Source organism: Pseudomonas sp. ITEM 17296 (genome assembly GCF_028895205.1).
Lineage (GTDB): Bacteria > Pseudomonadota > Gammaproteobacteria > Pseudomonadales > Pseudomonadaceae > Aquipseudomonas > Aquipseudomonas kermanshahensis.
Genome location: NZ_WJRS01000002.1, coordinates 1 through 115,343, shown reverse-complemented (window position 1 = coordinate 115,343; position 115,343 = coordinate 1). Strand labels below are relative to the sequence as shown.

Sequence of the window (115,343 nt, the reverse complement as noted above, 5' to 3'; positions counted from 1 at the left end):
TTCTTGAGATCAAGGGGCGTCACCTCTTTGCCAACCTCAACCTTCTCCTGAATATGATCGTCACTAGAGCCCTTGAATAGGCTCAGAAGGCTCCATTTCTGGGTGCCGACCCGCACCTTCCTATGCCAGAGCTTGGCGGCGCCAAGGATCAGCATCGGGCTGCAAAATGAAAGGAGGTGCACCCCTATAAGCCACCAGAAGGGGTCTTGCAGTGTGTTGGTGAGCGCGGCGGCTTCCGGCGACGTCCCTGTGATGGCCGCATGGGAACTGCGCGAAAGTGCAAAAAGCTCCCGGAATGAGGTGGCGGCGAAGAACAGACTGGCGACCAGTGCCAACGCCCAGGCACTGACCCGGCTCGTTGTCCGTTTGTTGTATTCGAACAAGCGACCGAGGGCTCGATCGCGAGAGGCTTTCAGGGTCTCGGCAGCCCTGCTGACATGAGGCACTTCTTTGAGCACCTCATCAGTGAAGAGCTCGATGAAATTGCTCTTCGTCGACCCTTGGTAATTCTGCTCGCAGTCGAAAAACCAGACCCTGAAATCAGAGTCAGCTGCCGTCAGCTTTGCCTTCAGCATGCTCAGAATCGAGCTCTTGCCGGAGCCGAACTCACCATCCAGGCCGACAACCTTTGAGGGGCCGTCACTCAGCAAATGACGGTGGATCGCGCTCGCCACCTTGTCATGACTACCACCGGGGAACACGTCCTGAGTTGCAGGGTGCTCGGTATGGAAATTGATCAACCGCATAGAAGTCCTTTTATGCACCTCTGCGTGCCATCCCCGAGAGCAGAGAATGCCGCTGGAGCCAGATTGCCCGAACCAGGCGATGACACCGCAGATGATGTCAGCTCGTGAAAACCACCATATGTAGTGATGAGCCCGTAAAAAACCACAAGATAATGACATATTGACTGGATGGCAAGCTGCCAGTAAAGCTAGCCTGTGGTGGTGTGCTTGGGAGCTGCGGCGGAACGGTTTTGCATTCAAAAACAACCTTGCAAATCACCGCCAGCGTAGTGAGATCATCCAGTGCAGTTAGAACATTCAGTGCAGTTAGATCATTCAGTGAGATCATGAATGCAGGGAGAGAGAATGAGCGATCAGACTAGGCCATCCGAAGATCAGGACGGGGTGCGAGGAGCCGGACAGGAGTCGGACATTGCGACGGGCATGGCGCCGGTTCTGGAAGCGCCCGTAGCACCGGATACGATTATCGATAATGAACCAGATCGCTCCCGGCTCGAATTTGCTTCTGTCGATGATTTCCAGCATACCGAGATCAATCGGCTGCTGGAGACTGTCGATACGCTCGACTTTTACTCGCTCGACTCTGAGCTGAGCTCACGCTCCAGGCAGGCGCTGACGGACAAGAATTACAGCGGCTATCGGGCTTATAGAGTGCTCATGGTGGTGTGCTCTTACCATTTCTCCGTAGATCGCCAAGACGCATTCGGCCCAAGGTTGATCAGTGACGGCATGCGCACGCCCATCCCTGCCGACATCGCTGGAGAGCAGAGCCAAGCCCTTGCCACCATCGCCGAAATAATCGACCACCCCCTGCTCCGAGCTCGGGTGGCAGATGTGGCTTGGTACAACCATCGAAACCTGCATCGAAGCGCCGGCTTGGCGATCACTTCCTACTGTCAAGCGATCGAGTTCTACCTGGACGACAAGCTCTCGTTCAGGTACGAGCCACCCTCTGGGCTGTCCTCCAAAGTCGTCGATCTGATCGAGAGGGCCTTCCACATCGTAGCCAGCACAGGCAAGCGGAAAACACCACCCGAGATCGTGCTCACAACGTGGAACCGTCTCTACACCCACGCCCAGAAACTGAGGTGTTTTACGTCGTTTGATCGATTGGCTCGGCTAGGCCAATCCTTCAACCTGATTGAATGGGCACAAGTTGCGCAGGATGCGGAGAAGTCGGCAAACGCCGCCGCCGCCGGCGAATACGCCATGGCCGTCAAAGTCGTGTGGGAGCTCGCCGCCCTCGCCCATCATCAGTCCAAGGATCACACTGGCTTCAAGCGCTGCAAGTTAAAGGCGATCGAGCAGACGCTCAGGATGCGCGAAGGCGTAGACAGCTTCATGGCCAGAGCCAGCTGGACGCGAGATGCCATAGGGGAGCTTCGGGCTATTCCAGGCATGCATGCAGAACTGGAAGCGTTGAAGGCCGAGTTGCTGGAGCTGCAAGCGCAGGCTGCTCACGAGTTCTCTTCCTTCCAGATCCCGATGGATTTGAGCGAGGAGCGCCAAGGCACCATCAATATCTTCAAGGATCTGACGCTTCCAGAATTTTTCTACACATTTACCCGGATCTGCGGGGTACCGGAGAAAATGGCGCTGCACACGGACATCATCCGTGGCCGCAGCGACTCATTCCTGTCCGACCTTTTCAACGGGCAAATCTATACCGACGCTCTGGGCCGGGTAGTCACACAAGCACCGACCATCAATCTCAACGAAACACCACCACCTGAATGGTATGACTATGAGAGCCTTCACTACTTGGACATCCATTACCAAATGTGGGTTGAAAGCCGAATAAAGCCAGCAGCCCGAACCCTTATGACCAAATTCGCTGTCGACGATCGGCACCTGATGGCCATCGTGTCAGCTAGCCCCTTCGTGCCGTCAGGATTCGAGGACATCTATGCCCTGGGACTCGCGCGCTTCCTTCAGGGCGACATGATGTCCGCCTGTCATCTACTGTTCCCACAGCTCGAAAACTCGCTACGCCATGTGCTCAGCGACGCGGGGATCGATACATCGAAATTGAACGAGGAGCTACTGCAAGAAGACAGGTCGCTGAGTGCGCTGCTGGCTACCCGACGAGAGCAGTTGGAGTCGGTTTTTGGCATCGACCTGATCTATACGATTGACCTGCTGTTCAACCTCAAAGGCGGCCCTTGCCTGCGCCACGAGCTAGCACACGGAAAACTGGCATCGGGTACCTGCTACTTGCATTCCAGCATGTATGCGTGCTGGCTCATGTACTACCTGATTTGCTTGCCGTTGCAGCGGTGTTGGAGCACGCATGTCGCCCCACAACTAGAACGGATTTCACTCTAGACACTATACGAAATGTATTTGAGCGAACGCCAGGCAACGCCACAACCTGAGGCCAAACTAGACGACAATCGGGGGAGACCGTCCGGTATGGGTTGCCCAAAAGAACGATGAACTTAACAGCAGCCAGCAGATCGCATTAAGGTCCCGCAGCTTAGAGATGCGGGGCCGTTCGGCGGAAATTTCCAACGACGCACACTGAAAGCCAGAGCCCAAAGTATGGGCTAGGGTATGGGCCAGAAACGAGCAGGCACAAAAAAGCCCTGAAAAATCAGGGCTTTAATGGGAATTAGTGGCGGAAGCGTAGGGATTCGAACCACGAATCCCCCATCGTTAGAACCTGTCGGCTGCGCGCCATCGCTCATTAAGCGGCTGTCGTTCACTCAAATCTTGATCTTAAGGCCATGTGATTCTGACGACTCAGATTCCAGAGTCGAGGGCCATTAAAAATTCGGTGGGGCAAAAAGTGGGGCAAAATTGCTAAGCAGGGAAAAACGTCCGGCCATAAAAAATCCAGCCACCGCTAAGTGACTGGATTCTTTGGAGTTTTTTGGTCGGGACGGAGTGATTCGAACACTCGACCCCTTGCACCCCATGCATGCCGAACCTTTGAAACTCTGTAGCGAGGTCGCGGCTCAGCTAGAATTCTGAACTCCTAGGAAGCGTGGTCGTCCAGTAGGTCGCCCCTGGGCAGATGACACCTACCCTCGTTCCACCTGCCTCTCCGCGGAGGTACACTGAAGTCCGGCGTGTGCCACGCCGAGAACTGTCAGAAATCGCTATTCTCGTTCGCGTATCCACGTGAGGGTATCGGGGGTATTTTTGAGGGTATATTTCTCTAAAACCGGCCAGAAAACCCTGCCCTAGAGCTATGTCAAAATGTTTTTTGGCTTGCCTGAGAGCTTATGATCCGCACGTCGAGACTATAAATGTGAGAGTGCCGAGGAAACTAGGGGCGATTCGTGCGTTACCGATAATATCATCGCGGATCAGCTCATCGCGCGAAGCACCATAAAGCAGGTCTCTAATATTCAATGCGTCCAGCGCCCCTTCTGCATGGTCACCGCACACTCGATCGGCGATCAGCCCCATAGTGGCCAGGAGCACCTGGGGCGCTGCTGGTGCCAAGCCCCCTGATGCCGCACCAGTTGGCCGATCTCACTCGCCGGCTACGTCGGCAGCCACTGCAGCATATCCTTCAGGCAGTCATTTGGATCATGTCCCTTTTCTACGTACGCTAGATCAGACTCATGATTGCTGTTGCCCGTTTGCCCTGCGTAGCGCGCCAGCGAACAGCCAGTTCGTGCAGCGTCCACGACCGTTTCTGGTTCTCGACCTTCCCTTCAGATTGGGTCCCGGATTATGCTTGATGGCAGCCCTTAGCCATCAGAATGGTTCATGACCTAAGGATCAGTTGCAGACATGGAAGAGGATAGTGAAGTGCTATCTAAGGAACGCGCGTGGGCGCTGATTCGTGGGACAGTCACAATCATCAATCTTGATCAAAATCCTGTCAGCGCAAGCACCCGTGGTGCATTGCTCACGGAAAAGGGAATTCTACGTGCCACTTGATCAATGGATCTCGGACTTTCTGTCCGGGCGTGGGCTGAAAGAGCCAGATGGACGCCCCCTTTTCGCTTACAAAACTTCTTTTGAAGAGTTTGAGGTACTCCGCCAACTCCTGCAGAAGCTTCCCGCAGGGCAAAACATCAATCCTTGCTACCCTCAAGCTTGGCTGCTGTTCGCCGCTGAGTGGTGGAAACGAGAATATCCCGGTGGCGCATGGCGCTGGGGGCCGCTGTGCGAGGCCGCCGGCCAGCGGGGAATGACCCACGATAAGACTCGCAAGCTGGTCATTGATGGGCGCTGCTTATGGCGTCTGCAGACCGACATAAAGGATGAAGGTAAGCGCTTCATTGGCCTGGTCGCGGTGAATGGCGGTTTGCCCATGCGCCTGGTCGAATCGGCGCAGGGCGCGCTATCCGGCCTGCTGCGCATGGTCACCGAGCAGGCGCTGGGCTACGGCCTGCACGATGAGCAACTACGTCAGGCGATCGAGGCCCAGGCAGCGCTTTTGCCCGTCTGCTACCAGCAGGCGCCGGTTTATGAGTTGCTGGACAATCTGGTTAAGGCGGTGCTTCATATCCGCAGGACCTATGCCCTGCTAGGTGCCGATGATCCGATTGCAAAGCTGCAGGAGGAATGCCCTCAGTGGGAAGAGCTCTTTCCCATCGCGCTCGACAGTCAGGCCGCAGCCAGCCTCATCAAGGGTCTGGTCCGGGGCATTGTCACCATCACGCCCAATTCCAGACGTCCCCCCTTTCAGATTCAGCGTGGCCTACGCTTCAGCTCCGACGGCTCCAAACCCGTCTACGAGCTGACCTTTGCAATGCAGGCACAAGCCAAACGAGATCAGGTTGCCGCATCACTGGGGTTGGCTTCTGATCGACTGCCACCACACTTCCAGATGCTGCTGCGCATCGGCGAGCGGGAATACCTGGTCGGCGAAGCCCTGCTCAGGGATGAGGAGTATCAGCTGATAGCCAGGCAGCTGCCGGCCATTCACAACCTAAATGAGGCCGCGCAATTGATCGTCAGTCGCTGGGGCGCGACACTGCACATCGCCGACCTGCCTGGAGGCGAAGCGCTGAGCCCAGACGAGCCGTTGATATTCGAGAATGCCTATCCCTTTGCTCGATTGCTCGCTCAAGGCGATGCGCTGGTCAAGGGAGAATCGGCGCTGGCAGTCATGCCGGCAAAAACCATAGTGTTTACAGAGGATGGCGAGGTTCGCGAGCTTCACGATTGCCTTTCCGATGAGCAAATGCTGTTGGAACTTCCGGCCGGCACAACCCGGCTCACTTACCGCAAACAACCTTTCATTGTCACCGTAAGCGCCAACGCTCCCCACCACCCCGAAGCCTACTGGCAAGGCAACAGCTTGGAGGCACTCTCCATACCGGGCCTGCTGTACCACGGCACACCGCGCCTTCGAGTAGAACAAAGTGCAGGCTTATCCAACTTCGCACCCGCCCATGAGCTGTTTGTTCGCACGCAAGGCAAGGAGTTACCGCTCGCCCAGGCCCAGTCACCGGGGCTATGTCGGCTAATTTGGCGCAGGAATGGCCAGCGCCTGCTAAACACCCGTGCCGTGCTCCTCCCAGAGGGCGCGTCCGTCACCTACGTGCCAGGTGCCTGCGCCCTTGAAGGAAGTATTCGTCTCACCAACTGGCCTGACTTGCCCGTACGCTGCGAGAACGTAGAGATTGAGCTGAAAAGCCGCCATGATGGGAAAGACTTGGTTCTCATACTAAAGAGTTCGAGCGCCCGGCCCAAAACCTCGGTGTCGCTATGCCTGCAATGGCCCGATGGCGAGCAAAGGATCACGCTGCCATTCCCTGGCAATGGGATCACTCTGCAGCGCAACAGTACCCCTCTCAAGCCGAATCAGGCCTTGACCATTGAGGAGTTGATTGGTTGTCGCGCTGTACTGATGTCGTCACAGGGCGCTGAACACTGGCAGGTTCGCCTAACGTCCAGTGGAATCGACGCCCGCTCCACTCTGTCCCAGGAAATTCGCTACACCGGGATTCGCGAAATTCGTCTGTTCGAGCTGATCCCGGCGATCCAGCAGATGCTTTCCTGTCGCCCAGGACTCGATCATGCTGTCCAGTTGGAGCTTATGCATGCTCACCAGACACGTGCTCGCCTTCAAGTAGGACGCTATTCGACACGCATCCGCCTACACAGCCAAAGAGAGATGGCGTCCCTGAGCGATGGTGGTCGCGATCTTCTGCTTGAACAGACCCAGGCCGAAGGCCTGATGCTGGGTTTGCCACTGGCGGAGCCAGACCATGAGCCGGTCAGACTGCCACTACATTTCTCCGAGCAAGTGTTCACCGGGAGCTGGCTAGTTAGACTGCCGACAGATGTAGTAGGCCCCTGGCTGCTGTACACCCCCGACGACTCACTGTTGCACAGTCGCCCGACCGTTGTCCCTCCGACCACAAGCGACCTTTCGAAGGCATTTACCCCGCTGACCCAGGCGCTCTGCGAGGCGGATGATAAAGAGCGCATGCTCCTGCTCAGATCGGCCCTACACTCGATGACCGCTGATCCGCAGGCCGCGGATTGGCAAAGGTTGGAGCTGCTGTTGGACCGATTGCACCACCTGCCGCTGGCCAGCTTGGATATTTGCCAGGCACTGATACGTGAGCCGCAGGCTCTTGCCATGGCAACACTGCTGCTGGACGGTTTCTCCACCCGCCTGGCTGAACGCCTACCCTCCGAGTTGCCCTTCGAGTGGTTGCTTATCGCACCAAACCACTGGTTCGACACCTTCGCGAAAATTCGCAAGCAGTTTGCCGCCAGCGATGCCCGCCTCTTGTCGGTCATTCGCAACGACATCCAGAGCAAGAGCCAGTACCTGTCCCGCTGGCAACCCGCGCTGCGCTTCATTTTCGAGCAGGGCTTTCACCGCTACTTCGATCTCGAAAGTCCGGATGTTGGATTCTTCCTGAGAAATCCCTCAATGCTCACGGGAATTTGGTTAGATCGACTTTTTGACGATGGAGAGAAATCTGCCATGCAGCAGATGTTCCACCGTAATCCTGCTGAAACCCATCAATATCCTGGCGCAGGGAATACAGATATCGGGGCATTCTTGAAAACTACTCACGGCCAAATGCTACTCCGCCGCAGCAAGCTTCCTGCCAACGACTTCAAGTTGGCCGTAGTGATGCTGCCTTTCATGGCTGCCTTCGATACCCATGCCGGTCATGGCCAACAATGGCAAGCCGACCCGACGCGCCTGTTCAGTCTCAGAAACGCTCGCCAGTTCGATACGGTCTGGTTTGATTTGGCCTATCAGCTAGGCCTAGTCATGGCACAAGTCGACTCGATCCAGAAGTGATGAATCCCATGCTCTATCAAAAGAATTATTTTTCCGCCCTGACCACCAACCTCAGCATCCGCAGTGAACGTGCGGCTCAGGGCCTGCTCAGCCTTGGCAATCCCCATCTGCGTCAGTTCCTACATGATCAGCTGACCGCATCTCCCGGAACTCCGGGTGCCTGGCTTGCGGATCCGGTTTTCGAGCCGACCTTTGGCTGGGATGAAAGCGATGAAACCATGAGTTCTCTGGCAGGAGGCAGCTTGCTGCACCGACGACTTGCCGAGGCCATGGCTTCCCCGCCCAAGGATCTTGCCCAGGAGTACTCCTTCCCCGGCGACCGCCATCTATTCACCCATCAATTGGCGGCCTGGAAAATCCTCAACAGTCCGGAGCGGAAATCTCTGGTGGTGACCAGCGGCACCGGTTCGGGCAAGACCGAATGCTTTCTGGTGCCCGTCCTCAACCATTTGGCAAAAGAGATCGAGGCTGGTGAAGACCCAGAAGGTGTTCGCGCCCTGTTTATCTACCCGCTGAACGCGCTGATCAACTCGCAGCAAAACCGCTTGGATGCCTGGACCGATGGTTTTGGCGGCCAGATTCGACACTGTCTGTACACCGGCGCCCTGGAAAATGAACGTAAGGCTTCGGACCAGCAGTACAAAGGTCAGGTAATCGACCGTAAGAGCCTGCGCGAACGTCCGCCACAGATGCTCGTAACCAATGCCACCATGCTGGAATATATGCTCATACGCAAAGACGATGAGCCCATCCTGAAGAAATCTGCGGGCAAACTGCGGTGGATCATTCTTGACGAGGCGCACACCCATATCGGCTCCCAGGCTGCCGAAATGGCACTATTGCTACGGCGTGTGATGCTTGCCTTCAAGGTTGAAGCGAAGGATGTGCGTTTTGTTGCGACTTCGGCCACTTTTGGCTCGGATGAAAAGACCATCGAAAGCCTGCGCGAATTCCTCGCTGACATAGGCGGAGTTGCTCCGGAACAGGTAGAGGTAGTGCAGGGCCATAGGGATATCCCCGGCCTGTTGGATGTGACGCCCGATGCCAAGCATGACCAGCCTGCCGCCATTGCAGCCATCGATGCCGAGCAGGAACAATCCGCTCCGCGCTACCAGCGCCTCGAGTCCAGCCCGACAGCCAGGCGTCTACGTTCCTTGTTCATTCCTGCGGGACAAGTGAAACCACAAAGCCTAAAAGGGATGACCCGGGAGTCCGATCTAAGTCCTGTCCAACTGCTGGCCTGGCTGGATTTGATGTCAGGCACCAAGAATGCCGCTGGCATTTCCTTCCTGCCATTACGTGCCCATCTCTTCCATAACGTGATCCCAGCGATCCGAGCCTGCGTGGACCGTAACTGTACACACAAGGCCAGCACCGCACTCAACCATGCCGACTGGCCATTTGGCATGGTGTATACGGAGGAGCGAACCCATTGCAACTGCGGCGCGCCGCTCATGCCGCTAGTTTCCTGTGAAGAGTGCAACGAGAGTTTCTTGCAGGCTGTTGCTACCAACCATGGGAAACTGATCGACCCATCACAACAGCAGGTCGATGAATTCTCCTTGGACGAGGAAACTGCCGATACAAATGATCCGACTGAAGACCGCATCTCACTAACCCAAACCCTGATAACCAACCGACCAGTCAACTACAGCTACCCGGAGTTTCTGGATCCTACCAGCCAGAAGCTGATGTTCGACGGCCCCAAGGACGGATACATCGGGCTGCAGCTATTCAGCAGCAACAAAAATGAATGCCCATGCTGTGGTGCAACCATTCAAGGGCGCAGCCTATTGCGCCCCGCACGTATTGGCACCCCCTTCACCCTGAGCACAGTGATTGGAACCCTGCTGGAGTTCTGCACGCCAGACTCGATGCCGACAGGCAAGCCGTTCCAGGGCCGCAAGCTGATCTCCTTCACTGACAGCCGCCAAGGTACCGCTCGTATTGCGGTCAAGCTGCAGCAGGACTCCGAGCGCAACAGAGTTCGAGGACTGGTTTATCACCGCCTTTTGCAAGCGCAGCCCGCCTGCACTCTATCAGGGGAGGAACAGCACGAACTGCATGAGCTGCTGGAACTTGAGGCAGCGGAGAAATTGGGGCGCTTCGAGCAAAAGTACTTACAACAGTTGCTGGAAAAGCAGGCTGAATACGCCAAAGGTGCAGAAATCAGCTGGACCGATATGGTCAACCATCTGGCCGGCACGCCGGAGCTGCAGATGGCCATGCTGGACTATTATCACAGCCTCGCCCCGAAGACTTTTGGCAAGCAAGACAGCATCGCCCTAGCCAGTATGCTTCTCGCACGCGAGTTCTATCGCCGACCAAAACGTGCCAATAGCTTGGAAACACTGGGACTGGTGCAGGTTTGCTATCCCAAGCTGGCAAGCATCAGCAGCAAGCCCATGGCCTGGCCTGCGCACCAGACGGTCGAGTCCTGGCGCTCTTATCTGAAGGTGCTGTTGGACTTCTTCGTTCGTGAAAACACCGCTCTGAATATCGACAAGCGGTGGCAATCGCTGATCGGCGCCAAAGTCAGTCCCAAGTGGGTGGTAGAGCCTATTTTCGATGGTAAGGCGGACAAGCTTTCCCGGCGTTACACGCGCTGGCCGGCAGTCAATACCGTCAATGGCATTCAATCACGCGCAATCCTGATGCTCTGCAAGGCTTTCAACTACTCCACGTCTACACACAGGGATCAAATTGACTCGATCCTGAGGGAAGCCTGGCATGCACTTACCCAGCAGACGAAGCTGCTGATTTCGTCCGGCGACGGATATCAGCTTGATCTCAAGGACGTGAGCTTTCGTCTGCCCAACGAGGTCTATCTCTGCCCTGTATCTCGGCGCTTTATCGACACGCCGTTTGAGCAGCTCAGCCCTTACACCCCCCGTACCGACCGTAACATGGTCATAAATGTGTTGCCCTACACCTTGCCCCGCCCACCGGAAGCCCTTCTGCATATTTCCGGCGATGATGGACTGCTGGCGATCCGCGAATGGCTAAATCAGCACCCTGATATTCAGCAGCTTCGTAAAGCTGCTCTCTGGTCGGACGTTATGGATCTGGTCATTGAGGGCGGAAACTATTTCCGTGCAGCCGAGCACTCGGCCCAACAATCCAAAAGCAAACTGGATGTCTACGAAGCCCTGTTCAAGACAGGCAAGCTGAACCTGCTTAGCTGTTCGACCACAATGGAGATGGGGGTAGACATCGGCGGCATTAGCGTGGTGGCCATGAATAACGTCCCACCGCACCCAGCCAACTACCTGCAGCGGGCTGGCCGTGCAGGCCGCCGCCGCGAAGGACGCTCTCTGGCCTTGGCCGTCTGCAAGAATACCCCGCATGACCAGAGCGTGTTCAACAGCCCACTCTGGCCCTTCAACACCCCCATGCGCATGCCCAAGGTGTCTCTGCAAAGCCCCGATCTGATCCAGCGTCACGTCAATGCCTGGTTGCTCTCGCACTGGCTCAAGCACGTTGTCACAGCCCAGGAAATCAAGTCGATGACTGCTGGCACGTTCTTCCTCGAAGGCGAAATGCCCATGTCGCTGGCGACTCGTTTCTGTCTGTGGTGCAACAATCAGGCAAGCAAAGTGGAGCCACTGGTGGCTCAGGCCCTCAAAGACATCACTTGTCGCAGCATTCTTGATTCAACTCCGCAGCCTGCACTGCTTAAGCGCACCAGCACCAACCTGAGCGGAATCACGCAGGCATGGCAACAGGAGCACTCGGCCAGCTACGCGCAACTGCAGCAGATTGACGACAAGAAAGCCGCAGCCTCCCGCGCCATGGAAGCCCAGCTCAGTCGCATTGAGAAGGAATACTTACTCAGCGAGCTGGCTAACCGGCGCTTCCTGCCGGGGTATGGCTTCCCGACGGACATCGTCAGCTTCGACAATCGCTGTATGCAGACCCTGAAGCAGGAAGAAACTGACAAACGCGAGGACAACCGCGCCCGCTATCGCTCGCTGGCATCTCGAGACCGTATCACCGGGCTACGCGAATATGCACCAGGAGCCGAACTGGTCATGGACGGTCTGGTCTACAAATCATCCGGCATCACACTGAACTGGCACGCCCCGGCATCTGCCGAAAACGTTAAGGAGCTGCAGCTCTTCAAAAAAGCTTGGTTCTGCCGTCATTGTGGAGCCAGCGACGCCGCAATCAACCCAGGACTGGAAATCAACTGCCAGGAATGCGGTGCCCCTATCGGACGGGAGGATATCCGGGAGTATCTGGTGCCTGCAGGCTTTGCCGTGGACTTCTTCGACGAACCGCACAATGACATTAGCCAGCTGCAATATGTGCCTGTCCAGGCTCCGTGGCTGAATGTACCTGCTAACTGGATCTGCCTGGCCAACCCGGCATTCGGTCAGTTCCGCTTCAGTCAGCAGGCCCACCTGTTCCACTACACCTCAGGAGCCAGCCAGAAGGGCTTCGCCATCTGTCTTGAGTGCGGGAAAGCAGAGCCCATGCTAAGCCATCCCGATACGGCTGCTCCAGCCAACGAACAACATCTGCCAGCCATCTTCCGCCAGAAGGCGGAACACAAACGCCTGCGCGGCGGCAAGAGTGACGATGGGGAGAATATCTGCCCCGGCAGCCACAACAACTGGAAAATCAAGCAAGGTATCCACCTAGGCCATGACAGTCTCACCGATGCGCTTGAGTTGGTACTACGCAATCCCTCCAGCGGTGAGCTCTTGTACGATGATGTCTCTGGCTATTCGATCGCGGTAGCACTTCGGGAAGCGATCGCAGCGGAACTGGGCGTGCAAACTGAGGAGTTGGGTTGTGACTGCCGCCCGATCAGGGTTGATGGCTATCCTGCCAGTGCCATCCGGGTCTTCGACCTGCGTAGCGGTGGGTACACCACACAGGCAGCAGAGCGACTGAATGAGTCCAGCCTGTGGCAGCGGGTTATCAGCCGTCTCGACAGCTGCAACTGCACGCATGCCTGCCAGCGTTGCTTACTCAGCTTCGACACTCGCTTTGAGGCTGATCGCCTCGATCGCCATGCCGCACTGGCATGGATCAATCAGGCCTGGCTTGCCGGGCTGGCACTGCCAACCGAGCTCGCGGTCTTCGGCCCGCAAAGCCGGGCGGAAATTTCCACCCTACAGGAAGCCGTCGAGCAGGCTCTCACCCAGGACGACACTGCGAAGACCCTTGCTGTTTATCTCTCGGCTCCAGCCGAAGACTGGGATCTGGCCGTCGCACGCCGTCTGCGACATCAACTGCAAAGCTGGGAAGCAGCCGGGCATCAGGTGCAATTGCACATACTGGATAGCACCTATGCAGCCCTGCCAGCTGACCAGAAGGAATGGCTTGTAAGACTCACCTTCAGCGGCATCCAGATCTGCCTCCATGAGACCATGCCGGATCTTGGTGCTCTAGCGCTGAACATCACCCTGCAGGGGCCGCGATGCAACACCGCCTGGGCCAGCGACAATGTGCACCTGACTATCCCGGGCCATACTTGGGATCTAGCTGCGGCCGGTGCGCGGATTGTTCGGGGAGCACCACCCGCGCTGCTATCAGATCGAATACTGAATGCACCTGACCTGATGCCAACCACAACCCCCGGCCTGATCAAGGTTGAGATCGGAGGTCAGTTGGATGGTTCGCTCAGCGGCTTTGCCAAACGCTTCTGGGAACATCTCAGAAATGAGGCAGGTAGCATCCTAGACGAGGCATTGTCAGGCGATGACCCTATTACAGAGCTGGTCTACAGTGATCGATATGTATGCAGCCCGCTGGTCGTGAACCAGTTGGTCAACGTTGTTCATGAGCTTGGACGAGTCAGTGCTACCAACTTCGCCATCCGCATCCAGGGTCGCCAGTACCAAAAGGATGACAACCGGGCGCCATGGCAATGCCGGCATGACTGGCACTCATCTCGCGAGCGCGACGATGCCATCTGCCAAGCATTGGAATACTGCGGCCTTAGCGGCGAGGTGCTCAGCCTTTCGTCCTTGCCGCACTTCCGCCAGTTGCACCTGCAACTCCGCTCCGGCAAAAAACTGACGGTCCAGCTTGATCAGGGACTTTCGTATTGGGAGGCCGACCGTAGCGAGAAGTCCTATATGCTCAAATTCGACTTCGCAACGAATCAACTTGGAGAGGAAATTCTGGAACATATCCGGTGCAGGGTTGTAGCTGCCAGCGATGAGAACACCCAGGTTTTCCTTTCCGTTACCTGATAGCCCCGTAATGTAGGGCCGGCTCACGTCGGCCATTTACAATAAACTGAGACAGGCTCGGGTCAAATCAACTCCACTGACCATGGCGTCACTTCTTCAATGGACCATGTCACCATGTTCAACCGTAAGGGGCCGGCGAACACACCTTACGAAGGAGCACCGCCGCCTGGCGACTCGCTACTGTAAACTCGCAACAAGTTATGCAGCGATGGTCACATTGGCCTGCTGCCGGCGGTGCTTACGACACCTCTTTTCGTACAGTGCCTAGGACTCGTTATCTACCACGTGCTTGTGCCCCGCAGAAAAGTGGCGCTTTGCTATCTATATGGGTAGCATGGCCTAATCTCCCGCAACCTGATGTCGATAGACGACGGTTAAGAACAAGGAAGTCTTATGCGCCAGATGGTCACACGCTGCCCGGACTGTTTCTCCTCCTTTAGCCCCCTTACTCCTTTCTCTAAGCCTTCCCGGCATCACTGGCTGCCATCAGCCCCTATGCGTCCTTTCCACTCTTCGTTAGCACTTTCCGTTTTTCAATGAACTCGTGCGACCAGCGCGGCCTGCACACCGGCCTATTCATCATCATTTCCAAGGAGTATCGCGCATGAACACTCCCTTTGACCCATCGAAATTTACGGCTCCAAAAGCCAAGCCACTGCCCGTTATCCTTTTGCTTGATGTCAGCGGCAGCATGGGCGGAGAAAAGATCGACAACATGAATGAAGCGGTGCGCGACATGCTCGACGTGTTCCGTGGCAACGAGACCAGCGAGACCGAAATCTGGGTCTCGATCATCACGTTCGGCTCAGAGGTCACACTGCATCAACCCCTGGCCAGTGCCAACAACATTCAGTGGCAGACACTTGCAGCCAGCGGCATGACCCCGCTGGGTGTCGCGCTTGAAATGGCCAAGGCAATGATTGAAGACAAGGACGTTGTGCCATCGCGCGCTTATCGCCCGACCGTGGTGCTGGTCTCGGACGGACAACCGAACGATGGCTGGAAAGGCGCGTTGCGTGACTTCGTAGACGAAGGACGCTCCGCGAAATGCGATCGTATGGCCATGGCCATCGGGGCCGATGCCGACGAGGCGGTTCTTGGAGCATTCATCGAGGGCACGCAAAACCCGCTTTTCTACGCAGAAAATGCCCGGCAAATGAAAGACTTCTTCAAGTTTGTGACCATGTCGGTGACCCTCCGTACCAAATCGCAGGCACCTAACGCCATACCGCCAGCGAGCTCGATCAATGTCCAGCCAACGACCATTGGCGCCCGACAGGAGTCAGCGGTGCCGACGGCACCCGATGCAGATGATGGAGGCTACTGGTAATGGCACAGGCAATTGGCGATCCGGAAGAACTAGAGCGCTTTGCGTATGCACTGCAAAGATTCACCGACGCGCTGAACGACAGTGTTGGCGCTCTGGATGGCGCATTCCTGTCGCTCGGTGACACCTGGCAGGACGAGAAGCGCTCGCAGTTCGAAGACGAGTTCAACATGCTCGTCCAGCAACTCCATCAGTTCAACGCGAATGCGACTGAGCAGGTGCCCTACTTGATCGCCCTGGCGTCACGCCTGCGCGATTACCTTCAGAGCTGAGGACGTCGCAAGGGCAATGGCACTCGTATCCATAGGGCAAGTGGAAAATCTCGAAGACCTCGTACGCGATCTGCAGGCCATCCATGTGGCCCTGGAGTTATCCTGCCGAGCACAGGTTGCCTTGGCAGAGCACAAGTACGAAGACGCTCGAAACGCCTCACAGCACAGCGAGGGCTTGCTGGACAACGCCATACAGCTGGAGCTGGACGCCAGCCAGGCCTCCGAGGATGCCCGACAGGCCGTGGACACTGCATACGCCAGTCTCGACGCTGCCGAGAGCTCGCTGTCCAGTTGCATCGCTCAACCGCTCGCCGAAGACGGGTCGAATCCTGATTGCTCCTGGGAGCAAGACTGCGCTGAGCAGGCCAGAGCCGAAGTGGACCAGGCCTGCAACGCACTGGAGCAGGCACGGGTCGATCACGAACGGGCCATGGAGAACCGCATGGCCATGGAACGTCGCCTGGAAATGACCAGGCAAGCGGCCTCGATGGCCGCGCAGGCACTGGCGCAAGCGCAGCAGGAGTGCAATGCACGGCTTCTCGGCGTCGGCCAGGCCATTGATCTCGGTGTTACACGCCTTTCTGCGGCCCAGCAAGCGCTGGAGGCCTACCTGGCGACCCATCCCGTCGCTGCGGACTTCCATTCCTGGCTGAAGTGGGACCCGGTAAAACAGGGTGGCGTCGTCACACCAGATGTACTGCGGGATCGAATGAACCTGTCGGCGGAGCATCGGCAGATGCTCCAGGAGTACCTGTACGAACGAAATCCCGAGTATCGGGCGAAGGTCGACAGGTTCCGCGAGCAACGGGTTGCCGCGAAAGGCGATGTCGAGCGCAACGGGGTCGTGCGCAAGGTCCGCATTGAGCTGTGCGGCGAATTCGGTGAGCAACTGGCTCGCCACGCCCTGGCGCCACTGGGTGGTCGCATCGAGACACAAGGGCGGACGTTCGTTGGCGACAACGGCCGCTACACCAAGACCGACCTGCTGATAACCGACCTGCGTGTCCCAGTCGTACTGGGGCGTGGGCCGGGCATGGGGGCACCGGTGGGCGGCTCGCTGGCGTTGGAGGTGAAATGCGGCAAAGCCCAGTACCTCTTCGCGCAGAAGGACCACATGGTGTTCCAGGCCGAAGGACACAAGCAAGCGGATGCGCAATGCACGCTCTGCTCGCGGGACATCAAGGACCTTTCGCCCGAGAAAGAGAAAGAATTGCGCGATGCCTTGCGCGAGGCGGGCTCGCCTCTGATAGGCATGCTGCCGAGCAAGAACGAGATAGACCGGTCCTGTCTTGATTTCATCCGCCAGAGCCAGGAGGAACAGCCATGAAAGTGCGATTCGCCATAGTGGAGCCTGCCATCCTTGAACAGGTCCGGGCAGGAGTGGAACAGTTGCAACGCGCGGTCGATACCGGTGACATGGATGACGTGGACGAGGCCACGGCGCACTTGCTGAACTTGACCGCAGGCTGCCGTTCGATCGACCTGTCCGAGGAGCGGTGGCAGAGGTTCCTGAGCGAGATCAGGCGCGAGGATCCGGACTTCGAATCCCGTTACCTGCTGCCGGGCAAGCGTTGTACGTCGTTGTTTCCAGGCATCTCCACCGATGCGCATGTCCTGGAAATCCCCATGGACGATGAGTCGGGAGATGTCGATGTTTGACGATGTCATGGGTCTGATGGCGGCCTGCGCAAACAGGTTCAACACCGGGGTGCGGGATGGATTCGGCATCTCCATCGCCAACGAAGTGCTCTCCCCGATCCAGGAGAACATCGCCTGCCTGCGGAGTTTCAACGAAGACTACCAGCGTCAGGTCACGGCCATCGACGGCATCCTCGAGGAAGCGCAAGACGTCGGAACTTCACGAGGGGAGCGTGATGTATGAAGGGATCGCCCGAGCATCCGGACCAAATCGTCTCCAGGGTCATGCAAGCCATCGCCGACTATCAGGAAGGCCTGGCCCGCATCGACCGTGAGTTCAATGCCGCCGCGAGCAGAAGAGAGCAAACCCTTCAGGGGCTGCGCAAAGACTTGCAAACGCCCCTGGCTGCCTCGACGGAAGAGGCCTTGCGGCGGCTGGCAGATGAAGAACGACAGACGAACGCCAGCCGCGCGCAGCGGACAACGGCCTGGCGATCGGCGTTCGTGCGGCAATGGGAAGGTATCGCCACGGACGCGATGCGTTCGGGTGAGCGGCTTCGCCGCGAACAGCCAGCGTTGACGGATCTGGTCCCTACGACATCATGGGCGGTCACAGAAATGCCTGCGCGTCTGTACCTCGGCTCCCGGCAACTGGGCTTCGAGGACCTCTGCTGTTCGACGCCAAACGCCATCCCCTTCCCGTTCTCCAGCGCCTTGGCGTTTTCCCAAGGCCACACGGGCCATGCTCAGTGGATATCCGGCCTGCTGCTGCGCTTGCTTTCTGCCCTGCCCCCGGCGCAGCTGGAGTTGACGTTCATCGATCCGCTGCGACTGGGACAATCAGTCGAGCCGTTCCTGCCCCTGCTCAAGGTCGAGCAACTGGTACCGGCACAGCGGGTGCTGACGCGCGCGGACGAGATCGAGACTGCGCTCGGCCGGCTGACGGATGACATCGAGGAACTGCTCCAGCATCGCTTCAATGACGAGTCCGCGAACTGGTCGGCGTACAATGCGAAGAACCCCGACTGCCGTCTTGCGTACAAAGTGCTGGTGCTGTTCGATGCGCCAGAGCAACTGTCCGAAAAAAGTCTGTGGTTCCTCCAGCGATTGTGCGAGAACGGCCCGCGCTGCGGCGTCCTGCCGATCATCGCGATCAACGAGCACCGCCTGCAGGACCAGCGCTACGAGAAATTCCGCGCAACCGCAGCACAGGCTGTCGCAGCGTTCGACGCCCTGTTCGCGACGTCGTCCGTCGCGCGCAACGGCCTTTCATCGAGCTGCAAGACCGAGCAATGGCCCAGGCAGGAACAGCTAGGCCCCTACCTTTCGGCGCTCGCCGAAGAGTGTGCCCGGCAGGCGCGCTTCAGCCGGTCGATGAAGGATCTCTGGTCCGGTTTCTCCAAGGGCGCCACGACCTGCACAGGCTTCGACATCCCGATCGGCTGGTCAACCGCGGGCGCGCCCGCTTCCTTCGTCCTCGGTGCCACAACGTCCGAACACCATGCACTGCTCGCTGGCAAGACCGGGTCAGGCAAGTCGAACCTGCTGCACGTCCTGATCCACTCCCTGTGTCAGCGCTATTCACCGGCGGAAGTCGACCTTTATCTGCTGGATTACAAGGAATCGACGGAATTCAGTGTCTATGCCGACCCGCCCCTTCCCCATGCCCGGCTGGTCGCCACGGAAAGCGATCCCGAATACGGCATCACAGTCCTTCGCCACCTGGTGGATGAATTGCAGAGGCGCGGGCGCATGTTCAAGGAAAACAAGGTCTCTGACTTCGCTAGTTTCCGCGCCAGCACAGGTGAGCAGCTACCCAGAGTCCTCCTGGTCATCGACGAGTTCCAGGTGCTCTTCGCCGGCACACGCTCAGTGGCAGAGGCGGCAGAACACTTCCTGTCGCAACTGTTGAAGCAGGGGCGCTCATTCGGCATTCATGTCCTGCTCGCGACGCAGACTCTCAAGGGCATCAATGCCATGTCCCTGGGGAGCATCATCACCCAGTTGGGCTGCCGCATCGCCCTGGCCTGCGGCCAGGAAGATTCGGCGATGATCCTGAGCGCGAACAACTGGGCCGCGGCGGAGCTGCAGAGCCCGCCCGAGGGCATCATCAACAATGCCAACGGGGCCAGGTCCGGCAACGTCAAGTTCCTGATACCCCTAGCAGACAGCGACACTTGCCGCGAACACATCAGCACGCTGGCGCAACATGCCTCGCGTCAGGGCATGGCGGACAAGACCCGGATCTTCAATGGTGCCCACCTGCCTGAGCCGCCTTGCGCCACTACCTACCAGAACGTCTGTTCAGGGGACGGTGCCCTGCTCCTCGGGCAACAGCTGACGTTCGACGCCGACATGCTCACGGTCCCGCTCATCCAGCGCACGGCCTTCAATGTCCTGTTCAGCGGCTATAACGATGCCATCCACGACGGTTTGCTCAACGCAACGCTGTCCAGCCTGGTGGCATCCAGCCGTTTCGACGAGATCATCTTCTTCAACGCCCGCGGCGTCACCGCGAAAGGCGAATTCACCTCAGGGACGCGCGCGCCCGGCGGTCCCGTGCAAGTGTTCGACGACATCGCGGCACTCCCGTTGCAAGCGATAGCCGATGCCATCGGCAGTCGCCGCGTCGCCTTGATCATCGACGGTCTCGATTCGGAAAGACTGCTGCACCCACCGACCGCGTTCAGGCCCCCCAAGCCGGGTGAACCACTCGGCCCTGGCGATCTGCTCAAGCGCATTGCCGAGGATGGCCCGCGTCAGGGGGTGTTCGTATTCGCCTTCGTCGAGCGCTGGCAGCGCTGCGCATCGACCTGCAAGGAGCTTCTTTCGTACTTCGAACTGCGCCTGGGGTATTGCATGAGTGAAGATGACGCCGGCTCGCTGGTCTCCACCGGCATTGGCAAGTTCAAAGGTCTCGAAAAGCCCAACCGGGCCGTTCTGGTAAACCGAATGACCAGCGAAACGACCTGGTTCCGCCCCTACGTCGCCAAGAGTTCCCTATGAAGAAGTTTTTGCTCACCTGGTATGGCATCACGGACTTTCGCGCGTCGCTGGGATTCGAAAGCACGGAAGGTCCGATTGCCGCAGCGCTGGCGGCAGAGGACTATAGCGAAATCGTGATTCTTGGCTACACGCGAAACGACCTCCAGGATCACGTGTCGGCACCCACCTGCGCGGACCTGGCGACACGGCTGGCGGCGATCCATGCTGCCAACCAGCAACAGGATCGCGGCGTTACCAACGATTTCGTCTCCAATTTCGCCAATACGCCTGCCGCCCACGCGCACTTCGCCCGCTGGCTGGAGGCGCAACTGCCACGGTTTGCCAGGCAGGCACGCATTTCGCTGAAGAGCGAAACACTCCGCGAGCTGAACGACTCCGAAGGCATCTACGCCTGTGCCATGCGCGCCCTGGATTTTGTCGCCAAGGCCGCTGGCGAGAAACTCGTGACGCTGTACCTGAGCCCTGGCACGCCGGTCATGGCGTTCATGTGGGCACTGGCGGCCCTGGCTCATCCTCACCTGAAGAAACGCCTCATCGTCTCGCCCGTTGTCGGCAAACCGCCGGAAGCCATTGCCCTGCCCGCCGAATGGCTGGAGCGCCACGGTGCCAGCCAGGCCGCGATCGGCAATGCCCACAAAGGGTTCGCCGTGACCTATCACCTCTTCGGCGAGCAACGCATGCCAGCCCTGCTGGGTATCCGCCAGTTCGCCTCCGACCGGCATGTGTTCGTGAACTCCCTGGACTTCCCGGCGGCCTGCATGAGCGCGTTCATCCAGGAAGCGGACTTCGACGAACTCCCGGTCAACCCGTGGGACGCCATGGACGTGCAGGAAAGAATCATCGCCCACGCCAGGACCTTGCCGCCTGGCGCGCGTATCGGCATGAACCTTACCGGCGGCACCAAGCTGATGTTCGCCGGCGCGCTCTCCGCAGCCCGCGCACTGGGTGCAGTGCCCTTCTACTTCGACAGCCGCAACCAGCGCGTGACCTATGTCGATAGCCTGCGTCGGGAGACCATCCGGCCCATCGACTCGATCGAAACCTTCCTGCTGCTCAATGGCGATGGGCTGAAAGTGTCGACCGTCGAGCCCCAGGACGAGTTATCGCCGGACCGACGCCGCCTGACCAAGACACTGTGGAAATACCGGAGCAAAGTCGCTGACGCCTACCCCGAATTGTGCAGGTACAACAACGAACACGAAAGAAGCCTGCAAAGAGGTGAGCCACTGATACCGTTTCGCATCGAATGCCACGGGTTCGTATTCGCCTTCACTCGGGAAGCCGAGGCATCGGTTGTCGGCAACGGCCTGAACCTGCACTTCAAGCATTGGGCGGGCTTCGCCAAATACATGTCCGGTGGCTGGTTCGAAGAGTTCGTCTATCTGCAGTGTAAAACCTACGAGGAGCGCGGCGTCATCCGGGACCTGCGAATCAACCTCACCCTGCAACTCAACCAGGACGGTTCATTCCATCGCGACGTGCAACACAACGAGCTCGACGTCACCTTTACCGACGGGCATTCGCTCTACATCGTCGAGTGCAAGGCGGGCAAGGTCACGCAGGAGCAAGTGATGAAACTGCAGAACCTCGTCCGCTTTTATGGTGGTGTCGAAGGTCGCGGCATCGTCGCCTGCTGCTTCCCTCCAAGGTCGGACTCAGTGCGCAAGAAAATCAGCGACGCGAAGCTGGCACTTTGTTGCGGCGGCTCCTTCCTGGAACAGCTCGATAGCTTGATGAGCGGGATTGCCGCACGCGCCAGGCTGGCCAGGGAGCCGGCATGACGCTCTTTCTGGTGTGCGACACCTCCGGCAGTATGAGCGAGGGAGGCAAGCCATTCATCACGAGGACGGTGGTCACGACTATCGCCCAGTGGATGCTTCTGGCGGGTAGAAAGGAACAGATCAGGTTGTGTGCCTGGGGTACCGAAGCGGTCTTCGACGACTGGACCATGACCGACGACTACCCGGAACACATGCTGGTGTGCCGCGGCACCTCCAGCGCGACCGCCCTGACCCGTCTGCTGGGTGATTCACCGAACAGAAAAATACTGCTGCTGACCGACGGTTTCTGGTCCAGCACCGATGCCCGACACCTGAAACAGTGGCGGTCGCGGCTTCCCGACGACTCGGTACGCGTCATCAAGATCGGTGCGGACGCCAATCCGCAGCTCAAGGGTCCGGACGTTTTCCTAGCCGAGGACCTGTTCGCTGCGCTGGACGAATGGCTGGAAGCGCCCTCGGCATGACGCTGTGGAAGAGCTTCGGTGCCAGCGTTCCAGGCCCCGCGCACCTGGCTGCCGGCCTCCCCAACCAGGACGCATGGGCAGCCTTCCACCGCGACGGGGGAGACGGCATCGTGGTTTCCGACGGCCTCGGTTCGAAGCCGTTTTCCAGTTTCGGCAGCAATGCAGCCTGCCAGGCTGTAGCACAGGCTTTCCGCTCCCGCACCGAAGCCGACCCGGCGCCCCTGCTACAACGCATTACGTCGAACTGGCTGTCTCTCGTCGCACCACTCGAACCCCGTGATTGCGCCGCCACGTGCCTGTTCGCCTTCCGGGCGGGAAACGGCGTGATCCACCTGGGAATGCTGGGCGATGGCCTGGTCGCCGCAATCAGGTCGGATGGTTCGGTGATGTCCCTGGCGGACGACAAGTCGCAAGGCTTTTCCAACATCACGGCAGCACTTTCCCAGCGTGTGTCCGAGCGGGACTGGCAGGTCGCCTCGCTGCCGGAGCGGGATTGCCTGGCCATCCTGCTCTGCTCCGACGGCGTGGCGGACGACCTGGAGGACATTCCCGGCTTCGTGACCGGCTTGATCGATGCGCACCGTTCGCTGGCCGCGGTCACCGCCAGCCGGCGTCTTCAAGCGATGCTCGATAAATGGCCCACCCCAAAGCACAGCGACGACAAGACCATCGCCTGTCTCTGTCGCGAGGAGATTCACCATGGACAAGACTGAAGGAACACCGCCGCTGTGCGACGAATACGGTAATCACCATACGCTTGCCGATGAGCTCGCCAGGGGCGGTCAAGGCGTCGTGTTCCGCACCAAGGACGCGGACCTGGCCATCAAGCAACCGCTCAATCCCCAAGGTGAGCCGGACACCAGCAGCGACCTGCTTCAACGCTTCAAGAATATCCGCCTGCTGCCCCTGCCACCGCGCATTTCACTGTCGTTACCGCTGGCCATCCTGCGGGATCAGCCAGGGTACGTGATGCGCCTGCTAAACGACATGACGCCCTTCAGCGTCTTCGATCTCGACGGCAAGACGAAAAAGGTCCTCGAAGAACAGCAGCTCATTCTTCCTGAATGGCTGGCGAAGGTCCCTGACAGGGACTTGGCATTGCATCTCGTCCATTACGCTCGTACGGGCTCGACCCGCCGCCGCTTGTTCGCGCTGTCGGAATGCGCCGCCATCCTCGCCCGCCTGCATTGTGCGGGCATCGTCTATGGCGACATCTCCAGCAACAACGCCTTCATCGGTGCGCAATCGAACGATGTCTGGCTCATCGATGCCGACAACCTGCGATTTGAATTGGCCAGCGGAGGTATCTCGGTCTACACGCCGGCTTACGGTGCACCGGAAGTGGTGCGGGGCATCGATACCGCGCGCCCACGCTCGGATTGCTGGGCATTTGCCGTCATGGCCTTCAAGACCCTTGCACTCTGCCATCCGTTCATCGGCAAGGCAGTGCTCGAGCCCGAGGAAGATGACGGTGGCTGGGACTCCGAGCCAGATGAAGACGGCCAGACTGCCGACCTGGATGAACAGGCGTACGCGGGGTATCTGCCCTTCATCGATGACGCGAAGGATGACTCCAACTCTGGGGTTGGCGGGCTGCCGCGTGCGCTGGTAGCTACGCATGGGCTTCGCCGGCTCTTCCAGGAAACATTCGGGGCCGGGCGACTACAGCCGCATCGCCGCCCCACCATGGCGCTCTGGGCGATGGAGCTGAAAAAGGCGTTCGACCGCTCGCTGCACTGCAATGCCTGCACGATGAGCTACCTGTTCGACGAACACACCAACTGCCCTTATTGCGATGCACCCCGTGCGCCGTTTGCCCGCGCCCAGACATCGCGGGGCGAGATCGTGATTCCCTCCACCACCCAGCATTTCGCCCTGCCGCACCGACTTTTCCATCCTTTTTCATTCGAGCATAACGAGACGCAGGCGTACGAAGTCGACCTTGACTTCGCCGCCAGGACGGCACGTCCTGTCCGAGGCACCCCTGCTTTCCCCGATAGCTTGACCTTCACCTTCGAGGCGGGCGTGCAATGAAGTTCCAGGACATACCAGCCGATATCCTTACCATCCGCATCCAACCGGTTGGCCACGGCTCGGTAGAGTGGCGCGACCAGGCCGTCTATTCGATCGAGAGCGATCTCTCGCGCCCCAATGAGTTCGACCTGCGTCTCAAGGACGCAATGATCGCGGTGCAGACCGTCACATCTATCGATAACCGGCGGCTGAACGCCGAACTCGCCATTGGCCGCGCACTGCTCGCGCAACTGGCCAATCGTGCTGCCGACGGCAGCATGGAACTGCAGATCGCCTTTTTTTCCGGCCCGTGCCTGGAGATGGGTGAACTGGAAATCGGCGTGGACGACTATGCCGAACGAGCAATTGCAGACCTCGAGCGCCGCAGAAACGGTCCTAAGGGTGAACAACTCTACAAGCTGCTGGAGCGCCATTTCTGCTTTCGGCAAGGCGACATCGACTTCTTTTTCCTGACCGCAGGTCCGGCCATCGACGAGATGCTCAAGCCCGACCCCGTCCAGGAAGAGGAAGCAGCAGACGCTAACGACCTGGTGCCGGATCCGGAATCGCAAGCTAGCCAGGACGCAGCGCCCAGTGCCGTACAGCCCGCTCGAAGCCAGCAACCAAACCGCAGCAACTCGTTCTGCATCAGCGGGAATGGATTGCGCTTCGTAGCGACAGAGACGCCGTTACCCCAGGGCAAATCGATTTTCCTCACCACACGCTTGACCAAGGCCCGCAAGCATCCGGACCGTGCACTACGCCTGGTCAAGGGCAAGCTTCACTTCGCAGACTGGAGCCGGACCGGACATATCCGTCTCCTCGCCAAAGCGCAGATGACAGCCTTGACTCAGGACCACGTCAGTTACTTGAGGAAATGGGATGAGTTCGGCGATCTCGAAGGTGAACTGCTGCTGGACAAGGCGCGCCTGGTGGGGGTATTGCACGTCGCCGGCAGCGTCGAGAACAGGGACGGAACCGTGGCCGTATGCGTGACCCAAGCCTCCGAGGCCGCACTCAAGGCCCTGGAAAAGGGCCAGGTCGGCGAACTCCGGTGGGTAGAGGAACTCCCGGACTATCTGCTGGATCCCGCCCTGCGCTTCAAGGATTTCGCCAGCGGCATCGAGCACACGGCGGAACGGGAACCCACGCCCCCCCAGGAAGAGACACAGGTCAGAAATAGGCATTACGGGGTGAGCGAGTTCGACAAGGCATCGAACACTCTCAAGCTCAAGACTGAAAGGCTGCCGGAAAAGTCGGGCATGCTCATCCTCTCCCTGGCAGGCGAGGTTGCCCAGATCAAGCGCCGCCTGGTGGCGCGCCGGATGATTCTCGAAGGCCGGGCCGCCAATCCCCAGCTCGGCCTGCTGATCGAGGAAAAAGGCGTCATTACCCAGACCCGCAGGCCGTCACCTGTCAAGCCGCTGACGGCGTTCGTCCTGGACAAGGTCTTCAAGAACACGCCCACGCCAAAACAGCTGGATGCCATCAGCTGTGCCTTGGAAACCCCAGACATCGCCCTTATCCAGGGACCTCCCGGAACCGGCAAGACTACGGTCATCGCGGCCATTCTCGAGCGTTTGAACGAAATGGCGGACAAGCGTGGCATCGCCATCAAGGGCCAGGTGCTGCTGACAGGGTTTCAGCACGACGCGGTCGAGAACATGATCGAGCGCCTGTCGCTCAATAGCCTTCCCGTTCCGAAATTCGGCAAGCGCTCCAATGCAGCCACGGATGACGCCAGCCTATTCGAGGAGCGGCTCGATGAGTGGTGTGGGAAGCTCGCCGCCGAATTGCGTGACCGCAACCCGCAGATCGCCGAAATCGAACAGGAAACGGAGATCAGGCACCTGTACCTGCAATACCTCCAGACGCCGACACGGGTACTCGGCGCCCGCCTGGCCTCCCGGATCGCAGCGCTCGGCATTGCGGTCCTGGGCGAGGAGCGGGTACGTCAGGCCGAGAACCTGCAGAAGAAAATGGGCCTGGAAGAAAAGCTCAATGACACCAGCCACCAATGGCTCGACGTTGTGCGTCGCCTTCGCTGCCGGCCGGAAAGCTTTGCCGACGATGGCCCCGAGCGCGCCGCCGATGCGCTGGTCGATCTCGGCGAGGTGCTGGACAGCGAGGACCTTGCGTTGCTCGACGATGCCAGCCTGTGGCGTAACGAAAATGGCCTTCCGCCGTTCCTGCAGCGGTTGGCGGCACTGAAGAGGACGCTGCTCACCCGCTTCAGCGCCCCCCCGGTTTTCCGCATCGAGAAAGCCAACGACGAGATCGTCGTCCTGGCAGACGTAGCAATCGAGCAGATCAAACTCAAGGGACACTCGGGCCGGGACAGGAAGTCCGCCGCGCTGGCGGAGTTTCTCGCCCAGCTCGACAACAATCCGCGCGCCATGCTGGAGGCTGTATCCGACTACAGCTTCGCCTTCGCCGCGACGTGTCAGCAAAGTGTCAACCGCAGGATGCAATTCCAGAAAGGCATCAAGGGGGGCGACACCAACCTGAACCAGCAGCGCCTGGAATACGAGTACGTGATCGTCGACGAAGCCGCTCGCGTCTCGCCACGTGACCTGATGGTGCCGATGGCACAGGGCAGGCGCATCATCCTGGTCGGCGACCACCGCCAGCTGCCGCATATTATCGATGACGAGGTCGCACGCCGGATGGAAGACGGCGAAAACGGCCCGTCGGAAACCGACTGGCTGAAGAAATCGATGTTCCACTACCTGTTCTCGGAACGCCTGAAAACCCTGGAGGAAGGCGACAACATCACTCGCCGGGTCACGCTGGACAGGCAGTACCGCATGCATGAGCTGCTGGGCGACTTCATCAGCCGCAACTTCTACGAGCGCTTCGACCCCTCCGAGAAGTTCGGCTCAGGAAGGCCAGCAGTCAATTTTGCCCACGCCCTCCCCGATACCGGCGGAAAACCCGCCGCGTGGTTGGAGGTACCCGTGGAAAAAGGCAAGCACCGACGCAGCGGGACCAGCTGGATTCGCCCGATCGAGGCCACGGTGATCGTGCACCAACTGCTCGCATGGATGAATTGCGAGGCAGGCAAAGACCTGACTTTCGGGGTGATTTCCTTCTACAAGGCGCAGGCCGAGTACATCAGGCAGCAGCTCGGCACGCTCGGCGACAATGACAAGCGACTGCGTATCGGCACGGTTGACTCGTTCCAGGGCATGGAGTTCGACGTGGTGTTCCTATCGACGGTGAGGACCGTGCCGCAGTCGTGGAAACACGCTACCGATGACCGCGAAAAACAGGCGCAATCACTGTTCGGTCACCTTTGCCTCTACAACCGCCTGAATGTCTCGATGAGCCGCCAGAAGAAACTGCTGGTGGTGGTCGGCGACCCGAGCCTGCTGGATGGCGATCTTGCAGCCGAGTTCATTCCCGGGCTCGTTGATTTCCATAAGCTCTGCCGCGAACAAGGAGTCGTGCTGGAATGTTGAAACTTCTGGATTACGGCACCCCTGATCCCTTCGGGGCAATTGTCGGCCGACGCCGCAATCTGTCCTGGCCCGTCGATGCCTACCGGATCACCCTGCCCAGGCCTGACGAAGACGGCCTGAGCCTCAACCCGTTCGAGCAGGTCATCCTCAGTCTGCTCTCCCTTGGGAGGATGACCTCACAGGCACTGGCCGAGGACACTTGCATTCCGCGCGACCTGGTCGAAAGCATTCTGTTGCGCCTTCGGGACAGAGGGTTGATCGACGATCTCAACAGCGTCCTCGAAGCGTCCGACAGCAACACGGCAAGCGAGGCCAACAACCCGGCATTCGTGACCGCGCTGCTGTTTCGCGAACGGGTCAGCGGGCAGGTCCTGCCCTTCATGCAACTGCTGGAGAACCAGCCGTTGTGCAAGCAGGAACAGAAGCAGGCCGCCTACAGGATCCGATCCATCAGTACCGGATCCGCACCGCTCACCCAGCGCGATGTGATCAAGGTGGCGCGAGCGATGCAGCGCAGATCCGCAGTTTTCGGGAAGGGGCAGCAATTGCCGGCACTGCACAAGATCGTGATCATGGACAAGCCGGAACAGTACTACCTGGACTGCCCTATCGCCATTCAGAGACGCGACGGCGAGTTCCGCATCGCAGACCCCTTCGGCAACGGTTTTTCACTGATACTTGAACGGGCATTCGAACAGTTGCTAGAGCAGGACGAGCGTACGGCGGACTGGCTGGGCAAGTGGAAGGCAGCGCTGCGTCAGCCACGCTCGCCATCCCCCGATCAGCGTGCAAAAGAACCCTTCGACACACCTTCCAACCAGTTGCGCTACCCCAAGCTCCTCAGCAACTTGCGGCTGCTGCCGAACGCCGCGTTCCGCTCGATCGCCCAGCTCTATGCCGCCGTGGAGTGGTCGTTGTTCCATGCCTGTGCCAGGCGCCCCTTCGAAGGTGATATTCAGCGCTTGAAATTCACCCCGCAGGCGGAGCACGCACAACTGCTTGGCCTCGCGGCCAGCAAGGTTGGGCTGCTACCACCGGGAGCCGGTTTCAGGCCTGTCCGGGAGGGCAAGCTACGGGACTTCCAGGAGGGAAAGGCAGAGCTGGAAACGCTGCTCGCCCTGAGCATCCTTCGCGCGCAGGACGATGACTCTCATCCTTTGCGACATCTGGCCGCGCGCGATCCCGCACTGATCAGCCACCTGCTCGAAATCAAGAAGGCACGTGACGAGAAGGGGCATGGGAAAGGCAGTGCCGACGCCCCGGAATCGGAGTTGCTGGCAGAACCGCTGGTGCGCGAGATCATCGAGACCATGGTGCCGGAGGTGGCCTTTTCCCGCGAGCCGACCGCCAGCAGCAACCCTGACTCCTATGCGGACGTGTTGCTGGATGCCCGTGCTGGCATCCAGGACGAGTTTGGCTTCGGCGCATTCAATCGCCTCGGGGCGAACGTGAAAGAGCGGCTCGTCCATGCGGAACGGGTCTTTCTCTCTTGGCAGGAGGGAGACGATGCCCTGGCGTTCGCCCGCGATCTCTATGCGGCTGTGCAGTCCGTCCTCGAGCTGTCGCTGAACCATTGGCTGCCACCGGACATGGCAGATGCGCTGCTGATCGAGGTAGCGCAAGACAAGGCCATCGCGGCCGGCCTGTGCCATCGACTGCCGTCAAGCCTGCACACCGTGAGGGCTTCGGTTGTACGCCAGACGCTGCAAGGCAGCGGCCAGTCGCTCGGGGCCTGCATGATCGCCTTCCTGCTGATGGCCGACGAGCAGACCCTAAAGTCGATCGCGGCGACCCAACCGACCTTTGTCGACGATGTAGCCGCGCTCATCGCCAGACGCGGGCACGGTAATGAACCACTGCCACTGGCAAGCACGGATGTCGCGAAGCTGCGCGAGGCATCGTACAAAATCATCAAAACACTGATCGAGGTATAGGAAATGGAGCACTCCGACAAGAGGGAAGACGTCGCGAAGCAGGATGCCGCCGCGCACTTGCTGCGTGACGCCGAAATCGCGCTCCGCGAAGCAGCTATTGCCAAGGGCCAGCAAACCCTGGAGGAAAAAGAGCAGCGGCTGACTTCCCAGCAAGAGGCCCTCGCCAGAAAAGCCGCCGAACTCAGCAAGCGGGTAGAACAGCTCAAGGTCGTCGAACAGCAACGCGCAGCGAGCCATGACGAAGAGCGCGTAGCCTTGAATACGGAATTGCGCCAGAAGCGCGCCGAGGGCGAGCGCCAGATGTCGGAAATCCGCGAGCAGCAGCTATCGGCGCTGGAAGAGGAACTTGCCAATCTCCGGGGCAAACGCCTGTCGGAAGTGTCGGCCGCCGGCGACGCCGAGCGCGAGCGCATCCGCGAAGAGCTCAGCAGGCAGCGTGAGGCCTGGACCAGGCAACAGGACGAGGCCCGCGCGCGACTGGATGCAGAAGTGTCCGAACTGGCAAGGCAGAAGGGTGCATTGACCGCCCTGCAAGGCGAAGTGCATGGGCGAGCGATGGAGCTGGAAGCCGCCGAGCGCAACCTGGAACGCAAGGAGCAGCGGCTCGAGGAGCACGCCAGGCGGCGTAGTGAAAAATTCGCGGACGAACTCGAGAGCAACCTGGAGGAAGAGCGCCGGTCGCTGGAAATGCAAAAGCAGTCCTGCATCGAGGACAACCGGCGCCTACGTGAAACCGTTGCCAAACAGGCCGACCTGCTGGGCCTGTTCGAGCTCCTGAAACGCCAGCTCGGGGACACGGACCCGTCCGAGATCCTGCGAAACCTGAACAGCCAGACCGATGAACTGAAGCGCCTGCGCGAAGAGCTCGCCAACCGGCCCACCGAGGAGATGCGCGACAGAGCCCGCGCGCTTGAAAGCGAAACCAAGGCCCACAAGGCCCGGGCGGATGAGCTTGAGCGACAGATCGCGATCAGGGAAGCGGAGTATGAACAGGTCGGTCAGCTACGCCGGAAGAACTCCGAGCTCACTGCGGAAAACCAGTCATTGATGCAAAAGGCTTCGATCTTCGAAGGCGCGGCAAACGAAGCGCAAGTCGAGCTCGACCGGCTGCGGGCCGCTTATGAACGCCCTGCCGAGGTCGAGGCGCGGCACAAGGAAATCGAACGGCCACATTTTGCCGTGGACCGAGCCAGGCTGCCGGTGAAGGCGCAGATCGACGAGCTGACCTGGCTCAGAGGTATCGGCAATGCGTGCAGCCACTACGGCCTGAGTTTCAACCCACGGATCCTCAACGCCTTCCACACGGCCCTGAAGACCGCAGAGTGGTCGCCCCTGACCGTGCTCTCGGGCGTCTCCGGTACCGGCAAGTCCGAACTGCCGCGCCTGTACGCCCACTTCGGCGGCATTTTCTTCGAGCCGCTGTCGGTGCAGCCAAACTGGGACTCGCAGGAGTCCATGCTCGGCTTCTTCAACTCAATCGACAACAAATTCGACGCCCAACCGGTGCTGAACTTCCTCGCACAGAGCCAGAAGCCCTGGAGCGAGGACTACCCCGGCCTGTCCGAGGCCATGTGCCTGGTCCTGCTCGACGAGATGAACCTTGCCCATCCGGAGCTGTACTTTGCCGAATTCCTGAGCAAGCTCGAACTGCGCCGTGGCAGGAAAGGCAGCGACGTGCCCTGGCTGCCGGTGAAGGTCGGCGCAGGCATGCCAGCCTACAAACTACCGCTGGGCCGGAATGTGTTGTGGACTGGAACGATGAACCAGGATGAAACCACCAAGTCTCTTTCCGACAAGGTGCTGGACCGCTCCATTATCGTCAATTTCCCGCGGCCGACCGAATTGAAACGCCGCCTGAAATTGCTGCCGCTCGATGAGCGCAATCGCGGCCCGGCGCTGCACAAATCCGTCTGGCAAAGCTGGCTGGCAGAGGGCAGCAGCTTCTCGGAAGACGAAGTCAAGCCGTACATGGCCTTCATAGAGGCGTTGAATGGAGCACTCTGCGTGGCTGGCCGGGCACTTGGCCATCGGGTATGGCAATCCATCGAGTACTACATGGCCAACTACCCGGAGGTCCGGGCGGCGAAGAATGACAACTCCCCATCCCGACTTGCCGAGGCGATGCATACTGCGTTCGAAGACCAGCTGGTACAGAAGGTCATGCCCAAGCTCCGCGGCATCGACACCCGCGGCAAGAGCAAGACCGACTGCCTCGACAAGATCCGCCACCAGTTGGACAGGGGCATCGCTGGCCGTCCTTTCCACCTCACCGAGGACTTCGATATTGCCTGCGAACTGGGCTACGGCCAGTTCATCTGGCAATCGGCGAACTATCTCAACGCGCCTGGTTCGTCAACAGCGCCGACACAGGTCGACCACCCTGCCCCCACAGCCTCGAACACCCAGGAAGAACCGCCGTCACTGTTCAACATCGGCCTGACTGATCCTGACGAGCGCCGTAGGGCTTGGAACCTGAGGTCCCCGGAGAAACGAGACGAACTGCGCAAGACGTTGGAGGAGAACGCCAGGAAAGGGGGAATCACCGGCCATGACCAGTGAGCACCTGTCGAGCCTTGACTCCGTGCCCCGCAACAAGGCGCACGACAGCACCGCCATCAGCGAGGTGCTCGAGCAGTCGGACTGGTTCTGCCATGCCGTCGACTTCGACCCCAGGAGCGGGCAGGCACTGCCGCAATCGCTGTCGGTGTTTCTGGCCAGGATCGAAGGGTACTCACCGCCCGAGACCGGGTCCCCGTACCGCGACCGCCTATGGCGCATCACCGAACATTGCAGCGCGGCGGTGGATCGGCTTGTCCACTGCCTCAACGAGGCTCCTCGCCGGGAACACGCTTTACTGCCCGCCCATGCGGTACGCGAACTCGATGCCAACAGTTTCATCAAGCTGAGCAATCGCCCGGGACGCACACTGAGGGAAAAGCTGGCAGGCAACCCCTATCTGCAAGGCGTTCGGCGCTCCCAGTCCGTCGACCTGCCGGAGAACCGCCTGTTCAAGGCATGCATGGTGCGTCTGGCGCAATACCTGGAGCTGTGCGTCGAGCGCCATGAACACCAGAACGACCTGTTGTTGACGATTCTGTCCTGGCTGCGCTCCGGCGAAGCGCGGGACATTGGCCGCTGGGAGAACCTGCCGCCCAACAACACGCTTTTGTCACATCGCGATTACCGACAGGTATGGGACGCCTGGCGTTGGCTGCAGTCCCTGGAGGATGACACTGCTCGCGACCTGTCCGAGGTCCACGCACGTCGCCAGACCCGGCATCGCTGGATCACCTACAGCCGTATATGGAGCGAGGGCCGCCACTACCTGGCGGACATGCCGGTTTTCTTCGACTTCGATACCTTCGAGATCCGTCCCTGGTTCAACAGCGTCGCGATGCAGTCGGTACAGGAAAAGATCAAGCGCGGCGCCAGGATCGAAATCCATACACCGGTGTGCGTCGATCTGGCGACCTCACTCCCACGCTATGCTGCGGGCAAAATGGCCAGGCACCTACCTGGTTCTTTTGCATGGCAACTATGGCAAGGCGAGGATGCCGAGGTAGCACTCGACCTGTTTACCTCCGACGCGATCTATCGGCACCCGCAGGTGACGACCCTATTCCCGACGGACCTGTTCTTCTCCCAAGCCGCGCACGAGCACTTGGAGCGCGCCGCACACGCCTTCACCGGCAGGCTGCAGGAAATGTTCAGGCACGACACGCTGATCTGGCTCGTGCCCGATGTCCTCAATGATTTCGAACTCGACGTCACCCGACGCAATCTCAATGCTCGCTTCCAGGGCGCAGTGCCCCTGCCGCGCAGTATTGCCGCCGCGATTCAACACGTGGACTACTCGAAAGTGAGCGCTGGCTATCCGATAGTCGTGATCGACAATGTCGGCGGCAAAACCTGCGTCACGAAACTGGTCGCCAGGCTCGAGCCGGCCCTCAAGGACAAACTCCCGGAAACGAGAGGTTTCTACTGGGAGCGGCATCCTTCGGTGATCATTTCGGACACCCCAGCGGATGAGTCGGAACCCGGCTGCGCCATTACGTCCATCGATGGCCAGAACCAATGGCAACCGCCAGCTATCGCCGCCAGGCCTCCCGTCCTCGACAACTCGGTGCTGAAACAGGACCCGCGCATCGGCGGCTTCGCCTTCGCCATCACCGTGACGCAAAGCCCGGTATCCGGAGGCCTTCATTTTCATACGCTGCAACAACGTGCGGGAGATATCCCCCTGTGGCGCGACGAGATACCTGAACTGACGATCAAGGTGTTCAAGGACGGACGTCCTCAGCGCTTCCAACTGGTGTCCCGTGGCACGACGGTCACGCCGATCCGTGGCAGGCCAGTCAGCATAGAGGTAAAGGAAGATTTCACCCTCCCGGCGGACAGGCCGTTCTACCAGTTCCCCCTCTTCCTGGGCGACAGCCGCGAAGACTTGGGCTACTCGGCCCGCCTGGACTCCTGCGCGTTTCCACTCAAGGAAAGTGTCGACTGTGCGCTCCACCTGACGTTCGAATACGGTGCGGACGCCCCCTATCAGCTGACCTTCATGCCGCGCAATGGCGCGTTTGCACAGGTGCAGGCTACCTGGCGGCGTACCAGGGACCTGGTCGTCAGCGACGCCCCCGCTCCGGAGTACCCCGCTCCGATGGCCTGGGCCGATCTGCGTCATTTGCCAAAACCCGGCAGCAGTGAAACCACTGACTTGCTCAACTGGATAACCCGCGCGATCGCACGACTGGACCAGGATATCTACATCCGTCCCAAGGCCAGGGCCAAGGCCGTGATCAACAAGGAGTGGCGCCCTGACAAGAACGGAGGCTATTTCACGTTCGCTACCACCAGCGCCACTCAGGAACGAGTGTTCGTCCATCAGAAAAATATCTTGGACGGACATCTGTACACGGACTTCGGCGTTGGCGACACCATTTCATACGAACGCCATGAGCAGGGCGGCAAATGCTCTGGCCGTCGGGTTGCCGGCGAGTATCACGAGGAGGTGGAACGACTCAAGCGGTTCGACGAAACAACCAGCAAGAATCTCGTTATGCAGATCCGCAAATCTGTCTATTACCCCATCATCCAGATATGGCGCGATGGTCGCTCCATCGACGATATCGACTGCCCCGGTGTTTTTGCCAAAGCAGCCCGCAGCAATATCGACTACCTCGTTTCTCTGCTGCAGGAAAACGATTTTCCAACGTCGGTGAAAAGTGTAATTCTCGTGCTGATGTGTTGCATGCACAAGAACGTCCCAAGTGGCTTCATCCAGCATCTGTCCGGGCAGCTCGAGAACGGCAGCATTCGCAACCCACAAGCCATTGGCTTCGCCCTGGGACGCCTGGATCAACCCTGGCAGCGGGCGCTTTTCTCGGGCCTCATGCGCAACATCACGGAAAGCGTTCTGCGCACCTTCGCTTGTGCGATCTGGCGAGACCGGCACTTTGTTGAACAATTCGAAGCGACCCAAATGACAATGGTGCTGAAGTCTCTCAACCTGGCGTTGGGGCAGATCAATCCATGCCCGGGAATAAAAGGTGCCGATGACAACAGAGCTGCTGTCAACTGGATGCGCACAACCACCGAGTTACTTGAACTCCTGCTGGGTGTGCTTCGAACGCGAGATGCAGCGGATATGCAACTGAGGATGTTGCTCCAGCCTCATCAGCAGATCACCAAGGCCTTGGCCCGCAGCGTCGAGCGGGTGAGCGAACTCGTTGCACAATCGACTGTCGCTTTGTCTTGCCGGGTACAGATCAATATCGAAAAACCCGAAGGTGATCATACCCCGGACCTGCTTTTTGCCCTGCGCCTTTATCTGACCGGCGACGATGGCGCGAACGCGATCCACATCACCAGAATTTCCGACAGTCAGGACGCATGATCAGCGCAAACCCAGGCGAAGGTGCCTGGGTTTGGTGAGGTTGTGGTCGACGATGGGCGTTGGAAGGCTTCGTACGCGGGAGTAACGGGAAGGCCGCGCTTGCTGGGCATGCTGTGTCCGTATGCCCAGCTCAGCAACTTCCTTCCCAACCTCACTCACTCGGACTATAGGCCTCCAATGGAACCGACCCCGTGCCAAAACACGCAGGGAACGGGTCCGCCGAATTCATCCCCTTCACTGGCGTTCGCAGGTATCGCTTCCAGTCATCGGCAACATGGCGCAAGTCGATTTCATCATCGAACGACGTATGTCGGCAGGCATCCATGCGCGCCTCGACCGCGTATTTGAGAAGCACGAATGAAGCCAGTTGTTCCTGGTCGAACGACTGCGCGAGATAGGGATAGTGGATCGCCAGCTCAGCCTCGCCCTTCTCCTGCAATTGCCGGTTCACCCGGCCGAACAACCTGTCCACACGCCCGACACGCTGCTCGTTGTCACCGGGTGTCCAGGCAATTCCGTAGTGGTGCACCTTGCTGCATTGAAGATGCAGGTTCACACCCTCCTGAAAGACCGAAGTCGCTACCAGCACGTTGGGGTAGAACGGGCTGTTAAAACCGAGAATCAAGCGCCGGCGATCGCCGGAATGACTACTGGCGTACCAGGCAGGGCTTTGCAGGCTGGTAAGAATGCGCCAGTCCTTTTTCCAGTCGGCCAGTCCGTGGGCCGTGATCTTTCCACAGATCTGCTCGAAGCAATCCAAGGCCGCAATGAAGTACTGCCGAATCAACGAGTCGTGAAGGCGCGGGCTCAGCCAATCGATGAAATCCAGATAACGACGTTGAACATCGCCCCCCGTATGCTGGCGACGAAACTCCGTGAACCAACTGTAGAGCTCAATGATGACCGGGCTGGCAAACAGAAAACCCGCTTTTACATAATTGGCGAAATTTTCTGCAATCGCTCGGCCGTGTGGCCCAAGCGCCAACCACGCCTCCAGCCGCCGGCGTGTGGCATCAGGCAACCCTTCATACATCAGGCCCCACAAGGTCGGCATCATTTCTTCGTATTGTTCACCCGCTGGCGACGCGTGTTCCCCGTGCAGCACAAGACGCGCTCGCAGCGCCGCACCGCCATAGTCGTCCCGATTACGCTCGCCCACGCGCTTGCGGTCATACCCGGTGTATCCGCCCTTGCGGTAGTCACTTGCCGGCTCCAGCAACAACGAAAACAGACTGTCCGGCTTGCGCAAGCGCAAGCTGAAGTTCGAGCAATCCGTACTGCGGTCCTTTCCCTGTTTCTTGACCACGAACAGGCCAGCAATGTGCGAGGCCAGTTTTTCATCACCCTCCAGGCCATCAATGGCTTGCGCCTGGTCGTCATCGTGAAGAAGATCCTCGTCGTCCGATTCTTCGGCCGTCTGCTGGCAGACATACCGGCTGAAAAACGCCCGCGACCAGTTCTTCTTCTGCCACCCCTTCAACAGCCTTTCCGAGTCTTCCGGACGCCAGGCCTGGACGATACGCCGCGCCAGCTTCAGGTCACTGTCCGCGTTCATGCGCTGGGTAATCTCCCGCACCGAAGCGATCCGCCGCACAAATACCAGGTGCTTGTGCTCGTGCAATGGTAATCGCGTGTCGAAGACATCCTCGGGCTGACATTCATGCATCAGCGTATCGTACTTGGGATGATCAGGGTGGCTCTGGAAGTACTCACGGTGCAGCTGGGTAAGCTGAGTCAGGATCCCGGTATCCGGAGCACCGGAAAATGCCTGAGCGGAGTGTTCCTGTTCCAGCGGTGCGGTCGCGCTGGCCGCGCTACCTGGCTGGGTACCAACGGACTCGAAGCCTTCGAGATAGCCGTACAGGAACCTGCGGCCGCCACTCTTATGGCCTTGTTGCTGCACCAGCTTCTTCTGGTACAGCGCGAAAAACATCTCGGCCTCGGGGTTGTTATGGAAACTGGCTGGCAGCGTTTTTTCATGACGGTAGTTATATTTGTTACGGTAACCCTCAGCCCCCTGCATCAGGCGCAAACGACGCAATGCGTACTGGGTCAGCAGCTTATCCGGAGCGGGTTGCGACCCGTCAGCCGGTGGGTCGATGAAGTAGCCGAGAATGGAGGCTATGTCCCGAAGCGAGGAATGGCTGGGCGTCGCGGTAAGCAACAAAACTTTCTGTGCGAGCCGCCCCCCCACTTCCCCGAAGAACTTTCGTGCGGCCTTGGCACGTTGAGAACCGCCATCGGCATTACGGAAATAATGAGCCTCATCCACAACGACCAGGTCGAAACCCTTGTTTCCCAGCGATGACTTGAGCTCACGGTGAATCCTGGCAGCCTCAACCTGGGCTTTGCCGGCCACATCACCCGATTGCTTGTCCTGCCACTCAACCAGGTTGCTGAGGGAATGGATAGTGGTGAAGTAAAACTGCCCGCTGCCCTCCTTCACCGCATCACTCAGTTCACGAAGCCGCTTGTAAATCTGCGCCTCGTGCAACGGCTTTTTCTCAGGCCCATTGCAGGTCAGGTGCGAACCGCCTTTATAGTGATCGCGCAGGAACGCGGCATACTCACGCGCCCACTGGTGGCAGATGTCTTCCCTGGGAGCCATGACCAGCACCTTGGCATTGGGCTTCAGCTTCCACAGCAACGCGATGATGCCCAATGCCTGGAACGTCTTGCCCATGCCGACCTCATCGGCCAGCAATGCCACATTGTGCATGGACAACTTGTTCCACAAACCGGCAACACCTTCGATTTGCCGGGCGGGCATGGAGATGTCCTGGCCCGAGTACTGCCACGCGTCATTGCCTGCGTCGAAGTTGATCCAGTTCGCGACCTGTTCCGGCTTCAAACCACCCCAGTCGATTTCACGCATAGCCACACTCCTTCTGCACGCGGCGAACATAGGCCAGCTTTCTTTGCAGCTCCTTTGGCAAGCGCGGCGTCTGCACCTTCAGTGTCGACCACAGTTCGTCCCCAGGCTTACGGTGCCCGGCCTTGCGGTACAGCCCGGCGGCCAGTTGGTGAAGCGAATTGACCTCCTGGGCCAGGAACCAGTTGAACACGCTGGGCTGGCTGCCGCTAATCTGCTGGCGTGCCTTGGCCGCCAGTTCCTGAAGGCAGCCCGGATGAACGAATGCCCATTGTTCGATATCGGAAGCTGCGCGCAAACGCTCGCGATACTGCTCGATTGCCTGGAACAACCGGAAGTAAGACAACGCGTCCTGTTCGATGACAGGTGAAGGCGCCGTTGGGTCCTCATCCGGCCCGGCACCATTGCGCAGGCAGGCACGCAACACGGTGTTGTTATCGCTGTTCGGATCGACCCCGGCCACCAGGCTGTCGAGCAGGTCCTTCAGCGATTCGAAACCTTGTACACGCCGGAACGACTGGTCGCTCTCGACAATGATGCCCCTAAACACCGCTGGGCCCTTCTTGCGCAGAAGAATGGCGTAGCTATGGTCGGCGAGCATGGCCTCGTTATCCGGCGTCACCTGCTCGATCGGTATCAGCAACCACTTGCCCTGCTGGCGCCGTGTGCGCCACTGCAGGGGTATCGGTTCGCTTACACCCGGCAACTTCAGCCAATAAAGATTGCCGGGTTTGTCTACCCACCAATTGCCTGATACCGAAAAACAGGCACGCTTCCAGTCGTAGTGCACCTGCAGGTCGAAGGGCAGCTCTTGCGGCACATCCAGGCGATCCTCCGCCAACAACTGGTCGCTGGCAAAATCGGCCTCGGTGACGCCAATGCGCGCTCCCAGCATGTCTGCGTTGCGTTTGACGTTCAGCACGATACCGGCTTCGATATTGCGCTGATCAAAACTGCTGGTCCCGGCATGGGTGAAGTTCCACGAGCCGATCGCCAGGCGCCCCCCCTGATGGGTGTGAAAGAGCCAGGCCTTGGCATGGGTGATTTCGGTGAGCGGATCAGGCGCAGACGGGTTTTTGTGGAACGCGAGCGCGTCCGTCTTGATGCAGGCCGCCAACGCTTCGCTCCAGGGCGTCCGGAGGTACCGGCCCTCCAAGCGGTCTGCGACCAGAGCCACCTTCAAATCAGGATTACCTGTTTGCGCCCGGAGTCGCTCCAGCAAGTCGGGCATGTCGGCCGCCAGGTAGGGGGACCAGACCTGCAGCGAGGTGATGCGGTCCTGCACCATGAGATGCTCAAGGAAGGTGCGTTTGTCGAAACTGTGCACGAATTGCCAATCACGCCCCTCGGCCAGACGAGGCTGGGTGCGCCAGCGGAGCTCAAGCTCCAGAGGCTCGGCCAAGGCATCGAAGAACTTCTGAATCTGCCTGTATTGCTCGTTATTGCAGACGCGCTGGAAGGTGAACACCTCCTGATTGCGCCCCCAGCCGCCGACGCTCAGGTTCGCGCTGCCCGCACCCAACACCATGTCCCCTTTCTTACTCTCCAGAAAGATGAGCTTGGGATGAAACAACGTGTGCTCGGTAAAACCAGGGTAAGTGTTCAGGGCGCGAGCAGACACACAGTGAACGTTGATGGCCGTGCGCTTGTACTGGTCGGCCCCCATCATTCGCTTGTCGCAGAACACCCGGAAGTCGATGTCTTTCTCAACCAGGTGTGTCTGGAAACCTTCGAAGTCCAGGCGGTTGCGCGGCGGGTCCATATTCAGCACTGCCGGCAGCAGATGGGATTCGACAAAACCCAGATTGAGGTTGAAGGTGGTCAGCCAGACCCGTTTGAGCTCGCCCATTTCCTTCAGTTGCTGCTTGAAGGCCTCGATCAGTTTCATGCGGCCACCCCGTGCAAGCCCGCAAGCAAGTGCCGGAACTGGGGAATGTAGTACTGGTGCACCCAGCCACCCAACGGTCGCTCGGCAGGGGTCGGCTCACTGCGGGGCCGCACATGAATCTTTAGCTGGTTACCATCTGCCCGGGTCACCCACGGCGACTGGCCACGACTTTCCATGATGAGCGCGTGATAGCTCAACAATGCGTCCATCTGTGCGTCGGCACCGCCCTGCCCTGCCACGTTCAACAAACTTTGCAGACGTGCTTGCCCGGTAGTGGAAAGCACCGTCGTCATGGACGTGTCTGCATTGATGGCTGCCGCACAGGTGGCCAGGGTCGAGGTATTACGCCCCAAGGCTTTCCAGCGCTGCCAGACCCTTCTGACGGGCTGGGACTTCTCGGCCAGCATCAGGTGGAACAACAGGTCCACCTCGCTGAGCAGCGGTTCCAGCAAGCGTACATGCGCGAGCTTTCGCTGTGCGTCTTTCGCCAGCGGCTGCTTCATCGCCTCCTCGAAGACATTCGCAGCAGACCCGTCGCCGTGCTTGGGCGAACTCAACACGTTATACAAGGCTCCCGGGGCACCCCGATCCAGGCCTGTGATGGACAACCAGAAATCGCATGTTCTGGCACCTACCGCCGCCGATGACGCAAAGGCCTCGACCATAGCCTTGGGAAGCGTTGCTGGTATGTCCTGGAAGGCAGTCTTAGGCTGGCTGCGACTGCTTGCCAGCAGGTCTTTCAAGTGAGGACGCAGGAGGTTGTAGAGACGAAAAAGCGTTGGGGTTTTGCTGATCAACGCATCTACGTCTTTCCACAGCAGCGTGGCTGTGGGCAGGTTGTAGCGATAGTGACGGTCGAAGAAGCCCATTTCCACCAACGGCGTCTTGTAGCGGCCGCTCACGCCCAGCAGGGTTTGCCGAACCAGCACCTGCGCTTCGGGGACATGGCTGAAGGTGAGCGAAGGGTTCCCTGTACTGTCGAACCAGACTCTTCGCGCCTTGCTGATCCCCAGCACGCCAGTGGTTTCGAGGCCCGCGGTATTTTCATGGGCGATGACGCTGTAGACGTTGAGGTTTTCCAAGTACACCAAACAGGCATGCTTGAACTTGAGGTCGTGTTTGCCGTTGTAGATCTTCCTCAACCCGATGCCTAGCGCAATCGAGTCGTCCTCGACCAGGCTCTTGATCAAGAAGTGATTGAACAGGTTCAGGGTGAAATTGCGGATATCGTTGGAAATGGAACTGATCCGGTTCTGGAAAATCTGCTGGCCAAACCCAGACCAGATCACCTGCAACCCCAAGGGGTCGATATTCAGTTCATTACCGAGGCTTTCGTCGTACTCGGTCAGAAAAGCATCTAGCAACACACCCGGATACCTCTAAAACGGACAATCCCTTTGTATCCGCCCTTGAAGCTGGCTGGATCCAACCCGGCCCGAAAAATTGCATTTTGCCACTATCACTGTCAAGGCCGGTGCCGTCGTCGAGCAGGGTATTTTTCAAGCCAGGATGCCCTGCTCCGGGGTAGTGAAAAAAAATGATCCGCGCTTCATCTTCTGGATCCGCAGGGCTAATCCACCTCCCCTCATATTTGATGTGCTCGGGCCGTTATCACACAGTCAGGGTGGATATAGCTGCCGCTCGAGGCAAGCGCCCCCTAAAGGCGCGGCCTCGCCCTGCTTCTGGCCCTCTCGCCATGTAGCTACTCTGAAGTCCAGGGTGCACCACCACGACAGCTGTCAGGAATCGCCATTCTCGATCGCGCATCCTGCTGGGGGTATCGAAGGGTATTTCTGGGGGTACATTTCTGCTTCTGCAAACCACAAATACTGCCCCAGAGCCCTGTCCAAATGTTTTTTGGAGACCCTGACAGTCTTTAGGGCGGTTTAGATGCATTGAAAAGCCGCCTCCGTTCTGGCCAAGTCATCAGCAATCGTCGGTAACGCTCAAATGGGCGCTAGCACAATCAGTTCACGTGCCATCGCACGCTTTCTCTCAACAGCCTACCGCCGGCTGCTGTGCCTTCGCCAACCTCAGCAACAAAAGGCCAACCAGCAGCGCTGCCCCCAAGTTGTAGAGCATGCCCGTGACGAAAGCCGCCACGTATTGACCTGCCAGCACGACCCCGCCATCACCCGCGACCAGCGCCTTGTTGAACAGGATGCCGACTACCCCTACTCCCAGAGCCGCCCCCACCTGCTGAACAGTCGAGATCACTCCCGACGCCATACCGGCGTGGGCTTCATCGACAAAACCCAATACCAGGTTCAGCAGTGGCGTCATGATCAAACCCTGACCGGCGCCGACCACCATCAGTACGGGGATCAACCCCGCGGGCATCAGGGCCGCGCCCGCCATCCAAACCTGCGCAATCAATAGCCCGATCGAAACGGCATACACCATCGCACCTACAACGATGGCGCTCGCCCCCCATCTCGCCACCAGCTTGGGCGCGACGAGCGACGCCAGTACGAATCCCACGCTGCAGGGTGCGAAAATGCTACCCGCAGTCAAAGGATCAAGCCCCAGCCCGGTCTGCACCAACAAGGTGAAGCACAAGAAGAACGAACTGGACGTGGAATACACCAAAAACACCAGCAATGCGCCCAACGCGAAGTGACGCTGGGCCAGCAAGCGCATATCCACCAGTGGCAATCCGCCGTCTGCTCTTCGCTGCTCCTGCTGCCTATGGAAAAGTACCAGCAGTACTCCCGCCAGGCACAACGACACTAGACTCCAGGCTGGCCAGCCTAGCGCCGGCCCTTCGATCAACGGCACCAGCAGCAGCACCAGGCCGGTGCTGACCAGCCCTACGCCCGTCCAGTCCAGGGTTGGTCGCTGCGGTGCGCGCGACTCAGGGATATAACGCGCCGCCGCGATGGCCAACAGGCCGATAGGCACGTTGATGAGGAAGATGCTACGCCACCCCAGGCCGAACAAGTCGGCATGAATCAACCCGCCACCCAGCACTTGCCCTGCGATGGCGGCCAGCCCTAGGGTCATTCCCAGTAGACCAAAAGCACGACGGCTGTCGCCGTCATTGAAATTGACACGGATAGAGGCATAGACCTGCGGGAACAGCAACGCCGCCGCCAGCCCCTGTAATACCCGCGCAGCAATCAGGAAGCCGGCAGTGGGGGCCAGCCCGCACAGCAGGGAGGCGAAGGTGAACCCGGCCATGCCGATCACGAAGAGGCGGCGGCGCCCGAACAGGTCGCCCAGACGGCCGCCGGTAATCAGCAAGACGCCAAACGCAAGTTCATAGCCGGCCACGATGAAGCCAACCTGTGCGAAGCTGGCCGCCAACCCTGCTTGCAGGCTGGGGATGGCCACATTGACCACGAACAGGTCGAAAATCGTCACGAAACCGGCCAATAGCAGCACCGACAAACCGAGCCAGGGCGGGCCGTCAACAGTGCGCACAGGCAGTACCGAAGGGTGGGAGTTCGAGTTCATCTTGCGCATCCTGAGAAGAGACGTCAGCATTCTCGAACCACCGTTAAGCCATTACAATTTAACCATTTATGCTATTACTCAAAGTAACGAGATAAACGATGCGAACCTTGGCACGAACACGCGTCGATCTGGCGGCATTCCTCCTGGCGCATCGCCAGCGGCTATCCCCTGTCGATGTGGGCTTACCCAGTGGTGGTCGCCGCCGTACGCCTGGGCTGCGACGTGAAGAAGTTGCCGCGCTCGCAGGTGTCGGATTGACCTGGTACACGTGGCTGGAACAGGGCCGTGACATAGGGGTTTCGGCTGCTTTTCTGGACAACCTGGCTAGGGTGCTGAAGCTGGATGCCGCAGAACGACGCCACTTGTTCCTGTTGGCTCACGAACGGCCACCTGCTGAACCCGGCAAAACATGGTGCGTGCTACCCCCACTGGTACGGCGCCTGATGCACGACTTGCCGCACCCCGCCTTTGTACTCAACCTGCGCTGGGATGTACTGGGCTTCAATGCGCTTGCTGATCAGCTGTTTAACTTTGGTTCGCACACACCCGAGCGTCGCAATTTACTGTGGCTGCTGTTTACCGATTCTGTTCTGCGAGAGCAATTGTATGACTGGGATGAACAGGCGCCGCAGATGTTGTCGGGCTTCCGGCGCGACTTCGCCCGCGCCCCACAAGATGCCGACATACATGAACTGGTGTCGGAGTTGGAGCGCGTTTCACCGGAGTTCAAAGTTTGGTGGCGCCGGCACGATGTTCACGCCCCCTCTGCAGGCATGCGCAAGCTGACCATTGACGGCAAGATCGAGCTGTTCGAGCACACCTCGCTGACCATCGACGAAGACCGCCACCTACGCCTGGTGGTCTATGCCAAGTTAGCAGAGCCTTCCGTCGATCTGCAGGCACCCTCTGGCTATCAGCAGGCCGAATAGAGGGTGAACAACCAGAAAAGGCGCTCCGCCATGAAGCCAACAAAACCACATACATTACTGCTCGCGTTGTGCCTGAGCCTGGGTGCCCCCCTTGCCTTGGCTGCCACAGACCTGAACGATCAGCGCGCCCCGGGCACACAATCTCACGACAATGGGCACATGAACGGCCAAGGCGATGCGACGGGCTCAGGAACACCAGGCGATAGCATGGGTACCGGTGATGGCGGTACTGATGACAATGGGACGGACAACACCGGAGGTGACGGTACCAACAGTAGCTCGGGAACCGGCAGTAATGGCTCTGGTGATAGCGGTACAGGCTCGGGCAGTGGAAGCCGCGGCTCAGCCGGTAGCGGATCAGGCTCAGGTTCCGGCAGTTAACTGAAATAGCGGATGGCGATGGGTTACTCGTTCATCGCCTATTTGGCGGCCCTGAGATCGTTTCAGCGCAAGCCCCGTTAGCCGCGCACTTAACGCCAATGCGTCATCAATGCACCGCGGATGCCACTGACCGGGTCTTGCTCAGGGAGCCGCACCTTGGCGATGCGCGCCAGCGCGCGCGGGTGGGCGGCGCTGTCGGGCCGCTGGATGTCGTAGTCTTCCTGCCCGTGTGGATAGGCGCCGACCACCAGAAAGTCATCGCTACATTGGATGCAGCGATGACCGGTACCTGCCGGCAGCACCAGCACATCGCCGCCTTTTACGCTGACGCTTTGCCCAGATGCTCCGCCAAGCGTCAATCGGGCCTGCCCGCAAGCAATGCCCAGCGCCTCATGAGCGTTAGGGTGAAAGTGGTGATAATCGAAGATCCCGTCGCGCCACAGCGGGGTCCATTGGTGAGCCGCAAACAGTGCTTCGAAGGCACGGGCATTATCCACCGACGGATCAAGCTTCAGCCGATAGAACAGCACGGGAAAACGGCTGTTCGGCGTAGCGCCGTCGTCCTCGAAATACAACGCCTGCACGGCGGCATCTGCTGTGTTCATGAGCGTCACGATGCGCATCCTGATCGGTTGTTGGGTTCACCTTCGAACCCGCCCGTTGTTGCCAAGTTCCAGCCGGCAGACGGGTGCGCATACCGTTGAAACTTTCCCGATACCTGCCAAGTCCAGACCCCTATCGATCACTAAACGGGAGCAGGTAATGACCGGCACGGTAGGCGACTTTCTGGTGGAGCGTTTGTATCAATGGGGCGTGCGGCGCATCTTCGGTTACCCCGGCGACGGCATCAATGGCGTGTTCGGCGCGCTGAGCCGGGCCAACGGCAAGATTGAATTCATCCAGGCCCGGCATGAGGAAATGGCCGCCTTCATGGCCAGCGCCCATGCCAAGTTCACCGGCGAGCTTGGTGTTTGCATCGCGACCTCCGGCCCGGGCGCCTCGCACTTGCTGACCGGGCTGTACGATGCACGCATGGACCATCAGCCAGTGCTGGCCATCGTCGGTCAACAGGCCCGTGCAGCACTGGGCGGCCACTACCAGCAGGAGTTGGACCTGCTGTCGATGTTCAAGGATGTCGCCGGTGCGTTCGTCCAGCAGGCTTCCACGCCAGAACAGGTGCGCCACCTGCTCGACCGTGCGGTGCGTACGGCCGTCGGCGAACGCCGGGTCACCGCTGTTATTCTGCCCAACGACCTGCAAGACCTGCCCTACAACGAACCCCCGAGGGCTCACGGTACGGTGCACTCAGGCATCGGCTACAGCAAGCCGAGGGTGTTGCCGTTCGACGAAGACCTGCAGCGCGCCGCCGCTGTACTCAACGCCGGGCGCAAAGTGGCGATACTGGTGGGTGCCGGCGCCCTGCAGGCGACTGAGCAGGTAATGGCGGTCGCCGAACAACTCGGCGCTGGCGTGGCCAAAGCGCTGCTGGGCAAGGCTGTGCTACCGGATGACCTGCCGTGGGTCACCGGGTCGATCGGCCTGCTCGGCACCGAACCCAGTTATCAGCTGATGAGCGAATGCGACACCCTGCTAATGATCGGCTCCGGCTTCCCCTATTCCGAGTTTCTGCCCAAGGAAGGCCAGGCACGAGGCGTGCAGATCGACCTGCAACCCGACATGCTCAGCCTGCGCTACCCGATGGAGGTCAACCTGGTCGGCGATGCCAGCGAAACACTGCGCGCACTGTTGCCGTTACTTGAATACAAGACCGAACGGCGGTGGCGCGACAAGGTCCAGACCTGGCGTGCGCAGTGGGACAAGACCGTGGCCAAGCGCGCCCTGGTCAAGGCTGACCCGATCAACCCGCAACGTGTAGTGCATGAGCTGTCCCTTCGCCTGCCCGACCACGCCATCATCACCAGCGATTCCGGCTCCTGTGCCAACTGGTTTGCCCGCGACCTGCAGATTCGCCAGGGAATGCAGTGTTCGCTGTCCGGGGGCCTGGCTTGCATGGGCGCAGCTGTGCCCTACGCGATTGCAGCCAAGTTCGCCCACCCGCAACGGGCTGTGGTTGCCCTGGTGGGCGATGGGGCGATGCAGATGAACAACCTCGCCGAACTGATCACCGTGGCCAAGTACTGGCAACAGTGGGACAACCCACAATGGATCTGTGCTGTGTTCAACAATGAGGACCTCAATCAGGTGACGTGGGAGCAACGGGTCATGGAGGGCGACCCAAAGTTCGAAGCGTCGCAGTCGATCCCTGACGTGCCCTACCATTTGTTCGCCATTTCCATTGGTCTGCAAGGTATCTACGTAGACCGCGAAGAGGATGTTGCCGCTGCGTGGGAGCGCGCGTTGGCTGCGGATCGGCCGGTACTGATCGAGTTCAAGACCGACCCGAACGTGCCGCCCCTGCCACCGCACATCAAGCTGGAGCAAGCGAAAAAGTTTGCCAGTACCTTGCTCAAGGGCGACCCCGACCAGGCGGGCATCATCGTCCAGACAGCCAAGCAGGTGCTCGGCTCGGTGCTACCAGGCAAAAAGTGATGGGCACGTCGGCTAACCGGCTGAACGTTTGCTCAGCCGGCCCGGTCGCACAACAAAGACGCAGCGGACTGCGCGAACCCTGACCGTGAGGACCTACCATGAGCGCGATCTCTCCCAATGGGGCTGAAGAACACCCCCTCTGCCTGACCCTCAATGGTCAACCCCGAACACTGCAGGTGCACCCCTGGATCACCTTGCTCGACCTGTTGCGTGAGCAGTTGGACCTGGTCGGCACCAAGAAGGGCTGTGACCATGGCCAGTGCGGGGCCTGCACCGTGCTGCGCGATGGCAAGCGCGTCAATGCTTGCCTGACGTTGGCCATCATGTGCGACGGGGCCGAGTTGGTAACCATCGAAGGGCTGGCCAGCGGCGACGTTCTGCACCCCATGCAGCGCGCATTCATCACTCACGATGCGTTTCAGTGCGGGTATTGCACGCCGGGCCAGATCTGCTCCGCCGTCGGGCTTGCCCATGAAGGGCATGCCGATACCCGCGAGGCGATCCGCGAACAGATGAGCGGCAACCTTTGCCGCTGTGGTGCCTACAGCAACATCGTCGCTGCGGTGGAAGAAGCCCTGCCGTTGATGAGGGACGGGGCCCAGCCACAACGAGGGCCGAACCCATGACGCCCTTCAGCTACCATAAGCCCGCATCGGTCAGTGAAGCCGTCGGCCTAGCTGACGCTTGCTCGCACTTCATTGCCGGGGGCACCAACCTTGTCGACCTGATGAAGGAAAACGTGGTTCGCCCCAAGCGCCTTATCGATATTTCCGGCCTTGGGCTGAACGGCATCCACCCCACCTCAAACGGCGGCGTGCGGATCGGCGCATTGGTGAGCAATGCCGACTTGGCCTGGCACCCGACGATCGAACAGCACTACCCGCTGTTATCGCATGCCATCCTCGCGGGGGCATCACCGCAGTTGAGGAACATGGCCAGCACCGGTGGCAACCTGCTGCAACGCACCCGTTGCTACTACTTCTATGACACCGGCACCCCCTGCAACAAGCGCGAACCGGGCAGCGGATGCCCTGCGCGTACAGGTATGAACCGCATCCATGCCATTCTCGGCGCCAGTGATGCCTGTGTCGCGACCCATCCCTCGGACATGTGCGTGGCATTGGCAGCGCTCGAAGCCGTGGTGCATGTACAGGGGCCGGGCGGTGAACGCCAGATACCCTTTGCGGCGTTCCATCGGCTCCCCGAGGACACCCCGGAGCGCGACAATCACCTGGCAGGCAATGAATTGGTGGTTGCCATCGAGCTGCCGCCCCCGGCGTTCGAACACCATTACCGTTACCTGAAAATACGCGACCGCGCCTCTTACGCGTTCGCGCTAGTGTCGGTCGCCGCCGCCCTGAGCTTCGATGGCAAGCTGATCCAGCAGGCTCGCCTAGCGCTAGGCGGCGTTGCCCACAAGCCGTGGCGGGACCCGGTCGTGGAGCGCATGCTGGCCGGCCAAGTGCCTTGCGAAGCGCTCTTCACCCGCGCTGCGCAAACGTTGCTGCAAGGTGCACAGCCCCTGAGCCACAACGGTTTCAAGGTATCGCTCGCCCAGCGGGCAATCGTGCGGGCATTGAATGATGCGGCGCGCGGCGCCGCGGACTGGGGAACACGACCATGATCAAACCCATACCGGTAGTTGGCACGCCCCTGGACCGCGTGGACGGCGTGGCGAAGGTCACCGGGCAGGCGCGCTATGCAGGCGAATACCCCGAGGCGGGGTTGCTTCATGGCAGCGTGGTATCCAGTACAATCGCCTGCGGTCGGGTGCTCGACATCGACAGTTCGCAGGCCATGCGAGTGCACGGGGTCATCGCCGTGCTCGACCATGGCCATCGTCCGCGCATCTCCAGTTACGACGACGACTACAGCGACGCCGATGCTGCGCAGGGGTCGCCGTTTCGGCCCTTGTTCAATGATCGCGTGCTCTACAGCGGGCAACCGTTGGCGCTAGTGGTCGCCGAAACCCTCGAACTGGCCCGCTATGCAGGTTCGCTGATCAGGATCGACTATGCCGAGGAAGCCCACCAGACAGACCTTGGCGCATGCCAACAGTCACATGCGGCACCTGCGCAAACACCGGCGCCGCGTGGCGACTTCGCCGGGCAGTTTGCCGGGGCCGCGGTGCAGGTGGATGCCACCTACCTGACGGCCAACGAGCATCACAACCCGATGGAGCCCCATGCCTCGACCGTACTGTACAAAGCCGATGGCACCCTGGAAATCCACGACAAGACCCAAGGCACCCAGAACTGCCAGGACTACCTGCACAAGGTGTTCGGCCTGCCCAAGGCAAACATCCGTGTGCGCGCGGCGTTCGTCGGCGGTGCTTTCGGCTCGGGCTTGCGCCCGCAGTACCAGTTGCCGCTGGCAGTGATGGCAGCGTTGCACCTGCAGCGCTCGGTGCGGGTTACGCTAACGCGCCAGCAGATGTTCACCTTTGGCTACCGGCCCCGCACCGAGCAGCGCCTGCGCCTGGGTGCAGACGCAAACGGGCGCTTGCTGGCGATCGCCCACGATGCGCTTGGCCAGACCTCCCGCTTCGAGGACTTCACCGAGCACCTGGTGGAATGGAGCGGCATGCTCTACCAGTGCGACAATGTGGCGCTCAGCTACCGCCTGGCCTCGCTCGATGTATACACCCCGCTGGACATGCGAGCGCCTGGGGCCGCGTCCGGGATGATTGCCTTGGAATGCGCCATGGATGAGCTGGCCTGTGCAGCGCAGATCGACCCGGTTGACCTGCGCCAGCGTAATTTTGCCGCCAACAATGCCAACGAAGGCAAACCCTATTCCAGCAAAGAGCTGCTGGCGTGTTACCAGCAAGGCGCCGAACGTTTTGGCTGGCGTAACCGCAACCCCCAACCGCGCAGCATGCGCAATGGCAGCCAGTTAGTAGGCTGGGGTATGGCCGGTGGCGTTTGGGAAGCCATGCAGATGAAGGCCAGCGCCAAGGCCCATATCAATGCCCAAGGCCACCTCACCGTCAGCAGCGCCACCACCGATATCGGGACCGGCACCTACACCGTCATGACTCAGATTGCCGCCGACGCCGCTGGCGTCAGGGTGCAGGATGTCACCTTCATGCTGGGTGACTCCTCACTGCCCACCGCCCCGCTTCAGGGCGGATCGTTCACGGTGTCGTCGGTGGGCTCGGCCGTGCGCCAGGCCTGCCAGGTACTGCGCACCAAAGTGCTGGAGCATGCGCGCAAAATGTACCCCCAAGTGGCCAGCACGCCCCGGGAGCAGATCGTTTTCGCCGAGGGCTACCTGCACGCGGGCAGCCATCGGCTTGTCTTGGCGGACATCGTTGCCAGCGCCCCAGGCGGGGAGTTTGCCGTGCAGATCGACGCCGAACCCGGCGCCAGGCGTGAACCGTTCTCCACCGCCACCCATTCGGCGGTCTTCGTGGAAGTCCACGTCGACGAGGACCTTGGCATGATCAAAGTAACTCGAGTGGTCAGCGCGGTGGCGGCAGGACGGGTGGTCAATCCGAAAACCGCGCGCAGTCAGATTCTAGGGGGCGTGGTGTGGGGGGTGGGCATGGCCCTGCACGAAGCAGCGTTGACCGACCATCGGTTGGGCCGCATCGTCAACCACAACCTGGCGGAGTACCACATCCCGGTCAACGCAGACAGCGGGGAAATTGACGTGATCTTCGTTGAAGAGCACGACGATATTGTCAACGAGCTGGGGTCCAAGGGTGTCGGCGAAATCGGCATCGTCGGGGTAGCCGCCGCGGTGGCCAACGCGGTCTACCATGCCACGGGCAAGCGTGTAAGGGACTTTCCCATCACGCTCGACAAGGTGCTGTGATTGAGCCAGCCAACATCACACGGCGCAAACCTCCTACGAGTCGACACCACGATAGCAAATGATCCCGTATTGGCCGTGCTCGGCTATCTCAAAGACCACCACCTGTACTTGCAAGGGTGCCGCATTACCAAATCGCAATGTCGTAGGTCAGGTAGATGCGATTACTGTCGCGCCCGCGGGAAAAATCAGAACGGTAGACATAGTTGCGTAGTTTTACACCCAGCCCTTTGACGGGCCCTGACTGCACAACGTAGGCCAGTTCCATGTCACGTTCCCATTCGTTGAGTTCGGCTTCAACGGAACGACCGTTGTCCCCGCTCAGGTATCGCGCCATGAACGTGAGCCCAGGGACACCGGCTGCTGCAAAATTGTAGGCATAGCTTGCCATCCAGGTTTTCTCTTCCTCCTCGATGAACTTGCCGATGCCAACGTTGCTGAACGAATAAACCGTCGCACCGCTGATGTAGGGCAGCCCGGCATCGCCATCTAGCATCTGGTAACCGGCACCGACGGTGTGCCCGGAGTGGGTATACGACACCTGCCCACTGAACATGTCGTTGTCGATCTTGCCGCCATAAGCAGCTCCGCTGTCGCGGCTCTTGAAGTAGCGCAGGTCGGTGGTGAACACCCCGCCGGCCAAGGGTAGATCGTGCACCAGCCCTGCATAATCCTGGCGGTAGAAGTGCTCGAGCTGGCCGTGGAAGTAGCTCACACGCAGTTGCTTGCTGATGGCTAAGTCAGCACCCGCAAAGCTGAAATCGCCAGACTCATTGCCGCCGTAACCATCCAGGTACAGGCCCGTGCTGTTGGACGAGTCGCGCTGCTTGAACCGATCCAAGTGGCCGGCAGTCAGCGTCAGGCCATCGACATCCGTACTGGTCAACTGCGTGCCCTGGTAGGTCTGCGGCAGAAGCCGGGCATCGTTATAAACAAGCACCGGTGTCTTGGGCAGCAAGGTACCGTGCTTGATCACGGTCTGCCCCACCCGCGCCTTGGCAGTCACGCCGGCACTGGCAAACTCGCCTGCGGCGCGGCCGTCGTCATGGACCGGCAGCAGGCCGGTACCGCTGCGGCCGCGCCCCGAGTCGAGGCGCACGCCTACAAGCCCTAGGGCGTCTAGCCCAAGGCCCAGCGGGCCTTGGGTAAACCCTGATTGGTAGTCGAGCAAAAAGCCCTGCGCCCATTCCACTCGCTCACTCTTGGCGGTCGCAGCAGCGCGGGCGCTCATGCCCTGTTCGTCGCGGAAGTTTTCGTTGAAATAGACGTTGCGCAGCTGCAGTTTGAGCTTGCTGTCGTCGATGAATCCGGCAGCGCCGGCCACAGGCAAGCAGCCGCAGAGCAGGCCACAGGTGGCCCCACGGAAAACAGCTCGGGACATGTTCGATACTCTGTTGTTGTTATTGGATGAGGCGGGCGCAAGCTGCGCCCTCTTTAGATCAGACGAAGAAGGACAAGGCACCCGTGAGCAAGGCCAGCGCAGTGATGACCAGCGATGTCAAAACCGCCCACTTCACGGTTGCCTTCTGGAAGTCGCCGATATCTCGATCGACCATGCCCACCAGCAGCAGGGTCGAAGCCACCAGCGGGCTCATCAGGTGTACAGGCTGGCCCAGCACCGAGGCGCGGGCAATTTCTACAGGGTCGATACCATACGCGGCAGCCGCATTGGCCAGGATCGGCACAACGCCAAAATAGTAAGCGTCGTTCGAAAGCACGAAGGTCAGCGGCATGCTGGTCAGCGCCACCACCAGCGGGAACCAGTGGCTCCAGGCTTCCGGAATCCAGTCCACGAGGGTCTGCGCCAACGCATCGACCATCTTCGTACCCGAGAAAATACCGGCGAAGATGCCTGCGGCGAACACCAGGAGCACCACGGTCATGGCGTTGCCTGAATGGGCGAGAATGCGCTCTTTCTGCAAGTCCAGTTGCGGGTAGTTGATCATCAATGCGGCGACAAAACCGATCATGAACAAGATGGCTGCGTGCATAACTCCCAGCACCAGCGCAGTCATGACAGCGATGACCAGCAACAGGTTCACATAGGCCAGCCGTGGGCGCTTGTGCGGGTTATCGCCGAGGATTTCCTTGATGTAGCAGTTACCACCACCGGACTCCAGCGCGATGTTGCCGATGCGTCGGCGCTCGGCGCGGCCAAGCAAGTAGGCTGTGAACACTACCCACGCTGCCCCACCGATGACGGTCGGCAGCATCGGGATGAAGTACTCGGTCGCATCCAGACCCAGCGCCGCAATGGCACGGGTGGCAGGCCCGCCCCATGGGCTCATGCCGCTCATGATGCTCAACGACAGCATCGATACGGTGGCCAGGATCATCGGGTTCATGCCGATACGCTTGTACAGCGGCAGCATGGCGGCACAGGTAATCATGTAGGTCGTGGTGCCATCACCGTCCAGCGCCACCAGCAGCGACAGCAAGGCGGTACCGATGGCGATCTTGATCGGGTCGCCATTCACCCGCTTGAGAATCTTGCGGATCAGCGGATCAAACAGACCCGCGTCGATCATCAGGCCGAAAAACAGGATGGCGAACAATAGCAGCGCCGCAGACGGTGCGACCATTTTCAGCCCATCGAGCATCATCTTGCCAAGGTCAGGCGCAAAGCCGCCAATCACAGCGAAAACAATCGGAACGACGGTCAGGGCAACGATAGGAGACAGGCGTTTACTCATGATCAGGTAGGTGAAGGTCACCACCATAATCAGGCCCAGAAGTGCGAGCATGGTCTTTTCTCTTGTTTTTATTGTGTGCGGCCGTCTATAGGGCAGACGGCCCCCTACCCCACTCGACATCACTGGGATGTTGAGTGGGATTTTAAGTCAACAATGGGAGGGGGAAGCGGCTATTAGCCGTGATGCCGAGGTTCGGCTGACCAGCTGGCCTGCGCCGTGTCCGCTTCGTCCGGTGCTGCCGGGGTGCCGTTCAGGCGACGCAGCAAGGTTTCCCGATCACAAGCGTTCTCCGACAGTGAAATGACCACCGTGGCCACGGCATTGCTGGCCAGACTGGTCAGTGCACGCGCTTCGGACATGAAGCGATCAATACCGATCAGCAAGGCAAGCCCTGCCAACGGGATGTCGTGAATAACCGTCAACGTCGAGGCCAGCGCCACGAAGCCACTGCCGGTGACGCCCGCAGCGCCTTTGGACGACAACAGCATGATCGCCAGCATTGTCAACGTTTGGCCCAACGTCAGATCGATGTTGCAAGCCTGGGCGATGAATACCGCTGCCAGTGACAGGTAGATGGCGGTACCGTCGAGGTTGAAGGAATAGCCGGTTGGCAGCACCAGCCCCACCACACCTTTCTTGCAGCCAAGCTTCTCGAGTTTTTCCAACATGCGCGGCAGAACGGGCTCGGTCGACGATGTGCCGAGCACCACCAGAAACTCCTCGCGAAAATACCGCAGCAGCTTCCACAGGCTGAAGCCGTGCGCCCGGCAGATAGCCCCCAGCACGACCAGCACGAAGAATGCGCAGGCGATATAGAGTGTACCTACCAGCTTGGCCAATGCGCCCAGGGACGTCACGCCGTACTGCCCGACAGTGAAGGCCAGTGCACCGAATGCGCCGATTGGGGCGAAGCGCATCAGGTAGCCGAAGATACGAAACACCATGGTCGAGGCCGACTCCAGTACATCGAGTACCGGTTTGCCTTTCTCGCCCATTGACGACAGAGCAAAGCCGCTCAGTACAGCGATGAACAACACCGGCAGCACTTCACCCTTGTTGAACGCCCCCATGAAGGTGTCCGGAATGATGTGCATGAAGAAATCGACCACACTGAGCTTGGCCGCAGAGGCGGTGTACTGGCTGAGGCCTACAGTGCTGAGCGTAGCCGGATCGATGTTCATGCCAACACCCGGACGGAACAGGTACACCGCCCCCAGGCCAATGATCAGGCTGACCACCGTCAGTACCAGGAACAGCAGCAAGGTCTTGCTCATCAACCGCCCAAGGGAGCGCTTGTCGGTCATGCCGGCGATGCCGGTGACGATGGTGCAGAACACCACGGGGGCGATCATCATCTTGATCAGCTTGATGAACGCATCACCCAGTGGCTTCAGCGCAACGGCCTGTTGCGCCCAGAAGTGACCAACCACCACGCCCAGCAGGACAGCGCAGAGGATCTGGAAATACAGTGACTTCGCGAGTTTCATGAGGCATCACCCATTGTTGAAATTGTGCGGATGCGATGGTTGCCAACGTGATCCGCCCCTTCCTACCCTGCCATCCTGCGCAAGGTCGGGGCGTAGACGAAGCCTGAAAAGAGTCGGCGCGCGGTTCTCACCACGGAGGCCTGAAGTGTCTTGCCATCGGCACCGCTGCGCGTAAGCGCCACGTCGATACCGCCGCTCGGGTGCTCCAGACGAACCTCTTTCAATTGCTGGGCTTGATCCCCGAGCATGTCCAAGATCACCGTGCCAGGGCTGACGCAGGCAGTCGCCAGGCCAATGGCACCGGTAATGGCCAGGGCGCGGTGGCAGTTATGGGGCATGAAGTAGCGGACCTGCAGCGTGCCGTCATAGCGCGCCGGAGAAACCAACACTGGCTTTGGAATCACCATGCCGCTGACATCGCCCAGCCCCATCGCCTTGCCTGCCTTCAGGCGCAACGCCTCCAAACGTTGCAGCAGGCGCGTGTCCGCATCCAACTGCGTCGGGGTCTCGGAACCCGTGACACCCAACTGGCTGGCATCGACGATCATCATCGGCATGGCCATGTCGATGCACGTGACTGGCACACCGTCGATGACATCCTGGGCCTGGCCAGTCGGGAACAGCTTGCCAGTCTTGCTGCCCACCGCATCGAGGAAGGTCAGGTGCACCGGGGCGGCAGTACCGGGTACCCCGTCGATCGCCGTACGGCCTTCATAACGGACGATCCCGCCAGGTGTTTCCACCAGCGAGTTAACGAAGGTGTTGGTGTTCAAATTACGGATGCGTACCAGGGTCTTGCCATCCTGGGGCTTGACCAGCCCTTGCTCAATGGCGAACGGGCCAACGGCGCACAGCATGTTGCCGCAGTTGGGCGCAGTATCGACCCGGCGCTGGGCAACCATGACCTGGACGAAGAGGTAATCGACGTCGGCGTCGGCATGCAGCGAAGGGCTGACGATCGCGACCTTGCTGGTTTGAGGGCTACCACCGCCAATACCGTCGATTTCCAGTTCATGCCCGGAGCCCATCAGGTTGATCAGCAGTTCGTCGCGTTCGACCACATTGGCAGGAAGATCCCATGCATGGAAAAAGGGCCCCTTAGAGGTGCCACCGCGCATGAGCACGCAGGGAATTCGTTGCATGATTTTGCACTCTTGTTGATCAATGGACATCATTGATGTTGTGGGCACAAGACTGACAGCTCTGTATAAATCATTCCAATGCAAATATCGTAGGCATTATTGCGATTCACACATCAATTTGCGACCAAGGTTGGGGAGTCAACTCAGATGGAATATGAGCTTCAAGACATTCGATCTTTCGTGAAAATCGCCGAACTGGGCAGCTTCCATGAAGCTGCAGAAGCATTGCACCTGTCCCAACCGGCACTCAGCCGGCGGATAAAGAAGCTCGAGGAAGGACTAGGGACCTCGTTGCTGGAACGCACCACCCGGCGCGTTAGCCTCACCAGCGTCGGGCGGGACTTTTTGCCCAAGGCCAGGCGCTTGCTGGATGACTTCGAAGATTCGATCCTGAGCATTCGCGAACTCGCCGAACGACAGAGTGGCCAGGTCACCCTTGCCTGTATCCCGACGGCAGCGTTCTATTTTCTGCCGTCGGTAATCCGCGACTACAACGAGCAGTACCCGAAGATCCGAATTCGCCTGCTGGACCTCAGCGCCAATGACGGGCTCGAAGCCGTGCTGCGGGGTGAGGCGGACTTCGGCATCAACATGATGAGCGGCCAGCACCCAGACATCGAGTTCGTCTCCCTGGTGCAGGAGCATTTCGTGCTGGCCTGCAGAAGGGACCACCCATTGGCGAACCGTGACTCCGTCACCTGGACAGAGCTGGCCGACTACCGGCTGATCGGCGTAGGCCGCCTGAGCGGCAACCGCATGCTGCTGGACCATGCGCTGTCCGGGCTCAACCTGCGGCCGAAGTGGTTCTATGAGGTTCAGCACCTGTCCACCTCGCTGGGCATGGTCGAGGCCGGGCTGGGCGTGTCGGCCATGCCTAGCCTGGCCATGCCAAGCGCCGACCACCCGACGCTGGTCAGCGTGCCGCTGATCGACCCGCAGGTAACCCGTACACTGGGATTGGTCTATCGCCGAGGGGCGTCTCTGTCGCCCGCCGCGGAAAAGTTCGTGTCGATCTTGTTGGACAAATGGCCGAACCGTTGAATGCAATGCGCGTCTTCCGGCCTGACGCGACGCAGGGTAATTACGCGCTGCGTTCATGGCTCATTCCTCCCCCAAACCCAGTGGGTTGGGCCGGCGCTTTTCGATCGCAAATTTGAGCAGTGCGGCGCTGCGGAACAGGCCATGGGCGAACTTGCCGTATGGCAGCGTGATGAATAGCGCCATCACCGCACCCAAGTGAATCGCCAGCGCAATTGCCATCGCTGCAGTGTCACGCAGGCCCAGCAAGCCCAGGCCAGTAGCGCTGACCAGCAGCAGAAGCAGGATGAAAGCCCGGTCCATGGGGCGCTGGGCAACATCGCCCTGCTCCGGTGCCCTGCGAAGGTTGAGCATCAGAAGCCCGGCCGGCCCGATGATCAGGCCAACACCACCCAAGGTTCCCAGCAGCACCGGTGCACTCAGCAATGGATACGGCGCCTGCTGGCCCAATAGGTAGTGGTACCCGGTAGCGACCACAGTGGCAGCGAAGCACAACAGGAAGCCGTAGAAGGTGAAATGATGGAAACGACGGCGCCAGAGCGTGTATCGATCATCGACATCAGTGCAGCCTTGGCCATGCCCACCGTCCAGGTACTTCAGGGTCAACGCCGCGCTCGAGGCCTCGAACACTGCCCCCTTGGCCGGTTGCGCCAGGGCCTCGGCAGGCGAGACCGAACGCCAGAAACGCCGTATCGCCACCGTCAGCGCCACCGCTGCCGCGGCAAAGACACCGCCGAACATCAAGGCCAAGGTGTTGTGCGGGAAGACAGCATAGAAGTTCCCCGCCAACCGCCCCGGCAGCAACGTGCCGTTGACGTACAACGTCAGCAGCAAGAACAGTGACAACGCGATTACCAAAGCACCGGCGACAAAGGTGCCGTTGTGCCGATACAGTCGACCAAAGAGGGGCGGCCAGGCGTAATCGGCATATGTCTGCCCGCGCACTCTGGCCATCGCCTGTGGCACGTTCACGGCAAATTCGTGGGGCTGAGCATACTGGCAGGCGTGCAGGCAGGCGCCACAGTTGTGGCAAAGGTTGGCCAGGTAATGGATATCGGCCTTGCCGAACTCCAGCCTGCGGGTCATCGCCGGGAACACAGCGCAGAAACCCTCGCAGTATCGGCAGGCGTTACAGATCCGCATTTGCCGATCGACTTCCTGCTCTTCCAGGTTCAGTACCGGGATCAGTGCGAGGCCCGGCTGGGCGGCATCCGGTTGGCGTGGTTCAGGCAGTTGTGCGGTCATGGCGATTCTCTTGTTCTGGATAAACGTGTCCTGCCGCAGCCGCGGCGCTGGTCCCCGCGATGCGGCCGAACGCGGTGCCGATGGACATGCCGACACCTGCGGTGTAACCCTTGCCCAACACGTTGCCCGCCATCATCTCGCCGGCGACGAACAGGTTCGGGCTGGGGCGCCCATCGAAGTGAACCGCGGCGGTTTCGTCGGTGCGCAGCCCTAAGTAGGTAAAGGTCACGCCAGGACGCAGGGGGTACCCGTAGTAAGGCGGAGTATCGAGCGGGCGCGCCCAGTGGCTTTTAGCCGGTTCGAGGCCCACGGTGTGGCAGTCATCAAGGCGCGTGTGATCGAAGGTTCCCACCTGGCAGGCACGGTTGTAGGCCCGCACGGTTTCAACGAAGGCCTGCACGGGCAAACCCAGCAAACCGGCCAACGCCTCCAGGCTGTCGGCGGCGGTGCCCGGGAAAACCGGCGGCATGAACCGACCGAGCGCTTTCTGGTCGATGATCGAAAAACCAACCTGCCCCGGCTGATGCGCCACCAAGCGCCCCCAGATGGCATAGCGCTTGGGCCAAAAATCCTCGCCCTCATCGTAGAAGCGTTCACCGTCGCGGTTGACCACCACGCCCAGCGACACGCAATCGATACGGGTGCAGATACCCCCGTCGTACAGGGGGGCACGGGCATCGATCGCCACCATGTGCGCCTGTGTCGGGTCGCCAATCTTGTCAGCGCCCTTTTCGATCATGCGGCGCAACAGCACGCCGTCATTGAAACGCGTACCGCGAATCAGGAAATTGTCCGCAGGCCACTCCCCCCGCTCGTTCTCCCCCCAGGCCTCACGCAACCATTGGCGATTGGACTCGAAGCCGCCGGCGGCGAGGACGCAACTGCGCGCTTCGATGCGCTCGGCAGGCAGCTGTCGCCCGTGGCACTCACGCGCCGGCACATGGGCTGCAACGAAGCGACCACCCTGCAGTTCGATGTCGGCCACCGGTGAGTCGTAGCGAATCTCTACCCCGAGGTTTTCGGCGCTACGGTAGTAGGCATTGACCAGCGCCTTGCCGCCGCCCATGAAAAAGGCATTGGTCCGTGCGGTGTGCAGCGCACCAGACAACGACGGCTGAAAATGCACGCCATGACGGCGCATCCACCCGCGGCAATGGGAGGACGCGCGAATCACCAGGCGCGCGAGCTTCTCGTCAGTCTGGCCACCGGTTACCTTCAGCAGATCCTGCCAGAACTCTTCTTCCGGGTACGCCTCCACCAGCACGTCCTGCGGGGCATCATGCATGCACCGCAAGTTACGCGTATGTTGCGAATTGCCACCCCGCCAGGCGCGGGGTGCAGCCTCGAGCAGCAGCACGCTGGCTCCGGCCTCGCGCGCCATCAGCGCGGCACAGAGGGCGGCATTGCCCCCTCCGATGACTAACACATCGATCATTTTGCCTCCAGGTCGCGAAGAGCCGAATGTTCGGGGGCTCTTCGTGGCCACGGACTTTAATCAGTGCCCGCAGGGTGCGAAACGCGATCGCCGAGGGGAGGCATTTAGTTTTACTAAAGGGGTTGGGTGAGAGGCCCCCGAGCCTGGGTCAAAGCAACCGGGCCCCAGGCCATCGGCCCTGTTCCACCAAGTCCCGGGCGACCTCCTGCAATACGATCCGTGTTGCCAACGCGGCCGGCGAAAGCTCGTCATCGGTCAGGCTGACAATCACATTGCGACGCTGCGCCTGTGCTTCATCGATAGCGAACACGCGCAAGCCAGCCTGATGCGCCCGGGCCACCGTCGCGCCGGGCTGAATGGTGGCGGCATGCCCGGCACAGACGCAATCCATCAATAACGACAGGCCATCGACTTCCATGACGATGCTGGTCTCTAGCCCCGCCCGTTCGAAAATCGAGCGCATTGTCGTGCGCAAACCATGCTGTGTACTGGGCATCACCAAGGGTAGCGTCGCGATCTGCTCCAGTGTCAACGACTCGCCCCACTCGGCGTTGACCAGCGGCGCAGGAACCAGCACGAACAGTCGCTCTGTCAAAAGCGCCCGCACCTCTAATCGCGGCCCTGTTTCCGTCTGAAACAACACCGCCAGGTCAAGGTGCCTGGTATTGAGTTGGTTGGTCAGATAGCCAGATAGCATTTCCACCAGGTGCAGACGAATGTTGGGATAGCGTTCGCGCATCCTGTCGATCAATGCCAGGCCAAGAATCGACGCCGTGGTCGGTGCCAGCCCCACGCTGGCATAGCCGCTCATGCGCCCGCTTTGTGCCGCCAGGACGGCATGTTCTGCCTGGCGAAGCGCCAGGCGAGCATGGTACTCGAAGGCCAGGCCCGCTGCCGTCGGAGCGACGCCGGTACTCGAACGTGTCAAAAGCCGGGTGCTTAACTCGCTCTCCAGCTTCGACAGTTGCTGGCTCAATGCAGAGGCGCCAACCCCAAGCTCGACCGCAGCCCTACCCAGACTGCCGTACTCCAATACACCCAGAAAATAGCGAAGTTGACGCAGCTCCATACAAATCTCTTTCAACGACGGGCCCAAGTGCTGGGCCATGTTACCGAACGGTGCCAGTCCATGCTCGACACCGTCTGTGGATCCGACGCACTGCGCTAGCGACGTTACAAGGTCAGCACTGGCCCGCGCGCCTAAGCGTCATTGCGCAGATAGGCCGACATAGCCAGGGCATCGCCCAACGCGGCACCGTTTGCAGTGTTGTCGAACACGCACCACGTAGGTAGCCCCGCAGCACGTCGAACGTTCAACTGGGCCGCCAGGCGCTGCAGATACTCGCTGCCATAGGCGCTGCGGTAGATCTGCGGCTCGCCATGCAAACGCCAGTAGACCAGCCCCGGCCAGCCTCCTGGCAGCGCATCCACGCCAAAGCGCGCCGGGCTGGCAGCGACCTGAGCGACCTGAAAGTCGACAAGCAACGGCTGCGCTGCCGACCATGATCGATGCCTGGGTTCAACGGCCAGCGACCCTGCATAACGCTTTCGCACAGACTCAAAAAATCGATAGGCCACGGCACCGTCGTACGCCAACGAAGGTGGCAACTGCACCAGCAGGCAGCCGAGGCGACCGCCCAGATGCCCGCACTCATCAAGGAACCTGTCGAGCGACCCCTCGCACGCTTGCAACCTCTGCTCATGCGTGACGGCCTTGGGCAGCTTGACTGAAAAGCGAAAATCCTCAGGTACCGATTCAGCCCATCGGGCATAGGTTTTTGGGCGATGAGGACGGTAAAACGACGTGTTGATCTCAACCGCATTCAAACGTGCCGCGTAACGCTGCAACTGGCTTCCCTCTGAAGCAAACTCATTGCCGTAAAGGCGTGACAAGCTCCAGCCGGCGCAACCGAGGAGAATCATTCAGGAAGCGCCGTGGTCCGCAGGGGCGTCACCGTTAAGGCATGATAATCCGCACCCGCGACCGCCATCATAAAAGACTGATCGGCCAAGCGACGCAGGTCACGCCACGCCTCCCAATCGATCAGGTCCAGCCGGTCCATTTCATCGGCCTGGCGCAGCAGTTCCTCGTGGTAACTGCTGGGGCAGTTGCGCCGAATTGCCTGGTCATCGAAGGTTACGAACCAACGAGTGATGGCTTCGAGACGGCGCTGCTCTGCGCCGACGGGCTTTGTAAACGCATTCATCTCGATCACCCCATGCTCTTCTGATAATCGAGACGCGAGCACTGGAATAGGTTCCTTCGTAGCACTCAGCCGGTCATTCAGTATCAAAATGAACACCGAGCAGCGGGTTCGCTAACTGCAAGCGGAAATCGCTCACTTACGTAACCGCTGAGTGAGGCCAGGACTGGATAAAAAGCTGTACAACTTCGTTGACTTGTACAAATTTAGTCATAGGCTTCAGCTGTATCCCTACATCAGCTCACTGTTGCTGAGGATCATCTGGAGCCAAACATGTCCGTTTTTCAGCCATTCGCCAAGCCCTTCAATAATCTTGAAAGGGGCAATCTCGACGCCCATTTTTGTCCGGCCGGTGAATGATGCCTAGGAGCTGGCTGGTCGCCAATGCACTCTGGTTGCAGGCCGGTTGGTGGGCTTGCGTGCTGGGCGCTCGCTACCCTGGCTTATTGCTGCTGGTGCCGCTCGGCCTGGCCATACACCTGTGGCTCTGCCCGGACTACAAGGTAGAAATCAAGGCATTGTTGCGTGTCGCATTGGCCGGCTGCGTGCTGGATAGCGTGCTCGGGGCACTGGGCGTATTCAGCTTCGATACGTGGCCCCTGCCCTTGTGGCTGGTGTTGCTGTGGTGGGTGCTGGCCAGCGGCCTTCGCCATAGCCTGGCCTGGGCCGGCCGGCCTTACTGGCGCGGCGCGTTGCTGGGCGCCCTTGGCGCCCCACTGGCCTACGTCGGTGGCGCCAGGTTGGCGGGGGTCGGCCTGCCGCTGGGTGTGATTGAAACCGGCTTGTTGCTCATGCCGGTGTGGGCCCTGGTCCTGCCATTACTGCTGCGGATCGCGGCGCGGCGCTGACCGGCGGCAGCGTTCGGAGCAATAGCGCACCTCGGCCCAGCAGCGTGCCCAGCGCTTGCGCCAATTGAAGGGTCGGCCACATACCACGCAGGTTTTGCTGGGCAGCAGGCTCTTTTTCATACCACCTCACCAGCATCCAGCCGCGCCAGCAGTGACTGGCCACGCTGCCACACCGCTTCCCGATGGCCAAGCGGCATGCCGTCCAGGTTACGGTAGACCATGGCCAGGCGTGGATTGGCCGACAGCTGATCGCGGTGACGCATCAGAAAATGCCAGTACAAGGCATTGAATGGGCAGGCATCCTCCTCGATCACATGGTCGACCTTGTAGCCGCACGCCTTGCAATGGTCAGACATCCGCTGGATGTAACGACCACTGGCACAGTACGGTTTCGACCCCAGGTACCCACCGTCGGCATGCATGACCATGCCAAGCGTGTTAGGCAGTTCGACCCAGTCGAAGGCATCCATGTACACCGCCAAATACCACTCGCAAATGGTATCTGGCACGATGCCGGCCAACAGGGCGAAATTACCGGTAACCATCAGCCGCTGGATATGGTGGGCGTAACCCAAGCGCAACGTCTGCCCGATGGTTTGCGCCATGCAGCGCATGCGGGTGGCGCCCGTCCAGTAGAATTCCGGTAAGGCACGCTGGTTTCCCAGATGATTGAGCCCGGCATACTCAGGCATTCGCAGCCAGTAGATGCCGTGCACATACTCGCGCCAGCCAATCAACTGGCGGATGAAGCCTTCGGCGGCATTCAGCGGCACCCGCCCCTCACGCCACGCCTTGTCGACGTCGTCGCACAGGCAACGCACATCCAGAAGGCCAATGTTGAGTGCCGCGCTGATGCGCGCATGGAACAGGTACGGTTCGCCTTCTGCCATGGCGTCCTGGTAGTCACCGAACGCCGCCAGGCCGAAATCGAGAAAATGCTGCCAGAGCTGATGAGCCTGCTCATGGGTCACGGGGTAGTTGAACCCGTCCACGGCCCCGTAATGGTCACTGAAACGCTGGCGAACCAAGGCCACTACCGCTGTCGTGATCGCGTCCGGCTCAAACTGCGCAGCGAACGGCCCTCGCAACTGGCGCGGCAACGGCTTGCGGTTGTCCCCATCAAAATTCCAGGCACCGCCTGCGGGGCTGCCATCGGCCTCCAACAGCAACCCGCAACGCTTGCGCATGCCGCGGTAGAAATGTTCCATGCGCAGTTGCTTACGCCCCTGCGCCCACCGCGCGAAGGCTTCACGCGAGCACAAAAAGCGCGTATCGCGGTGCCACACAAGCGGCAGCTGCGCATCGCGCAGCGCCTGCTCCAGGCGCCATTCACCGCACTCTGTCAGGTGGATGTGCGTGGCGCCCAATGCCTGCTGCCAGCGACGCAGCTCGCCCGCAATGCTACCGCTGTTGCCGGCAGCGTTGAGCTCGACATAGTGCACCTGCCAACCCCGCTCCCGCAGCGCCTTTGCGAAATGCCGCATGGCACTGAAGATGAGGATGATCTTCAGCGGATGATGCGGCACGTAGCGGGCCTCACCCTCCACTTCCGCCATCAGAATAGCGTCGCGGGTAGGGTCCAGGGCCGCCAGGCTTGCCAGGTCGAACGACAGTTGGTCACCGAGCACCAACCCCAGCCGCGAGGGCCGGGCTACCATTGGGTTGTCAGCGTCACGGGCACCCGCAGCGGCGCGATAGGCCCGTCACGCTGCCCACACATTTCATCATGCACCACCTGCTGCACCAGCATGCACGGCACCGGTGGCAGCTCGGCCAGCAAGTGGCGCAGCTCGGTGGTGGAGCGCAGGCGAACGGGCTGACCACGATCATCAATCAACGTGACCGGGCCGGCACCGGTCAGTGCGCGGAGGATGTAGAAGCCACCTTCGAGCGACAGCAGTTCAAGCTCTTTTACTTCACCGGCCGTAACCCGTTGAGTGAGCGCATTCAGGTTCATGGTGTGCCCTCTGGCAAGCGGCGAAAGAACAGCGTGATCTGCCCAATCTCCACACCCAGTTTGCTCATGCTTGAGCGGTTGATCAGGGTGTCGTCATCCATCAGGTACATCCAGTCGTCCAGGTCCACCTGCCAATGCTCCCCGTCTACCGGCAGGTCCAGCCGGTAGCGCCAGCGCAGCGCATTACCGGCCGATTGGCCATGGGCCTCGCCGATCACGTCACCCGCTGTTCCTCGCCAGCGGCCCGCACCTTCCGGCACCAGCGTCCAGGTTCGCTGCTGACGCGTGCCATCGCTGTAAAGAAAATGCTCATCGAGGATCAGCCGCTCGCCGTCGCGGCGGCTGTCGATACGCACGTGAAAGCGCTTCACCACCTCGCCGGAACGCTTCTGGAACATCCCCCAGGCTTGCACCGGTCGCGAGAAGAATGCCGCCAGGTCGAGTTTCGGCTGCTCCTTGGCGTAGTGCTCGACACCGACATTGCCGCAACTGCCGAGGAGCAGGCAGCCAACCAGTAACAGTGCTCTGTACATGTTCACGTCCCTCGGTCGTTGCCCGCCAGCCCGAGCAGGCGCTGGCGCAGCTGTGGGTCCCTGGCCCGTGGGTCGAGCCAGATGGCGAAGAATGCTCGGGAAAATTCCGGGTCGGCGATTACCTGGCTGAGTGTGCCATCGACATAGAAGCGAGACCCTTGCCCTGGCAGGTACACACCCGTGATACGCATACCCGGGCGCACATCCACGAATGCCGCTTCAAGCGCCTTGCTCCACGCTGCGCTTTGCTGCGGCGTGATGTTGGCGTTAAGGCGGCGTATCTCCGCAAGGCTGGCGTCTACCAGCGTCTCCTTGGACAGCGATCGGTGGTAGCGCAGTTCCAGGGCAAAGGGCTGGTTCCAGTCCTGAACCGGCCCCACTGTCCACAGCCGGGCGCTGTAAAGGCGCACGCCGAACCACGTGAAATCGCCAGCACCCAACGGTTGCGCCGTTGGCAATTCGGCTCGCCAGTCCGCTGCTACGGTCGACAGCGCAACCATCAGCAAGCACAGGCTGGCCCAACGCGCAGGAGGCACCATGCTTACCTCGAACAATTGGGAAAATCCTGTACAAGAATAGCTTTTTGTATAGGTTTCAACAAATCCTTGTACAGCGTTGATGAGGACGGTAAACACGGGTCATCCGCCGCTAAAAATAACCGCTGAAACGCTTGCTCTGAACTTTGTCCTGCCCAACGGATTCCCCTGCTTACTCACTGCAATATCTGCTGCATAGCCGGCTTTCAGAAAAGGGGTTTTCACCATGATCGATCAAGCGACAGGTATGAAACCAGGCGAGCGCTATTGCGTGGAGAACGTCGAGCGCGCCCATCAGTTCCCGGGGTACTTTCAAGACGGCAAGTATTACCTCGGCCCCGAACTGCTGACTGCGGTCGGCTGGCTCGAAGGCACGCAGTTCATCTACGACAGCCTGGATGCTGAAGGCGAACCCGTCTTCCCGGATCGGATAGCGGGCACCATCGAGGGCTTGAAGCTGGTAATGGCTGATGGAACCACCCTTGAGCTTTGCCCCCTAGAAGCCAGTGCCACACTGCCGTCTAACGACAACGAAGACTCACCAGCCCCAGAGCACTCCATGCCAATGAGCCCGACGCCGATCAAAGGCCCATTGCGCGGAAAGGTCGTGGTCATCACCGGCGCCTCCAGCGGCATAGGCCGGGCGGCTGCGCATGCGTTTGCCTGCAAAGGTGCCCGCCTGGTGCTCGCAGCACGCGATGAGGAAGCGTTGTTCGACGTGTTGGATGAATGCACCGACTGTGGCACGGACGCTGTCGCCATCACCACCGACGTCACCCACAGCGATCAAGTGGCAGCCCTGGCCACCCAAGCTGCCGAGTTTGGCCATGGACGTATCGATATCTGGATCAACAACGCCGGGGTTGGCGCGTTGGGCAGCTTCGACGAAACACCGCTAGAGGCACATGAGCAGGTGATTCAAACCGACCTGGTCGGTTATCTGCGGGGCGCTTACGTGGTGCTTCCCTACTTCAAGGCACAGCGCAGCGGCATACTGATCAACACCTTGTCGCTTGGCAGCTGGATCGCCCAACCCTATGCGGCAGCCTACTCGGCGAGCAAGTTCGGCCTGCGTGGCCTGACCGAAGCGCTGCGCGGCGAGCTGACGGAGTTCCCCCGCATTCATGTGTGTGATCTTTATCCGGCCGTCATGGACACGCCAGGCTTGCGGGACGCAGGCAACTACACCGGCCACGCGCTGACACCCCCAGGGCCGATCTACGACCCGGAACGGGTGGCAAACGCCATGGTAGCCTGCGCCATTTCCCCGAGCGCGCGCACCACTGTCGGCGCTGCCGCTCGCCTCGCCCATCTGGCCAGCTACCTGGTACCGGGGCTGCCTCAGTTGTCAGGGTGGCTCACGCGCTGGGGCTTGAACCGCAGCCCTAGCGCGGCGATATCTTCCGGGAATCTGTTCGAGCCACCCGATGACCGGCGAAGTGTGGACGGTGGCTGGAGAACTCAGAAAGATAAAACATCGTTATGGGTGGGTGCGGCGCTGCTGGGTGTGATTGCAGGGTTTGTCTTCACCCGTTCGCAACGCAGGCGCCGCTAGGGTTTGCTGGCAGTCACTTGCGCACAGCAGCGCGCCCGTCACGCGAGCTGGATATACACCGAGTAGCTGCCCAGCAAAACCCAGAACCCGAGAAAAATCCAAGGCGTACGAAGGGAGAACAGCAAGGATTTCCGGTGCCCGGCCCGGGACGTCTCAGCCTCGCAGAACAAGGGCGATTCATCATAGGCCAGGCCCATCATCGGCTCACTGCGCAGCAAGTGGCTCTGCTTCAACTGCCAGTGCTCGATGATCCGGAACGCCGCGCGGATGCCCGGCCAGGCATTCAACGAGCTCAACACGCCGAGCAGGGCGAGAAACGCCGGCACGATCAACGTGAACATTTCCCCCCAGCTCTGGTTAAGGTTGCTCATCGAAGACACGAAGGCGATGACCAGGAACGACTGAGCGGCCAGATACGCATCGGTGCGGTTGGCCAGGATAGTGGTCTCGTACTGGATTTCGCGTCGATAGAAATCCAGGCGTTCCTTGGGCGTGCCGAACATCCGCGCATTCTGCTGATCGATCTCATGCTCAGAGGTGGTGGGCGTAATGATTCGAGGCACTCGGGCGCTCCTGAAAGGGGTGAGAGCAGCGCACTGCTGATCAGCGATAGAGCGATCCCTTCAACGAAAATTCATTGCAAGTGGGTGGCAGGCCGTCCGTCGTTCAAAACCAGCATCCACTTCAACACTGGCTTCTCGCACGGTTCGAACGGTAATGAGCGTTCTCAACTGCAGGAGCTTCGACCATGAGCGACTACCCTACTCCGCCATTCCCCTCGCAACCGCAAAGCGTCCCCGGTTCGCAGCGCAAGATGGAGCCGTACCCGGACTGCGGTGAGCAGACCTATACAGGCCACAACCGGCTCGAAGGCAAAATCGCCTTGATCACCGGCGCCGATAGCGGCATCGGTCGGGCCGTTGCGATTGCCTACGCGCGTGAAGGTGCGGACGTTGCCATCGCCTACCTGGATGAGCACGAAGATGCGCAAGAAACGGCGCGCTGGGTCGAAGCCGCGGGCCGCCAGTGCCTCCTGCTGCCCGGTGACCTGGCGCACAAACAGCACTGTTACACCATCGTCGACAAGACCGTGGAACAGTTCGGTCGCATCGACATCCTGGTCAACAACGCCGCATTCCAGATGGCCCATGAAAGCCTGGATGACATTGACGATGAGGAGTGGGTGAAGACGTTCGACACCAACATCACCGCCATCTTCCGCATCTGCCAACGGGCATTGCCGTCAATGCCGAAGGGCGGATCGATCATCAATACCAGCTCGGTCAACTCCGATGACCCGTCACCCAACCTGTTGGCCTACGCCGCCACCAAGGGCGCCATTGCCAACTTCACCGCAGGCCTCGCCCAGTTGCTGGCGAAGCAAGGCATCCGGGTCAACAGCGTGGCGCCAGGCCCGATCTGGACGCCGTTGATCCCCGCCACCATGCCGGATGAGGCCGTCAGAAACTTTGGCTCGGGCTACCCCATGGGGCGGCCAGGGCAACCGGTCGAGGTGGCGCCGATCTACGTTTTGCTGGCCTCTGATGAAGCCAGTTATATCTCGGGTTCACGCTACGGCGTCACGGGCGGCAAACCGATCCTCTGACGACCATGACAAGGCTTGCTGTCGCAGGCCTCGACGCTTCATCTGCGCGCTGCGAGCCATGCGGTAAAGACTTGAACCATTCGCACGCCCATCACGTCCACCGCAACAGAACCGATGAGTTTGTACCCAGCAATCCGTGTTTCTCCGACCGCCATGAGGTGCCTGCATGAACGCTATCGACCTGTTGATTCAAGACCATAAATTGGTGAAGAAGCTGCTGGCTGAATTGTCTTCAACCACCGAGCGAGCCGTGAAAAAGCGCGCCGAACTGCTGCACCGGATCGAGCAGGAGCTGCAAGTCCACACTGCTCTGGAGGAGGACATCCTCTACCCGGCCATCAAGAAGGCCGGCGGCAAGGAAGAAGCGAAGATGTATTACGAAGCCAAGGAAGAGCACCGTACCGTGGATTCGCTGGTGCTTCCTGATCTGCTTCATACCGAAACCGGCACCCTCGAATTTGCCGGGCGGGTGAAGGTGATGAAAGAGCTGCTTGAACATCACATCGAAGAAGAGGAAGGCGAACTGTTCCCCACTGCGAAAAAGCTGCTGGGCAAAGATCAGCTGGAAGAGATGGGCGTTGCCATGGAGGCGCACAGGAAAATGCTCAAGGGCGAGCGACGGGCTGCATGAACCGAATGCGCCACAGCAAAAAAGAAATTAAAGCAGGCCAATTTATTACCTGAAGGAATAAAAATAGCACCGAACGATATTGGTATATACCAGATGTCTACCCGTTAAATCTGCTCCCTGAGCCCCGAGGGCACCAAGGAGCACGAAAGGATGAACGCTGTACGGGTAATGCTGGAGTATTTCCACCCTTGGCCAAATTCGGCAGGGTTCTACGTCGCAAGGGAGCGCGGGTGGTATCAGGACGCCGGCTTGTCGGTGCAACTGGTAGTGCCCGACCCCTTCCATGGCGACACGTTGGAGCACCTGCTCAAAGGCGATGCGGATGTCGGCGTGTTTCCCAGCAATCGCTTGCTGGTCAGGCGCAGCCTCGGCCAGCCGCTGCTGGGTGTCGCGGCCATCAACCATCGGGGCCTTGAATCGATCCAGACCCTCACCGACTTCGGCATTCGCCGCCCCAGGGACCTCGCAGGCAAACGCCTGGCGCTCAACCCCACGCCCCGTGGCCTGGCCATGGTGCGCCATCTGGTGGCCGCCGATGGCGGCGACCCGGATGCCGTGATCATCGTCGACAGCAAAGTGCGCGAACTGCGCCCGGAAGACCTGGCGGCAGGCATTGCCGACGCCAGTTTTGGCGGTTACTGGGCCTGGGAAGCCTTGATGGACAGCCCGGTTGCGGCCGAGCGACGTGTGGTCTGGCCAGTCGATGACATTGGCGCACCGCGTTATCACAGCTACCTGCTGGGCGGGCAGCAACGCTGGTTCGAGGAAAACCCCGAGATCGCCCGCGCCTTTCTCGCCGCCACCGAGCGTGGCTTTCGCGCGGCGGCCGCTGACCCGCAAAGCGCGTTGGGCGCCTATGAGGCCGCCACCCCTTACTTTCCGAGGGCGCTGCTCAGCCAATCGCTACAGCACATCGCACCCACTTGGCTGCATGAGCAGCGCTGGGGCCAGCAACGCGAAGAATTGATCGCCCCCTACGCCCAGTGGCTGCACCACCACGGCGTACTGGCCGACGCCGACGCTTGGCGTGGTGCCACCAGCAACCGTTACCTGCCGGAGCCACAGGCATGAACGAGCCCTTGCGCATGGCCCATGGCATGGGCGTGCAGCCGGTAGAAGCCGACTGGCCCGCGCTGACTCAGGTGGATGTGGAAGCGGTACTGAGCCACTTCCCGCGGCTTGGCGCCGTGGGCCCGCTGCACTGGCACAGCCCCCGCCCCTTCTCGGCTGCCGCGCAGGTGCGCACGGAACAGGGGGAGCTGTTCGTCAAACGCCACCACCGCAGTGTCCGCCAGCCCGCCTGGCTGCTGGAGGAGCACCGCTTCGTTCAGCACCTTGAACAGCGTGGCGCGCCCGTTGTTACCCCGTTGCTCGACCACAACGGCGACAGCGTGGTGGCCCTGGGTGATTGGACTTACGAGGTGCTGCCCTGCGCGCAGGGCCACGACCTGTACCGTGACGCGCTGTCGTGGACACCCTTCCTCAGCCTGCAGCACGCCCATGCGGCGGGCGTTGCCCTTGCTCGCCTGCACCTGGCCGCCGAAGGCTTCACTGCGGGCGCCCGACGCACGCCCGTATTGATTGCCAACCTGCGGTTCTTCAGCCACCACGCGCCGCTGTCGTCCATCGAAACGGCCTTGGCGCAGCAGCCCGCACTGGCCCACTACCTCGCAGACAAACACTGGCAGCAGGCCCTGAGCGAACTCTATCTGCCCCATCACTGCGCCCTGCTGCCCCTGCTGCAGCACCAGCCGGCGCTGTGGACCCACAACGACTGGCACGCTTCCAACCTGCTGTGGGACGAATCGGCAAACACCACGCAGGTGCGCAGCGTCCTTGATTTCGGCCTGAGTGACCGGACTTTCGCCGTGTTCGACCTGGCCACCGCGATAGAGCGCAATTGCATTCCCTGGCTTGAACTCGATGCAGGCGGGCGCGCCGCCGCCGACCTCGACGCCGTCGATGCACTGCTGGCCGGTTACCACAGCCAGCGGCCCCTGACACAGGCCGACCTGCTCACGCTCAAAGCGCTGCTGCCATTGGTCCATGTGGATTTCGCCCTCGCCGAGATCGACTACTTCCAGGGCATCGTCGGGTCCCGGAGCAACGCCGATATCGCCTACCACAATTTCTTGATCGGCCATGGCCAATGGTTTGGCGACAGCGAAGGCACCCGCCTGCTCGATCATCTGCACCGCATCGCACGCGCGCGCTGACAGGAGCCCCTATGCCCGACATCCTCATTTCACCCAACGCCTTGCACCACGCCCTGCAACAGCCGGGGCTGGTGGTGCTCGACGCCAGTGTGGAACTGGCCGCCGCCCAGTTCGATGGCGACTACCGCGTCGCCAGTGGCCATGCGGCCTGGCTGGCCGAACACATCCCGACGGCGCGGCATGCCGACCTGACGTGCGAGCTGGCCGACACCGCAGCGAGCTACAGCTTCGCCCTGCCTTCGCCGACGGAGGCAGCCGCGGCGCTGGCACGCCTGGGCATCGCCGAGGCACGGCACATCGTGGTCTACGACCGGCATGAGGGTTTTTGGGCCGCACGCCTGTGGTGGATGCTGCGTAGCCTGGGCGTGGCCGCGTCGGTGCTCGACGGCGGCCTGAAGGCCTGGCGCGAGGCCAACCTGCCCTTGGCCCGCGGTGACCAAGCTCAGCCTGGTGTAGCGGGTTTGCCAGTGTCGCTCACCGTCCATCCAGGGTACTGGGCAAACCGCGAAGACGTGCTGGCCATACTCGATGGACAAGCGCCAGGCACGCTGGTGTGTGCGCTGTCCAAGGGGCTGTTCGAGGGCAGCGCGGTGACCCGCTATGCCCGACGCGGCCATATCCCCGGCAGCCTCAACCGACCGGCGCGGCAACTGTTCGACGAGCAGGGCCGCTACCTGGCGCCCGACGCATTGGCCCGCGCACTCGGCCCAGCATTGGTCGAAGGCACCCAGCCACTGGTCCTCTACTGTGGCGGCGGTATTTCCGCGGCCGCCACTGCCCTGGCCCTGACGCGCCTGGGGCGACAGGGCGTTTCGATCTATGACGGCTCGCTGCAGGAATGGGCAGCTGACCCTGCATTACCAATGACCACCGGAGCAACGCCGGCCTGAAGTTACACCCCCTTCAAGCGCCCGCTCAACGATGCTGTCGCCGCTGCATAGGCGTGGCATCGCGAGCACAGGTTTACCCGATTTTCGGTGCCACACCGCTGGTCACCCAGGAGTTCGTTCATGGCTTCATCCTTGTCTTTTCATCACCGCCACGGCCTTGCGCTGGGGCTGCTGAGCCTGTCATTGAACCCGGCCCTGGCCTGGGCAGACAGCACCCTGCTGGAGGCCATCACCGTGACGGGCGCACAGACCAACAGCTACCAAGCCTCCTCAGCCTCGGTGGGGGGGCTGGGCGAGGCGCCACTGCTCGATACGCCGGCCTCGGTTGCGGTGTTCACCGAGCAACTGCTCAAGGACCGCCAGGCCAGGCTGCTCAGCGAAGTGCTCAGCAACGACGCCTCGACCGGCGAAAGCTATGCGCCGATCGGTTACTACGAAAACTTCGTGGTTCGCGGGTTTTCCCTCAGCGCCGCCAACAGCTACAAAATCAACGGCAGCACCATCACCGGCGAGCAGAACGTCGCGCTGGAAAACAAACAGCAGGTCGAGCTGCTCAAAGGCCTTTCCGGGTTGCAAAGTGGCGTTTCCGAGCCGGGCGGGCTGGTCAACTACGTCACCAAGCGCCCGCAGAACGTACATTCAGTCACCGTCGCAAGCAACGAATCAGGCGAGCGCTATGTGGCCACCGACCTTGGCGGCTGGCTGGACAGCGAGCAGCGCCTGGGCGTGCGCGCCAACTTCGCCCACGAAGACATACGCTCCTACGTGGACAACTCGGACGGCAAACGCGATTTCGCCTCCCTGGCCGTGGACTGGAACCTCAGCGATGCCGCCCTGCTGCAGCTGGATGCCGAGTACCAGACCCGCGAACAGCGCTCGGTGCCGGGCTATCAGCTACTCGGCGGTAGCGTGGTGCCCAGCGGCATCGACCCCAAGGACCGCCTGGCCGACCAGCGCTGGTCGAAACCGGTGGGTATCGATTCGCTCAACCTTGGCAGCCGCTTCGAGTACCGCTTCGACGACAACTGGAGCGCCAACTTGAGCGCTTCGCGCAGCCGGGTGGTGATCGACGACTACAGCGCCTTCGCCTGGGGCTGCTATGGCGCCCCGAGCTGCGCCAGCTCCGCCGTGCCCAACTACTTCAGCCCCGAGGGCGACTACGATGTCTACGACTTCCGCAACCCCGACGATACCCGCCGCAACGACGAGCTCCAGGCGGCACTGAGCGGGCGCTTCGACAGCGGCCCTTTGCAGCATGAGCTGACCGTCGGCAGCAGCGCCCTGCGCCGTATCGTCGACCGCCGCGACTCGGTCAACGAATGGGTGGGCACCGCCAACATCTACCAGCCGGTACCCGACTTTGCGCCGACCAGCGAACCGCTGGGCCACACCTATCGGCGCCTGGACAGCCGCCAGTACGGGCTGTTCTTCAGCGACCGGCTGAGCTACGGCGAACACTGGCAGGCCATTCTGGGTGGCCGCCAGGTGCGCCTGGACGAAAAAACCTTCGATATCGACGGCAACACCACGCGCCATACCCAACGTTCGGAGTTCCTGCCCAACGTGGCACTGATCTACAAACCACGCCCGGACATCTCGCTGTACACCAGCTACAGCAAAGGCCTGTCACTGGGCGGCGAAGCGGCGTGGTTCACCACCAATGCCGACGAGATCCTGCCGCCCACGGTTTCACGGCAACTGGAGGTAGGTGCCAAGCGTGACTGGCAGGGCTTGAGCCTCGGCGCCGCGCTGTTTCGCATCAGCAAGGCCTACCAGTATTCACGCCCCAATGGCGACGGCAGCTTCACCTACGTGCAGCAAGGCGAGCAGGAAAACATCGGCCTCGAACTGTCCGCCAGCGGGCACCTGACCGAGCAGTTGCAGGTGTCGGCCAGTGCCGCGGCCATCCGCGCCCGGGTCGAGGACAGCGGCACTGACAGCTACGAAGGGCACCAGGCGATCAACGTGCCTAACGTGCGCGCCAGCCTGCACGCCGACTACAGTGTCGCCAGCATCAAGGGCCTGGCCCTGCTCGGCGGCCTGCGCTACAGCGCCAGCAAGTATGCAAGCCAGGCCGGCAATGTGAAGGTCGACGGGTACACGGTGTTCGATGCCGGGGCGCGCTACACCCTGGACCTGGAAGGCTACGAAACCGTAGTGCGCCTGACCGTGGACAACCTCTTCGACAAACGCTACTGGCGTGATGTGGGCGAATACATGGGGGATGGCTACCTGTTCCAGGGTGCGCCGCGCACCGCTCGCCTGTCCGCCACCGTGAATTTCTGAGGAATCGCCATGACCCGGTCCGTCTCGCTGATCGCCACCCTGCTGGCAACGCTGCTCACCGGTTGCCAGCAGCACCCGCCCGCTAACGACCAGCTCGATGCAGTGCTCTGGGCCCAGACGTCGGTGGAACACGACCTGCTGTTCCGCCAGGTGTATGCCAGTGCCACCCAGCACCTCGACAGGGCCTTGGCCGACCCCGCCTGGGATGCGCTGGCACACGCACCGCGCGCGCTAAACGGCTTGCCACCGGCGCTGATCATCGACATCGACGAAACCCTGCTGGATAACGTCCCGCTCAACGCCCGTTCGATCATCAATGACCGCCCCTATGACTACGACGCCTGGTACCAGTGGGTCGACCGCGCCAAAGCCCCTGCCCTACCCGGCGCGGTGGACTTTCTGCAGGCCGCCGCGCGCCGTGGTATCACGCCGTACTACCTGACCAACCGAGCGCCAGGCCAGGAGCAGGCAACCCTGGAAAACCTGCGCCGCGCCGGTTTCCCCATCGACAGCAGCGCCCAGATCCTCACCGCCGGCACCGCCATAGGCGGTTGCCAGGCCAGCGGTTCGGACAAGACCTGCCGTCGTCATTGGGTGGGGACCCAGGCGCGGGTGCTGATGCAGCTGGGCGACAGTTTCGGTGATTTCATGGCCACCCGCGGCAGCCAGCAGGCCCAGCTCGACGCGGCCCGCCCCTACTTCGCCTGGCTGGGTGAACGCTGGTTCCTGCTGCCCAACCCCACCTATGGCGGCTGGTACAGCGCGCCGTACCAGGGGCGCGAGGGGTTATCGGAACAACAGAAGCGCGCCTTCAAGCACAAGGTCTTGAAGCCCCAGTACTGACGCTGCCGAGGAGGCGCCCATGTCAACGTTAGAAATCATCGCCGTGCTGTTCAATATCCTCGGCGTGTGGCTGACCACCCAACGTATTCGCTGGTGCTGGCCGGTAAGCGTGGTCGCCGTGCTGCTCTACGCCTGGATATTCTTCGACGTGAAGCTGTATTGCGACATGCTGCTGCAACTGGTCTTCGCCGTGCTGCAAGGTTACGGCTGGTGGCGCTGGAGCCAGGGTTACAGCGTCGCCGGCAAGGTCGGCGTGCAACGCCTGCCGCGCCGCGAGGCCATCGTCAGCCTGGCGGCGGGGCTTGCTGGCGCGGTACTGCTTGGCGCCGTCATGCAGCGCTACACCGATGCCTCCGCGCCGTGGATCGATGCGCTGCTGAGTTCGCTCAGCCTGGTGGCCAGCTTCTGGGCGGCACGCAAATACGTCGCCAGCTGGGGGCTGTGGATCGTGCTCGACAGCGCCTACGTCGGGCTGTTCCTGTTCAAGGACCTGCAACTCACAGCGGCCCTGTACGCCGGCTTCGTGGTATTGGCCGCCTACGGCCTGCTGGCCTGGCGCAACGAACTGCTGGCCCAGCAACAGCCCCTGCCTGCAGGCGCCGAGGTATTGCCATGAACCCGTTTCGCACCTCGTTCGTCAGCGAGTCGCAGCCACAGGCCACCTGGCGCGCCAGCCAGCCCCATTACCTGCGTATCCGCGATCAACTGGCCAGTGACCTGGCCAAAGGCTGCCTGCCCGCCGACAGCAAGCTGCCCGCAGAGCGCGACCTGGCCGAGCGTTTCGGTTGCACGCGGGTGACCCTGCGCCAGGCACTGCAATTGCTGGAAACCGACGGCGTCATCTACCGCCAGGACCGCCGCGGCTGGTACGTCAGCCCCCCACGCATCCGCTACGACCCAACCGGCATCACAGGCTTCATGGAGTACGTCGCCACCCAGGGCCGCACGCCACGCACCGAGTGCCTGCACGCCGAGCGCCGCCCAGCCGGGGCCTGGCTGGCCAAGCGCATGGGCCTGGAGCATGCGGAGGAGCCGGTGTTCTACCTGCAGCGCCGTCGCTACGTGGACCAACGCCCGGTGCTGCTCGAGTGCAATGTGCTGGTCGCCGACTGGTGCCCCGCGTTGCTCGACGCCGACCTCAACACCTCGCTGACCGCCCTGCTGCGCGAACGTTTCGGCCGCGTGCAGTCGCGCAGCGAGTTGTGCATGCACCCTGAGACGATGAACGACTTTCAAGCCGACCTGCTGCAAGTCTCCCCAGGCTCGAGCAGTTTCTACCTGGAACGCCTGAGCTTCGGCGAGCGCGGCCAGCCCGTGGAGTTCGACCAGGAATTCTGGCGCCCGGACGCCCTCGCCGTGGTGCTGCAAACCCGCTACCCCGGCCAGGTCGAAGCGTTATGAAACACCCACTCGACACCCCACTGGAAACACGCTTGCTGGCCGCCGAAGGCCTGATTTTCGACTGCGACGGCACCCTGATCGACAGCCTGCCCGCCTACGCCAGCGCCTGGCGCGCGGGCTTCGCTGCGTCTGGCAAGGGCATGGACAGCGCATGGCACGCCGCCCGCTGCGGGCTTTGCGAGACGCAATTGATGACACATTTCGAACAGAGCCACCAGGTCACGCTGGATCGCCCCAAGGTGGTGGCGACGATGCGCCAGCACTACCTGGCCAACCTTTCCCGGCATGTGCGTGAGATCAGCCAGGTAACTGCCATCGCCAGGCGGTTTGCCGGGGTGAAGCCCATGGCGGTGGCATCCAGTGGATCACGCGAGATTGTCTTGAACTCACTGGCCGCACTGGGTTTGGTCGAGCTGTTCGGCGCCATTGTGACCATCGACGATGTCGGCAAGGCCAAGCCTGATCCTGCTATCCCTCTAGAGGCCGCCCGGCGACTGGGGCTGCCGCCTGCTCGCTGCCTGGTGTTCGAGGACAGCGAGCAAGGCCTGGAGGCAGCGCGGCGCGGTGGGCTGCCGGTCGTGGACATAAGACGGCTGAGCGCCCCTTAGATGCGCCTGTCAACGCCACTCGCTGTAAGGCTCCAGCGGCGTCACCGGCAGCGCCAGATTGCCCCGCCACGGTTCGAACAGGTAGCGCAGGTAAAGCATGCCATGGCTCGGTGCATAGTCATCGCTGTGCTGCCAGTCGAACCCGCCGCCCATCACCCAGTGATCGCTCAGCCGGCGTTCGAACAGACCGCGCAGGCGGTAACCCAGTCCGCTGCTGTTACTGGCGTCGCTGATGGCGTCGAGGTTGGAGTCGACGCCATACTGCGCCAGCACCTTGTGATTGACATGTGCGTCCGGGTACAGACGGCTGCTGCCGCTGTGGGCCTGGGACCAACCGACGGAGCCCTCCAGCAGCAACGACCAGTCGTAGTTGCGCCAGGCATAACTGACCGGCACGCCGACCGACGTGTAGCGCTGCGGGCTGTAATAGCCGCCCTGCCCCAGGCTGTAGCCGCCCAGGTCCTTGTCGTGGCGCCAGTGCATCAGCGTCACGCCAACGCGCACACGCTCGTCAGCTTTTTCCACCAGGCGGTGGTAGTAGCCGGCCATGGCACGGGTACGCTGGTTGTCGGCCACGTTTTCGCCATACAGCCAATGGTGCCCCAGGCTGGCCCAAACCCCGTCATCGCCGCCTTGGTCCCAGCTCAGGCCAAGCGTGGCCCCGTTGGCCGTGACCCCACCCCAGCGCACACCCGTCGCCGGGTCACGCGCGCCCGCGAACGACAGCAGCGAGTTGCTCATCGGCCGCCGCGACGCAGTCAGCGACCAGCCGACCTGGCCGACATCGCCGTTGACCGTGGCGCCACCCAGCCAGTTGTTGACCTCGTAGCCTTGGGTGGTACCCAGGTCGAGGGCCCAGCGGCTGCCCTGCCAGCCCAGCGCCAGCACGCTACCGTCTGCGGTTTGCGAGCCACCGCTGCAGCCTGGGAAGGACACCCCGTCAGCGTTGCGGCCGACAAACTGGCAGGTGCCGAAATCCGTGGTATTGCGCCCCTGATCATTGAGTTCGAATGACCCCGCATCCATGCCGATGCGCTCCACGCGCGCAAAGGCGGTGCCGTCCTGCAACGGGGTATCGACATGCAACAAGGTGGACTGAGTGCTCAGTTCGGATGTGCCCGGCGTACCGTCGTCCTGGCGCCAACCGTAGTCATGCATCAGGGTCACGTGGGTATTGCGCTGTCGATACAGCGCATCGACATCGCTGCGCAGGCTGCGCGCCAACCAGTCATCGCCGTCCTGCTCTCGGCTGGCCAGCGTCATTGCGCGGTCGTCCCGTGGCGACACCGCCGCCGGGTCAAGCAACTGCGCATCGGCCATCGCTGCAGCGTAAAGGCTCAGCGCCCGCTGCGGGTCGTACTGCGCCACCAGGCGGGCGGCGTCGCGACGCAGCAACGGATCAGGCTGCGGCTGCTGAGCAGCCATCCGCTCAAGCAGCCTGGCTGCCTGGTCGCGCTCACCCAAAGCGACCCATACCGCCGCCATGCGCTGCTGGGCGTTACTGTCATCGGCAGCCAACTGTGGCGGCTGAGCGGCCAGCAACTGCCGAGCGTGCGCGAGGTCACCTTCAGCGATCCAGCTTTCGATCACGCCAAGGCGCGCTGCGGGCTGCCCGGGCTGTAGGGCCAGCACACGCTGGTAATAGCCGCGCGCCTTGCCCGGCTCACCGCGTGCCGCTGCCCAGTCGGCCAACAGCATCAGGTCGTCCGCGCCGCCCTCGCCACGCGCCAGGTTGGCCTCAAGCAGCGCGGACGCCTGTGTGCTATGGCCTTGTGCCTGCAACTGCTGCGCCGAGGCCAGGGTCATGCGGCGCCGAATGCGCTGCTCCAGCCCCTGCATGTCAGCGCTCCAGGTGCTCTGCGGCACCGCCGCGAGGCTGTCCAAGGCCAAGGCATCTCGGTCGCTGGACTCCAGGAACAGGCCATGGGCATAGCGGGTCGCCGGGTCATTGGGCTGGCGCTGCACCAGCTTGGCGAATGCCGCGTCGGCCTCGCCGGTGCGCCCCAGGTGGCGCAGGCTGTTGGCCAGTTGATAGACCAGCCAGGGCTCATCCGGGGCCAGCGCATAGGCCTGGCCCAGCGCCTGGCTGGCCGCCGACCAGTCCTCGCGCTGCAGGGCTTCATCGCCTTGCTGACGCAGACGCGCCAGTTGCAGGCTGCGGCGCAGGCTGGCGAACTGCGCTTGTTGCCGGGGTGGCAAGCTGTCGAGGTACGCCTGCGCCTTGTCGGGGGATTGCGCCTGGTACACCCTCATCAGGCCACGCACGGCACTTTCGTTATCTGGCGCCCTACGCCGCACCTGCAGGAATTGGCGCTCGGCAGCGGCTGCATCACCCTCTGCCAGGGAGACATCCGCCAGGCCCAGCAGAGCGTATTCATCCTGAGGGCGCTGCTGACGTGCCCGCAGGTAAATGGCACGCGCGCCTCGCACATCGTGTGCCTGCAAAGCCCGCTCACCTTTGTTGAGCAACGCCCAGTACTGGCTGGACGACTCCAGGTCCTTCCACTGGCTGATCCAGTAGGTGTCCTGCTCCTTGGCACTCGCGGCCCGAAACGCCGCATTGGCGTCTTCATAGCGGCCCTGACGCATCAGGGCATAGCCCAACGCACCGTGCAGGCCGGCATCGTCCGGGTACTGCCGCAGCGCCCGACGCAACTGGGCTTCGGCCTCGGCGTTACGGCCCTTGTCGAGCAACGCCTTGCCCCGTTGGCCGGCCAGCCAGGACGGGTCGGCAAGCAGTTTGCGTTGCTGTTGCAGGTTCTCGCTGGCCTGGGCCAACAACGGCGAGGCCGGGTAGCGCTGCAGAAAAGCTTGCCACGCCGCCGCACTGGCGGCGCTCACCGCCTGCCCAGACAGGTAGTCGAACTCGCGCTGGGCAGCGGCATCGCGTGCGCCAGGGTCGCGCGCCAGCTGGTCGAGCAGTGCCAGCGCTTCGCGGTCGCGGTTTTCAGCGAACAGCCAACCGGCCAGGGTCTGGCGCAGTCCCGCACTGCCTGGGTACTGCTGGTCCAACTGCTGCAACTGGCGGATCGCCGCAGAACGTTGGCCTGGCAGGTTGCCGCGCACGCGCCAGTAGTCCAGGGCCAGTTCAAGGCTGGGTGGCTCACCCGCAAACAAGTGCTCATACGCCGCCAGCGCTTCTTCATTGCGCCCGGTAACGGCCAGCAGCCGCGCCTGCTGCAGGCGCCGCGCGGCCTCTGGCTGCTGCAGTTCGAGCAAGCGCAGGGCTTGGCGTGCCTGCGGGCTGCCGGGCGCCAGGGCATTGATCCGAGCCTGCAACTGCTGGGCCTCGGTGATGTTCTTGTCGCGCAACGCCAGGCTCAAGGCTGCCAGCAGCACCTGCGGGTTACGCGGTTCCAGCAATTGCAGGCGGCCCAGCGCATCGCGCACCAAGTCGTCACGGTGCAGCGCCTCGCCCCGGCGCACCTGGTCCAGCAGCCATTGGCGTTGTTCAGTTGCATCCTTGGGTTGCGCAGCGGCCTGGCACGCCACTGCCGCCAGCATCAACACGCCCATCATTCGCTGCATGGCGCGCTCCAGGCTGGCAACAGGCGACCGTGCGGGTCAAAACGGTAACGGGCTTCATCCCAGCCCTGGCCAAACAGCGCCAGCACCTGGCTGTAATAGGCGTTGGCTTCGACCGGCTGCTCGCGCAGACGCTGACGCTGGGCAGCCAGGCCAGCAGCGTGTTCAGGTAACGCTGCCAGCAAGGGCAACAACGCAGCAGAGAACCCCGTCGGGCCATGGCCACTGATGTTGCCGCTGTGTGCCTCCACGCGCTCTGGCGGCAGGCCTTGGCCTGTGGTCACGGTCGCCATTGGGGCATAGTGGGCAACAAGTTCGCTACGCTGGGGCGCATCCTTGGCCAACATACCGACCCACAGGTACACCCGAATGGCGTCGTAGTCACCGGCATTGCCATGTTGCGGGTCCGCAGCCAGTTCTCCGGCCGGTGTCCACAGCAGCCAGTCCGGGGCAAACCCCTTGGGCGAGGACGCCAGCCACAAACGTCGTGTGTTGGCTGCCAGCTCACCCCACAGGGGGTCCACCAGGCTGAAGCGCTCTAACAATTGCAGCGGCAGGTAGCTGGGGTTCAAGCGAGTACCGCGGGCATCCTCGAAGCCGTAGTCACCCGGCAGCAGCATTACGCCCAGGCCCGGCAGCTTGCGCACGGTCTGGGCAGCGATGCGCCATAGCACGCGCTGGCCCAGTTGCGTGTACGCGGGCTCGTCCCACAGCCGCCCGGCCTCCAGCAGGCTGTAGGCGATCCACAGGTCGGCGTCGCTGGCGTTGTTGGCGTCCAGCACCTGCCACTGGCTCTGGCCATCACGGCCCCACAGCCAGGCTGGCAGGTGCCGGGCCAGGTCGCCCTCAGCCAGGTTATTGTGGGTCCAGCGCAGCACCTGTGCGAAGGCTGGCCGGTCATTGCCCACCAGGGCGAAGAACAGTGCATAGCTCTGCCCTTCCGAGGTGGTGATCAGGCGCTCGTCGCTCGGGTCGATGACCCGGCCATCCACGCTCACCCGCTCAGCCTTGAAGCGGTCCCAGGCTGGCCACGGGCAAGCCGGCGCGGCACTCACGAAAACGGGCACGCCCAAGGCGAACAGCCCTACCAGCCACTGACGCATCATCACCCCGCCTCACCCAGTCGACGCCGGCCAGCCCAGCGCAATGCCCGCCACAGCAAGAAGGCGAACAGCACCACGCAAACGGCCGCGATAGCCGCCAACAACACCGGGTGCTCGGACAAGTGGAACCACAGCAGCAGCCACCACGGCAACGCGCCAACAAAATAATGCTCGCCAACGAACTGGCTGGTCACACCACTGCTGCGCACCAATGTGACCGAGCCCGCCACGGCATCGAGCTTGCCCACATCGCCGAGCACCTCGCGCAGCAACCCGTAGTCGCTGTCGCTGTTGGCCAACAGGGCTACGACACTGCGCTGCTCATGAAACGGCGATTTCAGCCCGGTAATGGCCGCGATCGGCGCCTGCGCGCTGACCGCCACGCGGCTGCTCGCTGCCACCGGCGTGGTATCGAAACGCTGGCTGCCTGGCAGCCCCGCGCTACGGCCTTGCAGCAACCAGTCACGCTGGGCGCTGAGCAGCAGGCCTAGGTTGGGCGCATCGCTCAATGCTTCGGGCAGTCTGCCGATCAGCAGCAGGTCGGCATCTGCCGCTGCTGCCTGCTTCCAGTCGTCGACCAGGCGCAGGCCAAGCGCTGGGTAACCGATCTGCCCGGCCAGCCCTCCCACACTGTCGAGCAAGGTGCCAACCTGCATCGCCGACGGAGTTGCCGGCATGATGACCAAGGTCTCGGAAAGGTCCGCCATGCGGCTGAACGGGAAGCCGCTGCGGGCGAATGCGCGCAGGTCAGGCATGGCGATGTAATGGTGGTAGCCCGACAGGTCGATGGTCGAGTTTTCGTCGATCGCCGCCCGCACATCCACCGGCAGCGAGGTTTGGCAATGATCCCGCTGAGCACTGCCCAGGGTGCTGGCAAAGCTGAAATCGAAGCGCAGCCGGTTGCGGTCGCCGATCTTCAACGCCGGCACCAGCGAATTCTCGGTCAAGGCAGTGCTGTCACCCGACAACACCGCCAGGCGCATCTGCTCAAGCTTGCCAGCACGCCGGTCGTTGCCCACCAGCGGCATGCTGGTGATGTACTGGTCATTGACGCTGATACTCAGGCGCGATTCGTCGGTGACTGCCGGTGCCGTGTAGCGGTACAGCGTTCGTAGCGGAATGCCTTGGTTGCGCCAGACAAACAGGTCTGGCGGCAGGTTCAGTTCCAACGTCACCGGCCGCGGCTGCAGGCCGCTGACTTGCAACTGCTCAGGGTAATCGAGCAGTTCGGCGAAACGCACCGGCCGATCAGTACGCGTCCAATTCGGCGCATCGTAGGGCAGGCGCGGTTGCAGCGCGGTCATCTGCTCGACCTTGACCCTCGCACCACGGAACAGGTTGTTGCCAACTGCCAGGGCCGAGGCTGCCTTGACCAGGTCTTCATCGTTGCGCCCCAGTACCAGCAGCATTTTGCTCCAACGGTCGCCGGGGTGATCGATCATCTGCAACACCGGGCCGTCCACCAGCGGAAACCTCTGCAGGTCACCCAGGAATGCAGGACGTCGCTCATTGCTGGCAAACACGATGCTCGGCCTGGGTTTGTCGGCAATGGCCGGCAGGCTGTTGTACAGCACCGGGAAGGACGCCTTGCGCCAGCCGGCCTGGCTGCCGAAGTAAGACGCCAGGATAGCCGCCGCACGCTGCTCACCCAGGCTCGGCACACCACTGAACACCACCGGCAGCTCGACCTTGCCGGTGTCGCGGGCGTCGAAGAACGGCAGCGGGAAATACGCCAGGTCGTTGTCCAGCGCCAGTGCCTGCTCGTGCAACTGCACCTGGCTCTTGCGGTTCAGGTTCAGCCATAGGCCGCTGTGCGCCGGGTCTTCGCAGATGTCGGTGTAATGCCCGACGAATTCCAAGCGTACCCGGTTGAAGTCGCTGAGCAGCTTTGGGTCCAGGGGCAGTTGTCGGCGTACGCGCTGGCCCAACTGCTGCTGCTCGACCGGCACTACCCCCATCAGCTCGTCATTGAGGTACACGCGCAGGTGCGACAGGTTCGGCAACAGCGCGGGCGAAGGCGTGTAGTCCAGCTGCAAGGTGGCATCGGTAGCCAGGCGGTCGCGACGCAGGCCGAACTCGATGTGTTCGCTGTTGCGCACCCCTAACAGCAGGCTGTCGGACGCATGCCCGAGCTGCTCGAAGGTTTTCGTAGCCGGCCAGTTCGGCACCGTGGGTACGGCTGGCTCGGCAAGCGGGGTTACAGCGTCGGCTGCGGCGCTCTGCGACAAGGCGGCAAACAGCGCCATCGCCAAGCCCCAGGTACGCGCGGGATAACCAGTCATCATGCGTCTCGATCAACAAGGTTCAGGGAAGGAAAAGGCCGCGGTGTGCGGGGCCTGTAGCTGGCCAGCCAGCGCGCCAGCGTACGCAGTGGGCGCAACCACGCACGCAGCCACGGCGGCAGGTGCTCGACCAGGCGCAGGTAACCAACGCCACCCAGCTTCAGCACATCGACCAGGCTGCGCAGCGGGCGATCGGCTTCATGCTGCTCGTGCCAGCCAAGCCAGGCATCGGCGCGGGCGAAGGTGCAGTGAACCAGGTCGATACGCTGTTGCTGGCTCAAGTCATGGAACACCAGGCCCACGTGGTGCCCGACAGTACGGGTGACACAGGCCTGGAAGGCGAATTCGCGCTGGCCACGGTTGAGCAGCAGGCGTACCCGCGCCCCCGGCTGCAGCTCAAGGCCCGGGGGCAGCTGCAAGCCAACACCGCCATCGGAGTAATCCACCAGGGTGCAGGGGTAGGCGTGGCCGCTGGCAAGCACCAGCCCCGCTGGCAAGCGCATTTGTACCCGGTGGGCGCGGCGCACCTGCCGCACTTCGGCGGCCACGGCAACGGCGGCGCCGATGATCAGCAGGTTGTAGACAACCCACAGCGAGCTGACGATCACCGTGCCGATTTCTGCTGTGGGGCCTGTAAACAGGCGCCACACGGCAAAGCCCAGGCCGGCCACGTTAAAAGCCGCGAGCCACAGGTAAGGCTGGGCGATACGCCAGTCGAACTGCTCCTGCTCCATCAGGCCGCCCTTGGCGGTGACGTTGAACGTGCCCTTCTTCGGCGCAAACAGTGCGACCGTGGTGGGGCGGGCGATGTACCAGGCCAGCACGGTCTCGTAGACCTCGCCCCAGAACGTTTGCCGGTACTTGCCCTGCATGCGCGAGTTGGTCAGGCTGGCATGGATCATGTGCGGCAGTACGTAGAGCAGAATCATCAAGGCCGGCGCATAGATGATGTAGGCATGCAGCAACAGGAACGCCAGCGGAGCGGTCAGGAACACGAGCCGCGGCAAGCCGGCCAGGAAGTGCAGCATGGCGTTGGCATAACACACCCGCTGGAACAAGCTCAGCCCGCGGCCGAACAGCGGGTTGTCGGTGCGGAAAATCTGCACCATGCCGCGCGCCCAACGAATACGCTGGCCGATGTGCGCCGACAGGCTCTCGGTAGCCAGGCCCGCTGCCTGCGGGATGCTCAGGTAGGCCGAAGACCAGCCCTGGCGGTGCATGCGCAAAGCGGTATGGGCATCCTCGGTGACGGTCTCTACGGCAAAGCCACCGATGCTTTCCAGCGCCGTACGCCGCAGCACAGCACACGAGCCGCAGAAGAATGCCGCATTCCACATATCGTTACCGTCCTGGATCAGGCCGTAGAACAGCTCCCCTTCATTGGGGCGACGACGGAACGAACCCAGGTTGCGCTCGAACGGATCAGGCGAGAAGAAATGGTGCGGCGTCTGCACCAGCGCAAGCGTTGAGTCTTTGAGGAACCAGCCCACTGTCAATTGCAGGAAAGAGCGCACCGGTACGTGATCGCAGTCGAAAATGGCGATCAGCTCGCTGTCTGTCACGCTCAACGCATGGTTGAGGTTACCGGCCTTGGCGTGCTTGTTGTCCGCGCGCACGATGTAGCCCACCCCGACTTCGTCAGCAAACGCCCGAAACGCTTCGCGCCGGCCATCATCGAGGAGGTAGATGCGCAACTTCTCTCTGGGCCAGTCCAGGCCCAGGGCTGCCAGTACCGTAGTACGTACCACTGCGAGGTCTTCGTTGTAGGTCGGGATCATCAGGTCGACCGTCGGCCAGCGCCCCGGGTTTGCCGGCAGGCTCGCCGGTTTGCGCTGCAACGGCCAACTGGTCTGGATGTAGCCCAGGATCAGCACGAACCACGAGTAAGTCTCGGCCGCCAGCAGGATGACGCCACACACCAGGTCGGTCGTGTCGTTCCAGTTCAGGGTCGAGGTGTAGCGCCACCACAGGTAACGGCAGGAGATGATGGTCGACAGCACGATCAGCATCAGTGTCGGGAAGCGGCCCGGCATGTGCCGCACCAGCATGGCAATGCCCAAAAGCAGGCAGATGAACACCAACTGCGCCAGGTAGCCGAACGGCTCGGTCACGCACAGCAAGGCCAGGCCAATGGCGCAGAGTGTCAGCACGCTATAGAACGCCCACCGGGCGAAGCCGCTCAAACCGCGCAGGCGTGCCGAGGCTTCTCGCTTGAAGGCACTGGCCCGATAGCGCCCGGGTAATTGTTGCAATCTGTCGATCAGCAGGTCACGGCACTGGCGTACATGCTGCCCCGCGATGCGCCACTGCGCTTTTACTGTGCGCCAAGCTTGGCTGGCCAGCCCAGGTTCGCGTGGCACCGGTGGGCGTCGCAGTAACAGCCACAGGCTCTGGATCAACACACGCAAGGGGTCGCCCAGGGTCGGGCGCTTGCCCGCCAGTTGCGGATACAGGCGCTGACGCTCGGCGAGCAGGGCCTGCCAAGCGGGCGACTCCAGACGCAAGAACAGGAAGGCCAGCCAAACACCCAGGGTAAACAGCCAGGCAACTGGCCGCTGTGCGCCGCGGGCAGTGAACCAGGTGTAGGCAGACAGTGGCGTAAAGCTCACGACGGGCGCCTCGTCAGGCAACGCACCGCCAGGCTCTGCACATCCCGGCAGGCCAAGCTCTGCGGCGCGTAATGGCCAAGCGGAGCTTTGCACGCCAAGGCTTCGAGAAAGGCCTCGTCGCGGTGCACCACCTGGATGGGCAACTGTCCACGGTACAGATCTCGCCACACCATCAGAAGGTCGCTCTGCAAGCGACTTGCCGGGTCGTAGCGATTGACCAGCAGCAAATCGTAATGCTCGACCTGCCGCCGCCCCAGCAACAGATGGCTGGCCATCTCGGCCTCGGCCACCAGTACGCGCACATCGGTCTCGACACGGGCAGCGACATCAGCCGGCAACTGCGGCACGTCGAACAGCAGCCAGTCAAAGTGTTTGGCCAATTCGACCTGGCGAGCGTCCCACGCGGCAGCATCGGGCGCCCGCTGCGGCGCGTCGGCAGGTAGCGCGCCGAAAGGCATCAGCCACAGCCCATCGAGCACCTCGTATACAGCATCGGTACACGGCCGCCCTTCCCGCTCGGCAAGCGCCCACCCCTCGCGCGTGTCGAGGGGCAGGTTGAAATGCAACCCCAGCAGGTTGTCTGGGCACAGGTCGATCAGCAGCACCCGCTCACCCACCTCCTGCAACGCATAGCCCAGCGCGGCCAGCAACGCACTGCGCCCCAAGCCACCGCGCACCCCGTGCAACGCCAAGCTGGTCATGGTGTCACCCTCTCACGCCGCGGTGCCGTCAGGGACAGCTCGCCCTGGGCACTGGAGCGGCAGCTTTCACCCAGCAACGGCCAGCGCTGCAAGGCCTGCTGAACACCTACCAGCATGGAGATGTCCTGGTAGTGCAGGCCCGGCATATCCAGGTGCTGGCGCAGTTGGGCAATGTCGTCGCTACGGTCAGCGGGGTCAGCGTTGCCAGGTTTCATCGGCGCTCCTCGGGAATGGGCTGCCAGTCCGGCTGGCCTTGCAGGCGCATGTAGGCGCGCCCTTGGTAGTTCAAGACCTGCGCACCGGAGGTTTCCGCGACCTGCTCGGTGGTCGGCAAGTCGGTCAGCAGGCTGGGCACATCCAGCGCCTGCTGCTGGCCCAGGCCGGCGTACACGCGCGAGATCAGCTCGGACAGCGCCAGGTAGCTGGTGGGGGCCGAGACCCGCAGCGGCTCGCTGCGTGCAGGCTGCCCCATGCCGATGAACTTGAGGCCAACCGGCACATGGGTAATCGACGGCGTGGGGATTTCGCGCATGCCCGACAATTGCATGCGGTCGCCATGCAGCGCGGCGCCATGTTCCGGGACGATAGCCACGACCACCCGGCGGCCGCTGCGCTCCAGCTCATCGAGGAAGGTGCCCAGCTCGCCGAACAGGCGGTTGGCGCGGGTGGCGTAATCGGCCACGCGGGTCCCCCCATCGGCGGTAACGATGCGGTTGCCGTCGTGCAGGCTGATGCTGTTGTAGAACAACGAAACATGATCATCCGCTGTGTCTTTGCGCTGCCCCCACCAACGCCGCAGCACTTCCAGGTCACTGGCAATCGGCGAGCCGTCGAAGCCGACCAATGCCCGCGGGAAATCGGTGTTGCGCATACCAGGTTGCGGCATGTGCTGCTGGGTGATGTCGCCGATGAAGTTGTCGAACCGCCCGCTGTGGTTGAGCAAGGTATTGCTCTGGAAGCCAAGCCTGGCCAGGTTCTGGAACAACAGGCACTGCGCCGGGGCTGGCTGGTACAGGCCCGCGTGGGACGACTGCCCACAGCTGGCACGCAACACACGGATAGCGGCTGGCCCACTGTAGGAGGTGGCCGAGTTGAACTGATCGAAGACCACGTCCAAGCGCGAGAACAACGGGTTGTCACGCAGCCCCACCGCCGACAGGTCGTCCCAGGCCAGCGAACAGATGTTGATCACCAGCAGGTCGAACGGCTGCTCATCGGCGTTCAGCGCAGGGAATGCCGTCACCCGTTCACGCTCATGGGTGAAAAAGCGCTCAAGCCAGCTGTCGAGTGTGGCATTGTCGGCTATCGCAGTAGCCTGCACCGGCTCAGCGGGGTGGGTAGTGGCAGTGCTGGGCACCTGGCCCGCGCTGAACCCCAGCGACGGCAGGCCACCGACTGCCAGCCACGCCAGCCCCAACAGGCTCAGGGTGCTCAGTCGCAGCCAATGGCGCAGGTACAGATAGCCCACCAGCAACAGCACCAACGCACCCAGCAGGTTCCAGTTGATAAAGCGGCCCAGCAGTTCAAGCAGGTAATCCCACGAGAAATCGAGCACCCCTGGCTGCGCCAGCAGGCGGCTGAACGGCGGCAACCAAGTGTCCTGGTAGAACAGCGCGATGCCAATCGGCAGCGCCACCAACTGGCGCGCAACGCGCAGCCACTTACCCGGCAGCGGGATCAGCAGAAACACAGCGAACAGCAGGTTTGGCAGGGCCTGGAAGTCGAGCATACCCAGGGCGACCAGCAGGAACTTGGCCAAAAAATAAAGGTTCCATCCTCCCAGTCCAGGCCATTGAGCCGGTACCGGGAGAGTGGTGCTTGCATTAGTCATTACGGGGTTCCTGGCGTACAGCGCGGCGGCGTACGCCCAGCGGTTTCAAGTAACGGGGGGAAAGGCGGCGGCGCAACCAGCCGCGCAACGCGGCCCGCAGGCGCACCACCAGCAAGGCCAGCCCTACAGTGACCAGCGCAGTGATGCCAACCACTTGCAGCAGTTGCACGAAGTTCATACAGCGCCCCACTTGGCCAGTGCGACCCGGCGCGGCGCCAGGGCCGGCCGCTCGCGTGCGGGCAATTGCGCCGCCGCGTCAATCCGTGGTGGCTGTGGCACGTTGTCATCGAGGAAGGCAGGGGCGGCCAGGCTGTCGACGCCGGCAAGCACTTCCTGGCTGATGAACAGCTCTTTCCACGACAGCTGGAAGATGTGACCAAGCGCCTGTTCGACGCCTTCGGACCGGCAGGCGAACAGAAACAGGAACAGCACATCACCTACGACACAGGCGATGTCACCGTCGCGGCGGAACACGGTGCGCGAGCATGCCTGCAGCGGGGTCAGGCCAGGGGCCGGGCGCAGCACCAGCAACTGGTGGACAATTTCGCCGTTACGCACACCGTGCCACATTGTCTGCACCGCTTCAGCAAACGCGCCAGGCGCCACCAGCCCGCAGATCGCCAGCGGCCGCAAGCGCGCAAGCAAAACATCGAAGTCGGTTGGCAGGTGCCGGCGCCAGACGTAACCCTGGATGCTCTCCACCATGGTCAGGAAGCGCGACAGGCTCGCGCCAAAGGGCACGATCTGGGTGGCCCCGCAGGCCAGCAGCAGTTGTTCATCCTGATAGCGCAGGGTGGGCGCCATCTCGCGCACTACCAGCTTCAGGGCATTGCCGCGCAACTGGCGCAGGTGGTGCAACTGACGCGCCAGGGTATCCAGACGCTGCCCACCCTCCATTGCAAAAATGACCGTGGCGGATACCGCCCGGCCGGCTTTGTCAGTCAGTTCGTCGAGGCTTTCGCAGACCTGCCAGTGCTCGGAGAAAGCTGGAGCGCCTTCCAGTACCGGCCGCTGGGCAAGGCACATCAGCTCATCGCCACCTGTGTCGGTTGGCGCCTGCGGCGACGCGGCAACGGCAAAACCTGCATCAAGGCGCACCAGCTTGATGTCCCGGGTGCCAACCTTGCCCAGCGCGTTACTCCAGAAGTGCTGCAGGTAACGTACCCCGCCTTTGCCTCGATACACCTGGGCCAACCCGTCGACGCCCTGGTTGAAGGCGCGCAAGCGCTCGACCAGGCCGGCGCACTGCCCGCCGCTGATGACCAGCATCAGCGCAGTCTCCGCCATCAATACCGTGCGCAGGGCATTGCACCATCCCTCGATCTTGCCGCCATCCCAGACGTCGGCAGGCGCCAGCACGATCAGCACACGCCCAGGCACATCGATACGGGGCAGGTCATCGACCAGCCGCAGCATCGCTTGCGGGTTGGCTTCATACAACGCCAACGCGTCCGGCCCCTGCACCGCATCGAGTGCGCCTAGCACGTCACCCATGGCTTGCGCATCGGCGATCAGCGCTGCCCGCGTGCGCCCGGGCAAACCCTCCACCACCTGGCGGCACAGCACGGTGGCGTCTTCTGCGGTGTCACAGGCCAACCAGTACAGTCCTTGTACATGAAGCTGGCTGCTTTCGGCCCCTAGGCCGGAAATAGCCAACAACGGCATTGCATTCGTCAAAACACTGGCTCTTCGTCAAAAATAAAATGGCTTACAGCGTGGAATTTCGCACGTGCGCCGATGACGCCTTTTGACTCGCGTCAAAAAAGCGATAATTCGGCATGCGAATTCGGGGAAACGTCAACTTTACAGCACCGAGGCAGGGTAGTGGCCGTTTGAAATGTAATAAATTGCAAAGCCATGCTCAGTGACGTCGGCCGAAGCGTTGACTTTGACGAAGGTATCGAGGGTGAGGTTGCGCTCTGAGGGTGTGCAGTTCGACAGCCCACTCGCTGCGGGCGGTAGTTGATAGGCAAATCACGGCGACGCCAGTAGAACTGCTGCTGAAAGACTGCTACCTGATGTCAATCAACCGGTGCCGTTCAGCTTCTCTCGTTCAAATGCCTGACCACTTGGTCTGCTACCTGCGCCAGGCAGCCTTTGAAGAAGTGATTGGCCGCGCTATAGACAACGACCGGGCGGTGCTCTGGCCGTGCCCAATCAAGCAGGTTGGCCAGCGGCGCCATCTCGTCGTGCTCGCCATGCAGCAACAGGCAGCGGGAGGGTAACGGCAGCGCTGGGTAGAACCGCCCGCCAGGCACCTCTCCCACCGGCAGCCCCAACAACGCGACAGCATGCAGCGAGCTTTCCAGCGTGACCGCGACCCTGGCAAACACGTGCGCACCAAACGAGAAGCCGACGAGTGCGATGGGCAGCTCGGGGTAACGTTCCTGCAGGTGCCTGACGACGACAATGCTGTCTTCGGCCTCACCTACTCCCTCGGCATGTGCGCCAGCGGTTTGCCCCACTCCGCGAAAGCTCGGGCGCACCACGCGCCAGCCTGCAGCGCACAGCTTGCGGGCCAAGGTCAGCGGTACCACGTGGTGCGGGCTGCCGCCCAGCAAGGGTTGCGGATGGCTGACCACCGCCACGCCCCTGACGGGCAACACCGGTTCATCGACAATCAATTCGATCAGCCCGGCCGGGCCCGTGATCAGCTGTTCGCTTCGTGCATCATCGTGCATCGCTATCTCCATCGACCGCTATCGTTTCGTCCGTTTCATTCGGTGCCGACTTGGCTGCTGGCAACGCGCGCAACACCATCACTACCAGCCCGACATTGATTGCCGCCAAGCAGCCCAACGCCATGAGCACCCCCATGGCACCGAAGTGCTGCAGCAGGTAGCCGCCAACTAACGGTGTCAGTGCCTGGCCGATTAATGAAGGCCGCGACATCTTGCCCATCAACACCACGTAGTGCGACGGTGGCATCAACGCCAGCGGTAGCAGGCCGCGAACGATCGCTCGCAGTCCGTTGCCCAGGCCGTAGAGTAACAAGCCCACCGCTGTCGCGCCTGGCGCAAACGCGACTAACAATACGCCTACCGCAACCAGCACGACTGACACCAATGCAGTCCAAATGGGGTGGCGCTTGCCCGCTAGCATCTGCAACACCCGCGGGGCGACCTGGCTCGGCCCCAACAACGCCGAAAGCGCGATGGCAGCAGCCAGCGAATAGCCCAGCCCTTGCAGAACGGCGACCAGTTGCACCGAAATGGCGGTCATGATGACCGCCCCCAGCGCGAAGATCCACGTCAGTTGCCGGTACACGCGTCGGTTCACGCCCGCGCTGCTCTGTTCGATGAGGCGCTTGCGCGGCGCTGACCGGACGGCGCTCGGCAGTACCTTGAGGTAAAACGGCGTTGTCACCAGAAGCACTGCGGCATAGCCGACACACGCGTAGCGCCAGCCCACATGCTCGATGGCAAATGCCACCAGCGGCCAGCACAGCGTTGTGGCAAACCCAGTAATCAGGGTAATGCCAGTAATGGCTTTACCCGCACGCTCGGCATACAGCGCACCCAATGTCGCGAACAGCGCTTCGTAGAGCCCGGCGGCCATGCCAACACCGATGATCACCCACGCGAGCAAAAACGTCGGCAACGTCTGGCTAGCCGCGACGATCAACAACCCGAGAGCAACGATCACGCCACTGCTGGCCAGTTGTGTCCGGCCACCATAACGGGCAACCAGGCGGCTCGACAGCGGTGCAAGCAGGGCCGAGACCATCAGGCTCAGCGACAACGCGCCGTACACCCACTGGCTGCCCCAACCGGTCTCGCGCGTTATCGGCTCGCCCATGACCGCCAGCAAGAAGAACGAGCCGCCCCAGACCAGAATCTGCAGCATGCCCAGGCAAAAAATGCCAAGGGCCCCGGGTAGACGAGCTTCGGCGTGCACGGTAAACCTTCAACAAGACGAACGAATCAGTGCGCGGGACGCACGCGCCTAGTTTAAGGCGATGCTGCGAGCGGTGCTAAACCCTCTGGGCATAACAGCTATTGACCCCTGCACCTGCAGGGGTCGGCACAATGCCACTTACGACTTGCGTTGCAAGGTGTGGTAATTCAGCGCTTCGCGCGCTTGCTTGAGGGTGCGCCCTTCGCTGATCAACGCACGGATATCCGCTTCGACTGCTTCGATCTGACGGGCAACCTGGGCAACCTCTTGCGCCCGCTCACGGGGCACTACAACGACGCCGTTGGCATCGGCAACGATGATGTCACGGGAGCAGACACGGGCCTGGCCGATGGAAACCGGCTGGTTGACCGATTCGACCTGGACACGGTCCTTGCCTGTGCGCATGAAGCGCCCCTGGGTAAACAGCGGATAGCCATCGCCCAAGGCCTTGTTCACATCGCGGCAGACGCCGTCGATCACCGTGCCAGCAATCTTCCGGGCCCCGGCATATTGGGTCATGATATCGCCCCACACGGTGCAGTCGGTGCGGCCATCATTGTCGATCACCACGATATCGCCCTCAGCGACCTCTTCGATGAAGTCACCAACGGTGCCCGGTGGCACGCTCGCCGACACGTACTTCACCGTGAACGCCGGCCCCACGACCACCTGCTTGTAGTTGTCGAGCGGCATCACACCAAAGCAATGGCCAGGCAGGCCGAGCTTGTCCAAGGCATCCGAGACGCCGGGCGTGTCCAGCCCTTCGAACAGTGCGACCAGCGCTTTATCTTCTGCGTGCATCATTAACTCCTTTCAAACAGACGGATTGATCACAACGGGTGACACCACAGGCCGTGAGGTCACACCTTTTGAGTCTTCGGCACCGGCTCCAGAATCGTCAGCAACAGCACAAAGCTGGCGAACGAACCAATCGCAAGGTAAGAGAACACGTAGTTCCAGCCATAACTGTCAAGCAACAAGCCGGTCAAAAACGGCGTCGCTGCGGCCCCTAGCTGCCCGACCATGTTGACGATGGCGTTGGCGACGGGGAACGTCTGCTTGGTCGCCAGTGCCATTGGGTAAACCATGTAAGAAGAGAACCCGAAGCTCAGCACGATGCCGGTCGCCATCAGCAACAGGCCATACGAGAACGGGTCGGCAGGCGAATGAATCAACAGGTACATCATCACCGAGGTACCCAGCGCTGAAAGCAGCATCCCAGGCTTGCGCCGCCCGCCCAACCAACGGTCCGAGCAATAGCCGCCCAACAGGTTGCCCAGCACTGCCCCAACCCAAGGCGCAGCCGAGACCAACCCCATATTCATCAACGAGAAGCCTTTGACGGTGATCAGGTAGGTGGGGATCCAGGACAACAATACGCTGGAAACACCCAGCTGGAAGCAGTACGCCAGCGCACTCCCCCAGATCAACCACGAACCGAAGACCTGGCGCTTGGTCTCCAGCGCCGCTACCTCGCGCCGACGAATGAAGAAGTCCAGGCGCTCGAAGCCTCGCCCTGGGGTCTTCTGCACGGCGGGTTCATTGCTGGCGACGTTGTCGCGCGGCGTTTCGTCAGTGATGTAATCAAGCTCCGCCTGATTGACGAAGCGGCTTTTCGAAGGGTGGTCGGCAATCAGAAAGTACCAGGCGATCGACAGCAAAATGCCCGGCACGGCGAAGAAATAGAACACCTCGCGCCAGCCCCACACCGCGATGATCACGGCACACAGCGGCGGTACGATGACCGGGCCGAACTTGACCGCAGACAGAAAAATGCCTGAAGCAATGCCCTTTTCTCTCGGCGGAAACCAGTTGTTGATGGTGGTGGTCATGCTGATCGGCAGCGGCCCTTCGGCAAGGCCCAGGCCGAACCGATAGATTTTCAACGCCAGCAGTGAGCCTGCGGTGCCCACCAACCCGGTCAGCACCGACGTCATGACCATGGCGGTCGGCAAGATCCGGCTCACGCCCAGGCGGCTGAAGGCCAAGCCTGCCGGGATTTGCGCCAAGGCATAAGCCAGCAGGAACAGGCTCATCAGCCCACCCGCTTCGGCGTTGCTCATCTCGAACTCTTTGCGAATAAAAGGCAACGCCACGCCGAGATTGGCGCGGTCGGCGGCAGCGATGGTGTAGATCGAGAAGATCATGCCAGCCACGATCCACCGGTAACTGCTGCGCCCTTTGGCATAGGCAACTTCAGCGATCGACATAGGTACATACCTTTGTTTTTGTAATTCGGCGGTAATCTAGGCGCCGCGAAGGTAGAAAAAAAGCGACAAATACTCACCACTTATCATCACTTTTAGTGGACAATCGCCTTCATTCACCTGCCTTGAAATCACTTCGGGGCCGCTCTGAAACGGGCTTTTCACACCTGGAGCACGCGATGATCACGCTGAAGCAAATCGAGGCCATCTACTGGATTGTCGAGCTGGGCAGCTTTGAAGCGGCTGCCGCCAAGCTCAACATGTCTCAATCGGCGATCTCCAAACGCGTGCAAGAACTCGAGGATGCCTTTGGCGTAGCCATCTTCGACCGCTCGAAACGCAGCGCCCGGCTGACCCAAAAGGGCTTAGAGCTACATGGCTGCGCCGTTGAAATGTTGCGCCAGCGGGATAACCTGCTGGAGCGCATCAGCTCGAAAGAAACGCTGGTCCGACGCTTCAGGCTCGGCGTAACGGAACTCACGGCGCTCACGTGGTTGCCGAACCTGGTCGATCAGATTCACCAGACCTACCCCAAGGTCGATCTGGAACCCTCGATCGAGTTGAGCACCGACCTGTTGCGCCGGCTCGAGGCTGACGAGCTTGACCTGATCATCGTGCCTGACATCTTCCGCGATGCCCGCTTCATCAGTACCCCGCTCGCCTCTGTCGAAAACGCGTGGATGTGCTCACCCTCGCTGTACCCGAGTGACGCCCCTATGGACTTGCAATCGCTGTCGTCGTTTACGGTACTCACCCAGGGAGGCAGCTCAGGCACCGGAAAAACCTACGAACGCTGGCTGGCGGAACATGACGTGCGGCTGACCAAGACGCTCACCAGCAACTACCTGGTGGCACAAGTCGGGTTGGCGATTTCGGGTGTCGGGCTCAGCTACCTGCCCAGGCAATGCATGAGCTCGATGATCGAGCAGGGCCGTTTGAAGGTCGTACAAACCGACTTGCCACTGCCGCCGATCAGCTATGTCTGCGTGCACCGGGCTGACCGCTACCAAGGGCTCAGCAATGAAGTGGCGCGGTTGGCGCAACAGGCCTGCGACTTCACCCGGCTTATCATCGCCTAAGGCGATGTTTTTTGATCAATAAATATCGCTAAAAGTAACGGCAGTTCTCTCCTACCATCGACCCATACCCCACTGGGTCAAGCCATTCAGGAGATTGTCATGCTGTTACCCGGGTCTCGTATCCTGCCGTCGCCAACACTCGCCCCTGCGCATGTGATCGAATCGTTCCGATCGGTCGTCACGCCGCACATCAGCGACAACCTGGGTCGACACATTGGCGCGCGAGGGCTTACCCGCTACAACACCTCGGGCAAGCTGGTCGGCACTGCGCTGACCGTCAAAACGCGCCCCGGCGACAACCTGTTCATCTACAAGGCACTGACGCTGCTCGAACCCGGTCACGTACTGGTCATCGATGCCCAGGGTGACACCAACAATGCGGTCATCGGCGAGTTGATCAAGCTCTACGCAGAGCAGCGTGGCTGCGTCGGTTTCATCGTCGACGGGGCGATTCGCGACGTTGAAAGCTTCAAGACCAGCCCTTGCTATGCACGGGCTGTCGTGCACTGCGGCCCTTACAAGAGCGGGCCGGGCGAAATCAACGTGCCGGTTTCGATTGGTGGCATGCTCATCTCACCCGGTGACATCATCGTTGCTGACGAAGACGGCATCGTCGCCTTCCCCCAGAACGTGGCTGAACTCGTACTAGGCAAAGCGCGCGAACACGAGGCTCACGAAGAGGCCGTCAAGGCAGAGATTGCCACGGGTGCACTGGACCAGTCGTGGCTCGATAAGGTGCTGGATAAAGCAGGCTTGTCGAACTGAGGTGAACTGATCGCCAGGGGCTGCTGCGCAGCCCATCGCAGCGGTTCGGCGCCCCGACAAGCCAGCTCCTACAGGGGGAGCGCATTCCTTGAAATTAGCATAATCCTGTAGGAGCTGGCTTGCCTGCGAAGGGCCGCGCAGCGGCCCCTTTGGCCCTAACAGTCCTACCCCAACAACTGGCTCAACACCGCCCGCAACTTCCCCGGTTTGACGGGCTTGTTCAGCAGCGGCGCGCCTAGCTTCTGCAAGGCGCGCCGGCACTGATCGCTGCGGTCTGCGGTAATGATCACCGCTGGAATGGCGACGGCAAAATGCTCGCGCAAATGCCTGACCACCTCGCAACCCACAACGCCGTGGTCCAGGTGATAATCCGCCAGGATCAACTCCGGCGCCTGCCCCCGCAAGGCCGCCAGGGCACCGGCCTGGTCGGTCGCTGTCACCACCTCACAGCCCCACTGCCCAAGCAGCGCGCCCATGCTTTCGAGGATGCTCACTTCGTTGTCCAACACCAGCAGCCGGCGGCCGGGTAACGGGTTTCCGGCGCTGGCTTGCGGCATCGCCGGGTGAGCAGGCAGCGGCACTTCTGTGCCGATCGGTACCTCGATGCTGAACATCGAGCCACGCCCCGGCCACGACCGTACCTGGACGCGGTAACCGAGAATCTTGGCGATCCGCTCGACGATAGCCAACCCCAGGCCCACGCCTTTGCGATCGGCAGCACGGCCGACGTCCAGTTGGTTGAACTCAAGGAAAACAGCCTCCAACCGATCTTCGGCGATGCCCCGCCCGGTGTCCCAGACCTCCAGGCGCAAGTGGCTGCCGCGACGCCTGGCCCCGAGCAAGATCTTGCCTTCGTCGGTATAGCGGCAGGCGTTGCTGAGAAAATTGCGCAAAATCCGTGTCATCAGCCGCATGTCGGTGTTGATGGCATAGTCGCCAATGTGCGCCCGCAGCTTCAGCCCTTCAGCGTCCGCCACCGAACTGAACTCCGAGACCAGCGGGCCAAACAGTTCGTCGAGGCGGTACAAGGCCACGTCGGGCTTGACCGCCGCCTGATCGAGCCGGGAGATGTCCAACAGGTCGGTCAGCAGGTCTTCGGCGCCTTCCAGTGCCTGGTGGGTGCGCTCCACCAGCACCTGCTCCGCCTCCGGCAACTGCCGTTCGCGCAGGGTCGAGATCAGCAGGCGGGCGGCATTGAGCGGTTGCAGCAGGTCATGGCTGGCAGCAGCCAGGTATTTGTCCTTGCTGCGGTTGGCGGTTTCGGCGGCGTCGCGGGCATCGCGCAGGGCGCGGGCAATCGCTTTACGCTCGGTGATCTGCTGCTGCAGGTTGCGGTTGGCCTCGAGCAGTTCATCGGTCCGCGCGGCGACCCGTCGTTCGAGTTCGTCGTTGAGTTGCTGCAGGTGCTGCTGGGCCTGCTTACGTTCGGTGATGTCGGCGACAAAGCCTTCGACCAGCCCTTCGTGGCCAGGCTTTAGCAGCAGGTTCATCAGCACATCGAGGTGGCTGCCGTCGCGGCGCCGCAAGCGGGTTTCGTAGCCGTGCAGGCTGTGTTCGCACGCGAGCGTCGCAGTGATTGCATGAAGCTCTTCGGCGCCGCCAACAAACAGGTTGGCGGCCAGGTCCGTCAGGGAAAACAGCACCGCCTGCGGGCTATCGTAGCCAAGCATGCGCGCCAGCGCGGGGTTGGCGGCACGCATGCCTTCTTGCAGGCTGGCCTGGAAAATGCCGTGGACGGCATTTTCGAACAGCCATTTGTAGCGGTTGCGTTCGGCCTCTAGCTCGTCCAGGCGGGCTGCCAGCTCTGGGTAATGGCTCTTGCGTGCCGAGTGGTCGCCCAGCCCCAACAGCCCGGCGAGCGCCCGCTGCTGCTCGTCAGAGGGCCTCGCCATAAACGACCTCGACATCACGCTGGCTCGACTCGCGGGGGTTGGTGAGGATGCACGGGTCATCCATCGCATGTTGCGACAGGAACGGGATGTCGGACGTACGCACCCCATGCAGGCCCAGGGTTTCGTGGAAGCCGATTGCGTGCTTCAGGGCGATCAGGTGGTCCACCAGGCGCCCGCAGATCTGCCGGTGGTTAAGCCCGCGGCAGTCGATGCCGAACACCTCGGCAATCACCTTGAAACGCTCGGGTGCCGAGCTGTAGTTGAACGCCACCACGTGCTCCACCAACACCGCGTTGCACAAGCCGTGGGGCAAGTCGAGGAAGCCGCCCAGGCTGTGGGACATGGCGTGGACCGCACCCAGAATCGCATTGGAAAACGCCAGCCCGGCCTGCATGCTGCCCAGCATGATCTTCTCGCGCAGGGCGATATCGGTCGGGTTGGCGATCATCTGCACCAGGTTGCCATTGATCAAGCGCATGGCTTCCAGCGCATGGGGGTCGGTCAACGGCCCGTGGCCGGTAGACACAAACGCCTCGATGGCATGCACCAGCGCATCGATGCCGGTGCAGGCAGACAGGAACGGGTCCATGCTCAGGGTGGTTTGCGGGTCGATCAGCGAGACGTCGGGCACCACCGCCTTGCTGACGATGGAGAACTTCATGCGCTCCTGCTGGTTGGAAATGATCACGAACTGCGACACGTCGGCCGAGGTGCCGGCCGTGGTGGGGATGAGGATCAGCGGCGGGCTGGGCACGCGGATCATGTCCACCCCTTCGAACTCGAGAATACTGCGCCCGTGGGCGACCACGATGCCGATCGCCTTGCCGCAATCCATCGGGCTGCCGCCGCCGACGGCGACGATCACGTCACAGTGGTTTTCCCGGTAGATCTCGGCGCCGAGCATGACCTCTTCGACCCGCGGGTTGGGCGAAACGGCCGTGTACAGGCAGTAGTCGATGCCCTGCGCTTGCAGGCTGGCCTCGACATCCGCCACCCAACCCGCAGCGATTACGCCGGGGTCGCTGACCACCAACACCTTGCGCGCACCGAAGGTCTTGGCGTAATTGGCGACGTTGTGCCGGCAGCCGGCACCAAAGATGATTTCAGGCGAAACGAACTTGCGAAGTGGGCTGAAACTCTGGCTCATTGGAAAGCCTGTTCTTATTGTTCTGGAAGGTAATCGCCAGCCTAAAGCATCCCGCAGCGAAAGCAACCAGACCAAAGCGGGGGCCCGGCTTAGCCACGAAAAATCAACCGCGACGCCTGCTCGTTGCGCAGGGTCAGCTGCGCCATGCCCTGCCCTGCGGTCTGCGCTTGCTCCCGGGCCTTGAGGATCACCCCGTGGTGCGGCGACTTGCTGCACACCGGGTCGGCGTTGGCGGCATCGCCGGTGAGCATGTACGCCTGGCAGCGGCAGCCGCCCAAGTCCTGGTGTTTTTCATCACACGAGCGACAGGGCTCCTTCATCCAGTCATTGCCACGGTAGCGGTTGAAGCCAAAAGAATCGTTCCAGATGTGCTCGATGCTGTGCTCGCGCACGTTGGGGAAGGCCACCGGCAACTGGCGGGCGCTGTGGCACGGCAGCGCAGTGCCGTCTGGGGTGATATCAAGAAACAGGTTGGCCCAGCCGTTCATGCAGGCCTTGGGGCGTTCTTCGTAGTAGTCCGGCGTGACGAAAATCAGCTTGCACGGATGCCCCTCGGCCTCCAGCCGCTGGCGATACCCTTGGGTAATGGCTTCGGCCCGCTGCAATTGCTCGCGGGTCGGCAGCAGGCCGGCACGGTTGAGTTCGGCCCAACCGTAGAACTGGCAGGTTGCCAGTTCCACGAAGTCCGCCTGCAACGCCAGGCACAGCTCGATGATGTCGGCAATCTGGTCGATATTGTGCCGATGGGTCACAAAGTTCAGCACCATCGGGTAACCCTGGGCCTTGACTGCCTTGGCCATCGCCAGCTTCTGGGCGAACGCTTTGCGCGAGCCGGCCAGCATGTTGTTGACCGCCTCATCTGCGGCCTGGAAGCTGATCTGGATATGGTCGAGCCCGGCGACCTTGAAGTCGCGGACTTTCTGTTCGGTCAGGCCAATACCCGAGGTAATCAGGTTGGTGTAGTAGCCCATGTCCCGCGCGGCCTTGATCAGCTGCGCGAGGTCCTGACGCACCAGCGGTTCGCCGCCGGAAAAGCCCAGCTGCGCGGCGCCCATCGCCCGCGCTTCGCGGAACACGCGGATCCACTCGTCAGTGGTCAGCTCCTGGCCATGTTGGGCAAAGTCCAACGGGTTGGAACAATACGGGCATTGCAACGGGCAGCGGTACGTCAGCTCCGCCAGCAGCCACAGCGGCGGCCCCGGGCGCGTGTCATTCGATCCAGTGCTTGCCACGGGCCACCTCCAGAAACGCCAGCACATCCTCGTCCAGCCCCTGTGCATCGGGGAAGCGCTGCGCCAAGCCGTCGATGATCGTCGCCACGCACCGTTGGCCGTCCAGCATCTCCAGCACCCAACCGGCGCTGGCATTGAGCTTGATCATGCCCTCGGGGTACAGCAGCACATGGCAATCCTGGCGCGGCTCCCATTGCAGGCGGTAGCCGCGGCGCAACCCCAGCACCTGTTCGCCATCGATCAGTTTCACAGGGCGATCCCCCGATGCCAGACGTTTTCCTGGGTCACGCTGTGATAAGGCGGCCGCTCCAGCTCATACGCCATGCTCATGGCATCGAGCATGCTCCAGAGCACGTCGAGCTTGAATTGCAAAATCTCCAGCATCCGCTGCTGGCCGGCACGCGTGACGTAATACGCCAAGGTGATGCGCAGGCCATGTTCGACGTCGCGCCGCGCCTGGCCCAGGCGCGTGCGGAAGTAGTCGTAGCCGGCGGCATCGATCCACGGGTAGTGCTGGGGCCAGCTGTCCAGGCGCGACTGGTGGATCTGCGGCGCGAACAGTTCGGTCAGCGAACTGCTGGCAGCCTCCTGCCAGCCTGCGCGGCGGGCGAAATTGACGTAGGCGTCCACGGCAAAACGCACCCCAGGCAGGACCATCTCCTGGGACAAAATGCGCTCACGCGTCAGCCCGACCGCCTCCCCCAGGCGCAACCAGGCTTCGATGCCGCCTTCGCTGCCCGGCGCGCCATCGTGGTCGAGCACCCGTTGCAACCATTGCCGGCGCACCTCACGGTCTGGGCAGTTGGCGAGGATTGCCGCGTCCTTGAGCGGGATGTTGACCTGGTAGTAGAAGCGGTTGGCAACCCAGCCCTGAATCTGCTCACGGGTCGCACGCCCGGCATACATCGCCTGATGGAAGGGATGGTGGATATGGTAATAGGCGCCCTTGGCACGCAAGGCCGCTTCGAATTCAGGGGGTGTCATGGGGGTGTCGGTCATTGCGGTTCTCCAGGGCGCGCGGTGCCAGCCCTTACAGCGTGATAGACAAGCCGTCGTACGCCACTTCAATCCCCCGTCGATCCAGCAAGGCCCGTTCGGCCGAGTCTTCATCGAGGATCGGGTTGGTGTTGTTGATGTGGATGAGGATCTTGCGCTGGCGGCTGAAGCCCTCCAGCACGTCGAGCATGCCGCCCGGGCCACTCTGCGCCAGGTGGCCCATTTCGCTGCCCAGGCTTTGGCCGACTTCGCACACCCGCATCTCGTCGTCGCGCCACAGCGTGCCGTCCAGCAGCAGGCAGTCGGCATGGCGCATCCAGCTCGCCACCTCGGCATCGACCTGCCCCAGGCCCGGCGCGTAGAACACCGAGGCACCACTGCGCCGGTCCTCGATGAGCAGGCCAATGGTGTCGCCCGATTGCGGGTTGCCGCGGTTGGGCGAATACGGCGGCGCGTTGCTCAGCAACGGGACCGCGCGAAATTGCAGGTTTGGGCAGGCAGCGATGCGAAACGGTTCGCGGTCCAGGCCGATGCATTGCCACTGCAAGCCACCGTTCCAGTGCTTGAGCAGGGTGAACAGCGGGAAACCGCTACTCAGGTCTTCATGCACCCGCTCGGTGCACCACACCGTGTGCGGGCAGCCTTCGCGCAGGCTGAGCAGGCCCGTGCAATGGTCAATCTGGCTGTCCAGCAGCACCACCGCGCCAATTGCCGTGTCGCGCAGGCGGCGCGCCGGTTGCAAAGCGGGGAAGCTTTCGAGCTGGGCGCGGATGTCGGGTGAAGCGTTGCACAGTATCCACTGCTCGCCATCGTCGCTCACCGCGATCGAAGACTGCGTGCGCCGCTGCGCCCTCAGGCTGCCATTACGCACACCGGCGCATTGGCGACAGTTGCAGTTCCACTGCGGAAAACCTCCGCCAGCGGCGGAGCCGAGAACACGAATGTGCATGGACAACGATCCCCAAAGAAGGAACGGCCATCGCTACGATGGCCGCAGAGCCATCAACGATTGGCGAAATACATCGTCACTTCGAAGCCAATGCGCAGGTCGGTAAAGGCGGGTTTAGTCCACATGGGGCGGTCCTCTTCTTGTGCCGGGCAATTCCGGTAGAGGCATTAATGCACGGGGGGCGGCGGGGCCGAATGCTACTTTGGAACGAACTTGCGGGGTGCGTTGGTAGGGGGTTGTCTAGTTCTGTACCGGCCTACTCACGGGCAAACTGCTCCCGCCTGGATCAGTGTGGATCTTGTAGGAGCTGGCTTGCCTGCGAAGGGCTGCAAAGCAGCCCCCGAGGCCATCCAAGGCTTAGAAAAAGCCCAGCGGATTGATGTCATAGCTCACCAGCAGGTTCTTGGTCTGCTGGTAATGGTCGAGCATCATCTTGTGGGTCTCGCGGCCCACGCCGGATTTCTTGTAACCGCCAAACGCCGCATGCGCCGGGTACAGGTGGTAGCAGTTGGTCCACACGCGGCCGGCCTTGATCGCCCGGCCCATGCGGTAGGCGCGGTTGATGTCACGGGTCCACAGGCCTGCGCCCAGGCCAAACTCGCTGTCGTTGGCGATGGCCAGCGCTTCGGCTTCGTCCTTGAAGGTGGTCACGCCCACCACCGGGCCGAAGATCTCTTCCTGGAACACGCGCATCTTGTTGTGGCCCTTGAGCAGGGTCGGCTGAATGTAGTACCCGGTCGACAGGTCACCGTCGAGCCGCTCGGCAGCGCCGCCGGTGAGCAACTGCGCGCCCTCCTCCTTGGCAATCTCCAGGTAGGAAAGGATTTTGTCGTATTGCTGCTCGGAGGCCTGGGCACCCACCATGGTGTCGGTGTCCAGCGGGTTGCCACGGGTGATCTTGGCGATCTTCTTCATCACCTCGGCCATGAACGGCTCGTAGATCGATTCCTGGATCAACGCCCGCGACGGGCAGGTGCACACCTCGCCCTGGTTGAAGAACGCCAGCACCAGGCCTTCGGCGGCCTTTTCGATGAACGCAGGCTCGGCCTGCATGATGTCTTCGAAGAAGATGTTCGGCGATTTGCCGCCCAGCTCGACGGTAGACGGGATGATGTTCTCGGCCGCGCATTTCATGATGTGCGAGCCCACCGGGGTGGAGCCGGTAAAGGCGATCTTGGCGATGCGCTTGCTGGTGGCCAGGGCCTCACCGGCTTCACGGCCAAAGCCCTGGACAATGTTCAACACACCTGCTGGCAGCAGGTCGGCGATCAGCTCGGCGAAAATCGTGATCGACAACGGGGTCTGTTCAGCAGGTTTGAGCACCACGCAGTTACCGGCGGCCAGGGCCGGGGCGAGCTTCCAGGCGGCCATCAGCAGCGGGAAGTTCCACGGGATGATCTGCCCGACCACACCCAGGGGTTCGTGGAAATGGTAGGCCGTGGTCAGCGCGTTGATCTCTGCCGCCCCACCTTCCTGGGCACGGATGCAGCCGGCAAAGTAACGGAAGTGGTCCGCCGCCAGCGGCACGTCGGCATTGAGGGTTTCGCGCACGGCCTTGCCGTTGTCCCAGCTTTCGCTGACGGCCAGCACCTCCAGGTTTTGCTCGATGCGGTCGGCGATCTTCAGCAGCACCAGGGCGCGGTCTTGCACCGAGGTTTTGCCCCAGGCGTCGGCAGCGGCATGCGCGGCGTCCAGGGCGTGGTCGATGTCCGCAGCGGTGGAGCGCGGGAATTCGGCAATCGGCTGGCCATTGACCGGCGAGCTGTTGGTGAAGTACTCGCCACCGGACGGCGGCACGAACTCGCCGCCGATGAAATTGCCGTAGCGGGGTTTGAACGACACGATGGCGCCTGGGGTTCCGGGTTGTGCGTAGATCATGCTGAGCCTCTGCGGGTCGATGCCTGTCCAACGACAGGCGATGGACCGATGGTAAAAAGCCCCGCGTGCCAGACGTATGCATCGTTGGCAGCGGAGCTCTCGTCATTTGGTAGTAGGGCCGCAAGCGGCCCGGTGTCAGCTTTGCGGCTTGGCGCTGGGTGCTGGCGCCTCGGCACTGGCCGCTTGCTGCAGCTGTTTAGGCAACTTGAAGGTCCAGAGCATGCCGCCCTGGTTGAAGTCCTTCACCCGCTTGGCCACTTCGCCGCCCCACAGCGGCACCGCGCCGCCCCAGCCGGACAGCACCGAGACGTACTGCTCGCCGTCCATTTCCCAGGTCACCGGCGAGCCAAGTACGCCGGAGCCGGTCTGGAACTCCCAGACTTTCTCGCCGGTCTTGGCGTTGAACGCCTGCAGGAAACCTTCCGGCGTGCCGGTGAACACCAGGTTGCCTTTGGTGGTCAGCACCCCGCCCCACAATGGCGCGAAGTTCTTGTGGCGCCAGACTTCCTTGCCGCTGACCGGGTCGATGGCGCGCAGCACGCCGATGTAGTCTTCGTTGAGCGGTTTGATGGTGAAACCGGCCCCGAGGAACGCCGCGCCTTTCTTGTAGGCAATCCCTTCGTTCCAGATGTCCATGCCCCATTCGTTGGACGGCACGTAGAACAGCCCGGTATCCCTGTTATAGGCCATGGGCATCCAGTTCTTGGCGCCGAGGAAGGCCGGTGCGACGAACACGGAACTGCCCTTGGCCTCAGTGCCCGGTGCCCCTGGCCGGCTGGCCTCGTTGTAGATCGGGCGGCCATTCTTGTCCAGGCCGGTCGCCCAGGTGATCTTGTCGACGAAGGGGAAGCCGCGGATGAATTTGCCGTTGGTGCGGTCCAGCACGTAGAAAAAGCCGTTGCGGTCAGCGGTTGCGGCGGCCTTGACCTCCTTGCCGCCGTCCTTGTAGTTGAACGAGATCAGCTCGTTGACGCCGTCGAAATCCCAGCCGTCATGGGGCGTGCTCTGGAAGTGCCATTTGATGGTGCCGTCGTCCGGGTTCAAGGCCAGGCGCGAAGAGGAATACAGGTTGTCGCCTGGGCGCAGGTGGGAGTTCCACGGCGCCGGGTTGCCGGTGCCGAACAGCAACAGGTTGGTTTCAGGGTCGTAGTAACCGCCCAGCCACGGCGCAGCACCACCGGTCTTCCACAGGTCGCCGGGCCAGGTCTTGCCCGCTTCGCCGCCCGAGATACCATTCTCGATGGCCTTGCCGTCTTTGTAGACGTAGCCCATGTGCCCTTCCACGGTCGGGCGCATCCACAGCAGCTCGCCGTTTTCCGGGTTGTACGCCTGGATCTTGCCCACCACGCCGAACTCACCCCCGGCCACACCGGTGATCAGCTTGCCGTTGACGATCATCGGCGCGGCGCTGATGGAATAGCCTTCCTTGTGGTCGGCGACCTTCTTGCTCCAGACCACCTTGCCGGTGTCTTTGTTCAGGGCCACCAGCTTGGCATCCAGGGTGCCGAAGAACACAAGGTCGCCGTACAGCGCCACGCCGCGGTTGATCACGTCACAGCAAGGGCGGATGTCATCTGGCAGGCGTGCATCGTATTGCCAGAGCTTTTTGCCGGTACGGGCGTCGACGGCGAACACCCGCGAGTAGGAGCCGGTCATGTACATCACGCCGTCCTTGATCAGCGGCTGGGCCTGCTGGCCGCGCTGCTTCTCACCGCCGAACGAAAAGGCCCAGACTGGCCGCAGTTCCTTGACGTTGCCGACATTGAGCAGGTCCAGCGGGCTGTAGCGCTGGCCCTGGACCCCCAGGCCATTGGTCACGATCTGCTGCGGGTTTTTCGGGTCCTGGAGGATTTCTTCATCGCTGACAGCGGCCTGTGCCGCGCCGGACAGCAGCATGGCGCTGAGCACCAGGCTCACGGCGAACAAGGGACGACGTGGGGATCGGGTCATGACGGCTACCTTTGGTTTTTTTGTTGTGCCCGGGAAATTTTCCCGGTGTGCCGAGAATTCTTGTGCCCGACCTGCTTGCCAACAATTGCCCGCAATGTGGAGTTTTCTAGTTCCTTGGTACAGGGCTTTCATAGAACAGCGCATAGCTTGTTGAGGTAGCAGGGACTCTGTGGGAGCGGGCTTGCCCCGCGAACACCGGCAAAGCCGGTGCCAAGCACCGCGTAGGCCCGTTCGCGGGACAAGCCCGCTCCCACAGCCTGTAGGCTGCTTCTTCGGGTCAGAGAGGCGGCTTGCCGTCGATACGCTGCAACCGCAAACGCTCATACCGCGGGTACAGGTGACTGACGCTGCGAATCAACTCATAACGGGTCAGGCTGATACCGGCAAACCGCTCAGGGATCGGGCTGCGGATCATCTCGACCATGTCATCCCCACGCGCTGCCCCCTCGCGCATCAGGCCATCCAGCCAGCCCAGATAATCACGCATCTGCGCAAAAGGCTTAGCATCGCTGGCCACCGGCCCATGCCCCGGCACGAGCTGCTTCCAGGGCAAGGCCTGCAAGGTGTCCAGGTCCTTGAGCCAAACGTCCAGCCCTGGGCTGTTGGGGGTGGTCAGGGCGCGCTCGTAAAACACCAAATCGCCGGCAAACAGCACGCCAGTCTTCTCATCGAGAATCGCCAGGTCCGCACCGGTATGCCCGCCCAGCGCCAACAGCCGCAACCGGTGCCCACCCACCTCATGCACACCCGGTTCCAGCACCCGGGTCGGCAGCACCACCTCGGTGCCGCGCATCCAGTCACCGACCAGGCGGTACATGTTCTCGGCCATCGCCTCGCCCTGCTGGCGCAACAGGTCGCCTGTGCCAGCCAGGGCACCGATGGGCACGTCGGTAAAGGCCTGGTTGCCCAGCACATGGTCGGGGTGATGGTGGGTCAGCAGCACTTCGACCACCGGCTTGTCGGTGGTGGCGGCAATGGCTTGGCGCAGGGCCTCGCCGTAACGCTTAGACGGCCCGCTGTCGATCACCACCACGCCGCTGTCGGTGACGATGAACGCGGTATTGACGATATTGCCGCCATTGGCCTTGGCGAAATTGTCGGTGCTGCCCTCCAGCAGCCAAGTGCCTTCCGCGATTTGCCGGGGCGTGAGTCGATAGTCCAGGTCCGCCCAGGCCGGCAGGCCCAGGCACAGCAACAACAGCAGCATCCAACGCATGACAGGCGCCTCTGGTCAGGGGGTGAAGGCAAGCAACGCGCTCACGGCACCGCCGCTTCGAACTGGTTACCGCTGTTGTCCCGCAACAGCAGCCGGGTAAGCCCGGGGCCCTGGATATCGAACCCCAGGTTGGGGTTCTCACTGACTGCCGGATACAGCGCGAGGCTGGCTAGGCGCTGGCCATCCGCGCCTTGCAATTCGGCATGTTCGAGAAAGAACTCAGGGATGCCGCTGACCAGGCCGTTGTCCATCGGGTGGGACACCTGCAGGCGCAAGCGGCTGCCATCACCGCGCGGGTAGCGCCCGCCCAGCACCTCACCGACATGCTCCTCCCAGCCAGGCTGGGTGCGCACCACGCTGGGCGCGGTACAACCACCGCCGGCCGCATCGATCAGGGTCGAACCGACATGCCACACGCCGTCACGCGTCAGCACCGCAGCGCGCAGCGGCGTGGCTTGTTCGATGCGGATGCGGATCGACAGCCACGGCAGCACACGTTCGCCAGGCTCGAAGTCGACAATACGCGGCAGGGGGTTGAGTTCGGCCCAGGCGAGAATCCGTACCACGTCACCCGCGAATGCGCGGGCGTCGATCTCCAGCGGCACTTGCCGGGCGTCCTCGGCAAAGGGCGGCGCCAGCAGCTTCACCCGCTCATCGAAAACGAACGGCGCCTGCCCCAGCAGTTGCTTGTGGTAGAAATCCCACATCACCGAGGGCACCGGGTCGGTCTTGCTGCTCGGTTCACCGGCCTGGGCTGCCCAAGGCATCCAACAGGCCAGCAGTAATGTCGCCCGCCAGTTCATTGGTACATCTCCGGGACCTCGTAGCGCAGGCCGTAGGTGGCGTACAGCGCCTTCAGCCGGCCATCGCGGATCATCGCCTCGAGGGCTTCCTCCACCGCATAGGCCAACTGCCGGTTGCTTTCATGCACTGCCATGCCGATGTCCCATGCCTGCTTGCCCAGGTTCGGGTAGGCGTTTTCCGCCAGGGCCAGTTGCGGGTCGGCGGCCTGATGCAACTGCCAGTCAACCTCGCCGCGCATCGCCATCACCGCGTCCACCTGGCCGGCCTGTAGCGCGCCGAACGCCTGTTGCACGCTGGGGTAATGGTGGGTGTTGGCGCTGAGCATGCCGTTGAACACCGAGGTCAGGTAGAACGACGGCACACTGTCCACCTCGACCCCGATGGGGTGCTGCTGGAACACCGCGACACTGGCCACCGAGGGCAGGCGGCGGCGGTCATAGGCCACCTGCCAGCGCTCCTCCTGATAGGGGCCGAACATCACCACCTGGGCGTTTTCCAGCTCGCCCAGCTCGTTGCGCTTCTGCGCGTAGGCGTGGTCGTAGGGCACCCGCATCATCAGGTCGGCCAACTGCTGGTGGCGCAGCGGGCTGCCGCGCCAGATGTAGTCGCGCAGGTCGTCGTCGAGCTTTTCCCCTGGCGGCGCCCAGATCAATTGCAGGTGCACCCCCAAGGCCGTGGCCAGCGCTTGCGCAAGCTCCACATCGACGCCACGCGGCTGGCCGTGGTCCTCGAAGCTGTAGGGCGCGAAATCCTTGTACACCGCCACCTTCAATTCACCGGCAGCGATGATCGCGTCGTAGTTGCGCACCTGAGCCTGCACTGCCGCACAGCACAGCAGCAGGCCACTCAACAGCACGGCCGACAGACGCATGGTGATCACTCCTCGACGTGCACGCTGTCCAGGTAGGTGCGTACCGCCCACAGGGCTTCCTGGCTCAGGTAATCGGCCATCTTCGGCATGTACACCCGCCCGTCACGCACCGCGCCGTGGCGCACCCGCTCGACGAACCACTCATCCCCGGCCTCGCCCACATCGAGCAGGCGCAAATCCGGGGCGATACCGCCAGACTTGGCTTCCAGGCCATGGCAAGCAGCGCAGTTCTGGTTGTAGGCCGAGGCGCCGATTTCCACGGCTTTGTCGTGCTCGGGGGAGGTGCGGTAAGGGTTGACCGCGGCCCAGCCGTCGCCGTCCAGGCTTACCCCGGCGTCTTTGATCGGGGTCAGGCCCTGGGTTTCCACCGCCTGGGGCACCACATTGCCATGAGCCCACACCGTGCCCGTCAGCAAAGCACCGGCCAGCAGGCCTGTAGCGAGCAAGACGTTGCGTTTTTTTGTCATTGTTATGCCCTCAAGATTGCACGCAAGGCCTCAACCACAGAGGCCGTGCCGCCATCTTAGAAACAGCCCGCGCGCGGCCGTATGCTGCTTTGGTGGCCGGGCCTTACTCCCTTGGTAGTAGGGCTTGTGGCGAAGGGCCAAATGAGGTGCCGCCCGGGAACTATTCCCGGCAAGGGCGGGACTTTTTCCGTATCCCCAGCTGCCGTCCCGCCGCCACCCTGTGCAGGCCAAAACCTCCACAGGGAACTGCAACCATGACAATAAGATCGCTACCCGCCCTTTCCCCTCTGGCCCTCAGCGTGCGGGCCCTGCTGCTGGCCGGTAGCCTGGCCCTCTGCACGGCGGCCACCGCGGCCACCGCCCCCGCTGCACCTGCCAGCAAGAACGTGACCTGGGAAGACATCGCCAACGACCACCTGACTACCCAGGACGTGCTGCAATACGGCATGGGCACCAATGCCCAGCGCTGGAGCCCACTGGCCCAGGTCAACGACCAGAACGTGTTCAAGCTGACCCCGGCCTGGTCCTATTCCTTCGGCGACGAAAAACAGCGCGGCCAGGAATCCCAGGCCATCGTCAGCGACGGCGTGGTCTACGTCACCGGCTCCTACTCGCGGGTATTTGCCCTCGATGCCAAGACCGGCAAACGCCTGTGGACCTACAACCACCGCCTGCCAGACAACATTCGCCCGTGCTGCGACGTGGTCAACCGCGGGGCGGCCATCTTCGGCGACAAGATCTACTTCGGCACCCTCGACGCCCGCCTCATCGCTCTCGACAAGCGCACCGGCAAGGTGGTGTGGAACAAGAAGTTCGGCGACCACAGCGCCGGCTACACCATGACCGGCGCCCCGGTGCTGATCAAAGACAAGACCAGCGGCAAGGTGTTGCTGATCCACGGCAGCTCTGGCGATGAGTTCGGCGTGGTCGGCCAGTTGTTCGCCCGCGACCCGGACACCGGCGAAGAAGTGTGGATGCGGCCTTTCGTCGAAGGCCACATGGGCCGCCTGAACGGCAAGGACAGCACCCCGACCGGCGACGTCAAGGCGCCGTCCTGGCCAGACGACCCGACCACCGAGACCGGCAAGGTCGAGGCCTGGAGCCACGGCGGCGGCGCACCCTGGCAGAGCGCCAGCTTCGACCCCGAGAGCAACACCATCATCGTCGGTGCCGGCAACCCTGGCCCTTGGAACACCTGGGCGCGCACGTCCAAGGACGGCAACCCCCACGACTACGACAGCCTCTACACCTCGGGCCAGGTCGGCGTCGACCCAAGCACCGGCGAAGTGAAGTGGTTCTACCAACACACGCCGAACGATGCCTGGGACTTCTCCGGCAACAACGAGCTGGTGCTGTTCGACTACAAGGGCAAGGACGGCAAGGTGGTCAAGGCCACCGGCCACGCCGACCGCAACGGCTTCTTCTACGTGGTGGACCGCAACAACGGCAAATTGCAGAACGCCTTCCCCTTCGTCGACAACATCACCTGGGCCAGCCATATCGACCTCAAGACCGGGCGCCCGGTGGAAAACCCCGGCCAGCGGCCAGCCAAGCCGCTGCCGGGTGAAACCAAGGGCAAGCCGGTGGAAGTTTCGCCGCCGTTCCTGGGTGGCAAGAACTGGAACCCCATGGCCTACAGCCAGGACACCGGCCTGTTCTACATCCCCGGCAACCAGTGGAAGGAGGAGTACTGGACCGAAGAAGTGAACTACAAGAAAGGCTCGGCCTACCTGGGTATGGGCTTTCGCATCAAGCGTATGTATGACGACCACGTCGGCACCTTGCGCGCCATGGACCCGGCCACCGGCAAGCTGGTCTGGGAGCACAAAGAGCACCTGCCACTGTGGGCCGGCGTACTGGCGACCAAGGGCAACCTGGTGTTCACCGGCACTGGCGACGGCTTCTTCAAGGCCTTCGACGCCAAGACGGGCAAGGAGCTGTGGAAGTTCCAGACCGGCAGCGGCATCGTCTCGCCACCCATCACCTGGGAACAGGACGGCGAGCAGTACATCGGCGTGACCGTGGGCTATGGCGGCGCGGTGCCGCTGTGGGGCGGCGACATGGCCGAACTGACCAAGCCGGTGGCCCAGGGCGGCTCGTTCTGGGTGTTCAAGATCCCAAGCTGGGACAACAAGACCGCGCAGCGGTGATCGCCTGCGGGGAGCGCCCAGCGCCCTCCCCGCACCTGCCCTCCTTTCACCGAGAGTCTTCGCTCATGAATTACCTGCCCTTTGCCCTGCTGTTGCTCCTTGCCCCTGCCCTGGCCGTGAATGCCGACGACGACAACGATGCCCCCTTGACCGTCAACGGCTGCGTGATTGCCGAAGGCAGCCAGTGCCCGGGCGCCAATTTGCGTGGCGCCAACCTGGCCAACCAGGACTTGCGCAAGATGAACCTGGCCGGCGCTGACCTGCGCGATGCCGACCTGCGCCATGCCCGCCTGGACCTGGCCAACCTGGAAAAGGCCCGCTTGCAGGGCGCCAACCTGACCCGCGCCAGCCTGCAGCAGAGCAACCTGCGGTTGGCAGACCTGAGCCATAGCACGCTGATTGCCATTCAAGGCTGGGGGCTGTTTGCCCAGGGGGCGCAGTTCCAGAAGGCCGACCTCAGTGCGGCGTACCTGCAGTTCGCCAGGCTTTCCGGGGCGAACATGCACCAGGCCAACCTGCGGGCGGCGGACCTGGAGATGGCCTGGCTGAGTAAAACCGACCTGCAAGGGGCCAACCTCGGCGATGCCAACCTTCAGGAAGCCAAGTTTGGCCAGAGCAACTTGGCGCAAGCCGACCTGCGCGGCGCGCGGCAGCATTATGGGAATTTTCAGGAGGCAAATATGGAAGGGTGTGTGGGCTGTCCTGGGAGTTGGGATGATTGAGCAGGGTGTTCGCCGTGAGGGGTTTGGCGCCTGTGAGATCGTGCGCCGC

Annotated in this window: 87 protein-coding genes and 1 pseudogene (1 of these 88 running past the window's edge); 41 read left to right on the top strand and 47 right to left on the bottom strand. The window is 61.6% G+C overall.

Annotated elements, in window-relative coordinates:
• Positions 1 to 746, bottom strand: partial view of a P-loop NTPase fold protein gene (locus tag GIB19_RS03060; RefSeq protein WP_274883462.1) — the beginning only. The gene continues 2,641 nt to the left of window position 1, outside the view; the window shows 746 of its 3,387 coding nt (coding positions 1-746); the start codon lies at positions 744 to 746; the stop codon falls past the left edge of the window.
• A 345-nt stretch (positions 747 to 1,091) separates the two neighbouring features.
• Between GIB19_RS03060 and GIB19_RS03055 the strand changes: the two genes are divergently transcribed.
• The 19 genes and pseudogenes from GIB19_RS03055 to GIB19_RS02965 all read left to right on the top strand — a co-directional run bounded on the left by GIB19_RS03055 (position 1,092) and on the right by GIB19_RS02965 (position 35,975).
• Positions 1,092 to 3,071 carry a DUF4209 domain-containing protein gene (locus GIB19_RS03055; protein ID WP_274883460.1) on the top strand — a complete coding sequence of 660 codons (1,980 nt, stop codon included), beginning with the start codon at positions 1,092 to 1,094 and terminating at the stop codon, positions 3,069 to 3,071.
• A 1,419-nt stretch (positions 3,072 to 4,490) separates the two neighbouring features.
• Positions 4,491 to 4,640 carry a hypothetical protein gene (locus tag GIB19_RS03050; RefSeq protein WP_274883459.1) on the top strand — a complete coding sequence of 50 codons (150 nt, stop codon included), beginning with the start codon at positions 4,491 to 4,493 and terminating at the stop codon, positions 4,638 to 4,640.
• Positions 4,630 to 7,980 carry an STY4851/ECs_5259 family protein gene (locus tag GIB19_RS03045; RefSeq protein ID WP_274883457.1) on the top strand — a complete coding sequence of 1,117 codons (3,351 nt, stop codon included), beginning with the start codon at positions 4,630 to 4,632 and terminating at the stop codon, positions 7,978 to 7,980. The genes GIB19_RS03050 and GIB19_RS03045 overlap by 11 nt, the downstream gene beginning before the upstream one ends.
• A gap of 8 nt (positions 7,981 to 7,988) precedes the next feature.
• The gene (locus GIB19_RS03040) at positions 7,989 to 14,186 is read left to right on the top strand and encodes a DEAD/DEAH box helicase (protein WP_274883455.1); all 6,198 of its coding nucleotides are present in this window, start codon (positions 7,989 to 7,991) and stop codon (positions 14,184 to 14,186) included.
• 151 nt (positions 14,187 to 14,337) lie between these two features.
• A pseudogene (locus GIB19_RS03035) lies at positions 14,338 to 14,454 on the top strand (IS5/IS1182 family transposase); the annotation flags it as partial.
• A 336-nt stretch (positions 14,455 to 14,790) separates the two neighbouring features.
• Complete coding sequence (locus tag GIB19_RS03030) at positions 14,791 to 15,516, top strand: vWA domain-containing protein (RefSeq protein WP_274883453.1); 726 nt, start codon at positions 14,791 to 14,793, stop codon at positions 15,514 to 15,516.
• On the top strand, positions 15,516 to 15,785 hold the full coding sequence (locus GIB19_RS03025; protein ID WP_258641893.1) for a WXG100 family type VII secretion target: 270 nt from the start codon (positions 15,516 to 15,518) through the stop codon (positions 15,783 to 15,785). Before GIB19_RS03030 ends, GIB19_RS03025 begins: the two co-directional genes overlap by 1 nt.
• A 16-nt stretch (positions 15,786 to 15,801) precedes the next feature.
• Complete coding sequence (locus GIB19_RS03020) at positions 15,802 to 17,112, top strand: hypothetical protein (RefSeq protein WP_274883452.1); 1,311 nt, start codon at positions 15,802 to 15,804, stop codon at positions 17,110 to 17,112.
• The gene (locus GIB19_RS03015; protein ID WP_258641896.1) at positions 17,109 to 17,444 is read left to right on the top strand and encodes a hypothetical protein; all 336 of its coding nucleotides are present in this window, start codon (positions 17,109 to 17,111) and stop codon (positions 17,442 to 17,444) included. The genes GIB19_RS03020 and GIB19_RS03015 overlap by 4 nt, the downstream gene beginning before the upstream one ends.
• Positions 17,437 to 17,667 (top strand): hypothetical protein, encoded by a 231-nt coding sequence (locus GIB19_RS03010; protein WP_146146882.1) that lies wholly within the window; start codon positions 17,437 to 17,439, stop codon positions 17,665 to 17,667. Before GIB19_RS03015 ends, GIB19_RS03010 begins: the two co-directional genes overlap by 8 nt.
• A complete protein-coding gene (locus GIB19_RS03005) occupies positions 17,664 to 20,429 on the top strand; it encodes an FtsK/SpoIIIE domain-containing protein (RefSeq protein ID WP_258641897.1) in 2,766 nt (921 codons plus the stop codon). The genes GIB19_RS03010 and GIB19_RS03005 overlap by 4 nt, the downstream gene beginning before the upstream one ends.
• Positions 20,426 to 22,210, top strand: coding sequence for a Card1-like endonuclease domain-containing protein (locus GIB19_RS03000; protein ID WP_258641898.1), 1,785 nt, complete (start codon positions 20,426 to 20,428; stop codon positions 22,208 to 22,210). The genes GIB19_RS03005 and GIB19_RS03000 overlap by 4 nt, the downstream gene beginning before the upstream one ends.
• Positions 22,207 to 22,674: a VWA domain-containing protein gene (locus GIB19_RS02995; RefSeq protein ID WP_258641900.1), complete on the top strand. Its 468-nt coding sequence runs from the start codon at positions 22,207 to 22,209 to the stop codon at positions 22,672 to 22,674. Before GIB19_RS03000 ends, GIB19_RS02995 begins: the two co-directional genes overlap by 4 nt.
• Positions 22,671 to 23,387 (top strand): PP2C family serine/threonine-protein phosphatase, encoded by a 717-nt coding sequence (locus GIB19_RS02990; RefSeq protein WP_258641901.1) that lies wholly within the window; start codon positions 22,671 to 22,673, stop codon positions 23,385 to 23,387. Before GIB19_RS02995 ends, GIB19_RS02990 begins: the two co-directional genes overlap by 4 nt.
• Complete coding sequence (locus GIB19_RS02985) at positions 23,374 to 24,708, top strand: protein kinase domain-containing protein (protein WP_258641903.1); 1,335 nt, start codon at positions 23,374 to 23,376, stop codon at positions 24,706 to 24,708. The genes GIB19_RS02990 and GIB19_RS02985 overlap by 14 nt, the downstream gene beginning before the upstream one ends.
• Entirely contained in the window at positions 24,705 to 28,148 is a 3,444-nt protein-coding gene (locus GIB19_RS02980) for a DEAD/DEAH box helicase (RefSeq protein ID WP_274883446.1), read from the top strand. The genes GIB19_RS02985 and GIB19_RS02980 overlap by 4 nt, the downstream gene beginning before the upstream one ends.
• Positions 28,142 to 30,082: a hypothetical protein gene (locus GIB19_RS02975; RefSeq protein WP_258641907.1), complete on the top strand. Its 1,941-nt coding sequence runs from the start codon at positions 28,142 to 28,144 to the stop codon at positions 30,080 to 30,082. Before GIB19_RS02980 ends, GIB19_RS02975 begins: the two co-directional genes overlap by 7 nt.
• 3 nt (positions 30,083 to 30,085) lie before the next feature.
• Positions 30,086 to 32,641 carry a chromosome partitioning protein ParA gene (locus GIB19_RS02970; protein WP_258641908.1) on the top strand — a complete coding sequence of 852 codons (2,556 nt, stop codon included), beginning with the start codon at positions 30,086 to 30,088 and terminating at the stop codon, positions 32,639 to 32,641.
• A complete protein-coding gene (locus GIB19_RS02965) occupies positions 32,631 to 35,975 on the top strand; it encodes a DUF2357 domain-containing protein (RefSeq protein ID WP_258641909.1) in 3,345 nt (1,114 codons plus the stop codon). Before GIB19_RS02970 ends, GIB19_RS02965 begins: the two co-directional genes overlap by 11 nt.
• Before the next feature lie 151 nt (positions 35,976 to 36,126).
• Here the strand turns inward: GIB19_RS02965 and GIB19_RS02960 are convergent, their stop codons facing one another.
• The 4 genes from GIB19_RS02960 to GIB19_RS02945 all read right to left on the bottom strand — a co-directional run bounded on the left by GIB19_RS02960 (position 36,127) and on the right by GIB19_RS02945 (position 44,191).
• On the bottom strand, positions 36,127 to 38,850 hold the full coding sequence (locus GIB19_RS02960) for a DEAD/DEAH box helicase (protein ID WP_274883442.1): 2,724 nt from the start codon (positions 38,848 to 38,850) through the stop codon (positions 36,127 to 36,129).
• Positions 38,843 to 40,735 carry a hypothetical protein gene (locus tag GIB19_RS02955; protein ID WP_258641914.1) on the bottom strand — a complete coding sequence of 631 codons (1,893 nt, stop codon included), beginning with the start codon at positions 40,733 to 40,735 and terminating at the stop codon, positions 38,843 to 38,845. The genes GIB19_RS02960 and GIB19_RS02955 overlap by 8 nt, the downstream gene beginning before the upstream one ends.
• The gene (locus GIB19_RS02950) at positions 40,732 to 42,030 is read right to left on the bottom strand and encodes a hypothetical protein (RefSeq protein ID WP_274883437.1); all 1,299 of its coding nucleotides are present in this window, start codon (positions 42,028 to 42,030) and stop codon (positions 40,732 to 40,734) included. Before GIB19_RS02950 ends, GIB19_RS02955 begins: the two co-directional genes overlap by 4 nt.
• 700 nt (positions 42,031 to 42,730) lie before the next feature.
• Complete coding sequence (locus GIB19_RS02945; protein WP_099429557.1) at positions 42,731 to 44,191, bottom strand: MFS transporter; 1,461 nt, start codon at positions 44,189 to 44,191, stop codon at positions 42,731 to 42,733.
• Between the two features lie 98 nt (positions 44,192 to 44,289).
• Here GIB19_RS02945 and GIB19_RS02940 point away from each other — a divergent pair, with 98 nt between their 5' ends.
• Positions 44,290 to 45,120 carry a helix-turn-helix transcriptional regulator gene (locus GIB19_RS02940; RefSeq protein WP_099429558.1) on the top strand — a complete coding sequence of 277 codons (831 nt, stop codon included), beginning with the start codon at positions 44,290 to 44,292 and terminating at the stop codon, positions 45,118 to 45,120.
• A 470-nt stretch (positions 45,121 to 45,590) separates the two neighbouring features.
• Here GIB19_RS02940 and GIB19_RS02935 read toward each other — a convergent pair whose 3' ends face one another.
• Positions 45,591 to 46,106 carry a cupin gene (locus tag GIB19_RS02935; RefSeq protein ID WP_099430912.1) on the bottom strand — a complete coding sequence of 172 codons (516 nt, stop codon included), beginning with the start codon at positions 46,104 to 46,106 and terminating at the stop codon, positions 45,591 to 45,593.
• Positions 46,107 to 46,263: 157 nt separating this feature from the next.
• Here GIB19_RS02935 and GIB19_RS02930 point away from each other — a divergent pair, with 157 nt between their 5' ends.
• From GIB19_RS02930 to GIB19_RS02915, 4 genes are all read left to right on the top strand, one after another.
• On the top strand, positions 46,264 to 48,051 hold the full coding sequence (locus GIB19_RS02930) for a thiamine pyrophosphate-requiring protein (RefSeq protein WP_099429560.1): 1,788 nt from the start codon (positions 46,264 to 46,266) through the stop codon (positions 48,049 to 48,051).
• Positions 48,052 to 48,149: 98 nt separating this feature from the next.
• Positions 48,150 to 48,677: a (2Fe-2S)-binding protein gene (locus GIB19_RS02925; protein ID WP_099429561.1), complete on the top strand. Its 528-nt coding sequence runs from the start codon at positions 48,150 to 48,152 to the stop codon at positions 48,675 to 48,677.
• Entirely contained in the window at positions 48,674 to 49,675 is a 1,002-nt protein-coding gene (locus GIB19_RS02920) for an FAD binding domain-containing protein (RefSeq protein ID WP_099429562.1), read from the top strand. The genes GIB19_RS02925 and GIB19_RS02920 overlap by 4 nt, the downstream gene beginning before the upstream one ends.
• Positions 49,672 to 51,870, top strand: a complete 2,199-nt coding sequence (locus tag GIB19_RS02915) for a xanthine dehydrogenase family protein molybdopterin-binding subunit (protein ID WP_274883428.1) — start codon at positions 49,672 to 49,674, stop codon at positions 51,868 to 51,870. Before GIB19_RS02920 ends, GIB19_RS02915 begins: the two co-directional genes overlap by 4 nt.
• A gap of 124 nt (positions 51,871 to 51,994) precedes the next feature.
• On the opposite strand, the gene GIB19_RS02910 is transcribed toward GIB19_RS02915, so the two are convergent.
• The 4 genes from GIB19_RS02910 to GIB19_RS02895 form a co-directional block, all read right to left on the bottom strand.
• Positions 51,995 to 53,248, bottom strand: a complete 1,254-nt coding sequence (locus tag GIB19_RS02910) for an OprD family porin (protein WP_274883427.1) — start codon at positions 53,246 to 53,248, stop codon at positions 51,995 to 51,997.
• Between the two features lie 58 nt (positions 53,249 to 53,306).
• On the bottom strand, positions 53,307 to 54,611 hold the full coding sequence (locus GIB19_RS02905) for a CitMHS family transporter (protein WP_027596501.1): 1,305 nt from the start codon (positions 54,609 to 54,611) through the stop codon (positions 53,307 to 53,309).
• A 122-nt stretch (positions 54,612 to 54,733) separates the two neighbouring features.
• Positions 54,734 to 56,047, bottom strand: coding sequence for a C4-dicarboxylate transporter DctA (gene dctA / locus GIB19_RS02900; protein WP_274883425.1), 1,314 nt, complete (start codon positions 56,045 to 56,047; stop codon positions 54,734 to 54,736).
• A gap of 62 nt (positions 56,048 to 56,109) precedes the next feature.
• On the bottom strand, positions 56,110 to 57,189 hold the full coding sequence (locus GIB19_RS02895) for a 4-oxalomesaconate tautomerase (protein ID WP_099429566.1): 1,080 nt from the start codon (positions 57,187 to 57,189) through the stop codon (positions 56,110 to 56,112).
• Positions 57,190 to 57,336: 147 nt separating this feature from the next.
• Between GIB19_RS02895 and GIB19_RS02890 the strand changes: the two genes are divergently transcribed.
• Positions 57,337 to 58,230, top strand: a complete 894-nt coding sequence (locus GIB19_RS02890) for a LysR family transcriptional regulator (protein WP_027596498.1) — start codon at positions 57,337 to 57,339, stop codon at positions 58,228 to 58,230.
• A 60-nt stretch (positions 58,231 to 58,290) separates the two neighbouring features.
• On the opposite strand, the gene tcuB is transcribed toward GIB19_RS02890, so the two are convergent.
• The 5 genes from tcuB to GIB19_RS02865 form a co-directional block, all read right to left on the bottom strand.
• Positions 58,291 to 59,472: a tricarballylate utilization 4Fe-4S protein TcuB gene (gene tcuB, locus GIB19_RS02885; protein ID WP_274883417.1), complete on the bottom strand. Its 1,182-nt coding sequence runs from the start codon at positions 59,470 to 59,472 to the stop codon at positions 58,291 to 58,293.
• Positions 59,453 to 60,907 (bottom strand): FAD-dependent tricarballylate dehydrogenase TcuA, encoded by a 1,455-nt coding sequence (gene tcuA, locus GIB19_RS02880; RefSeq protein WP_274883416.1) that lies wholly within the window; start codon positions 60,905 to 60,907, stop codon positions 59,453 to 59,455. Before tcuA ends, tcuB begins: the two co-directional genes overlap by 20 nt.
• Positions 60,908 to 61,055: 148 nt before the next feature.
• Positions 61,056 to 61,976, bottom strand: coding sequence for a LysR family transcriptional regulator (locus GIB19_RS02875; RefSeq protein WP_274883415.1), 921 nt, complete (start codon positions 61,974 to 61,976; stop codon positions 61,056 to 61,058).
• Between the two features lie 131 nt (positions 61,977 to 62,107).
• Positions 62,108 to 62,830 carry a DUF72 domain-containing protein gene (locus GIB19_RS02870; RefSeq protein WP_274883414.1) on the bottom strand — a complete coding sequence of 241 codons (723 nt, stop codon included), beginning with the start codon at positions 62,828 to 62,830 and terminating at the stop codon, positions 62,108 to 62,110.
• On the bottom strand, positions 62,827 to 63,114 hold the full coding sequence (locus tag GIB19_RS02865; protein WP_274883840.1) for a hypothetical protein: 288 nt from the start codon (positions 63,112 to 63,114) through the stop codon (positions 62,827 to 62,829). Before GIB19_RS02865 ends, GIB19_RS02870 begins: the two co-directional genes overlap by 4 nt.
• A 356-nt stretch (positions 63,115 to 63,470) precedes the next feature.
• Between GIB19_RS02865 and GIB19_RS02860 the strand changes: the two genes are divergently transcribed.
• Positions 63,471 to 63,959, top strand: a complete 489-nt coding sequence (locus GIB19_RS02860) for a DUF2878 domain-containing protein (RefSeq protein WP_274883839.1) — start codon at positions 63,471 to 63,473, stop codon at positions 63,957 to 63,959.
• Here the strand turns inward: GIB19_RS02860 and GIB19_RS02855 are convergent.
• Genes GIB19_RS02855 through GIB19_RS02835 form a run of 5 tightly spaced genes read right to left on the bottom strand, consistent with a single transcriptional unit; the run spans position 63,930 to position 66,988 of the window.
• The gene (locus GIB19_RS02855) at positions 63,930 to 64,079 is read right to left on the bottom strand and encodes a DUF2256 domain-containing protein (RefSeq protein ID WP_099429571.1); all 150 of its coding nucleotides are present in this window, start codon (positions 64,077 to 64,079) and stop codon (positions 63,930 to 63,932) included. The two genes, GIB19_RS02860 and GIB19_RS02855, sit on opposite strands and share 30 nt — an antisense overlap.
• Complete coding sequence (locus GIB19_RS02850; RefSeq protein WP_274883413.1) at positions 64,076 to 65,617, bottom strand: cryptochrome/photolyase family protein; 1,542 nt, start codon at positions 65,615 to 65,617, stop codon at positions 64,076 to 64,078. Before GIB19_RS02850 ends, GIB19_RS02855 begins: the two co-directional genes overlap by 4 nt.
• Positions 65,611 to 65,916 (bottom strand): DUF6482 family protein, encoded by a 306-nt coding sequence (locus GIB19_RS02845; RefSeq protein WP_099429573.1) that lies wholly within the window; start codon positions 65,914 to 65,916, stop codon positions 65,611 to 65,613. Before GIB19_RS02845 ends, GIB19_RS02850 begins: the two co-directional genes overlap by 7 nt.
• Positions 65,913 to 66,449 carry a DUF3833 domain-containing protein gene (locus GIB19_RS02840; protein ID WP_274883407.1) on the bottom strand — a complete coding sequence of 179 codons (537 nt, stop codon included), beginning with the start codon at positions 66,447 to 66,449 and terminating at the stop codon, positions 65,913 to 65,915. The genes GIB19_RS02845 and GIB19_RS02840 overlap by 4 nt, the downstream gene beginning before the upstream one ends.
• 2 nt (positions 66,450 to 66,451) lie before the next feature.
• The gene (locus GIB19_RS02835) at positions 66,452 to 66,988 is read right to left on the bottom strand and encodes a chalcone isomerase family protein (protein ID WP_274883838.1); all 537 of its coding nucleotides are present in this window, start codon (positions 66,986 to 66,988) and stop codon (positions 66,452 to 66,454) included.
• Positions 66,989 to 67,211: 223 nt separating this feature from the next.
• Between GIB19_RS02835 and GIB19_RS02830 the strand changes: the two genes are divergently transcribed.
• Positions 67,212 to 68,540 carry an SDR family oxidoreductase gene (locus tag GIB19_RS02830; protein WP_274883405.1) on the top strand — a complete coding sequence of 443 codons (1,329 nt, stop codon included), beginning with the start codon at positions 67,212 to 67,214 and terminating at the stop codon, positions 68,538 to 68,540.
• Positions 68,541 to 68,578: 38 nt separating this feature from the next.
• Here GIB19_RS02830 and GIB19_RS02825 read toward each other — a convergent pair whose 3' ends face one another.
• Positions 68,579 to 69,103: a hypothetical protein gene (locus GIB19_RS02825; RefSeq protein ID WP_027596487.1), complete on the bottom strand. Its 525-nt coding sequence runs from the start codon at positions 69,101 to 69,103 to the stop codon at positions 68,579 to 68,581.
• Positions 69,104 to 69,288: 185 nt separating this feature from the next.
• On the opposite strand from GIB19_RS02825, the gene GIB19_RS02820 reads away from it, so the two are divergent.
• The 10 genes from GIB19_RS02820 to GIB19_RS02775 all read left to right on the top strand — a co-directional run bounded on the left by GIB19_RS02820 (position 69,289) and on the right by GIB19_RS02775 (position 79,021).
• A complete protein-coding gene (locus GIB19_RS02820; RefSeq protein ID WP_274883401.1) occupies positions 69,289 to 70,146 on the top strand; it encodes an SDR family oxidoreductase in 858 nt (285 codons plus the stop codon).
• Positions 70,147 to 70,312: 166 nt separating this feature from the next.
• Entirely contained in the window at positions 70,313 to 70,777 is a 465-nt protein-coding gene (locus GIB19_RS02815) for a hemerythrin domain-containing protein (protein WP_099429577.1), read from the top strand.
• A 150-nt stretch (positions 70,778 to 70,927) separates the two neighbouring features.
• Positions 70,928 to 71,848 carry an ABC transporter substrate-binding protein gene (locus GIB19_RS02810; protein WP_099429578.1) on the top strand — a complete coding sequence of 307 codons (921 nt, stop codon included), beginning with the start codon at positions 70,928 to 70,930 and terminating at the stop codon, positions 71,846 to 71,848.
• A complete protein-coding gene (locus GIB19_RS02805) occupies positions 71,845 to 72,993 on the top strand; it encodes a phosphotransferase enzyme family protein (protein ID WP_274883399.1) in 1,149 nt (382 codons plus the stop codon). The genes GIB19_RS02810 and GIB19_RS02805 overlap by 4 nt, the downstream gene beginning before the upstream one ends.
• Positions 72,994 to 73,004: 11 nt before the next feature.
• The gene (locus GIB19_RS02800; RefSeq protein ID WP_274883397.1) at positions 73,005 to 73,883 is read left to right on the top strand and encodes a sulfurtransferase; all 879 of its coding nucleotides are present in this window, start codon (positions 73,005 to 73,007) and stop codon (positions 73,881 to 73,883) included.
• A gap of 120 nt (positions 73,884 to 74,003) precedes the next feature.
• Positions 74,004 to 76,169 (top strand): TonB-dependent siderophore receptor, encoded by a 2,166-nt coding sequence (locus tag GIB19_RS02795; RefSeq protein ID WP_274883395.1) that lies wholly within the window; start codon positions 74,004 to 74,006, stop codon positions 76,167 to 76,169.
• Positions 76,170 to 76,178: 9 nt separating this feature from the next.
• Positions 76,179 to 77,012, top strand: a complete 834-nt coding sequence (locus GIB19_RS02790) for a 5'-nucleotidase, lipoprotein e(P4) family (RefSeq protein WP_274883393.1) — start codon at positions 76,179 to 76,181, stop codon at positions 77,010 to 77,012.
• Between the two features lie 19 nt (positions 77,013 to 77,031).
• Positions 77,032 to 77,628 (top strand): nicotinamide riboside transporter PnuC, encoded by a 597-nt coding sequence (gene pnuC, locus GIB19_RS02785; RefSeq protein ID WP_099429583.1) that lies wholly within the window; start codon positions 77,032 to 77,034, stop codon positions 77,626 to 77,628.
• Entirely contained in the window at positions 77,625 to 78,413 is a 789-nt protein-coding gene (locus GIB19_RS02780) for a GntR family transcriptional regulator (RefSeq protein ID WP_085273773.1), read from the top strand. The genes pnuC and GIB19_RS02780 overlap by 4 nt, the downstream gene beginning before the upstream one ends.
• Positions 78,410 to 79,021 (top strand): HAD family hydrolase, encoded by a 612-nt coding sequence (locus GIB19_RS02775; RefSeq protein ID WP_274883392.1) that lies wholly within the window; start codon positions 78,410 to 78,412, stop codon positions 79,019 to 79,021. The genes GIB19_RS02780 and GIB19_RS02775 overlap by 4 nt, the downstream gene beginning before the upstream one ends.
• Positions 79,022 to 79,030: 9 nt before the next feature.
• On the opposite strand, the gene bcsC is transcribed toward GIB19_RS02775, so the two are convergent.
• The 13 genes from bcsC to GIB19_RS02710 form a co-directional block, all read right to left on the bottom strand.
• Positions 79,031 to 82,549 carry a cellulose synthase complex outer membrane protein BcsC gene (bcsC, locus tag GIB19_RS02770; protein WP_274883391.1) on the bottom strand — a complete coding sequence of 1,173 codons (3,519 nt, stop codon included), beginning with the start codon at positions 82,547 to 82,549 and terminating at the stop codon, positions 79,031 to 79,033.
• Complete coding sequence (gene bcsZ / locus GIB19_RS02765; protein ID WP_274883390.1) at positions 82,537 to 83,652, bottom strand: cellulose synthase complex periplasmic endoglucanase BcsZ; 1,116 nt, start codon at positions 83,650 to 83,652, stop codon at positions 82,537 to 82,539. Before bcsZ ends, bcsC begins: the two co-directional genes overlap by 13 nt.
• On the bottom strand, positions 83,652 to 85,934 hold the full coding sequence (bcsB, locus tag GIB19_RS02760; RefSeq protein WP_099429588.1) for a cellulose biosynthesis cyclic di-GMP-binding regulatory protein BcsB: 2,283 nt from the start codon (positions 85,932 to 85,934) through the stop codon (positions 83,652 to 83,654). Before bcsB ends, bcsZ begins: the two co-directional genes overlap by 1 nt.
• Positions 85,931 to 88,540, bottom strand: coding sequence for a UDP-forming cellulose synthase catalytic subunit (gene bcsA, locus GIB19_RS02755; RefSeq protein WP_099429589.1), 2,610 nt, complete (start codon positions 88,538 to 88,540; stop codon positions 85,931 to 85,933). The genes bcsB and bcsA overlap by 4 nt, the downstream gene beginning before the upstream one ends.
• Positions 88,537 to 89,241: a cellulose biosynthesis protein BcsQ gene (gene bcsQ, locus GIB19_RS02750; protein WP_274883387.1), complete on the bottom strand. Its 705-nt coding sequence runs from the start codon at positions 89,239 to 89,241 to the stop codon at positions 88,537 to 88,539. Before bcsQ ends, bcsA begins: the two co-directional genes overlap by 4 nt.
• Positions 89,238 to 89,456 carry a cellulose biosynthesis protein BcsR gene (gene bcsR / locus GIB19_RS02745; protein ID WP_274883386.1) on the bottom strand — a complete coding sequence of 73 codons (219 nt, stop codon included), beginning with the start codon at positions 89,454 to 89,456 and terminating at the stop codon, positions 89,238 to 89,240. Before bcsR ends, bcsQ begins: the two co-directional genes overlap by 4 nt.
• Positions 89,453 to 91,072 (bottom strand): cellulose biosynthesis protein BcsG, encoded by a 1,620-nt coding sequence (bcsG, locus tag GIB19_RS02740; RefSeq protein WP_274883385.1) that lies wholly within the window; start codon positions 91,070 to 91,072, stop codon positions 89,453 to 89,455. The genes bcsR and bcsG overlap by 4 nt, the downstream gene beginning before the upstream one ends.
• Positions 91,065 to 91,250: a cellulose biosynthesis protein BcsF gene (bcsF, locus tag GIB19_RS02735; RefSeq protein WP_099429592.1), complete on the bottom strand. Its 186-nt coding sequence runs from the start codon at positions 91,248 to 91,250 to the stop codon at positions 91,065 to 91,067. Before bcsF ends, bcsG begins: the two co-directional genes overlap by 8 nt.
• Complete coding sequence (gene bcsE / locus GIB19_RS02730) at positions 91,247 to 92,737, bottom strand: cellulose biosynthesis protein BcsE (RefSeq protein ID WP_274883382.1); 1,491 nt, start codon at positions 92,735 to 92,737, stop codon at positions 91,247 to 91,249. Before bcsE ends, bcsF begins: the two co-directional genes overlap by 4 nt.
• A 374-nt stretch (positions 92,738 to 93,111) precedes the next feature.
• On the bottom strand, positions 93,112 to 93,753 hold the full coding sequence (locus GIB19_RS02725) for an alpha/beta hydrolase (protein WP_027596464.1): 642 nt from the start codon (positions 93,751 to 93,753) through the stop codon (positions 93,112 to 93,114).
• On the bottom strand, positions 93,743 to 94,918 hold the full coding sequence (locus tag GIB19_RS02720; RefSeq protein ID WP_274883837.1) for an MFS transporter: 1,176 nt from the start codon (positions 94,916 to 94,918) through the stop codon (positions 93,743 to 93,745). The genes GIB19_RS02725 and GIB19_RS02720 overlap by 11 nt, the downstream gene beginning before the upstream one ends.
• Positions 94,919 to 95,107: 189 nt before the next feature.
• Entirely contained in the window at positions 95,108 to 95,770 is a 663-nt protein-coding gene (locus GIB19_RS02715) for an RraA family protein (protein WP_085273784.1), read from the bottom strand.
• Positions 95,771 to 95,829: 59 nt separating this feature from the next.
• Positions 95,830 to 97,179 (bottom strand): MFS transporter, encoded by a 1,350-nt coding sequence (locus GIB19_RS02710; RefSeq protein ID WP_274883373.1) that lies wholly within the window; start codon positions 97,177 to 97,179, stop codon positions 95,830 to 95,832.
• Positions 97,180 to 97,355: 176 nt separating this feature from the next.
• Between GIB19_RS02710 and GIB19_RS02705 the strand changes: the two genes are divergently transcribed.
• Complete coding sequence (locus GIB19_RS02705) at positions 97,356 to 98,255, top strand: LysR family transcriptional regulator (RefSeq protein ID WP_265968056.1); 900 nt, start codon at positions 97,356 to 97,358, stop codon at positions 98,253 to 98,255.
• A 99-nt stretch (positions 98,256 to 98,354) separates the two neighbouring features.
• Positions 98,355 to 99,020, top strand: coding sequence for an RraA family protein (locus GIB19_RS02700; protein WP_274883371.1), 666 nt, complete (start codon positions 98,355 to 98,357; stop codon positions 99,018 to 99,020).
• Positions 99,021 to 99,184: 164 nt separating this feature from the next.
• On the opposite strand, the gene GIB19_RS02695 is transcribed toward GIB19_RS02700, so the two are convergent.
• The 13 genes from GIB19_RS02695 to pedF form a co-directional block, all read right to left on the bottom strand.
• Positions 99,185 to 100,912: a PAS domain-containing hybrid sensor histidine kinase/response regulator gene (locus tag GIB19_RS02695; protein ID WP_099429597.1), complete on the bottom strand. Its 1,728-nt coding sequence runs from the start codon at positions 100,910 to 100,912 to the stop codon at positions 99,185 to 99,187.
• Positions 100,896 to 102,059 carry an alcohol dehydrogenase-like regulatory protein ErcA gene (gene ercA / locus GIB19_RS02690; protein WP_099429598.1) on the bottom strand — a complete coding sequence of 388 codons (1,164 nt, stop codon included), beginning with the start codon at positions 102,057 to 102,059 and terminating at the stop codon, positions 100,896 to 100,898. The genes GIB19_RS02695 and ercA overlap by 17 nt, the downstream gene beginning before the upstream one ends.
• A gap of 89 nt (positions 102,060 to 102,148) precedes the next feature.
• Entirely contained in the window at positions 102,149 to 103,318 is a 1,170-nt protein-coding gene (gene pqqE, locus GIB19_RS02685; protein ID WP_446731369.1) for a pyrroloquinoline quinone biosynthesis protein PqqE, read from the bottom strand.
• Positions 103,269 to 103,541 (bottom strand): pyrroloquinoline quinone biosynthesis peptide chaperone PqqD, encoded by a 273-nt coding sequence (gene pqqD / locus GIB19_RS02680; RefSeq protein ID WP_274883369.1) that lies wholly within the window; start codon positions 103,539 to 103,541, stop codon positions 103,269 to 103,271. Before pqqD ends, pqqE begins: the two co-directional genes overlap by 50 nt.
• Entirely contained in the window at positions 103,538 to 104,290 is a 753-nt protein-coding gene (gene pqqC, locus GIB19_RS02675) for a pyrroloquinoline-quinone synthase PqqC (RefSeq protein ID WP_027596451.1), read from the bottom strand. Before pqqC ends, pqqD begins: the two co-directional genes overlap by 4 nt.
• Positions 104,291 to 104,321: 31 nt before the next feature.
• Positions 104,322 to 105,236, bottom strand: a complete 915-nt coding sequence (gene pqqB, locus GIB19_RS02670) for a pyrroloquinoline quinone biosynthesis protein PqqB (RefSeq protein WP_265968049.1) — start codon at positions 105,234 to 105,236, stop codon at positions 104,322 to 104,324.
• 53 nt (positions 105,237 to 105,289) lie between these two features.
• Entirely contained in the window at positions 105,290 to 105,361 is a 72-nt protein-coding gene (gene pqqA / locus GIB19_RS02665) for a pyrroloquinoline quinone precursor peptide PqqA (RefSeq protein WP_003253598.1), read from the bottom strand.
• A gap of 232 nt (positions 105,362 to 105,593) precedes the next feature.
• On the bottom strand, positions 105,594 to 107,114 hold the full coding sequence (gene exaC / locus GIB19_RS02660; RefSeq protein WP_274883365.1) for an acetaldehyde dehydrogenase ExaC: 1,521 nt from the start codon (positions 107,112 to 107,114) through the stop codon (positions 105,594 to 105,596).
• A 135-nt stretch (positions 107,115 to 107,249) separates the two neighbouring features.
• Complete coding sequence (pedH, locus tag GIB19_RS02655; RefSeq protein ID WP_027596448.1) at positions 107,250 to 109,064, bottom strand: PQQ-dependent alcohol dehydrogenase PedH; 1,815 nt, start codon at positions 109,062 to 109,064, stop codon at positions 107,250 to 107,252.
• 277 nt (positions 109,065 to 109,341) lie between these two features.
• A complete protein-coding gene (locus GIB19_RS02650) occupies positions 109,342 to 110,280 on the bottom strand; it encodes a quinoprotein relay system zinc metallohydrolase 1 (RefSeq protein WP_099429604.1) in 939 nt (312 codons plus the stop codon).
• A 41-nt stretch (positions 110,281 to 110,321) separates the two neighbouring features.
• Complete coding sequence (locus GIB19_RS02645) at positions 110,322 to 111,083, bottom strand: quinoprotein dehydrogenase-associated SoxYZ-like carrier (protein WP_027596446.1); 762 nt, start codon at positions 111,081 to 111,083, stop codon at positions 110,322 to 110,324.
• Positions 111,080 to 111,955, bottom strand: a complete 876-nt coding sequence (locus GIB19_RS02640; protein WP_027596445.1) for a substrate-binding periplasmic protein — start codon at positions 111,953 to 111,955, stop codon at positions 111,080 to 111,082. Before GIB19_RS02640 ends, GIB19_RS02645 begins: the two co-directional genes overlap by 4 nt.
• A gap of 5 nt (positions 111,956 to 111,960) precedes the next feature.
• Positions 111,961 to 112,422, bottom strand: a complete 462-nt coding sequence (pedF, locus tag GIB19_RS02635) for a cytochrome c-550 PedF (RefSeq protein ID WP_027596444.1) — start codon at positions 112,420 to 112,422, stop codon at positions 111,961 to 111,963.
• Between the two features lie 254 nt (positions 112,423 to 112,676).
• On the opposite strand from pedF, the gene exaA reads away from it, so the two are divergent.
• Positions 112,677 to 114,572 (top strand): quinoprotein ethanol dehydrogenase, encoded by a 1,896-nt coding sequence (exaA, locus tag GIB19_RS02630; protein ID WP_099429606.1) that lies wholly within the window; start codon positions 112,677 to 112,679, stop codon positions 114,570 to 114,572.
• A gap of 65 nt (positions 114,573 to 114,637) precedes the next feature.
• Positions 114,638 to 115,294, top strand: a complete 657-nt coding sequence (locus GIB19_RS02625; RefSeq protein WP_274883357.1) for a pentapeptide repeat-containing protein — start codon at positions 114,638 to 114,640, stop codon at positions 115,292 to 115,294.
• Positions 115,295 to 115,343: the final 49 nt, after the last annotated feature.

Coding starts and splice junctions, on each gene's coding strand:
- pnuC (WP_099429583.1), top strand. CDS start 77,032: ATGTCAACGTTAGAAATCATCGCCGTGCTGTTCAATATCCTCGGCGTG.
- GIB19_RS02940 (WP_099429558.1), top strand. CDS start 44,290: ATGCGAACCTTGGCACGAACACGCGTCGATCTGGCGGCATTCCTCCTG.
- GIB19_RS02920 (WP_099429562.1), top strand. CDS start 48,674: ATGACGCCCTTCAGCTACCATAAGCCCGCATCGGTCAGTGAAGCCGTC.
- GIB19_RS03055 (WP_274883460.1), top strand. CDS start 1,092: ATGAGCGATCAGACTAGGCCATCCGAAGATCAGGACGGGGTGCGAGGA.
- GIB19_RS02960 (WP_274883442.1), bottom strand. CDS start 38,850: ATGCGTGAAATCGACTGGGGTGGTTTGAAGCCGGAACAGGTCGCGAAC.
- GIB19_RS02800 (WP_274883397.1), top strand. CDS start 73,005: ATGCCCGACATCCTCATTTCACCCAACGCCTTGCACCACGCCCTGCAA.
- GIB19_RS02975 (WP_258641907.1), top strand. CDS start 28,142: ATGTTGAAACTTCTGGATTACGGCACCCCTGATCCCTTCGGGGCAATT.
- GIB19_RS02890 (WP_027596498.1), top strand. CDS start 57,337: ATGGAATATGAGCTTCAAGACATTCGATCTTTCGTGAAAATCGCCGAA.
- GIB19_RS02860 (WP_274883839.1), top strand. CDS start 63,471: ATGCCTAGGAGCTGGCTGGTCGCCAATGCACTCTGGTTGCAGGCCGGT.
- GIB19_RS02625 (WP_274883357.1), top strand. CDS start 114,638: ATGAATTACCTGCCCTTTGCCCTGCTGTTGCTCCTTGCCCCTGCCCTG.
- GIB19_RS02980 (WP_274883446.1), top strand. CDS start 24,705: ATGAAGTTCCAGGACATACCAGCCGATATCCTTACCATCCGCATCCAA.
- GIB19_RS02850 (WP_274883413.1), bottom strand. CDS start 65,617: ATGGTAGCCCGGCCCTCGCGGCTGGGGTTGGTGCTCGGTGACCAACTG.
- GIB19_RS02965 (WP_258641909.1), top strand. CDS start 32,631: ATGACCAGTGAGCACCTGTCGAGCCTTGACTCCGTGCCCCGCAACAAG.
- GIB19_RS02915 (WP_274883428.1), top strand. CDS start 49,672: ATGATCAAACCCATACCGGTAGTTGGCACGCCCCTGGACCGCGTGGAC.
- pedF (WP_027596444.1), bottom strand. CDS start 112,422: ATGACAAAAAAACGCAACGTCTTGCTCGCTACAGGCCTGCTGGCCGGT.
- tcuA (WP_274883416.1), bottom strand. CDS start 60,907: ATGATCGATGTGTTAGTCATCGGAGGGGGCAATGCCGCCCTCTGTGCC.
- GIB19_RS02905 (WP_027596501.1), bottom strand. CDS start 54,611: ATGCTCGCACTTCTGGGCCTGATTATGGTGGTGACCTTCACCTACCTG.
- GIB19_RS03005 (WP_258641897.1), top strand. CDS start 17,664: ATGAAGGGATCGCCCGAGCATCCGGACCAAATCGTCTCCAGGGTCATG.
- dctA (WP_274883425.1), bottom strand. CDS start 56,047: ATGAAACTCGCGAAGTCACTGTATTTCCAGATCCTCTGCGCTGTCCTG.
- GIB19_RS02910 (WP_274883427.1), bottom strand. CDS start 53,248: ATGTCCCGAGCTGTTTTCCGTGGGGCCACCTGTGGCCTGCTCTGCGGC.
- GIB19_RS02640 (WP_027596445.1), bottom strand. CDS start 111,955: ATGCGTCTGTCGGCCGTGCTGTTGAGTGGCCTGCTGCTGTGCTGTGCG.
- GIB19_RS02705 (WP_265968056.1), top strand. CDS start 97,356: ATGATCACGCTGAAGCAAATCGAGGCCATCTACTGGATTGTCGAGCTG.
- exaA (WP_099429606.1), top strand. CDS start 112,677: ATGACAATAAGATCGCTACCCGCCCTTTCCCCTCTGGCCCTCAGCGTG.
- GIB19_RS02935 (WP_099430912.1), bottom strand. CDS start 46,106: ATGAACACAGCAGATGCCGCCGTGCAGGCGTTGTATTTCGAGGACGAC.
- GIB19_RS02990 (WP_258641901.1), top strand. CDS start 22,671: ATGACGCTGTGGAAGAGCTTCGGTGCCAGCGTTCCAGGCCCCGCGCAC.
- pqqB (WP_265968049.1), bottom strand. CDS start 105,236: ATGCACATTCGTGTTCTCGGCTCCGCCGCTGGCGGAGGTTTTCCGCAG.
- GIB19_RS03000 (WP_258641898.1), top strand. CDS start 20,426: ATGAAGAAGTTTTTGCTCACCTGGTATGGCATCACGGACTTTCGCGCG.
- GIB19_RS02985 (WP_258641903.1), top strand. CDS start 23,374: ATGGACAAGACTGAAGGAACACCGCCGCTGTGCGACGAATACGGTAAT.
- GIB19_RS02840 (WP_274883407.1), bottom strand. CDS start 66,449: ATGTACAGAGCACTGTTACTGGTTGGCTGCCTGCTCCTCGGCAGTTGC.
- GIB19_RS02865 (WP_274883840.1), bottom strand. CDS start 63,114: ATGAATGCGTTTACAAAGCCCGTCGGCGCAGAGCAGCGCCGTCTCGAA.
- GIB19_RS02925 (WP_099429561.1), top strand. CDS start 48,150: ATGAGCGCGATCTCTCCCAATGGGGCTGAAGAACACCCCCTCTGCCTG.
- GIB19_RS02820 (WP_274883401.1), top strand. CDS start 69,289: ATGAGCGACTACCCTACTCCGCCATTCCCCTCGCAACCGCAAAGCGTC.
- GIB19_RS02870 (WP_274883414.1), bottom strand. CDS start 62,830: ATGATTCTCCTCGGTTGCGCCGGCTGGAGCTTGTCACGCCTTTACGGC.
- GIB19_RS02955 (WP_258641914.1), bottom strand. CDS start 40,735: ATGAAACTGATCGAGGCCTTCAAGCAGCAACTGAAGGAAATGGGCGAG.
- GIB19_RS03050 (WP_274883459.1), top strand. CDS start 4,491: ATGGAAGAGGATAGTGAAGTGCTATCTAAGGAACGCGCGTGGGCGCTG.
- GIB19_RS02855 (WP_099429571.1), bottom strand. CDS start 64,079: ATGAAAAAGAGCCTGCTGCCCAGCAAAACCTGCGTGGTATGTGGCCGA.
- GIB19_RS02795 (WP_274883395.1), top strand. CDS start 74,004: ATGGCTTCATCCTTGTCTTTTCATCACCGCCACGGCCTTGCGCTGGGG.
- bcsZ (WP_274883390.1), bottom strand. CDS start 83,652: ATGATGCGTCAGTGGCTGGTAGGGCTGTTCGCCTTGGGCGTGCCCGTT.
- GIB19_RS03015 (WP_258641896.1), top strand. CDS start 17,109: ATGAAAGTGCGATTCGCCATAGTGGAGCCTGCCATCCTTGAACAGGTC.
- GIB19_RS02695 (WP_099429597.1), bottom strand. CDS start 100,912: ATGGCGAGGCCCTCTGACGAGCAGCAGCGGGCGCTCGCCGGGCTGTTG.
- GIB19_RS02720 (WP_274883837.1), bottom strand. CDS start 94,918: ATGCTGCAGATTCTGGTCTGGGGCGGCTCGTTCTTCTTGCTGGCGGTC.
- bcsQ (WP_274883387.1), bottom strand. CDS start 89,241: ATGACCAGCTTGGCGTTGCACGGGGTGCGCGGTGGCTTGGGGCGCAGT.
- bcsG (WP_274883385.1), bottom strand. CDS start 91,072: ATGACTAATGCAAGCACCACTCTCCCGGTACCGGCTCAATGGCCTGGA.
- bcsC (WP_274883391.1), bottom strand. CDS start 82,549: ATGCAGCGAATGATGGGCGTGTTGATGCTGGCGGCAGTGGCGTGCCAG.
- bcsR (WP_274883386.1), bottom strand. CDS start 89,456: ATGAAACCTGGCAACGCTGACCCCGCTGACCGTAGCGACGACATTGCC.
- GIB19_RS03010 (WP_146146882.1), top strand. CDS start 17,437: ATGTTTGACGATGTCATGGGTCTGATGGCGGCCTGCGCAAACAGGTTC.
- GIB19_RS02895 (WP_099429566.1), bottom strand. CDS start 57,189: ATGCAACGAATTCCCTGCGTGCTCATGCGCGGTGGCACCTCTAAGGGG.
- GIB19_RS02775 (WP_274883392.1), top strand. CDS start 78,410: ATGAAACACCCACTCGACACCCCACTGGAAACACGCTTGCTGGCCGCC.
- GIB19_RS02995 (WP_258641900.1), top strand. CDS start 22,207: ATGACGCTCTTTCTGGTGTGCGACACCTCCGGCAGTATGAGCGAGGGA.
- GIB19_RS02650 (WP_099429604.1), bottom strand. CDS start 110,280: ATGCGTTGGATGCTGCTGTTGTTGCTGTGCCTGGGCCTGCCGGCCTGG.
- bcsB (WP_099429588.1), bottom strand. CDS start 85,934: ATGATGACTGGTTATCCCGCGCGTACCTGGGGCTTGGCGATGGCGCTG.
- GIB19_RS03025 (WP_258641893.1), top strand. CDS start 15,516: ATGGCACAGGCAATTGGCGATCCGGAAGAACTAGAGCGCTTTGCGTAT.
- ercA (WP_099429598.1), bottom strand. CDS start 102,059: ATGAGCCAGAGTTTCAGCCCACTTCGCAAGTTCGTTTCGCCTGAAATC.
- GIB19_RS02645 (WP_027596446.1), bottom strand. CDS start 111,083: ATGAACTGGCGGGCGACATTACTGCTGGCCTGTTGGATGCCTTGGGCA.
- GIB19_RS02845 (WP_099429573.1), bottom strand. CDS start 65,916: ATGAACCTGAATGCGCTCACTCAACGGGTTACGGCCGGTGAAGTAAAA.
- bcsE (WP_274883382.1), bottom strand. CDS start 92,737: ATGCCGTTGTTGGCTATTTCCGGCCTAGGGGCCGAAAGCAGCCAGCTT.
- GIB19_RS02715 (WP_085273784.1), bottom strand. CDS start 95,770: ATGCACGCAGAAGATAAAGCGCTGGTCGCACTGTTCGAAGGGCTGGAC.
- tcuB (WP_274883417.1), bottom strand. CDS start 59,472: ATGACCGCACAACTGCCTGAACCACGCCAACCGGATGCCGCCCAGCCG.
- GIB19_RS03040 (WP_274883455.1), top strand. CDS start 7,989: ATGCTCTATCAAAAGAATTATTTTTCCGCCCTGACCACCAACCTCAGC.
- GIB19_RS02700 (WP_274883371.1), top strand. CDS start 98,355: ATGCTGTTACCCGGGTCTCGTATCCTGCCGTCGCCAACACTCGCCCCT.
- GIB19_RS02780 (WP_085273773.1), top strand. CDS start 77,625: ATGAACCCGTTTCGCACCTCGTTCGTCAGCGAGTCGCAGCCACAGGCC.
- GIB19_RS02815 (WP_099429577.1), top strand. CDS start 70,313: ATGAACGCTATCGACCTGTTGATTCAAGACCATAAATTGGTGAAGAAG.
- GIB19_RS02725 (WP_027596464.1), bottom strand. CDS start 93,753: ATGCACGATGATGCACGAAGCGAACAGCTGATCACGGGCCCGGCCGGG.
- GIB19_RS02830 (WP_274883405.1), top strand. CDS start 67,212: ATGATCGATCAAGCGACAGGTATGAAACCAGGCGAGCGCTATTGCGTG.
- GIB19_RS02710 (WP_274883373.1), bottom strand. CDS start 97,179: ATGTCGATCGCTGAAGTTGCCTATGCCAAAGGGCGCAGCAGTTACCGG.
- GIB19_RS02875 (WP_274883415.1), bottom strand. CDS start 61,976: ATGGAGCTGCGTCAACTTCGCTATTTTCTGGGTGTATTGGAGTACGGC.
- exaC (WP_274883365.1), bottom strand. CDS start 107,114: ATGATCTACGCACAACCCGGAACCCCAGGCGCCATCGTGTCGTTCAAA.
- GIB19_RS02930 (WP_099429560.1), top strand. CDS start 46,264: ATGACCGGCACGGTAGGCGACTTTCTGGTGGAGCGTTTGTATCAATGG.
- GIB19_RS02970 (WP_258641908.1), top strand. CDS start 30,086: ATGGAGCACTCCGACAAGAGGGAAGACGTCGCGAAGCAGGATGCCGCC.
- GIB19_RS03020 (WP_274883452.1), top strand. CDS start 15,802: ATGGCACTCGTATCCATAGGGCAAGTGGAAAATCTCGAAGACCTCGTA.
- GIB19_RS03030 (WP_274883453.1), top strand. CDS start 14,791: ATGAACACTCCCTTTGACCCATCGAAATTTACGGCTCCAAAAGCCAAG.
- pqqE (WP_446731369.1), bottom strand. CDS start 103,318: ATGTGCTGGCGTTTCTGGAGGTGGCCCGTGGCAAGCACTGGATCGAAT.
- GIB19_RS02810 (WP_099429578.1), top strand. CDS start 70,928: ATGAACGCTGTACGGGTAATGCTGGAGTATTTCCACCCTTGGCCAAAT.
- bcsF (WP_099429592.1), bottom strand. CDS start 91,250: ATGAACTTCGTGCAACTGCTGCAAGTGGTTGGCATCACTGCGCTGGTC.
- GIB19_RS02945 (WP_099429557.1), bottom strand. CDS start 44,191: ATGAACTCGAACTCCCACCCTTCGGTACTGCCTGTGCGCACTGTTGAC.
- GIB19_RS02805 (WP_274883399.1), top strand. CDS start 71,845: ATGAACGAGCCCTTGCGCATGGCCCATGGCATGGGCGTGCAGCCGGTA.
- GIB19_RS02790 (WP_274883393.1), top strand. CDS start 76,179: ATGACCCGGTCCGTCTCGCTGATCGCCACCCTGCTGGCAACGCTGCTC.
- GIB19_RS02835 (WP_274883838.1), bottom strand. CDS start 66,988: ATGGTGCCTCCTGCGCGTTGGGCCAGCCTGTGCTTGCTGATGGTTGCG.
- pqqC (WP_027596451.1), bottom strand. CDS start 104,290: ATGACCGACACCCCCATGACACCCCCTGAATTCGAAGCGGCCTTGCGT.
- pedH (WP_027596448.1), bottom strand. CDS start 109,064: ATGACCCGATCCCCACGTCGTCCCTTGTTCGCCGTGAGCCTGGTGCTC.